This window comes from Parasphingomonas puruogangriensis (assembly GCF_036663635.1).
Taxonomy (GTDB): Bacteria; Pseudomonadota; Alphaproteobacteria; order Sphingomonadales; family Sphingomonadaceae; genus Sphingomonas.
The window spans coordinates 287711-400451 of record NZ_JAXOJI010000002.1; the positions used below are offsets into that span (position 1 = coordinate 287711).

The following is a 112741-nucleotide window of genomic DNA, read 5'->3' on the forward strand; positions in this document are numbered from 1 at the left end:
TCCGGTCTGGCCAGCACGGCATGGCGCGCTTGCGGCAGGCGCACGCCCTGCGCCGCGAAGCTGGTCTCGATTTGCCCGAACGTGATGTCGGCCGCCGCCAGCAGGTCGCGTGTGGCAGCGAAACTTTCGTCATAGACCTCGCGGTCCATCGCCAGATCCCCGACGGCGAGGAAGACGTGGCTCATGCCGCCGCCTCGAACGCGATTGGCGCGGTGAGCGCGCCGATTTCGGGGAAACGCGTTGGGCGCGGTTCGGCGGTAAGCGCAAAGCCGGGCGCAGCGGCAAGCAATTCCTCGATCGCAATGACCAACTCGAGCTTGGCCAGGCCAGCACCGATACAGGTATGCGGGCCGCGGCCGAAGGCGAGCGAATCCTTCATGTTGGGACGATCGATCTTGAAGGCTTCGGGATCGTCGAACACGTCGGCATCGCGATTGGCCGAGGCGTAGACCAAAGCGATTGGCTCACCGGCCGGGATCGGGCAGCCGCGGATCGTGACATCCTCGACCGCCGTACGCGCGAAACCGCGATACGGCGTATAGAGCCGCAGAAATTCGTCGACTGCGGCGGGGATCAGCGATGGATCGGCGCGCAATTCGGACTGCAGCGCCGGAGCGCGGCTGAGATGGACCGCGATCGAACCGATCAGCACGCTGGGGGCAATGATGCCGACGACCAGCACCTGCCGGATCGTCCCGACAATCAGTTCCTCGGGCAACGGTTCGCCATCCACGCGCACCGCGAGCAACGCGCTGGTGGCATCCTCATCTTCCGACATCGGGTTGGCGCGACGATCGGCCACGATGGCGCGCGCCATGTCGTACAGCACCAAGCTCGATTCCTTGGTTGCATCCATGTCAGCGAACTGCACCGCGATATTGTACCGCTGGCCGACGGCAGTCAGCTCGGCGACGGCCTCTGCCGACAGGTTCATCCAGTGCGCGAAGGTCGCGATCGGCATATGCGCACCGTAATCGGCCACGACATCGCCGCCCCCGGCGTCGCGCATCTTGGCGAGGAGATCGCGGCAGATCGTGCGGATGACGGGCTCGAGCCGCGCAATGCGTCGTTCGGTGAACAGCGGCGCAAGCGCCCGGCGATAGGGCGTGTGTTCCGGCGGATCGAGATGCAATGGCGGCCGCCGCCCTGTGAAGGCGACCTTGGGAATGACATTCTGTTGGGAGGTGATGAACGTTTTCCAGTCGCTGGCCGCCTCGGCCACGTCGGCATGCTTCATCAGCGCGTAAAATCCACCCCAGGCATCGGTATGGGCAACCGGGCATTCGCTGCGCAGCCGCGCATATTCGGCGTTCGCACTGTCGAACGTTTCGGGAGCCAAAGGATCGAAGTCATGTGCCATAACAATATTGATAACGCGCCATGCAAGCGCTTGCAATCACAATTTTGCAACCAACTGCGGCTTGGGCCATAGAGCATTATGGCCACCCGCGCACCACGACTGGACGATGTCGCCGCCCATGCAGGCGTGTCCGCCGCGACCGTATCGCGCTTTCTCAACAATCCGGAGGTGGTGGCCGAGGCCACGGCGGTGCGCATCCGCGCCGCGATCCTGGCAGTGAATTACGTGCCCAATCTCAACGCCGGCGCGCTCGCCGGCAGCCGCTCGCGGCTGATCGCGGCGCTCGTGCCGGATATCGCCGCGTCGATCTTCAACGATACGGTCGAAGCGATGATCGAGGAATTGGCGAGCGACGGCAACAGTGTGGTGCTGGCGCTGACCGGGGCCGACAATCAGCGCCTCCACGCCGAGATCAATATGGCGCTGTCGCGGCGCGTCGATGCGATCATCCTGACCGGTATCGTGTCCGATGCGGAAACGCGGGCACGGCTGCGCGCCAATCCGGTAACCGTCATCGAGACCTGGGGGCTGCCCGAAGACCCGATCGACGTGGCCGTCGGCTTTTCGCACCGCGCAGCGGGCACCGAAATGGCCAAATTCTTGCGCGGGCGCGGCTATCGCCGGCCGCATCTCGTGGTGCCGCGTTCGTCACGGTCGGAACGCCGCGCGAGGGGCTTTGCCGAACGCTGGATCCACGACGGCGGCACCGAGCCGACTCGGCTCGATGTCAACGTACCCAGTCATTTCGGTCAGGGCCGGCTTAGCTACCGCGCGCTTGATGACCTGCCGGAGCGCCCCGACGTGGTCGTCTGCGGATCGGATTGGATCGCGCAGGGGCTGATCGTGGAAGCGCAGGCGGCCGGGATTCGCGTACCGGACCAGCTTGCCGTTACCGGGTTCGGCAATCTCCGCATGGCCGGCGACATGCGCCCGACCATCACCTCGGTGGATATCGACGGGGCCAGGATCGCGCGCGAAGTATTGCGCGTGTTGCGTGCGCGCGCGGCGAACGAGAAGATCGAGACGCGGATCGATGTAGGATTCCGTGTGATTGCACGGGAGAGCGCATGAAACCGCTTGCATAGGCCGTGTCGGGCATAATAGCTTTTCTCTATAACAATATAGGAGAGCAAAATGCGGTTTGGATTGGTCGTTCTATTAGTGTGCGGCAGTACCGCCATCGCAGCGGCGCAACAGGCACCTCAGGCCGGTGCGGCACAAGATTATGCCAAGATGCGGGGCGAGGCCAATGCTCGGCCCGATTCCCGGGGCACCGGACCCTACCCCGCCGTCAAGCTCGTTGAGGGCACGCTGGCCGGCCATGTCGTCTATCGTCCTGCCAATCTCGCCGCGCTGGGCGCGCGCAAGCTCGGCATATTGGTGTGGGGCAATGGCGGCTGCAGCGACGATGGGGCCAGTGCGCGCTTCCATCTCGCGGAGATCGCCTCGCACGGTTATGTCGCTATCGCGCCGGGCCGCGTCCTGAGCGGCCCGGGCGTCGCCGCTGCGCCGCCGCGACCGCGGGATGCTGGCCCTCCGAAACTCGCGGTGGAGACCAGCGCAAACGAGGTGCGCGCCGGCATCACCTGGGCACTGGCCGAAAATGGCCGCAAAGGAAGCCCCTATTACCGGCGTATCGACCCCACATTGATCGCGGTAGCCGGGCATAGCTGCGGCGGGCTGCAGGCGATGCAAGTCGCTGGCGATCCGCGGGTGCGCGCGGTAATCGTGCACAATAGCGGCGTGTTCACCGACGGCAGCAACCCGATCGCCGGAATGACGGTCGACAAATCCCTGCTCAAGACGTTGCACACGCCAATCCTCTATGTGCTCGGCGGCCCCAGCGACATTGCCTATGCCAACGGCACCGACGACGTCCGCCACATTAGCCATGTCCCAGCGATGCTGCTCAACCTGCCGGTCGGCCATGGCGGCACGTTCCTCCAGCCCAATGGCGGGCGTGTCGCGCAGGTCGCCGTCGACTGGCTGGAGTGGCAGCTGCGCGGCGACAAGCAGGCGGCGACGGTGTTCAGCGGCAAGGATTGCGGGCTGTGCACCGACAAGGCCTGGACAGTGGAGCGCAAGGGCATCGAGTAATATCGCGCTCTTTGCGCCTTTCCCCGGCGGAGGCCGGGGATGAGATATCGTGCAGGCTAAATTGACCGCGTCACTTGCATATCTTCCCCCGCACGCACGGGCGCAACATTGGCGGCGGGGTGTAGCGCACGAACGTCGCCGGGGCTGTCCCCCACCGCCCCAGCGCCAGCCGCGCGTCAAGATAGCGGATCGACGCCAGCGTCGCCGCCGGCGTGAAGGTGCAATGGCCGGCACCATGGACATAGGCGCTCTTGACGTTGCGCCCGCGCGCTGCCTCGCCATAGCCGCGCTGCAGCGAGGGCGAGGTCAGCCCGTCGCCGATCATCTGCACCGCCAGCAGCGGCACGGTCGGCCGGGCATTCGGCGTATAGTGCCGGATCATATAGTCGACCGCGGCCGGCTTGGCGGCAACGCGCTCGCCGCGATCGAGCCGAGCGAGATCGGCATCGAGATCGAGCCCCGCCTTGCGGTACAGCGCCTCGACCAGCGCACGGCGGCCCGATCGCGCCAGTTGGACACGATAATCGACGCCCGTGTTCCACGAAAAGGTGCCGCCGCTGCGCTGTTCCTGATCCTGTCGCGGCAGGAAGATGCCCCGGGCGAAACTACGCCCGATCTCGTCGGCCTGCGCGTCGTAATCGTCCACTGCCGGCTCCGGTTTGTCGGCGCTGGTCCAGCCGGGAATTCCACCCAATATACCGGCCAGCACGGTGCGCGCGCGGCCCTCGGGCGTCTGCATCGCGCGCTCGACCGCAGCGCCGACGCGCATCGAATTGGCGCGGTCGTCATCGATCTGGATGAGGCGAATGCCGGCATCGGGCGCGACCAACAGGCGGAAGGCATAGGCCCCGTCGAGCGCCATGTTCATCATGCCCACCGCGCCGCCGATCGACGCGCACATTGGCAGCGCGCCATCGATGGCCGGGCGGGGCTGCTCGGCCAGCGCCGTGGTGACCAGCCCGCCCATCGAATAACCCCAGCCGATCACGCGTTTCGGCGTGCCATGCGCTGCGGCGAAGGCGGCGACGGTGGCGCGCTGCGCCGGCACGGCCTCCTCGATCGACCAGCCGCCCGCGCCGTAATCCGACGCGGCTAGGGCATAACCGGCATCGAGCAGGAGCCGCCGAATGGGTTTGGGAGCGACTTCGGGCGTGCCCAGGGCCGGTGAATAGCCTCGGCTGTATAGCAGCAACGTGCCGTTCCATTTGGCCGGCATCTCTGCTGCCCAGCGTGCACCGCCGGGCAAGACGTTCGCGCCCGCACCCTGACCTGACTCCTGCTGCTGCGCCAGCGACAGGGAGGGCGCCGAAACCGTGCCCAGCGCAACCGCCAGGGCCAAAGTGCGCAGCGTCATTTCCATCTCCCAATTTCAGCTTGCATCGACGATAGTTTCGATGAAAGCGATTGCATAGAATGTTTTGCGACAAAACAATATCGGTGCGGGTCGCCGAGCACATCGCCGGGCTCTCGGCTGCGCAGCTCGGTCCGGTGACGCAGCATGCGACCCGACGCGCACTGCTCGACGCGCTCGGCGTGAAGCTCGCCGCGAGCGGGATGGCGCGCGATGCCGCGCCGTATCGCGCGGTCGCGCTGGCCCAAGGGCCCGGCCCGTCGCGCCTTCTTGGCAGCGCATTCTCCGCCCCCCCGGCGGCGGCCGCTTTGGCCAATGGCGCGCTGGCGCATGCGCTCGATTTCGGCGACACGTTCGATCCCGGCCCGGCCCATCCCAACGCAGCCTTGGTCCCCGCATTGCTCGCCTTGGCCGATGCTGATCCGTCGATCGACGGTGCGCGCTTCCTGGTGGCGATGGCGGCGGGGAGCGATCTGGCCTGCCGGCTCTCGCTGGCGCCGGCGCGTGCTTATGAAGAGGGCGGTTGGTATCCGCCGCCGTTGGTTGGCCTGATCGCCTCGGCAGCGGCGTGTGCCAAATTGCTCGGGCTCGACGCCGATGGCGTCCGTCACGCCATGGGACTGGCGCTGATGCAGGGCAGCTTTCCCGGCGAGATCAAATACGACTCGAGTTCGCCCTTGCGCGGCGTGCGCGAGGCGTTCGCAGCGCGCGGGGCGGTGGAGGCTGCATTGCTGGCACAGGCCGGCGCGCGCGCTTTTGCCGCGCCGCTCGAAGGGCGCGCCGGCTTTTTCGCAATCTATGGCGGCGGCGCGGCGCGCGAGATTCTTACTGCCGAGCTCGGCACGCGCTTCTTGGGGGACGAGGTCAGCTTCAAGCCTTGGCCATGCTGTCGCGGCACGCATGCCTATATCGAGGCGGCGCTGGCCTTGCGCGAGCGCTGCGACTGGCGCGACATCGCCCAGATCGCAGCCGAAATCGGCCCGATCCAGGAAATGCTGATCCGCCCCCAGCCGGACAAGGCCGCGCCACAGAGCGCGATCGATGCGAAGTTCAGCATCCCCTTCACCACCGCCGCCGCCTTCATCGCTGGCGGCATATCGCTCGATGCGTTCGACGATAGCGCGCGCGGCGATGCCGATGTGATCGGGCTGGCATCGCGCGTGACCGAATATCGCAATCCCGCCTGGGATCGCCGGCATGCCGCCAGCGGCGCGCTGCTTGTCACGCTACGCTCGGGCGCGCAGCTCGACCATGCGGTGCCGCACGCGATCGGACATCCGGACAACCCGCTGTCCGATGACGCGCTGATCGAGAAGTTCGTCACCTGCGCCATGCGCGCCAGCCGGCCGATGAGCAACGCGGCGGCACGCACGGTCGCGGTTCGGATCTTGGCGTTCGACGGACGATCTTCGATCTCGGAGCTACTTCGGCCAGCGTGAGCCGGCCTGGCACCCCGAAGAACTGCTCATGGCAAATCGCGGTTATCGCAATATTCCTCCGTCACCCGCCGGCACGAGCCGCGATCACGGCTAGCAATCGCAACACCGGCCTGCTGGAACGGCTGTTTCCGAGCTCGAATACGCCGCTCGCGAACGGCCAAACGGAAGCGCTTGGCGGCCCCGAATCCTCACTCCAGTGCGGCAAACAGTTCGACCACGCTAGCAGGTGCCTTCGGCCCGAAAAACCGCTCCAGGTTTCGCGCGCTTTGCGCGGCAATGGGGGTGCTCCGCAGGAACATTTCCTGCTCATACGCGGCCAATGCGCGTTCGCTGTCGCCTGGATGGGCGATCAGCGCCTGGGCCAACGTGGCGCCATCCAGCATGGCCAGGTTGGCGCCTTCTCCGGCGAAGGGCGACATCAGGTGCGCGGCGTCACCCAGCAGCGTGACGCCAGGCACCCGCTGCCACCGATCGCCCGCCGGCAGCGCATAGATCGGTCGGAGCAGCGGCGTGACCTCTTCCGCGGCGATCAGCGCCCTGAGCGGCGGTGCCCAGCGATCGAACAACTCTGCCACTTGGCCAGGGCCTGCGCCGGGCCCCGCTTGCCGCACGGCGGCCACCCAGCTTTCCGGTCGGTTGAGCGCGGCATAGACATGGATGCTGCCATCGCCGTTGCGGTGCGCCATGATGCCCTGCCCCGGCGCCACCGCGATCAGCGTGCCGCTGCCGATCGTCGCCGCTGCGGCCGCGGCGCGCGGATCTTCGGCCGGCAGGTGCGTCTCGATGAAGCAGGTCCCGGTATAGCCAGGTCGCACCTCCGACAGCAGCGACCGGACCTTCGACCAGGCGCCGTCCGCCCCGATGAGCAGACCGACCGTGACCTGCGTGCCATTGGCGAAGCCCAAACAATGCCGCCCTGCGCCCGTAGCGCGCAAGCTGTCCAGCTTGTGACCCCAGCGGATCGCGTCTCCGGGTAGCGACGTGATCAGCAGCTGGCGCAGGTCACCCCGATCGACCTCCGGGCGGCTGGAGCCGGGGTCGCCAGGCCTGTCCAACAGGATCGCCCCGTCTTGGTCGACGACGCGCTTGGCGTCCTCGCCCGGCCGGACCAGACGGTAAAACGCCTCGAGCAGCCCCGCATCGGCCAGTGCGCGCTGCCCGCCCTGCACGTGGATATCGAGCAACCCGCCCTGCGCGCGTGCCTGTGGGGAAAGTTCGGCCTCGTAGATAACCGCAGCGATGCCATGCCGTCGCAGGACACAAGCCAGCATAAGGCCGCCGAGACCGGCACCGATGATCGTAAGGGGTTCTTCCACGACGAAAGCTCCTGGCCCGCAGACGGCATGTATCGATGCCGGCTGCCCTGATGGTTGTGGAGCCGCTAGCCGGTCGATGACCCGCTTGTGCGCGACAGCATGGACAACCACGCCGTCGTTTTTCGCGACGCTAGCAAAGTAGCTGGAGCGCTGGCGAGATGCAACGGCGCATGGCCTTTGATAACCCGCCTAGGAAGCAGCTATGGCGACGCTTGAGCTTTCCCCAGGAATAGAGAATTGCCCGCGCCCTACGCCTGGGGTAGCATCGCGCCGTTCTCAGGAGTGTTCGAAGTGATCCAGCGTCACCGCTAAAGCGGCAAGATCCTCGCCGGCGGCGTGCGCCGCCCACCTAAAACTCTGTTGCGAGAACATCATGCAACAACTGAACAACAAGACGTGCGTCGTCACCGGCGCTGCGCGTGGCATTGGCCACGCCATCGCCAGCCGCTTTCACGCCGAGGGCGCCATCGTTATCGTCACCGACAGTGACGAACAGGCCGGCGCGGCAGCCGCGGCCGCAATCGGGTGCCGCTTCGAAAAGCTCGACGTGCGCGAGGAGGCCGACTGGTCTCGGCTGGCCGGGATCGTCCCCGCCGTCGACGTGGTGGTCAACAATGCTGGCGTGACCGGCTTCGAAGCCGGCATGATCGCCCATGATCCCGAACATGCCAGCCTGGCCGACTGGCGCGCGGTGCACAGCGTCAATCTCGACGGGACGTTTCTCGGCTGTCGCTATGCGATCGGCGCGATGAAAGCGCAGGGCAGCGGCGCGATCATCAATATCTCGTCCCGTTCCGGGCTGGTCGGCATCCCGCTCGCGGCTGCTTATGCCTCGTCCAAAGCGGCGATCCGCAACCACAGCAAGACAGTCGCGCTCTATTGCGCACAGCAGGGGTGGAAGATCCGCTGCAACTCGATCCACCCCGCCGCCATCCTGACCCCGATATGGGAGCCGAGCTGGGCACCGGACCCGCGCGGGAGGCCAGGATGCAGGCGCTCGTCGCCGATACGCCGCTCAAGCGCTTCGGCATGCCGGAGGAAGTGGCGGCGATCGCCGTGCTGCTGGCGTCGGACGAGGCCACCTATGTGACCGGGACCGAGATCAACATCGACGGCGGGTTGCTGGCCGGCGCCGCCGCCTCGCCCGGCTAAGGGACGCGGCGGCGTGCCATATGGCACGCCGCCGCGCGTCCCTGAGCGCTTGGCCAGTCCGGTCAGCCGCCGCCCGGCGCCTTGGAGCCGCGGGGCCGATCTTCGGGCGGCGGCACATCGCGTGGCGTGCTGCGATTCCAGTCGATGCGATAGAGATCGAAGCGCCGGTCGGCGAGGTTGCGCACGGTGCCCTCGGCGCGCGCCCAGGTCAGGTCGGCAAGGTTGACGTCGGCGATCGTCACCGTTTCGATATTCTCGCTGGCCTCGGCGGCCACGCCATCGCGGGCAAACGGGAAGTCGCACGGCGTCAGGATGCAGGATTGCGCATATTGGATGTCCATATTGTCGACGCCCGGCAGATTGCCGACATTGCCCGACAGCACGACGAAACACTGGTTCTCGATCGCGCGGGCCTGCGCGCAATAGCGCACGCGCATATAGCCTTGGCGATTGTCGGTGCAGAACGGCACGAAGATGATGCGCGCGCCTTCATCCACCAGCCGGCGGGCCAGCTCGGGAAACTCGCTGTCGTAGCAGATCAGCACGCCGACCGGCCCGATATCGGTCTGGATCACATCGACCGAACTGCCGCCCTTGATCTTCCACCAATAGGCCTCGTTGGGGGTAGGATGGATCTTCTCCTGGGCATGGACCGATCCGTCGCGCAAGCACACATAGGCGACGTTCTGGATGCTGCCATCCTCGGTCCGGGTGGGGTGCGATCCGCCGACGATGTTGATGTTGTAGCGCAACGCCATGCGGGATAGCTCGCGGACCACGGGTTCGCGATGCTCCGTCATCCGGTCAATCGCCTCCATCGGCGACAGATCCTCTTTTTCGAACGACAGCAGCGACATCGTAAACAGCTCGGGGAAGACGACGAAGTCCGAACGATAATCGGCGGCGACATCGACGAAATATTCCACGTTCTGCACGAACTCGTCGAAATCCTTCACTGCCCGGGCCTGCAGCTGCACCGTCGCCAGCCGGACGCTTTCGACGTGGCGGGGCACCCGGAAAGCCGCCGGCTCGTTAGGATCGACATAGGGGTTGCGCCACACCATGTGCGCGGCGAACCCTTCGGACGCCTTGTCATAGGGCAGATAGCGCGGCAGCACGCCGATCGGGGTGAAGCCGTTGCCGAGCTGGAAGCTGATCACCTGATCGCGGAACTCGCCGGCGGCGACGCGCGCGAGATAGTCGTCCGCACCGTCGACCTTGGCCTTGACCCTGGTGTAGCCGGGCATGCGCCCGCCGAACACGATGCCGCGCAGCTCGAGCCGCTCGGCCAGCACGCGCCGTGCTTCGTACAGACGCTTGCCGATGCGCATGCCGCGCTGGCGGTCGTCGACCGCCATTTCGATGCCATACAGCCAGTCACCCGTGGCATCGTGGCGACTGCCAAAGCCGTTGCCGGTGATCGTCGCCCAATCGTGGGGCGACAAAGCGATGGCCTCGTCGATGCGCGACGAAGCGCAATAGCCGACGATCTCCCCATCCAGCACGGCGACGAATTGACCCTCGGGGAAGTTGTTGATCTGGCCGCTAACCTGGCCCGCGCTGTAATTGCCGAAACCCGGATAGGCCCGGCTGATCAGCGCGAGAATGCCCGGCACGTCGCCGGGGACAGCCACCCGGACTTCCAGGGTCGCGGGGCTCTTCTTAAACATCACATTGCTCCACGTGGCGCGTCTGGCCATAGGTCGGGGCCGACGGGCGAAGGCTCCCCTTACCATCTGGGCCGATGCGACAAAGCCCTTATCTGTCGTTTCGGTGCTCACCTTCGCTCTTTCGACCGACAAAGAATTGCTTTCGGGCACGTTCGCCGCCACGCGCCGACAAGGGAAGCCAACCGAGATGGAGCCGTCATGACCGAGCAAACAGCCTATGTACCGCCCAAGGTGTGGACCTGGGACCAGCAGAATGGCGGCGCCTTTGCCAGCATCAATCGGCCGGTCGCCGGGCCGACGCACGACAAGGATCTGCCGGTCGGCAAGCATCCGCTGCAGCTCTATTCGCTGGGTACACCCAATGGGGTGAAAGTAACGATCCTGCTCGAAGAGTTGCTCGAGCTCGGCCATGCCGGCGCCGAATATGATGCGTGGCTGATCAAGATCGGCGACGGCGACCAGTTCGGCAGTGGGTTTGTCGAGGTGAACCCCAATTCGAAGATCCCGGCGCTGCTCGATCGCAGTGGCGCGACGCCGATCCGCGTGTTCGAATCCGGCGCGATCCTCGTTCATCTCGCCGAAAAATTCGGCGCGTTCCTGCCTGACGACCCGGCCGCGCGCGCGGAAACCTTATCGTGGCTGTTCTGGCAGATGGGCAGCGCGCCCTATCTCGGTGGCGGTTTCGGTCATTTCTACGCTTATGCGCCGACCAAGATCGCCTATGCCATCGACCGCTTCGCCATGGAGGTGAAACGCCAGCTCGACGTGCTCGACCGCCGCCTGGCGGAGAGCGAATTTATCGCCGGCGATAGCTATACGATCGCCGATATCGCGATCTGGCCGTGGTACGGCACCCTGGCCAAGGGGCTCGCTTATGACGCGGGCGAGTTTCTCCAGGTGCAGGACTATAAGCACGTACAGCGCTGGACCGACGCGATCGGGATGCGTCCGGCAGTCAAACGCGGCCGCATGGTCAATCGCCTGTCCGGTCCGCCGTCCGAACAACTCCACGAACGGCACGATGCGAGCGATTTCCTGACCAACACGCAGGACAAGGTGGCGCCGAACCCGGCCTGACCGGTGGCCTTGCGGGGTAACTTTTCGCGGTTTTCGGCAGCCCAGGATAATCGTGCAAAACGATTATAAAATCAAGACTTGTAACGCATCGCGAGATGACTCACATTCGCCCTCGTACCCACTGCAGGGTACGGTGTTTCAACAATGCGAAAGGAGGTGATCCGATGTCTCATGGTTCAGCAATGGGGTCGGTTCAGTTCGTTCGGGGGACGCACCGCTAAATTCTTTGGGATGACGGCGGGGGGTATTCTCCCCCAAGCAACGCTGCCGTCTATCGGAATTTAGCGGTCCGCATGGTCCTCCAAGCTGGAGCTTCCGGCCGCTGACCATGTTAGGAGGTTGCCGGGGTGCCGTGAGGCCCCCGGCAGCCTCTTTTCATTTGTGACGGTCCACCTTGCTGACGTTGCCCTACGATGCGGTGGTCCAGCGTTGCGAGCGTTTCAGTTCAACCCAGCTTGTTTCCCTGCGAAAGCAGGGGCCCAGGACCCAGAGCGCGCCGCCTGTGGCTCTGGACCCCTGCTTTCGCAGGGGAACTATGGGCTATCGAACGGGCCCCAACACATTGCTGGCCGGCGAAATAGTCGCTGTCCCACGCGCCGTATTTCGTGCCAACTCCCGGCACGATGGATGAAAGGTGTATCATGCAGCGTGTTCAGCGACCTCTTATGTCCTTGGCCACCACTGTGCTGCTTGCCGCGCCCGCCACGGCGCAGCATGCGCCACCGGTCGAAGAGCGTTCGATCACCGAGTTGCAGACCGCGATTGGCAAGGGCGCGTCCAGCGAGGCGATCACCACTGCCTATCTCGCGCGGATCGCGGCGATGGATCGCACCGGACCGACGCTCCGCGCTGTGATCGCGGTCAACCCGGATGCGCTGGCGCAAGCGCGCGCCGCCGACACACGGCGCAAGGCAGGCAAGTCGCTCGGGCCACTCGATGGCATTCCGCTGCTGATCAAGGACAATATCGAAACGCTCGATCCGATCGCCACGACCGCAGGCAGCCTGGCGCTGAAGGACAATGTCACGCGCCGCGATGCGCCGGTGGTGGCGCTGTTGCGCGCCCGCGGCGCGGTGATCCTCGGCAAGACCAATTTGAGCGAATGGGCCAATATCCGCTCGACCGCGTCGATCAGCGGGTGGAGCGCGATCGGCGGGCTGGTGCGGAATCCGTATGCGCTGGACCGTACCGCCTGCGGCTCGTCGAGTGGCTCAGGCGCGGCGGTGGCGGCGAACTTCGCCGCCGCCGCGTTGGGCACGGAAACCGACGGATCGGTGGTCTGTCCGGCGGCGATGAACGGGCTGGTCGGGTTGAAGCCGACGATCGGTCTGGTCAGCCGCAGCCACGTCGTGCCGATCAGCCATAGCCAGGATACGCCCGGGCCGATGGCGCGCAACGTGCGCGATGCCGCGATCCTGTTCTCGGCCATGATCGGGGTGGACCCCGCCGATCCGACGACCAAGGAGGCCGCACGCTACGCCAAGGATTACGCGCGGGGGCTATCTACTGAGGCGTTGCGCGGCGTGCGGGTCGGCGTGCTGCGGCCGGACATGACGGCAACGCTGAAGGACAAATACGAGCAGCAATTGCTGGTGCTCAAAAAGGCCGGCGCGATCCTGGTCGATGTCGAACAACCCAAGCTCGAGGGACTGGGCGACGCCGAGTTCGAGGTGCTGAAGGTCGAACTGAAAGCCGATCTGAACACCTATCTCGCGAACAGCCCGGCCGCGGTGCGGACGCGCAATCTCGATCAGGTGATCGCCTTCGACACGGCTAATGCGGGCGCGGAAATGCCGTTCTTCCGGCAGGAAATCTTCGAGATGGCGGCCAAGACGCGCGGGTTGGACGATGCCGAATATCTCGGCCTGCGCGCGAAATCGCTGCGTTTGGCCGGCGCCGAGGGGATCGATGCGATGCTCAAGACTGCCAAAGCGACGATTTTGGTGTCGCCGACTTATGGCCTGCCATGGCTCAGCGACAGTGTCAGCGGCGATCATGCCGACGGGCCGAGCGCCAGCACCTTGCCGGCCGTCGCCGGCTATCCGCATCTCACCGTGCCGATGGGGCTGGTGAAGGGGCTGCCGGTCGGCCTGTCGTTCATCGCCACGGCGTATGGCGACGATCGCGTGCTGGCGGCGGGCTATGCCTACGAGCAGGCAAGCAAGGCACGGGTCGCGCCGCGCTACCTGCCAGCCGCCGATGTCGGGCCGGGGCTGGACGGCGTCCGCTAACCCAGTTCTTTTTCCAGCAATTCGGGCCGGATATGGATCGCCGTCAGCGACATGCGCACTTCGATCAGGAACGCCGCGAAGGATGAGATCAGCAGGCCCATCGCCAACACAAACGAAATCGCCACCATCGTGCCGATATGCAGTTGCACGAGCTTGGCGATGAACAGCAACGCCACCACGATACAGGTCATCACCGCGCTCGACACTGCCAGCACCAGCGCCGCGTTGATCACCGACATGCGTCGGTCAAGCAGCCGCAATTCCCAGACGTGGCGATCATGTTCGGCGCCCGACGAGCCCGGGTGCAGCGCCTCGACCGCGCGGGCGCGATCGACCACGCGCGACAGCCGCCCGGCCAGCACGTTGAGCAATTGGCAGATGCCGGCGAGCATGAACACCGGGCTCAGCGACAGCTGGATCGCCTGGGCGATGGTAAAATAGGAATACATGGAAATGTTGTGGCGGCAGCGACGCCGGGCGGTCAAGCGCCAACCGGATGGTAACGCCTCGGCATTAGGCAAGAAGGCCATGACCAAGCCGATGCTGCTCGCCGACTTTCACCGCCTCGCGCCGCTGACGCGCGCGACGACGCTCGACGGGCTGGCGAGCGCGATCGACCCGGTCGCGGCGCAGGCGCCGGACAGCCACAAATTTCTGCGCTATCAATGGTTCGCCGCCGCGATCGCAGCCTATGGCGGCACCGCCCGGACGATCGTGGTCGAGACGGACGGCGTACCGGTGATCGCCCTACCGATGGCGCGGTTCGGCCCGAGCATCGCGCGGCTGGCGGCGATGCCGGGCTGTTACTGGCCGTTCCGCAGCTTTCCGGCGCACCTCGACGCCGACGATAGCGCCTATGCCGTGTTGGTCGAACAATTGGCCGGAACGGTCAATGCACTGCGAATTGGCCCGATCTATGACGGGGATGCCTCGCTGGAACCCTTATTGGCCGCGGCGCGTGCGCAAGGCTGGGTGACGCTCGACCGCCTGGTCGCGGAGAGCTATCTGCTCGATATGGCGGGCGCGCGAGACGAGGGCACCTGGCCGCGCAATTCGACGCTGCGCAAGAACCGCTTCCACGAAAAGCATCTCGGCGAGCATGGCCGCCTCGACTGGGATTTCGTATCGGGCGGGGCATGGGCACACGGCGGCTTCGACGACCTCGCCGCCGTTGAACAGAAGAGTTGGATCGCCGCCCGCACCGACGGCTCGGACGCCAAATTCACCGCGACCGGGCATGGCGCGTTCTGGCGCGCGACGGCGCTCGATCCCGTGCTGGCGGAGATGCTGTGGGCGGCGGTGCTGCGCGTTGACGGCGTGCCGGCCGCCTTCTCGTTCGATCTCAACGCCGGCGCGCTGAAATACGCCATCGCCAACAGCTATGACCCGGCCTTCGCCAAGCATTCGCCCGGGAAATTGCTCTATTATCGCAACCTTGCCCACGCGCTCGACGACGGCATGACCACGGTCGACTGGGGCGCCGGGGATAGCGGCTACAAAAGCGTGATCGGGGCCGCGCCGGGGCCGATGATCCGCGACTGGCTGCTGATCCGGCCGGGCTTGCCGGCGATCCTTGGGCGGGCGCTGCGCGGCATGTGGGCGCGTAGCGGCCAGGGAAAGTGAAGGCGCCTTCCTAAGGTAGACGCTTCCCCGGCGAAGGCCGGGGCCCAGTCGTGGAACCGAAAGCGATTGGCGTCGCGCTCCTTTATACCCACCTCCGCTACTGGGCCCCGGCCTTCGCCGGGGAAGCGGCTAGATCAGATGCTTCTACCTCATAACTGCCGCAACGCCCTCGCCGGCCGCACGCTCAGCATCGGCCAGGCGCCGAGCAATCCGAGAGTCATGACGCTCGCCACGCCGATCGCCAGCGTTACGGCCACGGTGCCGTAGTCGGGCAGCCATTCGAACTCGAACAGTTCCACGACGACATACCACGCCCCGCCCAGCCCCAACGCCAAGGCCAGCACGGTCAGTGCCGCGCTGAGGAAGGCATATTCGATCGCTTGACTCGCCAGCACCTGGGCGCGCGTCGCGCCTAGAGTGCGCAGGATCACGCTGTCATAGGTCCGCGCCTCGCGCGCGGCGGCGATCGCGCCGATCAGCACGGCAATACCGGCGAAGACCGCGACCGAGGTGGCGGCAGTGATCGCCGCCGCCATCTGGCTGACGATGTCGCGCAACTGGCCAAGCACGCCACGCACCTCGATCACCGAAACCGACGCGAACGGTTTCAACAATGCGCGCATCACCGTGGCTTCGGCGCCCTTGGGCAGATCGATCGTTGCGGCAAGATTGTGCGGCGCGTCTGAAATCGCATTGGGCGAGAACACCATGACATAGTTGAAGCCGAGCGTATCCCAGCTGATCCGCCGGAACGAGGCGATCCGCGCGCTGCGCTCGACGCCAAGCAGACTGTAACTGATCGGATCGCCGACCTTGAGGCCAAGCACCGTGCCGAGCCGCTCGTCGAGCGACACCAAAGGCGGCCCGGCATAGTCTTTCGGCCACCAGCGCCCCGCGGTGAGCTCGCTGCCCTCCGGCAGCGTCGCCGCATAGGTCAGGCCGCGCTCGCCGCGCAGCGCCCAGGCGCCTTCGGGCAGCACCTTGAGATCGGCGACCCGCGTCGTGCCATAACCGGTGATCGTCCCGCGCAGCGCCGGCACGGTGGCGATGTCGGCCTTGGGCTCGACCGCCAGGATCGTGCGGCGGAACTCGGGCTCGCGGTCGCGCGGCACGTCGAGCGCGAACAGGGCTGGCGCACGCTGCGGTACGGTGCGCGCGATATTGGCGTCGATGCTGGTGCGGATCGCCGCGAGCAGCACAAACAGCGTGAGGCCAAGGCCCAGCGCCACGACCAGCGCGCCGGTCCGCGCGCCGGGCCGGTGCAGTGCGGCGATGGCAAGTCGCAGCAGCGGGCGGCGCGCGCGCGGCAGCGACGCGGCGCCCTTGCGCACCAACCAACCAAATGCAGCGAGGAGCAGGAGCACGCCGGCAACCGCGGCGAGGAAGCCCGCGGTCAGCGCAGGTTGCTCGGCGGTCAGCAACGCCAGCGCCACGACGGCAAGCCCCGCCCCCCCCATCCACGGCAACGTGCGGCGCAGCGGCGCGCGGCGTTCGTCGAACACCCCGCGCAGCAGCCCGGCGGCGGGGATCGTGCCGGCGGCGACCAAGGGCGGCGCGGTGAAGGCCAACGCTATCAGCAGCCCATAAGCGGCCGCCAACGCCAGCGGAAACCATTCGATCGCAAAACTCGGCGCTACCGGCAGGACGTTGCCGGCGAGCGCAACGATGCCCGGCACCGCGATCACGCCGACGAGCAGGCCGGCCAGGATACCGGCCAAGGCAACGACGCCGATCTGCAGGATATAGATTTTGGCGATCGTGCCCGAGGTCGCCCCCAACACCTTCAATGCGGCGATGCTGCCGCGGCGACTGGCGAGATAGGAGGACACGCCGTTGCCGACGCCGATCCCCGCAATGACCAAGGCGGACAGCGCGACGAGCATCAGGAACTGCCCCATCCGCTCGACAAAGCGCGCGGCGCCCGGCGCAGCACGATCGCGCGTCTTCGCTTCCCAGCCGCCGGCCGGAAAGCGCGCCTTGAAACGATCGGCGGCGGTCTGCGGCGTGACCCCGTCGCGCAGCTTGAGCCGATACTTGCTCGTGTACATGCTACCAGGCTGGATCAGCCCGGTGCGGGCAAGCCCCTCTGACGTGACGATCGCGACCGGGCCCAGCGTGAAGCCCTCGCCGAGCCGATCGGGCTCGTTGGCGATGATGCCGCCGATGGTGAAATTGGCGCTACCGATCTTGAACACGCCGCCGGGTTTAAGGCCCAGTCGTTCGGATAAAGCGGGAGCGATCCAGACCGTCTCCGCATTCCCCCCTCGCATCACCCCAGCAGCCTCATGCGTCACCCCAGCGAAAGCTGGGGTCTTGTGCGGCTCCTGTCCCGCGCGGGCCGCTTGAGATCCCAGCTTTCGCTGGGATGACGGTTGGGCGCGAGAAGTGAAGGAGATGTTGTTCCGCCCCGCCCGCAACTCCAGCGTCCCATACAGCGGATACGCCCCATCCACCGCCTTCAGCTCGATCGGCACGATCACCGGATCCGCAGCGCTTCCGCCGACCGCCGTTGCCTGCATGCTGGCGGTCTCCGAAACCGTCCCCAGCCCCGCCATCGCCGCGCGCTCATCCGCATCCGCCGGCCGCTGCGAAACCGCGAACTCGACATCGCCACCCAGAATCAGCCCGCCCCGCGCGCTAAGCTCGCGCTCGATCGCCTGGGTTAAGCTGCCGATCGCGGCCAGCGCGCCGACGCCGAGAAACAGGCAGGCAAGCAGCAACCGTAGCCCGCGAAACTTGAGGTCGATCTCGCGGCGGGCGAGCCGCCACGCCGTCGCCCACTCGCTCACTTGGTGCGGTCCGCGACGATATGGCCGTCGGCCAGCTCGAGGATGCGATCGCAGCGCGCCGCTAGCCCGGCATCATGGGTGATCACGATCAGCGTCGCGCCCGCCGCGACCTGGCGCGCGAACAGCAAATCCATGATCGCCGCCCCGGTCGTCGTATCGAGGTTGCCCGTGGGTTCATCGGCAAACACCAACGCCGGCCGCGGACCCAAGGCGCGGGCAATGGCGACGCGCTGTTGCTCACCGCCAGAAAGCTGCGCCGGATAATGATTCAGCCGATGGCCAAGCCCGACCGCCGTCAGTTCGGCATCGGCGCGCGCGAACGCGTCGGCCATGCCGGCCAGCTCCATCGGCACGGCGACATTCTCGCGCGCGGTCATCGTCGGCAACAGGTGGAACGCCTGCAGCACGATACCGATCCGGCCGCGCCGCGCGCGGGCCAGCGCGTCCTCGTCAAGCGTGGTGAAATCGAGCCCGGCGACCTGCACCTGGCCCGCGCTGGCGCGCTCCAGCCCCGACAGCACCGCCATCAGCGAGGATTTGCCCGAACCGGACGGCCCAAGCAGCGCCAGGCTGGTGCCGCGCGCGACATCCAGGTCGATGCCGCGCAAAATCGTCGTGGGTGCGTCACTGGCGCCAAGCGTCAGGGTGACACCCCGGGCAGCGATCACCATATCGGCGTCGTTAAGGTCTGGCATGAAGGGAAAGATCGCCTTGGAACGTGGTGGATATGGATATGGGGCGGGCGCGCTGGTTCTCCAAGCGATGTTGCTGACCGGCTGCGATAGCGAACCGACGCCCGCGCCGGCGCCGTCCCCCGTACAGGCCAACGCGGCGGTCGCTGCGCAGCCGAGCCCGGCGCCGGTGGCGGGCGAGGAGCGGCTCGTGCTGGCGTTCGGCGACAGCCTGTATGCCGGTTATGGCCTGCAGCGTGGGCAGAGCCTTCCCGATGCGGTGCAGGCTCGATTGCGCGCCGACGGGATCAACGCCAAAATCGTCAATGCCGGCGTGTCCGGCGACACCACCGCAGCGGGGCGACAACGCCTCACCTTTTCACTGAACAACCTGCCCCGCAAACCCGATCTCGTTTTGCTCGGCCTGGGCGGGAATGACGTGCTGCGGCAAATCTCGCCTGCGGAAACGCGCGCCAATTTGGTGGCGATGCTCGACGAGCTCAAAAAGCGCAGTATTCCCGTGATGTTGACGGGCATGGTCGCGCCGCCAAATCTCGGGCCCGACTTCGCCGCACAGTTCAACCGCATCTGGCCCGATCTCGCGGCGCAATATGGCGCTGCGCTGTATCCGTTCATCCTCGATGGCGTGATCGGCAATCCCGCGCTGATGCAGCGCGATCGTGTGCACCCAACCGCTCAAGGGGTCGCCAAGATCGCCGACAAGGTCGCGCCCCTGGTGGCGGAGCGACTGGAACGACTCGAGCGGGATTAAGGCGCTCTCCCCTCTTTGCCGCTTCCCCGGCGAAGGCCGGGACCCAGTCGCGGAACCGGAGTTATGCGCGTTGCGCTTCGTTACCCCCATCTTCCCTACTGGGCCCCGGCGTTCGCCGGGGCGGTGCTTAGGATAGGAAACAGCCTGCCCTTAGCGCCGGCAATCCTCCGTCACGCGTTCGATCTCCGCCCAGGACGGCAGCACCAAGGTCGGATAGCCGGCCATTTCGACCACGAACCGACCCCGACTGAAGCCCATAGCTTCGAGCAATCCGTCGCGCGGCGCCAGCGACACGGCAAGCATGCCGCCGCTGGGCTGCACGGTGAGAGTCCGCAAGCTCGTCGAGGTGCGGATCGTCATCGCCACCGGCTGGTTGGACATCCCGGCTCGCGCCAATTGCACGGCATTGACGCTCAGATCGCATCGGATCGTGAAGGCAGGTGCCGCACCCGGCGGCCCGAATGAGGCGATCGAGCCGCGTGGCTCCTGCACGTAGCGCCAGTCGCCTGGCGTATACGGCCAGTCGCGCCAGTCACTGGAGAGCGGCTTGGGCGGCGGTGGGGCGTAGGTGGGCAACGGTCGCGGCGCGGGCACCGGCTTTGGCGCGGGCACCGCGGTGCAACTGGCCAGGACGCTGGCGGCGATCAGGGGGGCAAGCAGACGCATGGCGACGCTATGCGCGCTCACGGCCCTGCGCTCAACCGGACTGGGCGACAAAATCCTTCCCTTGGCCGCGCGCATCGGCGACGGAGGCACATTGGGAGGGGATGATGGACACGAAGCGACTAAAATCGATCATCGGCGGATCGGCCGGCAATCTGGTCGAATGGTATGACTGGTATACCTATGCCGCGCTGACGGTCTATTTCGCGCCGACCTTCTTCCCGGCGGGCGATCGTACCGCGCAATTGCTCAGCACGGCCGCAGTGTTCGCGGTCGGCTTCCTGATGCGGCCGATCGGCGCCTGGATCATGGGCCGCTATGCCGACAATCACGGTCGCAAGGCGGGCCTTGCGCTGTCGGTCGGGCTGATGTGCGCGGGCTCGCTGATGATCGCGCTGGTTCCCGGATACGCCACGATCGGCATTGCCGCGCCTGCCATTCTGGTGCTGGCGCGCATGCTGCAAGGCTTGTCTGTCGGCGGCGAATATGGCGCCAGCGCGACCTATCTTTCGGAAATGGCCACGCGGAAAAATCGCGGTTTCTGGTCCAGCTTCCAATATGTCACGCTGATCGGCGGGCAGCTTGCCGCGCTCGGCGTCACGTTGCTGCTGCAGGCGCTGCTGAGCGAGACGGCGATGGAGGCATGGGGCTGGCGCATCGCCTTCGCGCTCGGGGCGATCCTGGCGCTGGCGGTCTATGTACTGCGCCGCCGCCTGTCGGAGACCGCCGCGTTCGAGGCGCTGGCCAAGGACCGCCCCAAATCCGGCGCGGCGGCGCTGTGGAAGGCGCATCCGCGCGAATTCATGCTGGTCGTCGGGATTACCGCCGGTGGCAGCTTGGCCTTCTATGCCTACACCACCTATCTGCAGAAATTCCTCGTCAACACCACCGGCTTCGATCGCCAGACCGCGACAATGGTGATGACCGCGGCGCTGATCGTCTACATGGTCATGCAACCCTTGTTCGGCCATTTCGCCGATCGCTTCGGGCGCCGCCCGATGCTGTTGCTGTTCGGCTTTGGCGGCATGGCGGGGTCGGTGCCGGTGTTTAGCGCGCTGGCCGTGGTCGCGACGCCGCTCGGCGCGTTCGCGCTGACGCTGATCCCGCTCACCTTATTGTCCGCCTATACCTCGATCAGCGCCTTGGTGAAGGCGGAGCTGTTCCCGGCCCACGTCCGAGCGCTCGGCGTCGCCCTGCCCTACGCGATCGGTAACACCGCATTTGGCGGCACCGCGGAATATGTCGCTTTGTGGTTCAAGACGCAGGGCCTGGAATCGGGCTTCTATTGGTACGTCACCGCGATCATCGGTCTGGCCACGATCGGTTTCCTGCTGCTCCCCGAAACCAAACACACCAGCCTGATCGAAGATTAGGAACCGCGCGCGTCCTCGCCTGTTACGATAGCGATATAAAGGAACTCATCGATGGCCACCCCCGCAGAACCCACCCAATTGCTGATCCAGTCGAACAAGGCGGATACGATGGCGGTGAAGAGCCGCGACGGCGACAAGCTCGGCTATGTCTATGCCTTCATGGTCAACAAGCGCACCGGCCAGGCGATGTATGCGGTGCTGACGATCGGTGGGTTCCTCGGCATGGGCAAGGCATATTATCCGCTGCCGTTCAGCCTGTTGTCGTTCGACCCCGCCGCCGACGCCTATGTCGTGACCATCGACCGCCGCGTGCTGGAAGGCGGCCCCAGCTGGGCCAATAGCGCCCCCATTTTCGACCAGGCCTATGCTGACCGCGTGGCGAGCTATTACGGTTCGACCAAAGAGGACCTCAGCGTCGAAGGCTTCATCTCCGACGCACCGCCGCCATCGACTTATTGATCAGGCTGCAGCGCGATCGATACTTAGTCGTAGCCCCATCGCGGCGAGCACGGCGGTGAGCGTTTCGAGCGTCGGATTGCCAGTCTCTGACAAAGCGGCATAAAGCGCTTGTCGTCCCACGCCGGTTTTCCGCGACATCTCGGTCATGCCCTTGGAACGTGCAACGTCGCCTAGAGCGCGTGCTATATGCTTCGGGTCGCCGCCCTCCATCGACGCGTCGAGATAGGCGATGATATCTTCCTCGGTCTCGAGGTAGTCCGCCGGATCAAATGGTTTGGTTTCCAGTGTCATCGCCTATCCGATCCGTCAGCAGTTTCGCTTTATCGATATCTTTCACCTGGCTGTCCTTGTCTCCGCCCGTCAACAGCAGGACGACCACGTTGTCCCGATAGGTAAAATAAGCGCGGTAGCCGGGCCCGACGAATATTCGGAGTTCGAATACGCCGTCGCCAACGGATTTTGCGTCGCCCGAATTGCCATCCGCCAAACGACGCACACGCGCCAAAATTCTCGCTCGTCCTGCCCGATCGCGCAGATTGTTTAGCCAATCCGCAAAAACGCTGGTCTGTTCGATCGAATACCGCTGTCCTTCATACAGGACAGCAACCTTGCCGTCAATTTTGTCGTTTGGCATCTCAACCTCCGACTTAATTGATAACGATGCCCCTGCCGCCCGTTACCGCCGTCAGACCGCCAGACGTCATTCCGGTAAACAAGGCTACGCCCGGCGATTGCTTTTGAACTTCTGGCTTTTTCCATAGCGCGTCTTGCGCGTGCCCGGCTTGCCCTCGTTGCTCCGCCCCATCACGGGTAGTTTCTGCTGATCGACCGGCAGCCCCAGCTCCTCCTGCTCCAGATTGCGGATCTCGTCGCGCAACCTGCCCGCCGTCTCGAACTCCAGGTCAGCCGCCGCCGCACGCATCTGCTTCTCCAGATCCTCAATATACGCACGCAGATTGTGGCCGACCATGTGCGGGCGGTCTTCTTCGATCTCGATCGTCACCTGGTCGCGGTTCGACACGTCCTTGATGATGTCGCCGATGTTGCGCTTGATCGTCGTCGGGGTGATGCCGTGCGCCTCGTTATACAGGCGCTGCTTCTCGCGACGGCGATCCGTCTCGTTCATCGCCCGCTCCATCGATCCGGTGATGCGATCGGCGTAGAGGATCACGCGCCCGTCGACGTTGCGCGCGGCGCGGCCGATCGTCTGGATCAGCGACGTCTCGGAACGCAGGAACCCCTCCTTGTCGGCATCGAGGATCGCGACGAGGCCGCATTCGGGGATATCGAGCCCCTCGCGCAGCAGGTTGATGCCGATCAGCACGTCATACACGCCCAGCCGGAGATCGCGGATCAGCTCGATACGCTCCAGCGTCTCGACATCGCTGTGCATGTAGCGGACCTTCAATCCCGCCTCGTGCATGAACTCGGTCAAATCCTCCGCCATGCGCTTGGTCAGCGTCGTCACCAGCGTGCGATACCCGGCTTCGGCGGTCTTGCGCGCCTCGACGATCAGATCCTGCACCTGCTCCTCGACCGGCTTGATCTCGATCGGCGGATCAATGAGGCCAGTCGGGCGGATGACCTGTTCGGCGAACACGCCGCCGGTCTGCTCCATCTCCCACGTGCCTGGCGTCGCCGAGACATAGGTGGTCTGCGGGCGCATCGCATCCCATTCGTTGAAGCGCAACGGCCGGTTGTCGATCGCGCTGGGCAAGCGAAAACCATATTCCGCCAGCGTCAGCTTACGGCGGTGATCGCCGCGCGACATGCCGTTGATCTGGCCGATCGTCTGGTGGCTTTCGTCGACGAACAGCAAGGCGTTCTCGGGCAGATACTCGAACAGGGTCGGCGGTGGCTCGCCGGGCATACGCCCCGTGAGGAAGCGCGAATAATTCTCGATCCCCGCGCAACTGCCGGTGGCGGCGATCATCTCGAGATCGAAATTGGTGCGCTGCTCGAGCCGCTGCGCCTCGAGCAACTTGCCCTCCGGCACCAGTTCCTTGAGCCGCTCGGCGAGCTCGAACTTGATCGCCTCGGTTGCCTGCTTCAGCGTCGGCCCTGGCGTCACGTAATGCGAATTGGCGAACACCCGGACATAATCGAGGCTGGCGATCTTCTTGCCGGTCAGCGGATCGAATTCGACGATCTCCTCGATATCGTCGCCGAAGAACGACACGCGCCACGCGGTGTCCTCGTAATGCGACGGGAAGATTTCGAGATTGTCGCCCTTGACCCGGAAATTGCCGCGCTGGAACGCCGCATCGTTGCGCTTGTATTGCAGCGCGACGAGCTTGCGCACCACTTCGCGCTGATCGACCACCTGCCCCTTCTTGAGATCGAAGATCATCGCCGAATAGGTCTCGACCGAGCCGATCCCGTACAGGCACGATACCGAGGCGACGATGATCACATCGTCGCGCTCCAGCAACGCGCGCGTCGCCGAGTGGCGCATGCGATCGATCGATTCGTTGGTCGAGCTTTCCTTCTCGATATAGGTGTCCGACCGCGCGACATATGCCTCGGGCTGATAGTAATCATAGTAGGAGACGAAATACTCGACCGCATTCTCGGGGAAGAAGCTCTTCATTTCGCCATAGAGCTGCGCAGCTAGGATCTTGTTCGGCGCCAGGATCAGCGCCGGCCGTTGCACCGCCTCGATCACCTTGGCCATGGTGAAGGTCTTGCCCGACCCCGTAACGCCAAGCAGCACCTGATCGCGCTCGCCCGCCTCGGTCTGCGCGACAAGCTCGGCGATCGCCGTCGGCTGGTCGCCGGCCGCGGTATATTCGGAGACGAGCTTGAAGCGCTTGCCGCCTTCCACCTTGTCGGGCCGGTTGGGGCGATGCGGGATGAACGCCTGGCCGGTTTCGGGTTCGTCCAGGTTGGTGCGGATCAGAATTGCCATGGCACGAATATGGGGCGGCGAATTGCTGGCGGCAACGCTTCTTCTCCCCTCCCTGGGAGGGAGGGGTTGGGGGTGGGTTGCTCACGAGAAGCGCCCGCCCCCCCCATACCGACCCACCCCCAGCCCCTCCCTTCCAGGGAGGGGAGCCAAATGGGTGCCGCCAACTCTTCTATAGCCCTGCCCATATAAAATATCTTGCAGCACGCCCCCCCTACGCGGCAGGGGACGGCGCATGACAACGCTCGACCGCCCCCCCGTCACGATTCCCGATCATACCGCCTTCAGCACCGTCGACGTGCGCTGGGTGCGCCATTGGAACGAACATCTGTTCAGCTTCGCGGTCGATCGTCCCGCCAGCTTCCGCTTCCGCTCGGGCGAGTTCGTCATGGTCGGCCTGCCGACCGAGACCGGCAAGCCGCTGATGCGGGCGTATTCGATCTCCAGCCCGGATTATGCCGAGGAACTCGAATTTCTCTCGATCAAGGTCGAGGATGGCCCGCTGACCAGCCGCCTGCAGCTGATCCAGCCCGGCGACCAGATGTATCTCGCGCGCAAGCCGGTGGGCACCTTGGTCACCGATGCGCTGCTGCCGGGCAAACGCCTGTTCATGTTCTCCACCGGCACCGGCCTGGCACCGTTCCTCAGCCTGATGCGCGATCCGCAGGTCTATGATCTGTTCGAGCAGGTGGTGGTGGTGCACAGCGTCCGCCGGGTCAGCGATCTCGCTTTCCATGACGAGATGGTCGCCTTGCTCGCCGACGACCCGCTGGTGTCCGAGCAGGCTGCAAAGCAATTCCATTATATCCCCACGGTCACGCGCGAACCATTCCACACCAGCGGGCGGATCGGCACGCTGATCGAGGACGGCACGCTGTTTTCGCACCCGCTGGGCGGCGCCAACCAGCTCGATCCCGAAACCGACCGGGCAATGATGTGCGGTAGCTCGGCAATGATCCACGAACTCGGCGCGCGCCTCGAATCGCTGGGCTTCGTCGAAGGATCGAACTCCAAACCCGGCACCTATGTGATCGAGCGCGCCTTCGTCGACTGACATCCGCCGCCGGCCGCCCGCACTATCGGGTTGCGCCGACGGCAGGAACGCGCAAGGTCTCGCCCAAACTAGGGGAGCCTGAACTATGCGCATCATCATCGCCACCGCGGCCGTCGCTTACCTGCTGGCCGGCTGTAACAAGACCGATTCGACTCCGCCCAAGCGCCAGCCCGGCAGCTGGACCCAGAAGATCGAGATCGTCGACTTTGCCGGCCCCGGCGTCACGCCGGCGCAAAAGACGCAGATGCAGCAGATGATGGACGCCGTCTCCGGCATGTCCGTGTGCATCACGCCCGAACTCGCCGCGCAGGAAGATATCGAGAAGAACCTGACCAACATGGGCGGGCAGCAGGGCAATTGCACCGTCGCCGACAAGACCATCACCGGATCGAAACTGTCCTTCACCGCCAATTGCAAGGACAAGGGCAAGGACGTGAAGATCACCGCCGATGGCACCAACACGGCCACCGAGCAGAATATCAAGATGACGATCGAAACCGTCGGCGCGGCGGCCGATGGCGGCAAATTGGTGATGAACGTCTCGGCCAAGCGCAACGGCGAGTGTTCGCCCGGCGAATTCACGCCGCCCGCCCCGACAACGGCAGCGCCGAAGGCCGGCGCATGATCGGCTATACCACGCTCGGCAGCAACGACATCGACAAGGCCCTGGTCTTCTATGACGGCCTGACGGCGGTGATGGGCGGCAAACGGTTGATGACCATGCCCGATGCACGCGGCTTCACGCTATACGGCGCGGGCCGCGACAAGCCCATGCTGGCGGTAACCAAGCCGTATGACGGCGGCACCGCTAACCCAGGCAATGGCACGATGGTCGCGCTGATGGCGGACAGCCGCGCGCAGGTCGATGCGCTCCACGCCAAGGCGCTGGAGATGGGCGGCAGCGATGAAGGCGCGCCGGGCCTGCGCGGCGGGCTCGGCAATCAGGCGTTCTACGGCGCCTATTTCCGCGATCTCGATGGCAACAAGTTCTGCGCCTATCGCACGGGCGAGGAATAGCCTCACCCCGCACTCTCCGTCATCCCCGCGAAAGCGGGGATGACGCTACTTCTACTGTGTGCAGGGCGAGGCAGCGGGATCCCGGAACAAGTCCGGGATGACGGTTGGAGCTACTCACGGCACCTGCCCCACCACGTTCCCCGGCGGCGTGTAACGGCACACCAGATAGTCGTCCGTCGTATTGTGCGCCATCGCGCAGCCGAACCGGGTCGTCCGGCCCCACACGATCTGCGTGTAATGCGCCACGTCCTGCCACTTGCCCGTGGTGCTGAAATTCGGCGTCACGCCGCGCCGATAAAAGCGTCGTTCGTCGATCCAATGCCCGATCATCTCGCCATAGGCGTACGCGCCGCGCGTGCCGGTCCACAGATTCTCGCCCTGCGGCGTGGCGCCGCGCGGTTCGGCCGAATGCGCGAACCGCCGGGTTCGCGCCAGTTCTTCCGCGTAACCGCGCGCATCGTCGGCCAGCGTCGCATCCCACGCTAGCGGTGCCGCACCGATTGCGCGCCGCGCACGGTCATGCCCCGCGATCATCGCACCGCGCAGAAGCGCCTCGCCACGCGGCGCCACGCCCGCGAAACTGCGTTGCTCGACTACGCGCGCCGGCCCGTTCGAGCAGCCGGCGAGCAACAGCAGCGGCCACAAAAGACGTCGCATCTTCCCTCTCCTCAGATAGGCGAGCATAGGGCGGCCCCATGAACCCCGCCGAAACACCGCTGGCGCTGTACGTCCATTGGCCGTTTTGCGTGTCGAAATGCCCCTATTGCGACTTTAACAGCCATGTCCGCGGTGGCGTCGATCAGCAAGCCTGGCGTGCGGCGTTGCTCACCGATCTCGCGCACGAAGCTGCCGCTTTGCCCGGCCGCACGCTCGGCTCGATCTTCTTCGGCGGCGGTACGCCCTCGCTGATGCCGCCCGAAACCACCGCGGCAGTTATCGAGGCAGCGTCGAAGGCCTGGACCTTCGCCGACGATATCGAGATCACCCTGGAGGCCAACCCCTCCTCGGTCGAAGCGGCGCGCTTCGCCGATATCGCCGCCGCCGGCGTCAATCGCGTGTCGCTGGGGCTACAAGCGCTCGACGATCGGGCGCTGGTCTTCCTCGGCCGCGCGCATGGCGTCGCCGAGGGGCTCGCCGCGCTGGACACCGCGCAAGGCTTGTTCGACCGGGTCAGCTTCGACCTGATCTACGCCCGCCCCGACCAGAAACTCGCCGACTGGGAAGCAGAATTGACGCGCGCGCTCTCGTTCGGCACCGAGCATCTGTCGCTCTATCAGCTGACCATCGAACCCGGCACGCGCTTCGCCACCGACGCCGCCGCCGGCCGCATCCTGATCCCCGATGGCGACAGCGCCGCCGATCTGTTCGAAACGACGCGGGCGATCACTGCCGCCGCGGGCCTGCCAGCCTACGAAATCTCCAACCACGCCCGGCTGGGTTCCGAGAGCCGCCACAATCTCGTCTATTGGCGCTACCAGGATTATGCCGGCATCGGCCCTGGCGCGCACGGCCGCCGCAATGGGCTGGCCACGGTGCGGCGCAAGAAACCGGAGAATTTCCTCGCCGCCGTCGCGCGCAACCAGCACGGCATGGAATTGGAAGACCCGCTCACCCCCGCAACGCGCGCGACCGAGGCGTTGCTGATGGGGCTGCGCCTGCGCGAGGGGGTGGATCTGGCCCGCATCGCGCGGCTGGGCGAGACGACGATCCCCGAGTTGATCGATCTGCCGGCACTGGAGAAGCTCGCCGCGCAAGGGTTGGCCAAGCGTGAGGGCGATCGGCTGCTGGTGACGGAGGCGGGGATGCTGCTGCTTGATGCCATCCTGCCGATCGTGGTGAAGATCGAGACGAAAGCCTCCTAAGCCCCTCCCCTGAAGGGGAGGGGCTTAGGTCACTTCCCAAACCCGCTCGGCGCCGGCGATACCGTCACGGACGTCCCGCCGCGGATCTCCTGCACCTCCAGCGCGCGCTCGGCGATATTGTCGCGCCCGAAGCGGAACGCGCCATCGATCCCGCCGAACCCACCGCGATCGCGCAGGCGATCCTCCGGGAACGGCGTATCGAGCGTCCAGTCGCGCGCGATGCGCACCGCCAGCAGCACCGCGTCATAGCCCAGGCTCGACAGCCGGAACGGCGCCTTGCCGAAGCGCGCGCGATATTTCGCGGAATATTGGCGGTACAGATTGTCCGGCACGCTGGCGAACCACGCGCCGTTCAGCGCCGGCTTGGCATTGATCGACGAATCGGAATTCCACAATTCCGTGCCCAGCACTCGCGCCGACGCCCCGCCGCCCCTGCGTAACAACGGCACCGCCGCCGCGGCATTGCTGCCGCCATCGGCGATCAGCACGGCCTGGTAGGGCGAATTGCGCGCCATGCGCGATACCGCCGCGGCGATCGACCCGCTCGATCGGTCATAGGTCTGCAGTGTGACCACCTGCCCGCCTGCGCCTTCCACGCTGCGCAGGAACGAGGTCGAGGCGCGCTCGCCATACAGGCCGTTGGGCACCAGCCCGGCAAATGCCGTGATCCCCTGCCCCCGCGCATAATCGACCACCCGGGCGATCGATTGGCCGGGTACATAGCCCATCAGATAGGATCCGTTGCCCGCCGCGCTGGCGTCGTTGGAAAAACTCACCACCGGCACGCCAGCGCGCTTGGCGATCGGGCCGACCGCCTTGACGTCCTCGGCCAGCAGCGGCCCGAGGATCAGTCGGTTGCCCTCGGCGATGGCGCGCTGCGCCGCGCCGGCCGCGCCGAGCGCCGCCGTGTCATACGTGGTGATGCGGATGCGCTCGTTCTTGGTGTCGAGCAGCGCCAGCTGAGTCGCATTGTTCAGGCTCTGGCCGACCCCGGCATTGGCGCCGCTCATCGGCACCAGCAAGGCGATGCGATGGCGCGCGGTATCGGTCGGGATACCCTGGTCGATCGGGCTCGGCCCCGTCGGCAACGGCCGCGCCACGGGCGGGCGCTTGATCGGCTGGGGACCGCGGGGCACGACCGACTGGCAGGCGCCCAAAGCAAGCGCCGCGGCGATGGCGACGAAGCGAAAGAACGTGCTCCCCCGTTGCGGTATCGATGCGGCCTCTGCCATGACTATCCCCTATGAACGCAGAACTTATGCCCGGCCTCTATATCGTCGCCACCCCAATCGGCAATCTCGGCGATTTATCGCCCCGCGCCGCGCAAGTATTGGCCGGCGCGGCGATAATCGCTGTCGAGGACAGCCGTGTGACGGCCAAGCTGCTGCGCCATATCGGCGTCAAGCGCCCGATGACGCCGTATCACGATCACAATGCCGAAGGCGTCCGCCCCGGCCTGATCGCGCGCATGGGCACTGAGGCAGTGGCGTTGGTGTCCGACGCCGGCACGCCGCTGATTTCCGATCCGGGCTACAAATTGGTCCGCGACGCGCGCGCCGCCGGGCATAACGTGGTGACCATTCCCGGCCCCTGCGCCGCGGTTGCCGCGCTAACGCTGGCGGGACTGCCGACCGATCGCTTCCTCTATCTCGGCTTCCTGCCGCCCAAGGCGCAGGCGCGCGCCGCCGCCATCGCTGAAGTGGCAGTGATTCGCGCGACCCTGGTGCTGTACGAATCGGGTCCGCGCCTTGGCGTAACCTTGGCCGCACTCGCCGAGGGCCTGGGCGACCGCGAGGCGGCGGTGACGCGCGAAATCACCAAGCGCTTCGAGGAAGCGGTCACCGGCACGCTCGGTGAGCTCGCCGCGCGCTACGCCGATGCGCCGCCCAAGGGCGAGATCGTCGTCGTCATCGCGCCCCCCGGCGAAGCGGCGCCAGCCAGCGCGGACGATGCGGAGACGGCGCTGAGCGAGGCGCTGACTCGCCTGCCGATGGCCAAGGCGGTCAGCGAAGTGGCCAAGAAACTGGGGGTAGATCGCAAGGCGCTGTACGCCCGGGCGCTGGAACTGAAAGGGTGATGCCCGCGCCGCTCTTCTGCTCCCCTCCCTGGAAGGGAGGGGTTGGGGGTGGGTCGGCATGGGGCAGGCGGTCCGTATCCTCGATGGCAACCCACCCCCAGCCCCTCCCTTCCAGAAAGGGGAGAAAATATGCATGACCGCCGCGTCGCCGAAGCATCCGGCCGTCGCGGCGAGCGCCTTGCCGCCTGGTGGCTGCGCCTCAAAGGCTGGCGCATCCTCGACCGCCGCGTGCGCACCCCCGCCGGCGAAGTCGATATCGTCGCGCGCAAAGGCAATCTGATCGCCTTCGTCGAGGTAAAGCTGAGAAAGACCGCCGCCGAGCTCGATTTCGCGATCGACGAACGCCGCCTGTCACGCGTCGCCGCCGCGGCGGAGGTGCTGATGCCGCGCTATGCCGGCCCGGGCGACGATATCCGTGTCGACGTGATCCTCGTCGCCCCGGGCACGCGCCCCCGCCATATCGAGAATGCGTGGATCGGGTGACAATCGCCGCCTGCGCTCCTACATCGCCTCCAACAAATCCGTCACCCCAGCGCAAGCTGGGGTCTCTCGGGGGCGAGCGTCCGGCTCAAACTAGAAGACCCCAGCCTGCGCTGGGGTGACGCGCAGATGGGAAAAACGCATGCCGCTTACCGTCGCCGTCCAGATGGACCCCATCGAGTCGATCAACATTGCCGGCGATTCGAGTTTCGCGCTGATGCTGTCCGCCCAAGCCCGCGGCCACACGCTGTTTCATTATGCCGCCGAGAACCTCAATTACGCCGACGGCCGCGTCTGGGCTAAGGCGCATCCGGTCACGGTGCAGAACGTCGTCGGCGATCATTTCAGCTTCGGTGCGCCCCGCAATCTCGATCTCGGCGACGAAGCCGATGTGATCCTGATGCGCCAGGATCCCCCCTTCGATCTCGGCTATATCACCGCCACGCACCTGCTCGAGCGCATCGCGCACAAGACCTTGGTGGTCAACGACCCGGCCAGCGTGCGCAACGCGCCGGAAAAGGTCTTCGTGCTCGATTACCCGCAGTTCATGCCGCCCACGCTGGTCACGCGCAGCCTGGAAGAAGCACGCCTGTTCCTCGCCAAGCACAAGGAAATCGTCGTCAAGCCGCTGCACGGCAATGGTGGCAAGGCGATCTTCAAGGTCGGCGAAGACGGCGCCAACCTCTCCGCGCTGATCGAAGTGTTCAACATGACGTGGCGCGAGCCGCACATGATCCAGGCCTTCCTTCCCGACGTGGCGCAGGGTGACAAGCGCATCGTGCTGATCGACGGCAAGATCGCCGGCGCGATCAACCGCCTGCCCGGCGCAGGCGAGATCCGCTCCAACCTTGCGGTCGGCGGCTCGGCGGTGAAGACCGACCTCACCGAGACCGAGATCGAGATCTGCCGCGTGCTCGGGCCGGAACTCAAGCGCCGCGGGCTGCTGTTCGTCGGCATCGACGTGATCGGCGGCAAATGGCTGACCGAGATCAACGTCACCTCGCCCACCGGCATCGTCGCGATCGACCGCTTCAACGGCACGGACACGGCCGCGCTGATCTGGACGGCGATCGAGGCGAAGGTCGCGGCCAGATAATCCACCGTCATGCTGAACTTGTTTCAGCATCCAGGCGCGGTCAGTTGACCCAAAAGCGTCGCCCGTGTGTTTCCTGACCGCGCCTGGATCCTGAAACGAGTTCAGGATGACGTTTACTGGACGGACATGACCGAATTCATCATCAACCTGATCGCCTGGGGCGGCTATCTCGGCATCTTCCTGCTCATGGCGGCCGAAAATATCTTCCCGCCGATCCCTTCCGAAGTGATCATGGGCCTGGGCGGCATCGCCGTCGCGCGTGGGCAGATGGAGATCGTGCCGCTGATCCTGTGGGGCACCGCCGGCACCGTCGTTGGCAATTATTTCTGGTACGAGATCGGCCGCCGCTGCGGCTACCAGCGGCTCAAGCCGTTCGTCGATCGCCACGGCCGCTGGCTCACCATGGAGTGGGAAGAGGTCGAGAAGCTGCATCGTTTCTTCCAGCGCCACGGCCAATGGGTGGTGTTCTTCATGCGCTTCATGCCGGCCGGTCGCACGATCATCTCGCTCCCCGCCGGCATGGCGTGCATGCCGCACTGGCGCTTTGCGCTGGCCACGGCAGCGGGAAGCCTGATCTGGAACTGCATCCTGGCCGGCGCCGGTTATTATCTCGGCGCCAATTTCGAACAATTGCACGATTATATCGGCCCGGCAGCGGTGGCGCTGACCGTGGTGATCGCCCTCTATTATCTGTACCGCGTCTTCACCTGGAAGCCGCGTTCCTCTCCGTCACCCCGGCCTTGAGCCGGGGCCCAGCTTCTTACTTGTCACCGGCGAGAAAAGCTGGACCCCGGGTCAAGCCCAGGATGACGAAGAGCTAGGATCAAGTCGCTGAACCTAAGCTCGCGGATGCGCGTTCCGATACACATCCAGCAGATGCGCCGCATCCACCGCCGTATAGATTTGCGTCGAACTCAGGCTGGCATGGCCCAGCAATTCCTGCAGCGACCGCAGATCCGCCCCGCGCCCAAGCAGATGCGTCGCGAAGCTATGCCGCAACGCATGCGGCGTGGTGCGATCCCCCAAGCCCAACCGCGACCGCGCCGCCTGCACGGCACGCCGGATCAACGCCGCATCCAGCACGCCGCCCTTGGCCCCGCGAAACAATGGCTCGGCCCGCGCAATCGGCCACGGGCATAGTTCCACATAGGCTTCGATCCCCGCGCGCACCTGCGGCAATAACGGCACCACGCGAGTCTTGGCGCGCTTGCCGGTCACGCTCAGCGTCGCGCCCAGCGGCAACACCGCCCCGGTAAGGCCCAACGCCTCGCCGATGCGCAGCCCCGCCCCGTACAGCAGCATCAGCACCGCCCAGTCGCGCGCCGCTATCCACGGCTCCGCCGCGCTGTCCGCGACATCCTCGGCCAGCGCCACGGCCTCATCGGGCGATACTGGCCGCGGCACGCCCCGCTTCACCCGCGGCCCCTTCAGCCGGGGCGTCGTGCCCGCGCCCGCCACGAAATCGAGAAAGCCGCGCACCGCCGATAATTCTCGTGCGGCCGACGCATTGCTCAGCCCATCGCCACGCCGCGCCGCCAGAAACGCGCGCAGATCGGCCGCCGTCACGCTGGCCAACCGATCGCTGGAAACCGCTCCCCCCCAATGCCCGGAGAGAAATTCGACCAAGCGATGCGCCGTGGCGACATAAGCGCGCACGGTATGCGCCGAGCGCCGCCGGTTCTGCGCGAGATGCCCCTGCCAGGCCAGGATCGTCTGCTTCATGGCGTCGCTCCTATCATTCGCCGGAGCGGGGCGCGAGCCGACGATGAGCGCGCCGATTCGAACCGTCATCGAAACGACATAAAGCAGATATTATTAAGCACCGCGCCCTATACGGGAGTCGATGAACGCATTCTCGGAAATATCGGCATCCGCCCTCACGGAGGAAGACCGTCGGCTGCGCGCGCTCCACGCGCTCGACCTGCTCGATAGCGAGCCGGAAAAGGCCTTCGACGCGCTCGTCGGGCTTGCCGCGTCGCGCTTCGACTGTCCGGTGTCGCTGCTCACCTTGATCGATCGCGACCGGCAATGGATCAAGGCAAAGAGCGGCATCGATGTCGAGCAGACCGACCGCGACGTGGCCTTTTGCGATTATACGATCCGCAACGATGCGCCGTTCATTGTCAATGACGCCCTCAACGATCCCCGCTTCGCGAGTAATCCGCTCGTCACCGACGGCCCCAAAATCCGCTTCTATGCCGGCGCACCGATCCATATCGCCGATGGCGACAGCCGCCACGCGATCGGCGCGCTCTGCATCATCGATGACAAGCCGCGGACCATGACACCGGCGCAGATCACCGCGCTCACCCTGATGGCGTCGATCGCCGAGGCGCTGATCGCGGCGCGCGGCGCGGCCAATGAGGCGGTGTCGATCGCCGAGAGCGCGCAACAGCAATCGCGCATCCTGCGCCGCCAGGAGCGCGTTTTCGGCCAGGCCGAGCGCCTGGCCAAGATCGGCTCATGGCGGCTCGATCTCGCTACCGACGAGATCACCTGGACGGATGGCATGTACCGCATCCATGAGATCGATGGGAAGCAGAAGCCGGCGCTGCACACGTCGCTCGATTTCTATCCGCCGCGTGATCGCGCGATCGTCAGCGAAGCGCTCGCGCGCACCATGGAGACGGGTGAAGCGTTCGAAGTGGAAGTCGATTTCGTCACCGCGCAAGGCCGCCGTCGCCGCGTGCGCAGCCAGGGCGAAGTCGAGGTCGAACAGGGGCGCGCGGCGGCGATCGTCGGCGTGTTTCAGGACGTCACCGACACCTATCATGTCGAGCGCAAGCTGCGCGAATACGCCAGTACCGACGAAGTGACGCAGATCGCCAACCGCGCCGAATTCAATCGCGTGCTGGAGGCGGAGTTGCAGGCCGCGCGGGATGGTGCCGGGCTGGTGCTGGTGCTGATCGATCTCGATGATTTCAAGATCACCAACGATACGTTCGGCCATCTCGCGGGCGACGATGTGCTGCGCGCGGTCGGCCAGCGCTTGCGCGCGCCATATCTTCGCGGCAGCTTCGCCGCGCGTCTGGGCGGAGACGAATTCGCGCTATTGCTGACCGATCCCGACCTAATCGCCAACACTCCTGCGACTATCACCCGATTGCTGGAACATCTGAAAGCACCGGTGCAATCGGCCAATACCCTGCTTCCGATGTCCGGCACGATCGGCTCGGCCAGCCCCGGCCCCGGCGTCGACACGGTCCGCGAACTGATGCACGCCGCCGATGTCGCGCTATACACCGCCAAGCGCGCCCGGCGCGGCACGGCGCATTCCTTCACCGCGCCAAGAGCGGCGACGGGATAATCAATTCCTCCCCCACCGGGGGAGGGGGACCGCCAGCCTCCTTCAGGCTGGTGGTGGAGGGGTAGCCACAAAGGCCACCGCTGCTTGGCTAACCTTGCCCCCCTTCTGGAGAAAAGTTAGCGCAGCACCACCATCACCTTGGTCGTCGCTTCCGGCATTGCCGCGAGCTGAAGCCGATACGTCCCCCGCGCCAAGCGAAAATCAACGATCTTGCGCAGGCCCGTACATAGCGGCCCGTGGCCATGCGCCACCGATTTCAGCGCCTTGCCGCGGCGCACGACGTCGATCCACGCGCCGTTGCTCAAGCCCAGCTGGTACACCCCCGCCCGAGCAATCGAGAAACCCCGCACCGCGCCTCGGCCTGGCTTGCCCGGGGGTGCCGCCCATTTCACAGGTGATTCCGGCAACGCCGTCACCTCGACCGGCACGCCGACGCGCAGCACGCTGCTCGGCACGCTGTTCCACTTGGCGAAATTGCGCGGGAGATCGCCCGCCCGCACGCACACCGGTTCGGGTGTCGCCGTCTCATGCTCGGCATGGCCCAGCGGCATCGCCGCCTGGGCCATGATCAGGGCAGTCAACAACATCGGCACGGGCATCTCCACAAAGCGTCCCTTCCCTCTAGCGCCCGCCAAAGCCATATGCACCACCATGTCGTCCCGCGCCCGTGTCCTCGTCCTCAACTCCGCGCTCGGGCCGCTGGATTACCGCGTGCCGCACGGCATGACCGTCCAGCCCGGCTCGATCGTCATCGCCCCGCTCGGGCCCCGGCAATTGCTCGGCGTGGTGTGGGAGCCCGAACGCATGCCGTCGGATGCCGAGGTCGGCGACAATCGGCTGCGCAACCTGGTCGGCGTGGTCGACGTCCCGCCGCTGGCCGATCCGCTGCGCCGGCTGATCGAATGGACCGCGGACTATTATCTCGCGCCGGCCGCCGCGGTGGTGCGCATGGCGATGCCATCCTCGTCCGCGCTCGAGGGCGTCAAGACGATCACCGAATATCGCGCCACCGGCGAGTTGCCCGATCGCCTAACGCCGCAGCGCGAACAGGCGCTGGAGCGGATCGGCGACCGCCAGGGGCTGATCCGCGAACTGGCGACCGTCGCCGACGTGTCCGACGCGGTAATCCGGGGCCTGGTCAAGGTCGGCGCGCTGGAGGCGCTGCAGGTCGACATCGACAGCCCCTTCCCCCTGCCCGATCCCGATCATCACCAGCCCGCGCTCTCCCCCGACCAGCGCGCCGCCTCGGCCACGCTCGTCGCCAATGTCGCCGCCCATGAATTCCACCCCACTCTGCTCGACGGCGTCACCGGATCGGGCAAGACCGAAGTCTATTTCGAGGCAATCGCCGAAGCGATCCGCGAGGGCAAGCAGACGCTGGTACTGCTGCCCGAAATCGCGCTGACCGAGCCGTTCCTCAAGCGCTTCACCGCGCGCTTCGGCTGCGAGCCGATCGCCTGGCATTCCGGCCTACGCAGCTCGCAACGCCGCCGCGCCTGGCGCGCCATCTCCACCGGCCAGGCTTTGGTCACCGTCGGCGCGCGCTCGTCGCTGTTCCTGCCTTACGCCAATCTCGGCCTGATCGTCGTCGACGAAGCGCACGAAACCAGCTTCAAGCAGGAAGAAGGCGTGCATTATCACGCCCGTGACGTGGCGGTAATGCGCGGCAAGTTCGAAGGCTGCCCGGTGATCCTCGCCTCCGCCACCCCGGCGATCGAGACCCGCCAGCAAGTCGCGCTCGGCCGCTACGCCGAACTGAAGCTGCCCGGCCGCTGGGGCGCCGCCGAAATGCCCGCGATCGCACCGATCGATCTGATCCAGACCCCGCCCGATCGCGGCCGCTGGATCGCGCCGACCTTGGTCAAGGCGATGGAAGAAACGCTCGCCCGCCGCGAGCAAGTCCTGCTGTTCCTCAACCGCCGCGGCTATGCCCCGCTCACCCTGTGCCGCACCTGCGGCCACCGCTTCCAATGCCCCAACTGCACCGCCTGGATGGTCGAACACCGGCTGATCCAACGCATCACCTGCCACCATTGCGGCCATCTCGAGCCCACGCCGCGCGCCTGCCCGGAATGCGGCAACGAGGACACGTTGGTCGCGGTGGGCCCCGGTGTCGAGCGTATCGCCGACGAAGTGAAAGCGCTGTTCCCCGACGCCAAGACCGCGATCGTCACGTCGGACACGATCTGGTCGCCGGCCAAGGCGGCGGAGTTCGTTGCGCGCATGGAGGCGCACGATATCGACATCGTCGTCGGCACGCAGCTCGTGACCAAGGGCTATCACTTTCCCAATCTGACTCTGGTCGGCGTGATCGACGCCGATCTCGGCCTAAATGGCGGCGATCTGCGCGCAAGCGAGCGCACCTTCCAGCAGATCATGCAGGTCGCCGGCCGCGCCGGGCGCGGCGCCAAGCCCGGCCATGTCTATATCCAGACGCACAGCCCCGACGCGCCCGTGATGCGCGCGCTGATCACCGGCGATGCCGAGGCCTTCTACGCCGCCGAAACCGACTCTCGCCGCGAAGCCGGCGCGCCCCCGTTCGGCCGTTTCGCCGGCATCGTCGTGTCGAGCGAGGACAAGGCCGCCGCCCACGAAATCGCCACCCTCATCGGCCGCACCGCGCCGCAGCTCGACGGCATGGAAACCTACGGCCCCGCCCCCGCCCCGCTCGCCATGCTCCGCGGCCGCCACCGCTTCCGCCTGCTGGTCCATGCCAGGCGGGCGCTCGACGTGCAGGACGTCATCCGCACCTGGCTCGGCGCGCTCGATTGGTCGAGCAAAGTGCGCGTGACGGTGGACGTCGATCCGTACAGTTTCTTGTGAGGTGGAACAGGGGGTGGTATGACGACGACCCTGGGTAAGGATACAGACGATGCGCGCTGACGTCATGATTGATGACGATTTAATCGCCGAAGCGATGCAGACCAGTGGTGCCACCACCACCGGAGAAGTGGTAGATCTTGCGCTACGTGCCCTCATTCGGGCGCAGGCCTATGAAGAATTGCGATCATTGCGCGGCAAGTTGCATTGGGAAGGTGATTTGGACGCAATGCGGCGGGATTGATGCTCGTCGCTGACTCCAGTGTTTGGATCGATTTCTTAAATCGTAACACCGGTACGGCCAACGATCGCCTCGATGATGCATTGGAGGCTCAGACCGTCATATTGATCGACATTATCGCGACCGAGGTACTGCAAGGCATCCGACTCGATCGCGATTTCGCGCAAACCCTTCGGTTGTTCGACAAGTTGCCACTATTGGCGACTGGCGGCATGCGCTTAGCAGTAGAAGCCGCACGCAACTACCGGACATTACGCGAGCGAGGCATCACGATCCGCAAGACTGTCGATACACTGATCGCCACCAGATGCATTATTGAGGGCATTCCCCTTCTGTATCGCGACCGCGATTTCGATCCATTCGTTGCGCATCTCGGTCTGATCTCGGCTATGGACGCGGCATGACGATCCGCTGGCTGATTCCGCTTCTCCTGCTCCTCGGCTTCACCGCCCCCGCCCGGGCCGACGATATCTCCGCCTCCGCCCGCGGGGTGGTGCGCGTCGTGACGATCGCCGTGGTCGACGACGAGGTGGTCGGCTTCGGCCATGGCAGCGGCTTCGCGGTCGCGCCTAACCGCATCGTCACCAACGCGCATGTCGTCGAACTCGCCGCCCGCTATCCCGACAATGTCGTGATCGGCGTGGTGCCGTCGGAGGGCGCCAAATCCTATCAGGGCAAGGTCATTGCCATCGATACCGCACGCGATCTCGCGCTGATCGAGTTCAGCGGCGTCCGCCTGCCGACACTCGCGCTCTACACCGGGCCGGTCGAGGAAGGTGGCTCGGTCACGGCGCTCGGCTATCCCGGCAACGTCGATCTCGCCACCGCACGCTCGGCTGCGGACTATATCCGCCCGCTCTCCCCGATCCGCTCGGAAGGCGTATTCTCCGGCCGGCGCATGATGTCCGACGTGCAGGTGCTGCTGCACACGGCGGGCATTGCGCGGGGCAATTCGGGCGGACCGTTGCTCGATCCGTGCGGCCGCGTGATCGGCGTGAACTCGGCGCTGACCCGCGGCGAGGATGGCGATACCAGTTTCGGCTTCGCCATTGCCGATGTCGAGCTCACCACTTTCCTCAACGCCGCCGACCAGCGCTTCACCGCCGTCGGCACGCCGTGCACCAGCCTGTCCGAGCAATTGCGCCAGGATACCGACGCCGACGCGGCAACCGCAGCCGAAGCGGCGCGCCTCAAAGCGGACGCGGCGAGCAAGGCCGCCGAGGCGCGCGCTGCGGCGATGGTCAAGGCGCGCGACGACGCGCAGCGCAACCGCGAGAATATCATCGCCATCGCCGCGCTACTGCTGGCGCTCGGCGTGGTGGCGTTCGGCACTGCCGGCTTCCTCGAGCTGCGCGGCCAGCGCTCGGCGGCGTTATGGGTCGCCGGCGGCGCTGCGCTGGCGTTCGTCGCCGCGCTTGCGGTATTTCTCGCCCGCCCGAGCGGCGAGCCGATCCTGCCGCCCGCCCCGCCGCCACTCGCGCCGACCGTCAACAGCGATGCCGCACTCGGCAAATTGATCTGCACGGTGGTGCCCGCGCGCAGCCGCGTGACCGTCTCCTCGCTCGCCGATGTCGCGCTCGATTGGCGCGAAGGCGGCTGCATGAACGGCCGCACGCAATATGCCGAAAATGGCAGCAAATGGGATCGCATCCTGGTCCCGTCGGAGGACCAGACCGTGTCGGTGCTGCAATTCGATCCCGCGACCAAGCTTTATACCAACACGCGCTACCTGCTCACCGCCGCGCAAATGGACGCGGCGCGCAAAATCCGCAGTCAGGTAAGCGTCAAGGCGTGCTCGCCCGACATCGCCGCGCGCGCCAATCTGTCGACCCAGCAGGCGGCGATCCGCGCCGCGCTGCCGCCCTTGCCCAACGAACGGATCGTCTATTCGTGCAAGTCCGCGCCCTGACGACGCCGCACCCATAAGGGCGCCACGAACCGCCCACGCCGATGCGCCACCACCAGCAGGGCGATGCCGAATGCGGTGCACACGATGATCGCCGGCAATGACGCCTCCGCGCCGAACGCGCCGCCGGTCAGCAGTTCCGGCCCAGTGATATTCGGGCGCAGCAGGCCGCCCATGTCGAACCCGGACACTGCCACGCCGTAAATCCCGCCCTGTGCGAAGTTCCATGCCGCATGCAGCCCGACCGCCGCCCATAACCGCCGCGTCACCATATACAGTGCCGCCAGCATCACGCCGGCCTCCAGCGCGATTGCCAGGCCGGCGAACCAGGTCGCGTTCGGGTTGCCGAGATGCAGCGCGCCGAACAACGCGGCGGACAACGCCAGCGCGATCCAGCTGCCCGCCAACCGCTCGATCAGCCGGAAGAACAATCCGCGCAGCACGATCTCCTCGGTCACGCCCGAGGTGATGGCGATCGCCAACGCCGGATACAGCGCGGTTACTGGATTGCTGCCGATCACGCGGTAGCCGCCGAGCGCGGCGATGATCGCAATCACCAGCGAGAACAGCACCAGTCCGGCCAGCAAGCCCGCGCCCAGTTCGCGCGCCCAACCCTTAGTGCCGAACTCATCGGCCGGCCGCCGTTCGATCCAGCGCACGAACAGCACGTACGCCGTAATGAAGATCGCCGCGACGATCAGCGAAAAGACGACCGCCAGCGGCCCGGTCCGCTCGAGCGGGAAGAATGGCCGGATCAGGCTCGCCAGCGCCCCCGCCGCAGCGATCGTCACGATCCCCAGCGCCAGCAGCACGAGCGGAAAGTTAATGATGCGCCAGACGAGGCTGTTGGGCGGCGTGGTCGGTTCGGACGGTAGCATCGGATTCCCCTTTGGCGCAGCGTCTTAACCGCATTGGAGCCAAAGAGAACAGGCGGATATGGCCGGGGCGAGCGCCCGAGTGCCGCGTCGCGGGCGCAAAATCCGCGACGTCATCCCAGCGCAAGCTGGGATCTCAAGCGGTGGGCGGGGACAGGAGACGCGGGAGACCCCAGCTTTCGCTGGGGTGACGTCGGAGCTTGGGTATTCCGTGCGATCCGTTCGCCGCAAAGCGGTTCGCTATTTCACGCCTTCCCGCGCCCGCAACGCCGCCTTACGATCGGCGCCATAAGCATAGCCGCCGATCGCGCCGTCGCCACGCTGCACCCGGTGACACGGCACCGCCACCGCCACCGGGTTGGCGCCACATGCCGTCCCCGCTGCGCGCACCGCCCCGGGCGATCCCGCCGCCGCCGCCAACTCGGCATAGGACAAGGTCTCGCCGATCGGGATCCGCCTGAGCGCCTGCCACACCGCCTCCTGGAACGCGGTGCCCTGCACGTCGAGCGGCAGATCGAGATCGCGCTCGGGTGATTCGACGCTCGCCACCACGCGCGCCGCGAGATCGGCCAGCGCCGCCCCGCCGCCCACGATCTCCGCCTTGGGAAAGCGCGCCGCCAAAGCCCGCTCATCCTCATCGAAGGAAATGCGACACAATCCCTTGTCGGTCGCTGCGACCAGCATCGGCCCCAGGCTGGTATCGGCCAGCGTCCAGCGGATCGTCACCCCCGCCCCGCCGCGCCGCCATGCCGACGGCGTCATGCCCAGCCGCGCCGCGCCATCGGCATAGAAGCGGCTTGGCGCCGAATACCCCGCCTCGTAGATCGCCGCCGTCACGCTGACCTCCTCGCTCAACGCCCGCGCCGCCGCCCGCGCTTTCAGCCCGCGCGCATAGGCCGCCGGGGTCACCCCGGTGGCGCGCTTGAACAGCCGGTGGAAGTGATGCGGCGCGTAGCCCACCTCGGCGGCGAGCGTCTCCAGCCCGATCATCTCCTCCGCCGCCTCCAGCACCGCCACCGCGCGCGCCACCGCGATCCGGTCGCGCCCGATCGCATCGGGCAGGCAGCGCAGACACGCGCGAAACCCCGCCGCCCGCGCCGATGCCGCATCGGCATGGAATTCGACATTCTCGCGCCGCGGATGCCGCGCCGCGCAGCTCGGCTTGCAATAGATGCCGGTCGTCTTGACCGCGATCACCAGCCGCCCGTCGAACGCGCGGTCGCGGGCAGCGAAAGCCGCCCAGGCCGTTTCGGGATCGAGGAGGGTGTTCGTCATGAGGCGATTATAACGGTTCGGCCTTTCGCCGGCACCCCACGTCTTGCGGTCAAAGCGAGCGTGCACTCACATTTGAAAGAACCATCGAAAGGTGCTATTAAAAGCACCATGATCGATCCCATCTTGGCCGATGCCGGCGTCAGCATTACTGACCTGAAGCGTAATCCCTCGGCCGTGATCGAAGCGGCCGGCGGCTTCCCCGTTGCCGTGCTGAACCGCAATACGCCGGCCGCCTATCTCGTCCCCGCCAAGGCGTGGGAGGAATTGATGGATCGGCTCGAGGATATGGAACTCGCCGAACTGGTCCGCGCGCGCGCCGGCGAAGAGCGCATCAAGGTGCGGCTTGAAGATTTATGAGCTGGAATTCCTCGCCAGTGCGTTGAAGGAATGGCGCAAGCTTGCGCCCAACGTCCGCGAGCAGTTCACGTCCAAGCTGAAGGAACGGCTACATGCACCGCATGTGCCCGCCGCGCGCCTGTCAGGCATGCCGGATTGCTACAAGATCAAACTGCGCGCCGCTGGATACCGGCTGGTTTACCGCGTCGATGACACCGTGCTGACGGTCATTGTGGTGGCCGTCGGCAAGCGCGAGCGCAACGCGGTGTATAAGAGCGCGGCGGGGCGGCTCTAAGGTACCTTCTGCTACCCCCCGTTGGCCTGAAACAATTCCAGCGTGCGTTCCTTGGCCAGATCCGCGCTCGGCTCGTGATAATCCTTGCGCCGATCCGAATTGAACCCATGCCCCGCCTCATAGACGTACACCGTGGCCTGCGGATGATCCGCCGCAATCACTTTCTCCACCCCCTCCATCGGGATGCCGTGATCGTGCCGCCCGAAATGCAGGATCACCGGCACCTTGGGCACTTCATCCGCCGCGGCCGGGATCATGCTGCCATAATAGCCGCTCGCCGCTGTCACATTGGTCATCCGCGTCGCCGCGAACCAGGCGATCGAACCGCCATAGCAATAGCCGACGACGAACACCGGCCCCCGCGCCTTGAGCGCATCGACGCAGGTCTGCACATCCGCCAGGCTCAGGTCGAACGGGTGCAGCTGTCGCGCCAGTTCGACGCCGCGGGCGAGCCCTTCCGCATCATAGCCCGCCTCGAACCCGGGCTGCTCGCGATCGAACAAGGCCGGCGCCAGCACTTCATAGCCGTCCCGTGCGTATTCCTCCGCGAGATCGCGGATATGATCGGTAACCCCGAAAATCTCCTGGACCAGCACCAGCCCGCCACGCCGCGCGCCCTCGGGCTGCGCATGATAGACTGCGATCGCTGCCCCGTCGGACATCGTCATCTGTTCGAATGCGCCCATCGTCTCGGCTCCTATGCTGTGCTGGCGCTTGCGCTAAACCTCGGCAGTGCGACCGGCAACCCTGCGCAGCGCACCGTCGAGTGCGCTACGCTCGCGCATTGACAGGCCGGAAAACAACGCCGCCTCAGCCGCCCCCGCGATCCGCTCCAGTTCGGGGACCAGCAGCACGCCGGTGCCGGTCAGGCCGATGATCTGCACCCGCCGGTCCCCGCCGCCCCCGCGCCCGCGCACCAGCAGCCGCTTGGCCACCAGCCGATCGACCAGCTTGGAGATCCCCCCGCGCGTCATGCCGAGCCGTTCGGCCAACCGCACCTGCGGCACCGCGCCGGCAGCACGCAACTCGCGCAGCAGCGTCCATTCGGCGGCGGTGACGCCGTGCGGCAGCAGCGCGCGAGACAGGTTTTGGTGTGCCGCGCCGGCGGCGGTGCGGAGCAGGTCGGCGAGGTCGGTATCGGAAGAAGCTGTCATCTGCGCCAACACCCCCGAACCACCCCCAGCGCTTCCCCGGCGAAGGCCGGGGCCCAGTCGCGGAACAGAAATTGGCGAGCGCCGTCGCCCGTTACATCGACCATCGCGACTGGGCCCCGGCCTCCGCCGGGGAAGCGTGAGGGTTTGAAACGCGGAATAGCACGCATTTGACGTAGGATGGCCCGCTCAGCATATCCCCACCCTGCCCCCAAACAGGTTTCCTAGTCAACCAATCACCCACCAACCCTTGCATCCCCCCCGCCCCGATGCTAACCGCCCGGCAACCCATCGGAGGCGCCGCCCGCGGCGCCCCCTTCCCCATGGGGCCATCTGTCCTACCTATCCGAGGAATTAGATCGCGTGGAGCATTCCGGCGGTATTCAAGCAAGCTTAAGCGGCCGCTATGCCACCGCATTGTTCGAGCTCGCGCGCGATGCGAAGGCGATCGACATGGTCGAGGCGAGCCTGATGCGCGTCCGCGCCGCGATCGACCAGTCGCCCGAATTCGCCGAGCTGATCGTCAACCCGATCGTCTCGCGCGGCGCCGCTGCCAAGGCCATCGCCGCCTCGGCCGAGCTGATCGATATCGACGAGACGACCGAGAAGTTCCTCGGCGTGCTGGCGCAGAACCGTCGCCTGGCGCAGCTCCCCGCCGTGATCCGCGCCTATCGCAGCCTCGCCGCCGATCATCGCGGCGAGACCACGGCGGAAGTCGTCTCCGCCCACCCGCTGTCCGAGACCCAGGTCGATGCGCTGAAGGATCAGCTGCGCGCCCGGGTCGGTCGTGACGTTGCCGTCGACCTCTCGGTCGACCCCTCTTTGCTTGGCGGGCTGGTCGTCAAGATCGGTTCGCAGATGATCGACAGCTCGATCAAAACCCGTCTCAATACCCTCGCGCATGCGATGAAAGGCTAACCCATGGACATCCGCGCCGCAGAAATTTCCAAGGTCATCAAGGACCAGATCGCCAGCTTCGGCACCGAAGCGCAGGTTTCCGAAACCGGCCAGGTGCTGTCGGTCGGCGACGGCATCGCGCGCATCCACGGGCTGGACAATGTCCAGGCCGGCGAGATGGTCGAATTCGCCAATGGCGTGCAGGGCATGGCGCTCAACCTCGAGGCCGACAATGTCGGCGTCGTGATCTTCGGGTCGGATTCGGAGATCAAGGAAGGTGACGTCGTCAAGCGCACCGGGACGATCGTCGACGTCCCCGTCGGCAAGGGCTTGCTCGGCCGCGTGGTCGATGGCCTGGGCAACCCGATCGACGGCAAGGGCCCGATCGTCTCCGACGAGCGCAGCCGCGTCGAGCGCAAGGCGCCGGGCATCATCCCGCGCACCTCGGTCAGCGAGCCCGTGCAGACCGGTCTCAAGGCGATCGATGCGCTCGTCCCCGTCGGCCGCGGCCAGCGCGAGCTGATCATCGGCGATCGCCAGACCGGCAAGTCGGCCGTCGCGATCGACGCGTTCATCAACCAGAAGGCGGCGCATGCCGGCACCGACGAGAAGCAGAAACTCTACTGCATCTATGTCGCGATCGGCCAGAAGCGCTCGACCGTCGCGCAGATCGTCAAGACGCTCGAAGAGAATGGCGCGATGGAATATTCTATCGTCATCGCCGCCACCGCTTCCGAGCCTGCGCCGATGCAGTTCCTCGCACCGTATACCGGCGCGGCGATGGGCGAATATTTCCGCGACAACGGCATGCATGCGCTGATCGTCTATGACGATCTCTCCAAGCAGGCCGTGGCGTACCGCCAGATGTCGCTGCTGCTGCGCCGCCCGCCGGGCCGCGAAGCCTATCCCGGCGACGTTTTCTATCTGCACAGCCGCCTGCTCGAGCGCGCGGCGAAGATGAACGACGATAATGGCGGCGGCTCGCTCACCGCGCTGCCGATCATCGAGACGCAGGCCGGCGACGTGTCCGCGTACATCCCGACCAACGTGATCTCGATCACCGACGGCCAGATCTTCCTCGAAACCGATCTGTTCTTCGCCGGCATCCGCCCGGCGATCAACGTCGGCCTGTCGGTCAGCCGCGTCGGCTCGGCCGCGCAGACCAAGGCGATGAAGAAGGTCTCGGGCTCGATCAAGCTCGAGCTCGCCCAGTATCGCGAAATGGCCGCGTTCGCGCAGTTCGGCTCGGATCTCGACGCCAGCACGCAGAAACTGCTCAACCGCGGCGCGCGCCTCACCGAACTGCTCAAGCAGGCGCAGTTCGCGCCGATGCCGTTCGAGGAGCAGACGGCATCGATCTTCGCCGGCACCAACGGCTATCTCGATACCGTGCCCGTCGACTCGGTGGTGCGCTACGAGCAGGCGATGCTCGCCGATCTGCGCGCCAACCACCCGGACGTGCTCACCAAGATCCGCGACACGCGCGATCTCGGCGACGAAGCGAAGTCGGGGCTGAAGTCGGCGCTCGACGCGTTTGCGAAGACGTTCGCCTAAACACACCCGTCACCCCGGCCTTGAGCCGGGGCCCCGCTTCTTCTTCGACGGTAGGAAGAGAAGCAGCGGGATGCCGGCTCAAGGCCGGCATGACGAAAGAGGATGATAGATGGCTAGTTTGAAGGCCCTAAAGGTCCGCATCGGCTCGGTGAAGTCGACGCAGAAGATCACCAAGGCGATGAAGATGGTCGCCGCTGCAAAGCTGCGCCGCGCGCAGGAAGCGGCGGTCGCCGGCCGTCCCTATGCCGAGCGTCTGGAGGCCGTGATGGCCAGCCTGGCGTCGAAGGTCGGCGTCAGCGAAGGCTCGCCCAAATTGCTCGCCGGCACCGGCAGCGATCAGGTCCATCTGATCATCGTGGCAACTTCGGAGCGTGGCCTCGCCGGCGCGTTCAATTCGAACATCGTCCGCGCCGCCCGCCGCAAGGCGGTCGAGCTCGAAGCGCAGGGCAAGACGGTGAAATTTTATCTCGCCGGCAAGAAGGGTCGCGTCATTCGCCGCTTCTTCCCGACGCAGATCGCGCACGATCACGAAATGGGCCACATCAAGAAGCTCGCCTTCGCCGACGCGCGCGAGATCGCCGACGACGTGGCGGCGCGCTTCGAGGCCGGCGAGTTCGACATCGCCCACCTGTTCTACGCCCGCTTCCAGTCGGCTTTGGTCCAGGAAGCCACCGGCCGCCAGATCATCCCCGTCGCCCTGCCCGCCGCATCGGCCACGGCAACGACGTCGGATGCCGCGGTGATCTATGAGCCCGACGAGGAATCGATCCTCGCCGATCTGCTGCCGCGCAACATCGCGATCCAGATCTTCCGTGCGCTGCTCGAAAACGCCGCCTCGGAACAGGGCAGCCGCATGACCGCGATGGATAATGCCACGCGCAACGCCGGCGACATGATCAACAAGCTGACGATCCAGTATAACCGCACCCGCCAGGCCGCGATCACGACCGAATTGGTGGAAATCATCTCCGGCGCCGAAGCGCTCAAGTAGTTCGAAGCAAGGAAGCAAATATGGCAACCGCCGCAGATACATACGCTCCCGCCGCGACCACCAACAATGTTGGCCGCATCAGCCAAGTCATCGGCGCCGTCGTCGACGTGACGTTCAACCAGGGCGAACTGCCGGCGATTCTCGCCGCGCTGGAAACCGACAATAACGGCAACCGCCTGGTCCTCGAAGTCGCCCAGCATCTCGGTGAAAACACCGTGCGAACGATCGCCATGGACACGACCGAGGGCCTGACCCGCGGCCAGACCGTCACCGACACCGGCTCGCAGATCCGCGTCCCCGTCGGCCCGCAGACGCTGGGGCGCATCCTCAACGTGATCGGCGAGCCGATCGACGAGCGCGGCCCGGTCGGCCACACCCAGACCATGCCGATCCACGCGAGCGCGCCTCTGTTCGTCGACCAGTCGACCGAGAGCGCCATTCTCGTCACCGGCATCAAGGTCATCGATCTGCTCGCGCCTTATGCCAAGGGCGGCAAGATCGGCCTGTTCGGCGGCGCCGGCGTCGGCAAGACCGTGCTCATCCAGGAACTGATCAACAACATCGCCAAGGGCCATGGCGGCACATCCGTGTTCGCCGGCGTCGGCGAGCGCACCCGCGAGGGTAACGATCTGTACCACGAATTCCTCGATGCCGGCGTCATCGCCAAGGATGCCGACGGCAACCCGACGCCTGAGGGCTCGAAGGTTGCGCTCGTGTTCGGCCAGATGAACGAGCCCCCCGGCGCCCGCGCCCGCGTCGCGCTGTCGGGCCTGACCATCGCCGAATATTTCCGCGACGTCGAAGGCCAGGACGTTCTGTTCTTCGTCGACAACATCTTCCGCTTCACCCAGGCGGGTTCGGAAGTGTCGGCTTTGCTCGGCCGCATCCCCTCGGCCGTGGGCTATCAGCCGACCCTGTCGACCGACATGGGCGCGCTGCAGGAGCGCATCACGTCCACCAACAAGGGCTCGATCACCTCGGTGCAGGCGATCTACGTGCCGGCCGACGATCTCACCGATCCCGCCCCTGCCACGTCCTTCGCGCATTTGGACGCGACGACCAACCTCAACCGCGCAATCTCCGAGCTCGGCATCTACCCCGCAGTCGATCCGCTCGACTCCACCTCGCGCGTGCTGACCCCGGCGATCGTCGGTCAGGAGCATTACGACACGGCCCGCCGCGTCCAGGAGACGCTGCAGAAGTACAAGTCACTGCAGGACATCATCGCCATTCTCGGCATGGACGAGCTCAGCGAAGAAGATAAGTCGACCGTCAGCCGTGCGCGGAAGATCCAGCGCTTCCTCAGCCAGCCGTTCCACGTCGCCGAGGTCTTCACCGGCATCAGCGGCAAGTTCGTCCAGGTCGAAGACACGGTCCGCTCGTTCAAGGCAGTCGTCGACGGCGACTATGATCACCTGCCGGAGAGCGCTTTCTACATGGTCGGCGGGATCGACGAAGTGATCGCCAAGGCCGAAAAGATGGCGCACGACGCGTAACTTAAGTCCCCCTCCCGCTTGCGGGAGGGGTTAGGGGAGGGCCTGTCGCAAGACGCGCTCTGCCCACAGGCCCTCCCCCAGCCCCTCCCGCAAGCGGGAGGGGAGTGAGACATGACATGCTCCACTTCGAACTCGTCACGCCAGAAAAGCTCGTCCGCAGCGAGGACGTGTACATGGTCGTCGTCCCCGGCAGCGAAGGCGATTTCGGCGTGCTGCAAGGCCATGCGCCACTCATGTCAACGATCCGCGACGGCGCGCTGGCCATCTATCGCACCGAAAAGGGCGAGCCCGAGACCATCGCCATCGTCGGTGGCTTCGCCGAAGTCAGCGAAACCGGCCTCACCGTCCTCGCCGAGAGCGTCGCCTGACGCGCTAGCGTTATCTGAATAAACCGCCGCAGCTGCGTCTCGATCACGCCGCGCGGAAAATGCGCTGACCCGCGCCGGCTCCGCCTGCTGTGGATGGCGCAGCTCCGCGCGATGCTAGGCATCGCTGCGTATCTTATCGGCCTATCATCGCTGGCGATCTGGGCGCGGCGCCGATGATCCTGGCGACGTCGATGCTGCTTCCCAGAGCCCGTCGGCCAGCGACCAACGCCTCGGCGTCGCCGGCGATCGGCTGCCCACGGCACCCGATTGGTTAAGTGATTGTCAAACTCTGCCCGCTACGACTTCACGACAATCAATAGGAAGCTGGTGGCATGAGTGCATTTGGACGGCGCCCTGGGGCGACCGCGGGCAAGCGACCCGCCTTTGGCGTCGCTCGGCCAATGCAGGGCGGCAGCGCCCGCCCGGCCGAGCCAGACGTAGGGGGCGAGCAATTCCCGCCGCTGCCGATGCCCGGCGAGATCAATGCGCTGGCCGATGCCGCGGCACAGGGCGGCACGACGTCCGTGGCCAATCAGGAAGCGCTGCAGCGCCTCGCCGAGCGCCAGGCGACGTCCGGCGACGCCGGCAGCAGCCGCGGCGAAGGCTTCGAGACATCGATTCACAAGATCAAGGAACAGGTGCTCCCCCGCCTGCTCGAACGCGTCGATCCCGAAGCCGCCGCCACGCTCGACAAGGATGAGCTGGCCGAGGAATTCCGCCCGATCATCGGCGAAGTGCTGGCCGAACTGAAGCTCACGCTCAACCGTCGCGAACAGTTCGCGCTGGAAAAGGTGCTGGTCGACGAACTGCTCGGCCTTGGGCCACTCGAGGAGCTGCTCAACGATCCGACCATCACCGACATCATGGTCAACGGACCCGACCAGACCTATGTCGAGCGCAAGGGCCAGCTGGTGCTCGCCAGCATCCAGTTCCGCGACGAAGAGCACCTTTTCCAGATCGCCCAGCGCATCTGCAACTCGGTCGGCCGTCGCGTCGATCAGACCACGCCGCTGGCCGATGCCCGGCTCAAGGACGGCTCCCGCGTCAACGTCATCGTGCCGCCTCTGTCGCTGCGCGGCACCGCCATCTCGATTCGTAAATTCTCCGACAAGCCGATCACGCTCGACATGATGGCCGGGTTCGGCTCGATGAGCCCGAAAATGGCCACCGCGCTGAAGATCGCCGGGGCCAGCCGCTTCAACATCGTCATCTCCGGCGGCACCGGCTCGGGCAAGACGACGATGCTCAATGCATTGTCGAAAATGATCGACCCCGGCGAACGCGTGCTGACGATCGAGGATGCCGCCGAGCTCCGCCTGCAGCAGCCGCACTGGCTGCCGCTCGAAACGCGCCCGGCCAATCTCGAGGGCCAAGGCGAAATCAGCATCCGCGATCTCGTCAAGAATGCGCTGCGTATGCGCCCGGATCGCATCATCCTGGGCGAAATCCGTGGTTCCGAATGTTTCGACATGCTCTCGGCGATGAACACCGGCCATGACGGCTCGATGTGCACGCTTCACGCCAACTCCCCGCGCGAGGCGCTCGCCCGTATGGAGAATATGGTCATGATGTCCGACATCAAGGTGCCGAAGGAAGCGATCAGCCGCCAGATCGCCGACTCGGTCGAACTGATCATCCAGGTCAAGCGCCTGCGCGACGGTTCGCGCCGCGTCACCAACGTCACCGAGGTGATCGGCATGGAAGGCCCGGTGATCGTCACGCAGGAGCTGTTCAAGTTCGAATATCTCGATGAAGGCGCCGACGGCAAGATTATCGGCGAATACCGCTCGATGGGCCTGCGCCCCTACACGCTGGAGAAAGCGCGGCAGTTCGGCTTCGATCATGCCTTCCTGGAAGCCTGCCTGTAACGCCGGCTCTGCCGCTGCTCCATGCGGCAAACGGCGTGTTGCGGAACAAAGCAAATGCTGAGTGATTACCTCTGTCCGGCATTCAGCCTTTCACGATGGGGTCACCTATGAAGAAGATTATCGTTCTCGGACTTGCAGCCGGCCTGGCGTCGCTGTCGGCTTGCAATTCCAGCCCGCGCGAACAGACCGCGGACAATATCGAAGCCAATAGCGAAGCCGTCGCCGACAACCTCGAAGAGGCCGCCGACAATGCCGGCACCGACGCGACCGAGGACGGCCTCGAGAACCAGGCCGACGCGGTCCGCGCCACCGGCCAGAACCAGGCCGAAGACATGCGCACCAACGATCCCGACACCAACCTGTCGAACGGCCTCTAACGCCGCCGGATTGTAGCCGATCCCCGCGCTGTAGCGCGGTGAGGATTGCAGGGCGCCCGAAGCATTTCGGGCGCCCTTTTTCGTCGACACCTATTGGTCGGTCTCGGCCTGCCGGCGCCCGATCAGCTTGGTGGCCCGCACCTCGACCTTCCTGGCGCGTGCGCGACTGATCGCCTTGCTCCAATGGATGCCCTGATGCCCCGAAGGATGCCACGCCACGCGCAGCCCCGCCGGCAGCGCTTCCCATTGGCCATCCCGCTGGCGGATAATGTCCACGCCGCACCGGCCGCAGGTGGAAAAGGACAGGCCCTCATTCCAGATTTCAGCGCCGGCTCGGTGCCCCCGCATCGTGCAGATCAATCTCATCGCAACGCTTTAGCACCGAATTCTAACGATTGCGTATTGGCAGCATGCGGCGGCGCTTGAAGCTGCAATTTTGCCCAGAAGCGGACGCTAGAGCCGAACTTCAAGCAGACCCTCGCGCTCGCAAAGCCACGATGAAGCAAATTCCCTCACTTCGTCGAGCGGCTCACCGGGATGTGCCGAGGTGACCAAAAACCGACTCTTGTTGCTCCCGTCGCCGACCACCAGCAAATCGACCTCAAGTTCCACTAACTCCGCATCTTCATCCGCAATGGATATGAGACGAACACCGTCCCTGAGACAGCGCTCGACGAACTCAGCCAAGGCCGCATGGTCAATTATTGGTGAATGGAGGTTTATGCGGGTGGGAGCAACATACGCGCATGGTAGAGCACGATTGTCCGTTATCCACCATCGATCGCCGTTCCAAACCCTGCTGTCGCAATCACTCCTCCCGGGAGCCGACCCGCAGCTAACGGGGCAAATGCGGCCGGGCAGAAACGCCCATTTGCCGACATTGCGAAACGGGCATTTGGGTGCCAGCATGAGGCATGACGGAACAGCAGCCCCAGATCGTCGCGGCCGACACCTCGTTCTATCACGAGGCTGATGAGGAGGCGTTCATCGGATGGATTGAGCGGATGACGTTTGTTCGAGAGGCTTTAGGCGTAGGAAGGGACATAATCCTGACTTTCACTCGCTTTCCGACCGACGACGATATGTGGGAGATTATCGGCTTCTGTAGGCGATACGGCATCGACATGACCCAGCTTGCTAAGTTCGAAACTAAAGAAAACACGGTTTGGATGCGCGATCCCGAAAAGGTTTGGTGCAACGAAATATTCGGGTCTTGAAAAGCGTCCGCGTGCGGTTTTTACCCACTTCCAAACAAGCGATCGCATCCACCGACGCCATGCCGGGATGAGGCGCTACCGCGCGCCCCGCCCCAACGACAAATAGCCCCTGTCCTACACCCACCATTTCGTGCCACCCCCGCCCGCATGCCTCTTCGTCGCCCGCCATGCGCGTCCTGACCGCCGCCCTCCTCCTCGCGTTGACGGCCGCCGCGCCGCCCGCCGATATCCTCGCCCCCGATAGCGAGGCGCGCTGGATCCCGTTCGATCTCACTCCCGGCAACCAGATCCGCTTCACCGTGCTGGTCGATGGCCAGTCGATCGCCGCGATTCTCGATACCGGGGTCAGCTTCACCGCGCTGTCGCGCGCCTATGTCGAGGCGCACAAGCTCAAGGTGCGCAGCGGCGGCAGCGCGAGCGCGATCGGCGGGCCCGTGCCGATCGGCTGGATCGATACCGGCACGATCCAGTTCGGCGGGCTGACCCGCACCGGCGGCAGCGTCAGCGTCGCCACCTTGCCCACCACTGCCACCGGCAGCACGCGCCCGGTCGAGATGCTGGTCGGGCGCGACCTCACGCAAGACTATGCGCTCGACATCGATTACGACGCGCGCCGCTTCCGCCTGCTGCCCAGCGGCCGCATGCCGTTCACAGGCGCCACCGCGCCGTTGGCCATTTCCACCACGCGCTTGGTCTATACCGGCGAAGTGACGCTCAACGGCCGACGGTTGCGGCCGATGATCGTCGATACCGGCGACGGCAACGCCATCACCTTTTCGCGCGAAGCCTGGGCCACGGCACAGCTGATCCCCCGCGCGATCACCTCGACCATCTCGTTCGGGCTGGGCGGGCCGATCGTGTCCGATCTGGCGATCCTCGATACGCTGCAGACCGGCGCGCTCAGCGCCGACCAGGTCGAAGTGCAGATCGAGGACAAAGCCGGCTTCTCGCAGCAATTGGGCATGGCCGGTCGGATCGGATCTGGCTTCCTGCAGAAATACCGCGTGCTGCTCGATCCCAAGGCCGGGCGCATGATCCTCAAGCCGGGCGCCGAGGCCGGGCAGGCGCCGCTGCGCTCGACCAGCGGGCTGCTGGTGGCGGCGGAAAACGATCGGCTGCGCGTGCTCCACGTGATGCGCGGCAGCCCGGCGGCGCAGGGTGGCTGGCGCGGCGGCGAGACGATCTGCATGATCGACGGCACGCCGGTGCCCGCCGACTATGCCGGCAGCGCCTATGCCGCCTGGTCGATCGGCGAGACCGGCCGGATCGTCGCGTTCGACATGTGCGATGGATCGCGCCGTACGCTGGCGCTGCGGCACTTCTATTGATCCCCGTATTGATCGCCGTATTGATCGCCGCCGCGATGCGCGGCACACTATCGGTCCCGCCCCTTGGAAAGCCCCCCGCCATGCGCCCGCTTGCTTTAGCCGCTGCCCTGATCCTGCCCGCCGGCCTGGCGTTGGCGGCCCCCACTGCCCCGTCCCCGGCACTGCGCGCCGCGGTCAAGGCACCGACCCGCACGCCCGCCAATGTCGCGCGCGACCGCTATCGTCACCCAGCGGAGACTCTGGCCTTTTTCGGCGTCAAGCCGACCGACACGGTGGTCGAGATCTGGCCGAGCGGCGGCTGGTATACCGAGATCCTCGCGCCCTACACGCTGGCCCGCGGCACGCTGTATGCCGCCGCGCCGAGCGACAAGGGCCTGACCGGCGTGCGCAAGCTGCAGGCCGCGCACCCCGCAGTCTATGCCAAGCTCAAGACTGCCATCTTCCCGAGCGCCGCTGGCCAGCCTGGCGTGCCCGCCGGCACCGCCGATGTCGTGCTCACCTTCCGCAACGTGCACAATTGGCGTTTCGGCGCGAACGACCAGACCCAGGCCGCGTTCGACCAGATGTTCGCGATGTTGAAGCCGGGCGGTACGCTCGGCGTCGAGGAGCACCGCCTGCCCGAAAACATGGATGCCGCGCTGGAAGGCAAGAGCGGCTATATGCGCCGCTCCTCGGTCATCGCCTTCGCCACCAAGGCGGGCTTCAAATTCGCCGGCGAGAGCCAGGTCAACGCCAACCCCAAGGACACGCACGATTATCCCGGCGGCGTCTGGACCTTGCCGCCGAACTATGCCGAAAAGGACAAGGACCGCGCGAAATATGCCGCGATCGGCGAGAGCGACCGCATGACGCTGAAGTTCGTCAAGCCGCGATAATCCCTAAGCCCCTCCCCTTCAGGGGAGGGGCTTTTCTCCCTTTCAACTTACTCGTGCAGCGCGATGATCACGCAGATCGCCCCCGCAATCAGCGCCAGCATCTGTAGCGTCGGCCAGTCGACCAGCCCGACCCGATCGAGATCAGCGCGTCGCTTGCGCCGCCAGTCGCCGACGCCCGCCGCGATCGCCACGCCCAGCGCCACCGCCGCGGCAGCCCAAAAAGGCGCCGCGCCGTCCGTCAGCCCTGCGCCAAAATCACTTATCCAGCTTATCGATCTTCTCGTTGAGCTTGCCCAGCTCGGCCTTCAGCGCGGCGATCTCATCGTCCTTGCTGACATTGCCCGCCGGGGCCGGCGGTGCGGACGCCGCCGGCATACCGGGCACGCTGCCCGGCTTGAACGCCTGGGCCGCGGCCTCGAACATTTCTAGATTGCGCTTGGCGATCTCGGCAAACGGCGAATGGGCAAACGCCCCTTCGACCGCGCTCTTGAACTGCTCGTGATTGCGGTGGAAACTGTCCATCGACGCTTCCAGATAGCCGGGCACCATCGCCTGCATCGAATCGCCGTACATCGCGATCAGCTGGCGCAGGAAATTGACCGGCAGCATCGATGCACCGCGCGATTCTTCCTCCATGATGATCTGGGTGAGCACGCTGTGCGTGATGTCGTCGTCGGTCTTGGCGTCCACGACCTTGAAATCGCGGCCTTCGCGAGTCATCGCGGCCAAATGTTCGAGCGTGATATAAGATGAAGTCTCGGTATTATAGAGACGCCGATTGGCGTACTTCTTGATGATGACCGGGCCGTCGCCCGTGTTCTGTTTTTTCATCCTGAAAGGCTCCCCGACCCTTGTTTTATCGGTCTGTACCATCCTTTCATGCGGCACCGCAACACGGTCCGCGGCCGCTGCCTTTGTTCATCGAAATGCTGCGCAACGAAACCGCCGCCGTGCCCGAACGCCAGGCCGCCGCGCTCGCCGGTCTGCGCGCCTATCAGGATGCGCCGCGCGGCCGGCCGCGCAAGCTGGCGCCAGCGCGCTTCCGCAAGGGCCGCGCCCGGCTACGCGACTATGGCGCCAAGGGCAGCGGTGGGCGGCCGGTCATCCTGGTCCCCTCTCTGATCAACCCACCCTTCATTCTCGATCTCACGCCCGACGTCTCGCTCCTGCGTTGGCTCGCGGCACAGGGCTTCCACCCCTATCTGCTCGATTGGGGCAGCCCCGGCCCGGCCGAACGCGACATGGATGTCACCGCGCATGTCGAGCAATTGCTGCTGCCGCTGATCGCCAAGCTGGCCGAACCACCGGTGCTTGCCGGCTATTGTCTCGGCGGCACGATCGCGCTGGCGGCGGCATGCGCGGTGCCCGTCGCCGGCCTCGCGCTGATCGCCGCGCCGTGGACCTTCGACGGCTTTGGCGATGCCGCGCGCGCCGATATCGCCGCCTTGTGGGAGGCCGCGCAACCGGCCTGCGCGGCCATGGGTCTGGTGCCGATGGAAGTGCTGCAAGCCGGCTTCTGGCGGCTCGATCCCGCGCGCACGATCGGCAAGTACGAAACCTTTGCCAGCATGGAGCCGGGCAGCCCTGCCGCCGCCTTGTTTATCGCGATGGAAGATTGGGCCAATGCCGGCGCACCGCTTACGTTCGCCGCGGGCCGGCAATTGTTCGAAGCGTTCATCGCCGGCAATCAGACCGGGAGCGGCGCGTGGTCGGTCGGCGGCATGATGGTCGATCCTGCCGCCTTGCCTTGCCCGGCGATCGATTTCGTCTCGATGAGCGACCGGATCGTGCCCGCCGCCAGCGCTGCCGATCTGCCCGATCGCCGCGATCTGGGCGCCGGCCATGTCGGCATGATCGTCGGCCGCGGCGCTCGCGCGCAATTATGGGAGCCGCTCGCGCACTGGATAAGCGGCCTGCCGCGGCCTAGATAGCAGGCAAGAAATTTGCAGGAGAGTTCCATGGATATCGTCATCACCGCTGCCAAGCGCACGCCCGTCGGCAGCTTCCTCGGCGCGTTCGCCGCCACCCCGGCGCACGAGCTCGGCCGCATCGCCATCGAGGCCGCGCTGGCGCAGGCCGGGGTCGAGGGCGAGGACGTGTCCGAAGTGATTATGGGCCAGGTGCTCACCGCCGCGCAGGGCCAGAACCCCGCCCGCCAAGCGTCGATGGCGGCCGGCGTGCCCAAGGAAGTGCCTGCCTGGGGCGTCAACCAGGTCTGCGGCTCCGGGCTGCGCGCCGTCGCGCTGGCGTGCCAGGCGATCCAGTCGGGCGACGCGACCATCGTCGTGGCCGGCGGGCAAGAATCCATGTCGCTCTCGGCGCATGCGCAAACGCTGCGCACCGGCACCAAGATGGGCAATGTCGGGCTGGTCGACACGATGATCAGCGATGGCCTGACCGACGTGTTCAACCATTATCACATGGGCATTACGGCGGAAAATCTTGCCGAACAGTATCAGATCACGCGCGGCGACCAGGACGCCTTCTCGGTCCGCTCGCAGAACCTGGCGTCCGCCGCGCGTGCTGCCGGGCGGTTCAAGGACGAGATCGCCGAAGTGACGATCAAGGGCCGCAAGGGCGACACGATCGTCACGCAAGACGAATATATTCGCGACGGCGCGACGCTCGATAGCGTCTCGGGCCTGAAGCCGGCGTTCAAGAAGGACGGCAGCGTAACCGCTGCCAATTCCAGCGGCCTCAACGACGGCGCCGCCGCGCTCGTTATCATGAGCCGCGAAGAAGCCGAAAAGCGCGGCAGCCCGATCCTGGCCACGATCAAGAGCTGGGCCTCGGCCGGCGTCGATCCCTCGATCATGGGCATCGGCCCCGTCCCCGCCACCCGCCGCGCGCTGGAGAAAGCCGGCTGGACGATCGGCGATCTCGACCTCATCGAGGCCAACGAAGCGTTCGCCGCACAGGCGCTGTCGGTCGGCAAGGAGCTCGGCTGGGACGCCGACAAGGTCAACGTCAATGGCGGCGCGATCGCCATCGGCCACCCGATCGGCGCCAGCGGCGCGCGCGTGCTGACCACGCTGATCTACGAGATGCACAAGCGCGATGCCAAGAAGGGGCTGGCGACCCTGTGCATCGGCGGCGGCATGGGCATCGCCATGTGTTTGGAGCGCTAAGCCCCCCTTCGTGACCCCGGAACAAGTCGGTGTTTATCCCCGCCGAGCAAGTACCTTCTTGTTCCCCCGCGAAAGCGGGGCCCCAGGTGTCGCAAGCGCTAACCTTCGCTACCCCGGGCTCCCGCTTTCGCCAGAGAACATGACATGTCGCAAAGGTATGATTTTCGAACAAGTCCGGGGTGACGAACAAATTCGAGCGTGATCACACGGGCGGCTAGCTAACCCAGTGCCGCTCGAACCTTTTGCCCAGCCCGGTAAGCAATTCGTACTGGCTCATGCTCGAAGCGCTCGCCGCATCCGGCAAAGCATAGTCCAGCGCCACCCAATCGCCCTCCGCCGGCGCCGTGGCGGTCACGTCTACCGCCACCAGATCCATCGACACGCGCCCGATCACCGGGAAGCGCCCGCCCTCGGCCGATCCCGTGTCGGAAAAGCCCCGCCAATAGCCATCGGCATAACCGAGGTTGAGGATCGCCACCTCGGTCTCGTGTGCCGCGCTCCACGTCGCATTATAGCCGACCGTTTCGCCCGCCGCGACGCGGCGACGCTGCAGGATCTGCGCTTCGGGCGTGACCACCTGAGCGAGCGTGGCACCCATCGCCGCGCGCGGCACGCCGCCATATAACGCCAGCCCCGGTCGCGTCAGATCGAAGGCATAGCCCTTCCCCAAACCGATCCCGGCGGAATTGGCCAGGCTCAGCCGCTTGGCGCTGGTCCGGCCCACCAGCGCGGCAAACGCCGCCTGCTGCCGCGCGTTCATCGCATGATCCTCGTCCGCGCAGGCGAGATGGCTCATCAGCGTCTCGATCTCCAACCCGTCGAGCAGGTCGAGTTGATCGGCTGACAGGCCGAGCCGGTTCATGCCGGTATCGATCATCACGTCGCAGGCCCCGCCCCCCGCCGCCTTCCAGCGCGCGACCTGCGTGGCCGTATTCAGCACCGGGCGCGCAACGCCGGACAGGGCAAGCGCCATATCCTCCCCGCGCACGCCGTGCAGCACCGACACCGGCAGGTCGAGCGATGCCAATGCGGCGGCCTCAGCCCAGGTCGCGACGAAGAAGTCCCGGCATCCGGCGTCGGCCAGCCGGACCGCGACTCCGACCGCGCCCAGGCCATAACCATCGGCCTTGATCGCCGCGCCACACGCCGCCGCACCGCTCATGCGGGCGAGCGCGCGCCAATTGTCGGTCAGGGCTTGGCCGTCGAGGCGGAGGCGTAAGGGTGCGGTCACGCACCGCCGGTTAGCGGCTCCCCCCGCGCCGCGCTAGTCGGCGTGTGGCGTGCGGCGATCTTCCAGCCCCCACCAGGTGACCACCAGCGCCATCGCCACCACCACCCAGGTGTACCACAGACCGGCATAGGGATCGCCGCTGCGCGCGACGATATATTGGCTGATGAACGGCAGGAAACCGCCGAAATAGCCGGTGCCGATATGATAAGGGATCGACATCGAGCTATAGCGGATGCGCGGCGGGAACATCTCCGACAGCAAGGCGGCGACCGGGCCGAAGGTCACGCCGGACAGTGCCCCCAGCGCGACGATCGCAAGCAGGATCACGGCGATGTCGCGCGGCGCAGGGACGATCTCGTCGAGCGTGTAGCCCGACGCCGTCAACGCCGCGTCGAGCCCTGCCGGCGTCGTATCGGTCACCGCCAGGTCACCGATCCGCACCACGGTCGCGGGCGTCTGCTGCTTGGTATATTCGACGCCCTTCTTGGAAAAATAATCGAGCAGCTGGCCGCAGCGGTCGATCTGCTTGGTCGCGAACGGATCATACGCACAGGCCGGGCCGGAGACGATCACCGGGGCGCGCTTCGCTGCCGCGGCCAGGGCCGGGTTGGCCGCATTGCCCATCACCCAAAACACCGGGAACAGCAGCAGCAAGGTCGCGACATAGCCGGCCATGATCGGCGTCTTGCGCCCGATGCGATCGGACAAGCGACCAAAGAACACGAACCAGAACAGCCCCGAGGCCGCCCCCACTCCGACGATCAACTGCGCCGCCGTCTCCTGCACGCGCATCGTCGTCTGCAGGAACGACAGCACGGTGAACATCGCGGTATACCAGATCACCGTCAGCCCCGCGGCGATGCCGAACAAAGCGACGAACAGCCGCTTGAGGTTGCCCGGATAGGTGAAGCTTTCGGTGAATGGGTTCTTGGCCGTCTCGCCGGCGGCCTTCATCGATTTGAACACCGGGCTCTCGGACAGTTTGAGCCGCATATAAAGCGACACGGCAAGCAGCAGCAGCGAGAACAGGAATGGCAGCCGCCAGCCCCATTCATTCCATATCCCGGTCGGCAGCAGCAATTTGGTCACCAACACTACCGCCAGGCTGAGGATGAACCCGCCGACCACGCTGGCCTGGATGAAGCTGGTGAAATAGCCCGCTTTGCCCGGCGGCGAATGTTCCGCGACATAGATTGCCGCGCCGCCATATTCGCCGCCCAGCGCCAGCCCCTGGAGGATGCGCAGGAAAATCAGGATCAGCGGCGCCGCCAGCCCGATCGACGCGGCGGACGGCACCAGCCCCATCCCCGCAGTGGCGATGCCCATCAGCGTGATGGTGATCAGGAAGGTATATTTGCGGCCCCATTTGTCGCCGAGAAACCCGAACAGCACCGCGCCCAGCGGCCGAAAGCCGAAGCCCACCGCAAAGCCCGCCCAGGCGAACAACGTCTGCAGCATTTCCGAGCCGCCTGGAAAGAACGTGCGGCCGATCACGCCAGACGCCGCCAGCGTGCCGTAGATGAAGAAATCATACCATTCGAACACGGTGCCAAGCGACGACGCGGTGATGACGAGCTGGATTTCCTTGCGCGTTGGCGGCGCGGCCGGCCCGCTCATGCTCTCCACTGCCTGTGTCGTCGCCATGCATTCGTCTCCCCTGCCGGCAGGTGTAGCGCGCTCGCCAAGGGCGGCAAGCGGGCATCGCGGTGGCGCGCGACGCGCGGCTCGGCTAGCGCCACGCCATGGCCTATGTCTTTCTGCTCATCCGATCGTCGCCGAAGTCTGCGCGACCTCGTTCCTCAAGGCGTCCGCTTATGCGATCTGGTCCGGGGTCGGCGTGATCCTGATCGCGGCGGTGGCGTGGATCTTCCACGGCCAGAAGCTCGACGCCGCGGCGATCGCCGGCATGACGCTGATCGTCGCCGGGGTGATCGTGATGAACACGATGTCGAAAGTGACCGGGCACTAAGTACCCGACGAGGCTCAGACCGTCTCGACGTCGGCCTGGCCGAGATTGATATTGTCGTACAGCGCCAGCAGCGCGTTGACCTCGGCGATCACCGTTTCCTGCTCGGCCCGCCAGCGTGCCGTGGCGTCCTCGATCGGCTCGCCGTGGCGGCCGTCGTGCAGCGTATAGCCCTGGTCGATCAGCCAGATCGCGTCCGCCGCGCGCGACCGCTGGCGGCGCAAATGGTACACCCACTGCTCGATTATGCCCGACGGTACTAAGCGGTCCAGATCACCCATGACGCCGCCTAGCCGAGCGCGGCGCGTCGCGCCACTGCGGATTGTTCATTGCCCGTCCAGCATGCGGATAATGCCCGAGAAATCCACGCCCCCCTGCCCCGCCGCGGCGAAGCGCTCGTACAGTTCCGCGGCCTTCGCCCCCATCGGCGTGTCCGCCCCGGCGCCCTGCGCCGCATCCATCGCCAGCCGCAGATCCTTGAGCATCAGCGCGGTGGCGAAGCCGCCCTGGTAATCGTGATCGGCCGGCGTTTCGGGGCCCACGCCGGGCAGCGGCGCATAGCTCGTCATCGACCAGCTCTGGCCCGACGACACGCTGGAAATATCGAAGAAAGTCTGCGGGTCGAGCCCGAGCTTCTGCGCCAGCAGGAACGCCTCGCACGTACCGACCATCGTCACGCCGAGCAGCATGTTGTTGACGATCTTGGCCGCCTGCCCGCTGCCGCCCACGCCGGCATGGATCACCGCCTTGCCCATGTCGGCCAGGAACGGCTGCGCGCGATCGAACGCTTCGGCGCTGCCGCCGACCATGAAGGTCAGCGTGCCGGCAGTCGCTGCGGCGATCCCGCCGGATACCGGCGCATCGACCGCGGTAAAACCCTTGGCCTGCGCCGCTTCGCCCACCCGCCTGGCCGTGGCGACATCGATCGTCGAGCAATCGATCAGGATCGCCGAGGCCGGCGCGGCAGCGAATACAGCATCGCTATAGACGCTTTCCACATGCGTGCCGGCGGGCAGCATGGTGATCACCGCCTCGGCGCAGTCGAGCGCGGCCAGCGCCGTCTCGGCGGGCAGGCAGCCGGCCTGTTCGGCGCGCGCCAGGGCGTCGGCGGAAAGATCGAAGACGCGCACGTCATGCCCCTTCTTCGCCAGGTTGGCGGCCATCCCGCCGCCCATATTGCCAAGCCCGATAAAGGCGATCCGTGCCATAATCTCTCTCCTGTTTCTTCCCCCCTCCCGCTTGCGGGAGGGGCCGGGGGTGGGCGCGCGCTCACCGCGACCGCTCCGCTCGCCGATAGCGCGAGCCCACCCCCCACCCCCCTCCCGCAAAGCGGGAGGGGGATCTCTTACTTCCCCGTCCACACCCCGGCGCGCTTCTCGACGAACGCCGCCATGCCTTCCTTCTGGTCGGCCGTCCCGAACAACCCATGGAACAGCCGCCGCTCGAACTGCACGCCCATGGCCAGCCCGGTCTCGAACGCGGCATCGACCATTTCCTTGTTCGCCTTCACCGCCAGCGGCGCCATGCCGGCGATCGTCGTCGCGGTCTTCACGGCATCGTCGATCAGCTCGGCCGCCGGGATCACGCGGCTGACCAGACCGGCGCGCTCCGCCTCCGTCGCATCCATCATCCGCCCGGTGAGGCACATCTCCATCGCCTTGGCCTTGCCGATCGCCCGCGTCAGCCGCTGCGAGCCCCCCATGCCGGGCGACACGGCGAGCTTGATCTCGGGCTGGCCGAACTTGGCCGTATCGGCGGCGAGGATGAAGTCGCACATCATGGCCAGCTCGCACCCGCCGCCCAAAGCATAACCGGCGACCGCGGCGATGATAGGTTTGCGCGTGGCGGTCAGCGTCTCGTAGCCGGCGAAGTGATTGGTGCCGTACATCTCGGCAAAGCCTTGCGACGACATTTCCTTGATGTCAGCGCCGGCGGCAAAGGCCTTTTCGCTCCCGGTCAGCACCGCGCAGCCCTGGCTGTCATCGGCATCGAACGCAGCCAGCGCCGCCAGCAAGTCGGCGAGCACCTGCGCGTTGAGCGCGTTGAGCGCCTGGGGCCGGTTGAGCGTGATCAGCGTGACGGGCCCGCGCTGTTCGACGAGGATGGTTTCGTAAGTCATTCTGCTCTCCAAAAATCGTCATCCCAGCGAAAGCTGGGATCTTTGCGGGGCGCGCCTCACTGAGACCCCAGCTTTCGCTGGGTGACGGGTAGATTTACGCCGGCGTCCACGCCTCCGCATCCGGCAACTGCGCAAAGATCTGGTCGATCACATGGTCGCTCACGCCTTCCGGCGTGGCGGGCTCCCAGCGCGGCGCATTGTCCTTGTCCACGATCACCGCGCGCACGCCTTCCAGGAAATCATGCCGCTGCACGACATGTGCGCCGACGGCATATTCCTGCCGCATTTCATCCTCGAACGTCGCCATCTGCCGCCCTTCGTGGAGCAGGCGCAGCGATACCTTCATCGTCTGCGGCGATTTGCCGTTCAGCGTGGCGAGCTGCTGCTGCGCCCATTGGCCGCCATCGGCGGCCAGCGCGGCAAAGATATCCTCGAGCACGTCCGATGCGAACAGCCGATCGATCGCGTCGCGATGCGCCAAGATGCGCGCCTCCGGCGCGGCCACTGCGAGTTCGTCGAGGACCGCGGCAATGTCCTGCGGCGTCGCGGCGATGCGCTGCTTGGCCACGTCCAGCCGGTCACCCGGCAGATAGTGCGTCGCCAGCCCCAGCGCAGAACACTCGGCACCGTCCAGCCGGTGCCCGGTCAGCGCGAGATACTGGCCGGTGCGCCCCGGCAGACGCGACAGATACCAGCCCCCGCCGACATCGGGAAACAGGCCGATCCCCGTCTCGGGCATGGCGAACTTGGTATGCTCGGTGGCGACGCGGAAATCGCACGGCAACGACAGCCCGACGCCGCCACCCATGGTGATCCCATCCATGAACGCCACCGTCGGCTTGGCGTAGGTGAACAGCCGGTGGTTGAGCCGATATTCGACGTGAAAAAAGGCGCGCGCCTCCACGCCGTCCGTCGCGACGGACTCGGCCAGCATGCGGATGTCCCCGCCGGCACAAAAGCCGCGGCCCTCGGCATGATCGATCACGATCGCTTCGATCGCGGGATCGGTCGCCCAATTGTCGAGCGCGCCGAGCATTGCCTCGCACATCGCCGTGTTGAGGGCGTGGAGCGCCTTGGGCCGGTTGAGCCGAAGCCGGCCGAGCGGGCCTTCGGCAAGAGTGAGGGCGTCGCTCAAATTCCCTCTCCCTTTGGGAGAGAGTGTCGGGTCGGCCATGCCCCCGGCATGGCCTCAACAGCGCGGGGCGCTGTTGACCCGACACTGGAGGAGCGAAGCGACGGAAGGGTGAGGGCGACCAGTGTAACCAACGTCGCCCTCACCCTTCCCACGGCTGCGCCGCGGGCCCCTTCCCTCTCCCGCTGGGAGAGGGAGTTTAGGCGCATCTCGCTCATTGCCGCGTCAGCTCCCGCCCGACGATCATGCGCATCACCTGGTTCGTCCCCTCGAGAATCGAATGCACCCTGAGATCGCGCCAGAAGCGCTCGATCGGGTAATCCTGCAGATAGCCGTACCCGCCATGCAATTGCAGCGCGCGATCGACGATCGAGCTGCCATTGTCGGTCGCCAGCCTTTTGGCCATGGCCGAGAAGCGCGACTTATCCGGCGCGTTGGCGCTCACTTTCGCAGCGGCGATATACAGCAACGCGCGCGCCGCCTCCAGGTCGGTCGCCATGTCCGCCAGCGTGAACTGCGTGTTCTGGAAATCCGCCACGGCCTGGCCGAACTGCTGCCGCTCCTTGGTATAGGTGATCGATTCGTCGAGGCAGCGTTGCGCGCCACCGAGCGAACACGCCCCGATATTGAGCCGCCCACCGTCCAGCCCCGCCATCGCGAAGCGGAACCCATCGCCCTCTACGCCAACGAGATTCTCGACCGGGACACGGCAATCCTCGAAAATTACCTGCGCCGTTGGCGAGGCGTTCCAGCCGAGCTTGCGCTCCGGCGCGCCGAACGACAGGCCCGGCGTATCCTTCTCGACCACCACGCAGGAAATGCCTTTCGACCTCTCCTCGCTGGTGCGCACCATGCAGACATACAGGTCGTTATAGCCCGCGCCCGAGATGAACTGCTTGGTGCCGTTGAGCACATAATGATCGCCGTCCCGCTTGGCGCTGGTCTTCAGCGCTGCCGCGTCGGAGCCGGAGCCCGGCTCGGTCAGGCAATAACTGGCGATCTTGTCCATGCCGACCAGCGACGGCAGGAAGCGATCCTTGATCTCCTGCCCGCCGAAGCGATCGATCATCCACGTCGCCATATTGTGGATCGAAATGAAGGCGCTGGTCGCCGGGCAGCCATAGGCCATCGCCTCCATGATCAGCGCCGCTTCCAGCCGGCCCAGCCCGATCCCGCCGCTCTCCTCGCCGACATAGATCGCGCCGAAGCCGAGTTCGCCCGCCGCCTTCCACACATCGACGGGATAATGGCGCTTCTCGTCCCATTCGCCGGCAAATGGCGTGATGCGATCGGCAGTGAACTTGCGCGCCAGATCCTGGATCTCGCGCTGCTCGTCGGTAAGGTCGAACTGGTTGGTCATTTGGCTCTCGTCTCGAGGATCAGCAACGCTCGTAGCGGTAGGTCTTGCCGCCCGGCTCCAAGCGCTGGAGCACGGTGCCGGCGGAGGTCAGTTCAAGCTGGTCGCGGCGCGGCGCGACGCCCTTGTCGGTAAAAGTCAGGTCGGCGATCACCTTGTAGCGCGACGGGCCGCCAATCACCTTGGCATCGGCGCTTGCGGTATAGAAAGTGAGGGTGCTGCCACGGATCACCAGCAGCCCCCTGGTATCGCTGCGCGCGACATCGCAATCGGCCGGGGTAATGCCCCAGCGGCCCTCGAACTGCGGCGGCAGCGCGCCCGGCGGCGCGGCGCGCTCCTCGCTGATCGGCAGGCCGCGTGGAAGATTGCGCTCGGGCACTTGCTGTACAGTGTCGATCGCCGCTTCGGCCTGCGCCTCGTTGACCGTCGGCGTATCGTTATCGGCGCAGGCGGCGAGCGCCAGCGCAGGGATCAGGCAGAAAGGCATCAGACGGCGCATCGGCATTCCTTCGGCAACGTTACGATCACGCAACGCACCTGCGCGGCCAATGCTCCGCCATGTCAGGCGCACTTGGCATAGACATAGGACACCGATGGCTCTTCCTCGGCCCGTGCCAGCGTCTTGCCGCCATCGCTGAGGTCGAACACGGTGCGGCTCTGCCAGGTCTGGCCTTCGCCGCTGAACGACAGATCGGCGGCAATCCGGGTCGGCGAGGAGACGCTGAGCTTGGCGATCGTCGCGCGCGACTCATAGAATTTGATCGCATCGGCGGAGACGGTGATGAGCCCCTTGTTATCGTCGCGCTTGGGGTCGCAATCATTGGCGTTCATGCCCCAGCGCCCACGGAACGCGACGGGGAAAGCGCGCGCCGCAACGGCGGCCTTGATCGGCGTGGCGGACGGCGTGGGTGTCGGCGCGGGGGCCGGACTCGCCGTGGCGATATCGGTCGGGCCGGCCGGGGCGACGATGCCGACATCGCCGCTCGGCGCGACCTCGGCCTGCGTCTCGTTGCTCGCCGCGGGCGGTTCGCTCGAACAGGCGGCCAGCGCGAGCAGCGTTGCGAGTGCGATGATCTTCATGCGCGTCCTCCTCAACCCATCGTCGGAATGACGAACGCATTCCCGCCATCGCCGACCCCGCCATCCGGCCAGCGCTGCGTGATCGTCTTGACCTTAGTCCAGAACTTCACGCCCTCTATACCGTGCTGGTTGGTGTCGCCGAATGCCGAGCGCTTCCACCCGCCGAACGTGTGATACGCCACCGGCACCGGGATCGGCACGTTGATCCCGACCATCCCGACATTCACCCGCGCGGCAAATTCCCGTGCGGCGTGGCCGTTGCGCGTGAAGATCGCCACGCCATTGCCATATTGATGCTCGCTCGGCAGGCGCACCGCTTCCTCGAAATCGGCCGCGCGGACGATCTGCAGCACCGGGCCGAAAATCTCTTCCTTATACGCCTGCATGTCGGGCGTGACGTGATCGAACAGGCTGGGCCCGATGAAGAAGCCTTGCTCATGCCCCTGCAACGCGAACCCGCGGCCGTCGACGACCAGTTCCGCCCCTTCGTCGACGCCGGTCTGGATCCAGTTCTCGACGCGCTGTTTGTGCGCTGCATTGACCACCGGGCCGTAATGCGCCTCGCTGTCGGTCGAGATGCCGACGCGCAGCGCGGCGATCGCGGGGATCAGCTTTTCGCGCAGCGCGATGGCGGTTTTCTCGCCGACCGGCACGACCACCGGCAGCGCCATGCAACGCTCGCCGGCCGAGCCGAACGCCGCGCCGGACAGATCGGCGACGACCTGATCGAGATCGGCGTCGGGCATGACGATGCCGTGATTCTTGGCCCCGCCCATCGCCTGCACGCGCTTGCCCGCCGCCACGCCGCGCCGGTAGACGTAATGCGCGATATCAGACGAGCCGACGAAGCTGACTGCGCTGATCGCCGGGTGATCGAGGATCGCGTCGACCATTTCCTTGTCGCCGTGCACGACCTGCAAAATGCCCTCCGGCAAGCCGGCCTCGAGGAACAGCTCGCCCAGCCGCACCGGCACCGAGGGGTCACGCTCCGATGGCTTGAGGATGAACGCATTGCCGGTGGCGATGGCCACGCCCGACATCCAGAGCGGGATCATGCCGGGGAAATTGAACGGCGTGATGCCGGCGCCGATGCCAAGCGGCTGGCGCACCGAATAGACGTCGATCCCCGGCCCCGCGCCCTGCGTATACTCGCCCTTCAGCACATGCGGGATGCCGCAGCAGAATTCGATCACTTCCAGCCCGCGCTGGATGTCGCCCTTGCTGTCGGCGATGACCTTGCCGTGCTCCGACGACAGCAGGTGCGCCAGTTCGTCTAAGTTGGCTTCGACCAACGCCTTGAAGTTGAACATCACCCGCGCCCGCCGCTGCGGGTTCGTCGCCGCCCAGCCCGGCTGCGCCTTGAGCGCCGCAGCTACCGCGGTATCGAGCACTGCCTGATCACCCAAATTGACCGTCGCCTGGACCTGGCCCGTATTGGGATCGAACACGTCGCCGGTCCGCGCTCCCGCGCCGCCAGCATGGCCCGCGATCAAATGGTCGATGACGCGCATATCACTCTCCGATTATCGTTGGCGCCCCTATCCCATCCCGGCTTGGCGCAAGCAAGCGCTAGCGGCAGCCGCGGCGACGCAACCGCTGCCGCGCCGATGCGTTGAGCCTTTGGTAGCAATGATGCGATAACGTCGCCGACATCGCCGCCCGTTCCTTGAAGGAAGCAAGCATGAGTCAGTTGGTGTCAGACGATCGCATCCCCGGCATCCATCCTGCCGATCGTCAGATGGTGCCCGGCGCGGGATTGATCATCGCCGGGTTGACCTCCGCGGTCTTGTGGGTGGCGATCGCCGCAGTGGTCGCGTTCGCTTAACCGGCCCGGCGATCGGGCGCTCAGCGCCCGATCGAACTATAGGCGAAACCGGCGCGTTCGGCATCCGATGGCGGATACACGTTGCGCAGATCGACCATGACCGGCCCGGCCATGGTCGCGGCCAGCCGCTTCAGATCGAGCGCACGATAGACGTCCCATTCGGTGACGATGACGATCGCATCGGCGCCCGCCGCCGCCTCATAGGCGTCGCCGCAATAGGTGATTTCGGGCATCATCGCCTTGGCCGCTGCCATCCCCTCGGGATCATGCCCGCGCACCTGCACGCCTGCATCCAGCAGGCTCTGCACGATGGCCAGGCTCGGCGCGTCGCGCATATCGTCGGTATTGGGTTTGAACGTCAGGCCGAGCACCGCCACGGTCTTGCCCTTGACGCTTGCGCCCCCGGTGCCGCCAAGCGCCTTGATCACCTTGCGGCCCATGGCGCGCTTGCGGTTGTCGTTCACCCGCACCACCGCCTCGACGATGTGCACCGGCGTGTCGTAATCTTCCGACGTCTTGAGCAACGCCAACGTGTCCTTGGGGAAGCACGACCCGCCATAGCCGGGGCCGGCATGGAGGAATTTGGAACCGATGCGATTGTCGAGCCCGATGCCGCGGCTGACATCCTGCACGTTCGCGCCGACCGCTTCGCACAGATCGGCGATCTCGTTGATGAAGGTGATCTTGGTCGCCAGGAACGCGTTGGCGGCATATTTGATCAGCTCGGACGTGCGCCGCCCGGTGAACAGGATCGGGCTGTGGTTGAGATACAGCGGACGGTAAACGTCGCGCATGACCTGCATCGCGCGCTCGTCCTCGGTGCCGATGACGATCCGGTCGGGGCGCTTGAAATCGCCGATCGCGGCGCCTTCGCGGAGGAATTCGGGGTTGGACACGACCGCGATCTCATGGCCGGTATTGGCCTCGGCCATGATTTCTTCGACCTTGTCGCCGGTCCCGACCGGCACGGTCGATTTGGTGACGATCACGATCGGCCCGGTGACCGCAGCGGCGATCTCCTTGCTGGCCGCGAAGACATAGGACAGGTCGGCATGGCCATCGCCGCGCCGCGACGGCGTACCGACGGCGATGAACACCGCGTCCGCACCGGCCACCGCGCTCGTCAGATCGGTGGTAAAGGTCAGCCGCCCCGCCGCGACATTGGCTTCGACCAATTTGTCGAGACCAGGCTCGAAGATCGGCATCTTGCCCGCCTTCAGCGCGGCGATCTTCGATTCGTCTTTGTCGACGCAGATGACGTCATGGCCAAAATCCGAAAAGCAAGCACCGGACACCAGGCCGACATAGCCCGAACCGATCATCGTAATACGCATGAGGAATCGCCCCTTGGGAAACCGAAAGTAAAAAAATCAGTGGATCAGCGCAGCAGGTCGACCGCGAAGGCGCGCACTGCCGGGCCGATATCGTCGCGGGCCAGCGCCAGCGCCAGATTGGCCTGAATATAGCCGGCCTTGTCGCCGCAATCGTAGCGCGCCCCGCCAAAGCGGAAGGCGTTGAACGGCTGCGTGCCGATCAACTGCGCCATCGCGTCGGTCAGTTGGATCTCGCCGCCGGCGCCCTTCTCCTGCGTCTCCAATACGCGCATCACTTCGGGCTGCAGGATGTAGCGGCCAGGGATCATCAGGTTCGACGGGGCCGAGCCCAGCGCCGGCTTTTCGATCAGCCCCTTCACCTCGACCAGCGCGCCATTCTGCGCACCGGGATCGATGATGCCATATTTGTCGGTTTCCTGATCCGGCACTTCATAACCGCACACCAGATTGCCGCCGACTTGGGCATAAGCATCAACCATCTGCTTAAGGCAGCCGGGCTGACCCATCATCAGTTCATCGGCCAGCAGGATCGCGAACGGCTCGTTACCCACGATGTCGCGCGCGCACCATACGGCATGGCCCAGGCCCATCGGCTCCTGCTGCCGCACATAGGCGACCGCGCCGGGCTGGAGCCGCGTGCTGTCCAGCACCTGCAGCGATTTGCCGCGGCTGGTCATCGTCGCTTCCAGCTCATAGGCGATATCGAAATGGTCTTCGATCGCGGACTTGCCGCGCCCCGTGACGAAGATAATCTGCTCGATCCCCGCCTCGACCGCTTCGTCGACGGCATATTGGATCAACGGGCGATCGACGACCGGCAGCATTTCCTTCGGCATCGCCTTGGTCGCCGGCAAAAACCGCGTACCGAGGCCGCCGACCGGGAATACCGCTTTGCGCACTGGCTTGATCATCGAGGGCCCCTAGAACTCACGGTGTCGCTCTATGCTCTAGGCGGTGGCGAGACAAGGCCAATGGCGGCAGTATTGCCGCCATTCAGCTATAGACGTCGCGCACCGTTTCCATGGCCACGAAGGTCGACGTGCTGGCGACGTGCGGCAGACTGGAAATCTTTTCGCCCAGGACGATGCGGTAGCGGCGAATGTCCGACGTGCGCACCTTGAGCAGGTAATCGAAACTGCTGGCGATCATGTGGCATTCCTCCACCTCGGGAATGCGGCGCACCGCCGCATTGAATTGGCCCAGCGCCGCCTCGCGCGTGTCGGACAGCTTCACTTCGGTAAAAGCGACATGATCGAGCCCCAGCCGGGCGGGATCGAGGATCGCGCGGAAGCCGCGAATATAGCCGTCGTCGATCAGCCGTCGAAGGCGCACCTGCGCCGGCGTCTTCGATAGTCCGACGCGCTCAGCCAGGTCGGTGACGGTCATCCGACCATCCTCGGCCAGCGCCTGCATGATAGCGCGATCGAACCGGTCGATCCGACTGTCTAGCGCAACCTGATCAGTGTCTTTGGCTGTCATTGACGCAATTTTCGGGCGCATCGTCTGTTTCGTCAAGCGAATTTGGACGGATTGCCCTCGGTGTAAACGCTATAGCGCAAACATCACCATCCTGCCGAGGATCGCCATGTCCAGCGTCTTGCCGTTCGCCGATTTCGCCCCGCCGGTGCGGCCATCCGATCCGTTGCGCCGCGCCATCACTGCCGCGGCGCGCGTTGCCGAGACCGACTGTGTCCCGAAACTGGTCAGCGCCGCGACGCTGTCGCCCGCGCTGCGCGCCACGGCGGCAGCCACCGCGCGTACGCTGATCGAACGCCTCCGTGCGACGCCCAAGCGCGGCGGCGTGCAGGCGCTGGTGCAGGAATATGCGCTGTCGAGCCAGGAAGGCGTGGCGCTGATGTGCCTGGCCGAGGCGCTGTTGCGCATCCCCGATACGGCGACGCGCGACGCCCTGATCCGCGACAAGATCGCCGGCGGCGATTGGGCGTCGCATCTCGGCGATGGGCGCTCGTTGTTCGTCAACGCCGCAACCTGGGGCCTCGTCGTCACCGGCAAGTTGACCAACAGCGCCGATGATCGCGGCCTCGGCCACGCCCTTACGCGGCTGGTCGCGCGCGTCGGCGAGCCGGTGATCCGCCGCGGCGTCGATATCGCGATGCGCATGATGGGCGAACAATTCGTCACCGGGCAAACGATCGACGAAGCGCTCAAACGCTCGCGTGACCGCGAAGCGCGCGGCTATGCCTTTTCCTACGACATGCTCGGCGAAGCGGCGACCACTGCAGCCGATGCGGCACGCTATCTTGCCGATTACGAACAGGCGATCCACGCCATCGGCAAGGCCTCTGCGGGCCGCGGCATCTTCGCCGGCCCCGGTATTTCGATCAAACTCTCTGCGCTGCATCCGCGCTACGCCCGGTCGCAGCAGGCGCGCGTGATGGCGGAATTGCTGCCCCGCGTACGCGATCTGGCGATCCTGGCGCGCAGCTACGATATCGGCTTCAACATCGACGCGGAGGAAGCCGACCGGCTCGAAATCTCGCTCGATATCCTGCAGTCGCTAGCCGAGGATCCGGCACTGGCGGACTGGGCCGGCCTGGGCTTCGTCGTCCAGGCGTATGGCAAGCGCTGCCCGCTGGTGATCGATTTCATCGTCGCGCTGGCGCGGGCGAACCAGCGCCGGATCATGGTCCGGCTGGTGAAAGGCGCCTATTGGGATGCCGAAATCAAGCGCGCGCAGGTCGACGGGCTCACCGATTATCCGGTCTATACCCGGAAAATCTACACCGACGTCGCGTACATCGCCTGCGCCCGCAAGCTGCTTGCCGCCAAGGATGCCGTGTTCCCGCAATTCGCCACGCACAATGCGCAGACCCTGGCCACGATCCACACGCTGGCCGGCCCCGATTTCACCATCGGCGATTACGAATTCCAGTGCCTGCACGGCATGGGCGAGCCGCTCTACGACCAGGTCGTCGGCGCGGACAAGCTCGACCGGCCGTGCCGCGTCTATGCGCCCGTCGGCACGCATGAGACCCTGCTCGCCTATCTCGTCCGCCGGTTGCTCGAGAACGGCGCCAACTCCTCGTTCGTCAACCAGATCGGCGATCCCGACGTGGCCATAGCCGACCTGATCGCCGATCCGGTCGAGCGGGTCGCGGCGATGCGCGTGCCCGGTCAACCGCACGAGCAGATCGCCCTGCCCGCCGCGATCTACGGCGCGCGGCGCAATTCCGCCGGCCTGGATCTCAGCGACGAAGCCGCGCTCGCCCGGCTGAGCGACGCCTTGAGCGACAGCGCGCGCCGCGATTGGACCGCCGGGGTCGGCGAGTCCCGCCAGGTGCTCAACCCGGCGGATCACCGCGATGTCGTCGGCCATGTCGCCGAAGCCAGCGAAGGAGCAGCGCGGGCCGCCGTGGCAGAGGCCCTGGCCGCAGCGCAAAGCTGGGCCGCCGTACCGGTATCGACGCGCGCCGCCTGCCTCGATCGCGCCGCCGACCTGCTCGAACAGCGCATGCCCGTCCTGCTCGGCCTGATCATCCGCGAGGCCGGCAAATCCGCCGCCAATGCCGTATCCGAAGTGCGCGAAGCGGTCGATTTCCTGCGCTATTACGCCGCGCAAGCCCGGCAGACGCTCGCCGCGGGCATACCGCTGGGCCCGATCGTGTGCATCAGCCCGTGGAATTTCCCGCTGGCGATCTTCACCGGCCAGGTTGCCGCGGCGCTGGTCGCCGGCAATCCGGTGCTGGCCAAGCCGGCCGAGGAAACCCCGCTGATCGCCGCCGAAGCGGTGCGCATCCTGCACGAAGCCGGCGTGCCGGCCAACGTCCTCCAGCTCGTCCCCGGCGCGGGTCAGGTCGGCGCGGCGCTGGTCGGTGCGGACGCCACCGCTGGTGTCATGTTCACCGGCTCGACCGACGTTGCGCGACTGATCCAACGCCAGCTCGCCGGCCGACTGTCTGCCGATGGCAAGCCGATCCCGCTGATTGCCGAAACCGGTGGCCAGAATGCCATGATCGTCGATTCATCGGCGCTGGCCGAACAGGTCGTGGCCGATGTGCTCGCCTCCGCCTTCGACAGCGCCGGGCAACGGTGCTCGGCGCTGCGTCTGCTATGCCTGCAGGACGAGATCGCCGATCGCACGCTGGCTATGCTCCAAGGCGCCGTGGCTGAACTCTCGGTCGGCGTGACGGATAAGCTGCGCGTCGATATCGGCCCGGTGATCACCGCCGAGGCACGCGACGGTATCGACGCGCATATCGCCGCGATGCGCGCGGCCGGCCATGCCGTGACGCGAACCCCGCTCGGCCGCGAAACCGCGCGCGGCACGTTCGTTGCCCCGACGATCATCGAGATCGATCGCATCGGCGCGCTCAACCGCGAAATCTTCGGCCCGGTCCTGCATGTCGTGCGCTTCCCGAGCGGCGGGCTCGACGCCTTGATCGACGCGATCAACGCCACCGGCTACGGCCTCACCTTCGGGCTGCATACGCGCCTCGACGCCACCGTCGACCGGGTCACGCGCAAGGTCGAAGCGGGCAATCTCTACGTCAACCGCAACATCATCGGTGCAGTGGTCGGCGTGCAGCCGTTCGGCGGGCGTGGCCTGTCCGGCACCGGCCCCAAGGCTGGCGGCCCGCTCTATCTGGCGAAGCTCGTCGCCGCGCAAAGCTGGGACGGCGGCCCCGCCGGCGGCACGGCCGATGCGGCGCTGGTCGCCTTTGGCGCGTGGCTGATCGGGCATGGCGACGCGGAAAGCGCCGCCGCGGTAACCGCGCTCGGCCGGCAATCGCGGCTCGGCCAGGAGATCGAGCTGCCCGGCCCGGTCGGCGAGCGCAATATATACGGCTATCACCCGCGCGGCCGCGTGGCTGTCATCGCGCAGACCGAGGCCGGCCTGTGGCGCCAGATCGGCGCGGTGCTGGCGACCGGCAACCACGCCGTCGTGATCGGCGGCCCGGTAACCGCCGCGCCCATCGGCCTGCCGGCGATCGTCGCGGCCCGGATCGACTGGTCGCAGCCGGGTCTGCGCGACGCGCCCAAGCTCGCCGCCGCGCTGATCGACGGCGACGCGGCGGACATCGCCGCCGCCTCCACGACGCTGGCGGCGCGGGAGGGCGCGATCGTGTCGCTACAGGCCGGCGGCCCCGACGGCTACATGCTCGATTGGCTGCTGGAAGAGGTGTCGGTGTCGATCAACACCACGGCGGCGGGCGGCAATGCCAGCCTGATGGCGCTGGCGTAAGCATCACGAAATTGGGCGCTTCCCCGGCGAAAGCCGGGGAAGTGACGTGACCGGGGTAGGCGCCTACCGCTTCGGCGCTGGTGCCGGGGCCGCGATCGTCTCGCGGTTGAACGTGATCGTGGTGATCTTGGCGTCCAGCCCCTTGACCACATCCGCCGTCAGATCGTTGGCGAGATTGCCGCCCAGCACCGAATTGCGATCGAGCAGCAGTCCGCATTTGCGCGCGCCATAGGCCTGCGCCAGCACCGGCTGCGCTTCGGCGGCGACGCGTTGCAGCGCCTTGGCGCGGGTCGCCTCGATTTCCTGGCTGCGGCGCTGCGCCTTGGCCTGGACCAGCTGCAGCCGCGCGTTGAGCGCGCGTTCGCGTGTCACGCGCTGTTCCGGGGTCAGCTTGGCGGCCTCGGCCTGGAACGCCTTGACGTCGGCATCGATCGGCGCACGTTCACCATCCACCTCGCGCTGCGCATCGCTGGCGATCTGGCGGATCCGCGCATCGGCGGCCAGGCCGATCTTGGCGTTGGCGAAGATCGCCTGGCGCGATACCAGGCAGATGCCGGGAAGCAGCGGGCCACCCAACCCTTCGGCGATCGGTGCGGCAGGCACGGTCTGGGCGAGCGCTGGTGTAATCGTCAGCGGCAGTGCTGCGATGATCAAGGCAAACATCTTCATCGATCTGTCCTTCGTTTCGCGCAGGAAGGCGCGCCCACGCGGCGATGGCCGGCCGGGCATGGCACCTGATACCCGTCGCGGCGGCGCTTGTGAGCAACCTTTCGACATGCCCGCGAAATTATTTTGCGACGCCACGGCCAGTTGGGCGCATCGCGCGTTAGCGCTGCCTGGACCATGACATCGCCGATGTCGCCTGGGGAGGACGGACGCTGGACGACATAGCCGGATGGGTCGCGCCGATCGCGACGATGATCGCTGCGATGATGACCGCCGCCAATCTCGGCGCGCGAGTCACCGGCTGGGGCTTCATCGTGTTCACGGTGGGATCGGTGTGCTGGTCGATCGTCGGCTTTTCGTCCGACCAGACCAATCTGCTCGCCACCAACGTCTTCCTGACGCTGGTCAACGGCGTCGGTATCTGGCGCTGGCTGGGCCGCCAGCGCGCCTATGAAGATGGCGGCAAATCGGCGCAGGAGGCCAGCCGCCGCTGCGCCGCACCCAACCTGTTCACCGCCGGCGGCATTGCCGGCATGGCGGTGGAAGACACGCATGGCGAGACGATCGGCAAGGCGGTCGAGGCGCTGGTCGAGTGCAGCACCGGCACGCTGAGCTATGTCGTGGTGGCCAGCGGCGGCGTTGGCGGCGTGGCGGAGCAGCTGCGCGCCGTGCCGCACGATGCGATCAGCATCGGACACGATCGCATCGTGTTGCAGCTACCGGCTGCCGACTTTGCCGCCCTCCCCCCACTTACCTCCGGCGACTGGCCCGCCGCCGCCCCTTCCGTGAAAGTCGCTGCCGCATGAATCTCGCTTATGTTGCCACCCGTATTGCCCAGACGCTGGAGACGGACGATCTCGTCTTCCTCACCGATGACGAACAGCAGGCCGATGCGCTGGCCTGCGCGCTGGCTGCGATCCTGCCGCCCCACAGCGTGTTCTTCATCCCCTCCAGCGACACCTTGCCCGGCGACGTGACCCCCGCCTCCCCCGCCAATGCCGGCCGCCGCGTCGCCGCCTTGCGCGCGCTGCGCCTCGCGCAGCAACAGCCGGATCGCCCGCGCCTCGTCTGTATCCTCAGCGGCGAAGCCGCCGCGCGGCGCTATCCGCACCCCAAGGCACTCGATACGGCGCCGCCGGCGCTCGTGATCGGCCAGCATATCGATACCGACACATTTGCCGCCACGCTCGAAGAGCTCGGCTATTTCGCCGACGACCGTGTCGACGAGCCGGGCGAGATGGCGGTGCGCGGGGAAGTGATCGACATCTATCCCGCCGATGCCGGCCTGCCGGCGCGGATCGACGTCGCCGATGGCCGTATCGTCGCGATCCGCTGCTATGATCCGATTACCCAGCGCACCGTTGCCGAACTGGAAATCTTGGAAATCGGCCGCGCCGCCGAACCGCCGCTGGCCGAAGCGACGCCGATCCTCGCCCACTTCAAACCTGCGCTCCTCGCGCTGTCCGAACAGGCCGATAAGCGCCGGCAGCGCTTCATCCAGCTGGCGGACGATGCCGTTGGCGGTGGTGGCGCAGCGATCGATGCGATCGACGACAAGGCCTGGAAGACCGCGCTCAAGAAGTGGCGCACGATCGACTTTACCGACGAGATCGTCGCCGTGCCGCATTTCGCCGAACAACGCAGCCCGCTGGCCGCCTTTGCGCGCTTCGCCAAGCCGCTGCTCGACACGCGCGCGCTATTGCTCGCCGGCAGCCAACGCGACATCCGCTTCCTGCGCGGCAAGGTCGCCAAGCGTCTCGCGCTGGACCTGACCGAGCTCAGCGATTGGGCCGGCATTACCGCGCTCGCCCCCGGCAGCGCCGCCACGATCGACATGCCGGTCGATGCCGGCTTCGTCGATGACACGCGCGTCGTCATCGCAGCCGCCGATCTGCTCGGCAGCCGCGCGCTGCTCGGCGATACGCCTGCCAGCGTCGGCAACCCCTGGTCCGCGGGCACCGAGATCCGCCTCGGCGACGTCGTGATCCACGAGGATCATGGCGTCGCCTTGGTCTCCGGGCTGGAACCTGCGCCGCTGGCCGACAACGACACTGGCGAGATGATCGCGCTCGAATATGCCGGTGGCGCGCGGCGGCTGGTGGCGATCGACGATGCCGATCGGCTGTGGCGCTACGGCGCCGATCCCGATGCGGTAACGCTCGACAAGCTCGATGGCTCGTCGTGGCAGAAGCGCCGTGGCGATATCGATGCCTCGATCGCCGAGAGCGCGCGGGGCCTGGCCGCGCTTGCCGCCGCCCGCGCCACGCTGGAGGCGCCGATCCTGTCGCCCGATCCCGCGGCGTACGAAAAGTTCGCCAATGGCTTCCCGTTCAACGAAACGGCGGATCAGGCGCGTGCGATCGGCGCGGTGCGTGACGATCTGGCCAGCGGCAAGCCGATGGATCGGCTGATCGTCGGCGATGTCGGCTATGGCAAGACCGAAGTCGCGCTGCGTGCCGCCGCCTTCGCCGCGCTTGCCGGCCATCAAGTGGTGATCGCCGCGCCCACCACGGTGCTGGTGCGCCAGCATCTCGAAAGCTTCCGCCGCCGCTTCAAGAAATCGGGCATCACCGTCGCCGGCCTCTCCCGGCTGTCGAGCGCGGCAGAGAAAAAGGCGACCAAGGCGGGGCTCGCCGACGGCTCGATCCAGATCGTCGTGGGCACCGGCGCGGTGATGGCCAAGGGCGTGAGCTATGCCAAGCTCGGCCTGGTGGTGATCGACGAGGAGCAGCGTTTCGGCGCTGCCGACAAGGCGCGGTTGCGCGGCTCGGGCGAGGTGCATCTGCTGACGCTCAGCGCCACGCCGATCCCGCGCACGTTGCAAATGGCCCTGGTCGGGCTGCAGCAAATCTCGATCATCGCCACGCCGCCGGCGCGCCGCCAGCCGATCCGCACCAGCCTCGATAGCTATGACGACATCCGCATCCGCACGGCATTGCAGCGCGAAAAAGGTCGCGGCGGGCAGAGCTTCGTGGTCGTGCCGCGGATCGAGGACATGGCCAAGATCGGCGACAAGTTGCGCCGGCTGGTCCCCGATCTCACGCTGGTCGAGGCGCACGGCAAGATGCCGGCGGCCGATATCGACGACGTCATGGTCAGTTTCGCCGACGGCCGCGGCGATATCCTGCTCGCCACCAACATCATCGAGGCGGGGCTCGATGTGCCGCGTGCCAACACCATGATCGTATGGCGCGCCGATCGCTTCGGGCTCGCCCAGCTGCACCAGTTGCGCGGTCGCGTCGGGCGCGGCAACCGGCGCGGGCAAGTGATGCTGCTCACCGACGCGGCCGACGGGATCGGCGAACGCACGCTGAAACGCCTGCGCACGCTGGCCACGTTCGACCGCCTCGGCGCCGGGTTCGACATCAGCGCGCAGGATCTCGATATGCGCGGCGCGGGCGATCTGCTCGGCGAGACGCAGGCCGGCCATACCAAGCTGATCGGCATCGATCTGTACCAGCATCTGCTCGGCGCGGCCTTGCGTCAGGCGCGCGGCGAGGATGTCGAACGATGGACCCCGGAGCTCAATTTGGGCACCGCCGGGGCCCTGCCGGCGGACTGGATTCCCGAGCCCGATATCCGCCTGTCGCTATATGTCCGTCTCGCGCGCATCGCCGACGAGATGGATTTGGAAGCGTTCGAAGCCGAATTGCTCGACCGTTTCGGCCCTGCACCTGCGGCCGCCGAAGCGCTGCTCGCCCGCGCCCGTCTGCGCCTCGCCGCACGCGACGCCAAGGTGCAGCGCATCGACGCCGGCGCCACGGCGATTGCGCTCACCCCACGGCGGGATTTCAAGGCGGACACCGGCAGCGCCGGGCTGACCGAGAAGAATGGACGCTTCCTGCTCGCCGAGCAGACCGACGAGACCGGGCGCGTCGATCGCGTGCAGGCGCTGCTGGAGCAACTGGCGGCATGAGCTAGTCCCCCCTCACCCACGCTGCTATGCCGCCCCGAGACGAAGTGGGGCGGCAGAGAGATGCGGGTCGGGGTATTGAAACTCAAGCTGCAGCTGATCTGCGGCGAAACCTATGCCATGGGCCCGGGTAAGGCGGATATCCTCGCGGCAATCGCGCGCGAGGGATCGATCTCCGCCGCCGGTCGCGCGCTCGGCATGAGCTATCGCCGCACCTGGCTGCTGGTCGACGAGATGAACCGCTGTTTTCGCGACCGCCTGGTCGAGACGCACGCCGGCGGCAGCCGCGAGCGTGGCGCGGTGCTGACCGAGCAAGGCAAGACCGTGCTGGCGGCATATCGCGCGCTCGAGGCGCAATCGGCGGTGATCACGGGGAGCGATGCGTATCGGCAGCTAACCGAATTGGTGCGCGAGACACCGCTGCCGGCCAAGGCGACGGGCTGACTCGTTCTTCCTTCTACCCTCGCCGCTTCCGCGGCGAACGCCGCGGCCCGGTCGTGGCGTAGAAGGTAACGGGCGGGGCGCGCGATCACTTCGACCGTCGCGACTGGGCCCCGGCCTTCGCCGGGAAGCGGCGTTGAAAAGCAGCGCTCCTCGAACGCACCTTCCCTAGCTTTTCCTACACTATATACGCCCGGATACATCGAGTCGCCACTTCAGGCCGGCCAAAGGGCAAGACACATGCAGCATCCCCGCGGGTCCATCGCGCTCGGCCTGATCCTGGCCGCCTATCCGCTGTCCGCTGGCGCTCAGGAACTATCGCCCGACAGCATTGCCGCAACCCCCACCGCGGACGACACGCAGGGCCCCACTACCCTCGCCGACATCACCGTCACCGCGCGCCGCCGCCCCGAAGACGCGCAGCGTATCCCGGGTTCCCTGTCCGTCGTCACCGGCGCGACGCTCGACCGCGCCGACACGGTCAACACGCAGCAATTGTCGCAGCTCGTGCCCGCGCTCAACTACAGCTCGGCCAATCCGCGCAACACCGCCTTCACCATCCGTGGTCTCGGCAGCAGCGTCGTGGCGGTGAGCCAGGCCAATGACGGGCTGGAGCCGGGCGTCGGCTTCTATGTCGATCAGGTCTATCACGCGCGCCCGGCCACGGCGGCGTTCGATTTCAGCGATATCGATCAGGTCGAGATCGTGCGCGGGCCGCAGGGCACCCTGTTCGGCAAGAACAGCACCGCCGGCGCGATCAACATCACGACGCGGGCGCCCAGCTTCACCCGCGCGGCGACCGAGGAATTCTCCGTCGGCAGCTTCAATTTCGTCCAGGCCAAGGCCGCCGCTACCGGTCCGCTGATCGGCGACACCGTCGCCTTCCGCATCTCCGGCGTCGTCACGCGCCGCGATGGCGTGATCGACAATGTCCGCACCGGCCAGGACCAGAATCAGATCAGCAACCAGGCGCTGCGCGGGCAATTGCTGTTCAAGCCAAGCGACGCCTTGCAGGTAAAGCTGAGCGCCGATTTCACCAATTTCCAGGGCAATTGCTGCACCCAGGTCTATTACCGCGCCGCCGAACGCGACGTAGCCCGCACCGCAACGCGCCAATATGGCGGACCCGACGGCCTCGCCGCCCAGTTCGGCTATGCCCCGCCCAGCACCAACCCCTATGACCGCGTCACCGATATCGATGCCGCGCTAGGCGTCGACACCAACGAAGGCGGCCTTGCGGCGATCGCCGACTGGAATCTGGGCGGCGTCACGCTCACTTCGGTCAGTGCGTGGCGCTTCTGGAACTGGGATGCGGCGAACGACCGCGATTATACCGGCCTGGAGATCCAGGTCGAACAGCACATCCCCTCGCGCCAGGATCAATATAGCCAGGAGTTGCGCGTCGCCTCGAACGGCGCTGGCGCGCTCAATTATGTCGGCGGCCTGTATTTCTTCCGCCAGCGCGTGATCGGGCGCCCGATCTCGATCTACGGCGCCGATGCCGCGCATTATTTGATCGGCACGACCACCGGGACGGGCGCCACCGCCGTTGCTGTCCCCGCCAACCTGCTCGACGGCTATGGCACGGACGGCCGCACCGATTTTCAGTCGAACAGCTATGCCGCCTTTGGCGAGGTCAATTGGCGCCTGATCGATCGGCTGACCGTCACCGGCGGCCTGCGCTACACCTATGAGCACAAGACCGGCACCTACGACACGTTCGTGTTCGGCGGGCTGCAGACCAGCAACGCTGCGCTCAACGCCGCCAAGCTATCGATCCTGCGCGGGCAGAATTACGCCGCCAAGGTCAATGACGGCGCGCTGACCGGCCGTGCCAACATCGCCTGGCAGGCGACCGACGGTTTGCTCGGCTATGTCAGCTATGCGCGCGCCGAGAAATCTGGCGGCATCAACATGTCCGGCCTGCCGCTCGACGACCAGAACCTGCCCGCCACCGGCACCGCCGTGGTCAAGCCGGAGAAGAATACGGCGTATGAAATCGGCCTCAAGACGCGCCTGTTCGATAGTCGCCTGACCTTCAACCTCGACGCTTTCTACACCAAAGTGACCGATTTTCAGACCAATGTCAGCGATACGCGCGCCGCCGCGGCACTGCGCACCTATCTCGCCAACATCCCGCGCGTGACGGTGAAAGGCGTCGAGGCCGATCTCAACGCCGCCGTCACCCGCAATCTCGCGCTGCGCGCCTCGCTCGCTTATGCCGACGGCAGATATGCCGATTACCCCGCCGGTCCCTGCCCGATCGAATTGATCGGCAACACCGCCGCCGCCTGCGACCTGAGCGGAGTCGGTCTGCCCGGTCTGCCAAAATGGTCGGGCACGGTGGGCGGCGATTACGCTCTGCCGGTCGCGGCACTGGGTGGCGGCATGTTCGCGCATGCCGACGCCACTTATCGCGCCAAGCAATTCGGCGACCCCACCGGATCGCGCTACACGACGATCGGCAGCTACACCGTGGTCAACGGCAGCATCGGCTATCGCAGCGCCAAGGGCTACGAAATCGCGCTGTTCGCACGCAACCTGTTCGATCAGGACTATATCCAGAACGTGACCATTCAGGCCGGAAATTCCGGCCTGATCCTGGGAACGCCCAGCGACCCGCGCACGATCGGCCTGACCTTCCGCGCGCGGCAATAGGATCGGCTTGGCAGCTCGACCGTTAGCGCTCTGACGGCCGGGGGAGCAGCGCATGCGCAATATGGATTTCAGTTCGTGGCACAATGTGCTGGCGACTTTGCTCGGGCTGGCGCTGTTCACGCTGATCGGCGTCGGCACGCGGCTGTTGATGATGGTCACCATCCAGCAGCGCCGCGAGCGCATGAACCGCCAGATCAACGAACGGCTGCGCACGCTGATCGCCGCCTACAAGACATTGGGCGGGTCGTTCACCGGCGACCTGACGGTCGATCCGACGCACAAACGCGACCAGCGCCGGCGCCCCGAGAGCGATCCGGCGATCGATCTCAGCGCGGACGGCGTTGCAGGATCGGACCGCACGCGGCGCATCCGCGACGCGGTTGAGGCGGCGCTGTCCGACATCATCCTGCTCGGCACCGAAGAACAGGTGCGGCTGGCCCAGCGCGCGGTGCTCGAACTGATCGCCGGGCATCCGGTGCACACGCATGAGCTGGTCGTGTCGCTGCGCGCATTCGTGCGCGAAGCGCTGGGGCTCGATCCGATCCCGGCCGATCTGGCCATCCCGATGCAGGGGCCGACCAGGCCGTCGGGCGCCAGCGGCCGCGACAAAGGGGGCAAGGAGGGCGGCCAGGGCGGCGGTGGTGGCGGTGGTGGTGGCGGTGGCGGGATGGGCGGCGGTGGCGGCGGCATGGGCATGGGCGGCGGCATGGGCGGCGAGACGCCCGCGCAGGGCAGCGAGCATCCCGCCGCGTCCTAGGACAGACGTCACGATGTCAGATGACCGACGCTTTCCAACTCAACTAATACCTCCCCGGCGAACGCCGGGGCCCAGTCGCGAAAGTCAGTGTAAGGTAGCGCAACGCCCGAAATCCGACGTTCCACGACTGGACCCCGGCGTCCGCCGGGGAGGCGCATTTGTCGCGGCATCTAACGAACGTGCCAACGGACGGCGCCGGTTCACCCCTTCGGCGTGACCCACACCGATACCGGCACGGCAAATTTGCCCGGCGCCGGCTTGCCGACATCGACCCGGTCGGCGGTGACCAGCTCGCCGGTGGTGAGGTTGAACGACACCCAGGGCTTGGGCATGCGGCCGAACACCATTTTCTGGATCGGCTGGCCGGTGGCGGTATTCATGATCGTTGCGGTAATGCTCATGGCGGCGCGATAGCGAGGCAGGCAATGGCGTGTCCAGCCACCATGCTGAGCATTTGCGATGGGCTGCGTCGCAAGCAACACAGTGCTCCTGCGCACGCAGGAGCCCAAGGTTATGAAGCGCAGCGTTCGTAACCCTGAGCCCCCGCTTTCGCGGGGGAACTGCTTATTTGACAGCCGGCCCGCACATCGAGAATTCGTGCGGCGGATCGCCTGCCGCCCAAGGTTTCACCCGCAGCATCGCGCCCTCGAACAGTGCCGACCCGGTATGCGGTCCGACCCACGCCCGCACCCGCGGTAACGGCTGCGCCTCGAACCACGCGCGATCGACCGCAGCGAACTGGCGCACAAAGGGAAAGAGGGCGATGTCGGTCAACGACCGCGTCTCGCGGCACAGATTGCCGTGCAGGAGCAAACGCCGCTCAAGCGCCTCGAGAAAATCGAGCCCCGCCGCGCGATGCGCCAGCGGCTCGCTGTCATGCCGCTCGGGATATTTGTAGCGATCGAGGTGATGCTTGAACGACCCGTCATTGGCGGCGATCAGCGCGGCATCATGGACTCCGAGCCAGTCCTCGGGATCGTGCTGCCCAAGCGCCCACAGCATGATCTCGAAACTCTGCTCGATCACCTGCCCATTGCCCAGCACCAGCACCGGCACGGTGCCCTTGGGCGATGCCGCCAGCATCGCCGCCGGCTTGTCGCGCAACACCACTTCGCGCAGTTCCACCGCCACCCCGCTGATCAGCACCGCCATCCGCGCGCGCATCGCATAAGGGCAACGCCGGAAGCTGTAGAGCACGGCCGCCATCAGCGGCGCCGCAAGCCCTCCAGCGCGATGCCGGCCAGGTTCTGCGTACGCTTGATATAGCGCACGTGGCTGCCCGCCGGCAGCAGCGCGCGGAAGCGCTCGAGATATTCGGCCGCCGCACCGCGGCACGCGCCCTTGCCGATCGCCTGGTTGACCACCGTGGCGGCATCGCCGAGCAGCACGCAAGGCTCGCCCATGTCGGCGGCCACCGTCGCCGCCTCGATCAGCGCCAGCCATTCGGCATCGAAGCTCGAGCCATAGCCGAGATCGGGCCGCAGATACGATTTCCCGCGCGCCACGACAGCAACTTCCATCATGCCGGGATTGGGACGGCAACCGCCGTCGAAGAACACTTTGAGCACCGAAAATACCTAATAAAGCGGCGATCAGCCGCCGAAACCACGACTGCCAAAGCCACCGCCAAAACCCGAGCGCGAAATCACCGCGCTGCGCGATTGCACCCGCGCCGGCGCGCGCGCGGAAGGATTGAACGCGCTCGACCCCACCTGCGTCCGCCCGGTGACATAATCACGGCTGATCCGACCACCGCCGCCGCCGAAATAATTGCCGTCGCGATCACGGTACATCGGCGCGCCGCGATAGCCGCCGCCACCGTTCAGCATCTGCCCGATGACGAAGCCGGTCAGCAGCGGCGTGAAGAAGCTGCCGCTGCCGCCATTGCCGCGCGTGCATTGCGCCGCGCCGAACTGCGCCTCGCAGGCTTGCTGCGAGTCATAACGCGGCGCGTTCTGCTCATTGGCCTTTTGCGCCTGGGCATAGGCCGTCTCGCACTGGTCGGCGGGAATCTTGCCCGCGGTGCGGCATTCGGCGACGCTGGTATAGCTGACCGCATCGACCGGCTTGTCGACCGGGCCGTCGCACGCGGTGAGCGACAGGCCGGTGCCGGCCATCAGGCTGGTGAGGACGATGGTTTGTGATCGTTTCATCGGACGATTCCCTCAGGCGCTCATGCAGGCGGCGTTGAGCAGGCCGACGCCAAGCGAGATGCTGGCCATATAGATCGCCGCCGCCAGTTCGCCGCGCACGATCCGGTCGCTGAAATCGCGCATCACGATCATCCGCACGATGGTGAAGGCAACGATCTGGATAACGCCGGCCAGCAACGCCCACACGGCGAATTCGATCAGGCTGACGGTATGTTCCAGCGCCGAGGCAAGCGGCAGGATATAGCCGAGCAACGCCGCCCCCAGCGTGATCGCGGCGGCGACATTGCCCTCGCGGATCAACGTTCGCTCATTATACGGCGTCGCCGCCTGGTAGATCACCTTGAACGCGATGGTGAACAGGCCGGCCGCGACGAACGCGACGATGAACGCCACCGCGCTTTCCCAGAAACTATAGCTGTCGGTCATTATCGTCCCCCTGAGGCCCACTCGCTCACGCCTTAAACTCGCCGAGTTCCAGGGCCATGCCTAGCATGATTTCAAACGAAACCTCGCCCGCTTCGTTTTCCTGATCGATCGCCAGCAGCAATTCCGCCCCGTCGCCCTCGATATCGCGACCGAACAGCATGCAGGTCTGGAAGATGCGGCGATCGACGATGCCGTCGCGATCGTCGTGCAGATCCTCCCAGAACGTCACCGGTTGCTGCTTCTCCGCCTCGGCCCCGAACCAGGCGCGGGCGTATTCGGGCAGCCCTTCGTCGGTGAAGGTCCGCGCCGACAGCCGATCGCGCCATTTCGGCCGCTCGAACGGGCCGCTGGGATATTTACTGTCCCACGGCGCGAACAGCGTGACGTCGGTCACATCCTGTCCTTCACGATCGTTGGTCACCGCCTGAAACATCACATCGTCATCGGTGTAGAAACGGTGGATGAACCCGCCATCGTCGAGCGCGACCAGGCCCTGCGCCACGATCTGCAGCGTGTCCGAATCGAACGGAAACAGCAACGCGCCGCCAAAGCGCCGCCACGCCAGCGGATCGAGCACCACGGTGCGGCCGATCGTCACGTTGCGGATCGCCGACAGGCCGGGCTCCGTCGCGACTGGCTTGCGCCCGAACAGGCGATCGAACATCAAATACCTCGGCTACTGCTTGGCCGTCCGTTTAGAACAATCGGGCGAGCACCGCTAGCGCCGCATGGCGGAAGCCTTATGTAGGCGACAGCAATTAGGAGAGCCCACCGATGACCGACACCGTCTGGACCGTCCGCACGCTGAAAGCCGCGCTCGACGATAGCGCCCCCGTTCGCGATGGCGAATTCGGCCTGCGCATGGTCGAAGGCGCCGATCCGGTGCTGCTCGTTACGTTGCACCAGCACGGCGATCTCGAAGCATTCGTCAACGTCAGCGAAGAACAGATTGCCGCCTCGGTGCTGCTCTGGCCATGCGACGAACAGCCCGATCGCGCCGCGTTCAACGAATTCCTGTTGAAGGCGCAGAAGCTCGTGCCCTTGTCCAATTTCGGTATCGCCACCGTCGATGGCCGCGATTTCTACGAATTGTTCGGCGAACTGGCGACCAACACGCCGCTGCATACGATCATCACCGAGCTGCGTGCGCTGGCCGACAACGCGATCGACGCGGCGACCGAGTTGCGCGACAATTTCACCGCCCCCGCCGCCTGACCCCTTTCCGCTGGAGTAAATTCGAATGGCTATCTGGAGCAAACTCTTCACGCTCGGCCGCGCCGGCGCCAACGAGGCCGCCACCGCGGTGGTCGATCGCAACGCGCTGCGCATCCTCGATCAGGAAATCCGGGATGCGGACAAGGCCCAGGGCAAGGCGCGCGACGATCTCGCCGGCCTCGTGGCCCGCCGCCGCATCCTCGAAACCGAGGTCGAGAGTTTCCGCGCGCAGGCGGCGAAGTACGAAAGCTCCGCGCGCATGGCGATGGAAAAAGGCGATATGGATCTCGCCCGCCAGGTCGCGCAGCGCGTCGCCGATCTCGAACAGGATATCGCCATGAAGGCGCCGCAGATCGAGGACATGCGCGGCGCCGAGGACAATATCCACAAGGCCGTCGCCGCCACCGATCGCAAGATCGAGCAGCTCCGCCGCGAAGTCGAAGTCGTCAAGGTCAACGAGTCCGTGCAGAAGGCGCAGGCCACGGTTGCGGCGGCCGGCGCCGGTTCCTCGCTCGGCTCGGCGGCGGAAAGCCTCGCCCGCATCCGCGAGCGCCAGGCAATCCGCGGCGAGAAGATCCGCGCCGCCGGCGAGCTTGAGGATCGCCGCACCGGCGCCGATCTCGACGAAAAGCTGCGCCTCGCCGGGATCACGCCCGGTCATAGCTCGGCCGACGACGTGCTTGCCCGCCTCAGCCCGCCCAAGCCGACGCTGCAGATCGCGCAGCGCGACGATACCGACGCCTGAGCCATGCGCCGCCTCACGCTCCCGCCGCGCGCCGATTGGCGCGCCAAGGCCGATGCCATCGGCTTCGTCTATCATGACACCGATGGCACGGCCTATTGGGACGAAAGCGCGGCCTATGCCTTCACGCTGAAGGAAATTGACGACGATCTCGAGCCCGCCGCGGCCGAACTGCACGCCATGTGCCTCGATCTGGTCGAGCAAGTGGTGCGCGACGAAGCTTTACTGACCAGGCTGGCCATCCCGGCCGCGCAGCACGATTTCGTCGCGCAAAGCTGGCGCACGCGGCAACCATCGCTCTACGGCCGCTTCGATCTCGCTTATGACGGCAGCGGCCCGGCCAAGCTGTACGAATATAATGCCGACACGCCGACCTCGGTGTTCGAATGCGCGACGTTCCAATGGCTATGGTTGGAAGAGCTGATCGCCAGCGGCGGCCTGCCGGCCGGGGCCGACCAGTTCAACAGCCTGTTCGACAAGCTCCGCGATCGCTTCAAGACGATCTTTCCGACCGGCGGCTTCGTTCATTTCACCGCCAATGGCAGCACCATCGAGGATCGCCAGACGGTGCGCTTCTTCGAGGATCTCGCCACCCAGGCGGGGATCGATGCCAAATATGTCGAGATCAAGGATATCGGGCTCAACGCCGCCGGCCGCTTCGTCGATGCCGAGAATTTCGAGCTGCAGGCGGCGTTCAAGCTCTATCCGTGGGAATTCATGTTCCGCGAGCCCTATGCCGCCAACCTCGCCACTGCCGGGGTACGCTGGATCGAGCCGGCGTGGAAAGCGATGCTGTCCAACAAGGGCCTGCTGCCGTTGCTATGGGCGCGGCACCAGGGCCACCCCAATCTGCTCCCGGCCTTTTTCGACGACGATCCCGCCGCCGCCTCGCTCGGTGACAGCTATGTGCGCAAGCCGCTCTTCTCGCGCGAAGGCGCCAATGTCGCGGTAACGCAAAGCGGCGTAACCGAGACGGCCCTGGACGAAGGCTATGGCGCGGAAGGCTTTATCCGCCAGGCCTTCCACCCCGCCCCGATGTTCGACGGCCGCCACGCGGTGATCGGCGCGTGGATCGTCGGCGACGAACCGGCCGGCATCGGCATGCGCGAGGACGAGGCCCTGGTCACCCGCAACCTCGCCCGGTTCGTGCCGCACTATATCGAGGGCTGACCGCTCAGTCGCTGAGCGGCGAGCGGTCGAACTGCGCCAGCAGGTCGGCGACGTCGTCGTACAGCGCGATCGCGCCGGCGTTGAGCAACACATCGTCCGGGAAGCCGCCCGAGCGCACCGCCACCGTGCGGATGCCGCATTTCGCCGCCGCCTCGACATCGTAGGGCGTGTCGCCGACGACGATCACCTCATCCGCGGTCAGCGGTTTCACCTTGCCCAACGCCGCGGCGAAGATGTCGCCGGCCGGCTTCGACGTCGCGGCATCGTCGCTGGTGGTGATCGCATCCACCACGTCATCGACCTCCAGCCGCGCAACGTGATGCGCCACTTCCTTGCCATCCGCCGATGACGCCAGCACCACGCGTCGGCCACTGTCCTGCACCCGGCGCAGCAACGCCGCCGCCCCCGGGAACGGCTGGACCTGATCGAGATGCGCGCTCTTGAACAGGTCGCCATGCGCGTCGGCCAGCTTCTTGCGCATATGGGTCGACGTGTCCGGCCGCAGCGTCGGCACCAGCGTGTCTGCGCCCTTGCCGATCTGCCCACGGATCTTCGCGCGGGGCACGACGATATCCTGCGCGCGAAACGCGTCGTACCAGGCGGTGACGTGGTGCTCGTTGCTATCGACCAACGTGCCGTCGACATCGAAGAACACCGCCTTGATCTGCTGATCGCCGAACTGCATGCGCTCGCGCTTGAGCCACATGATCGCCGCGGTCGCGCCGAGCAGGCCCAGTCCCTGCAGCCCCTTGCCCCGCCGCAGCAACGACAGGCCGATGGTCGCCGCCGCTGACGCCGTGAAACCGACCTTGGGCAGGCCGACCAACCCGCCGCTGCGCGCCACTGCCCGGCTGGCCACGACATTGTTCAGGCCATAGCCGCCGCCGCCCGCGGCGGCCGGGGCTGGCGCCGGGGCAGCGGGTGCCGCCGGTTCGCCCGCGGCATCGCCGGCGACATGATCCGCCACCCATGCCCCACGCTCGCCCAGCGGCGCATCGGCCTTGGTCGTATCTTCGGCGGTCTGGTGCTCCAGCTCGGCATTCAGCTCCGCGCCGAACAGCAGGATATAGCTCGACAGATACAGCCAGGTCAGCGTCACCACGACCGCACCGAGCGACCCATAAGTGGCGTTGTAATTGCCGAAATTGGCGACGTAGATGCCGAAGCCGATCGTCAGGATCAGACCGGCGAGCGCGGCGAACAGCGATCCCGGCGTCAACCACACCCAGCGTGCGCGCTGCCGCGACGGGCCGTAGCGATACAGCGTCGCCGCCGCCGCCGCGCCGGCCAGCAACAGCAAGGCATAGGCGGCCAGCTTGCCGGCGACGAGCACGAAGCCCGGCGCGCCCGGGATCAGGCTTTCGAGATAGCCCAGCACCGCGATCGCCACCAGCGCCAGCATCGCCACGACGACCGCTGCTGCGGTCATGCCCAAGGCGAGCAGGTTGACGCTGACGAAGCCGCGCTTCTCCTCTTCCTCATAGGCGATGTTGAGCGCCGTGATCACCGCGCCGGCGCCGTTGCGTGCACCGAACAGCGCCAGGCCCAATGCCAGCAGCAGCCCGAAGCCCTTCTTGCCGTCGGACGTCTCGACCACGTTCATCAACTGCTCGCCGATCAGCTTGGCGACGTCCGTCGGCATTACCGACGTCAGCTGCGTCATATCGCGCATCACCGTCGCCGGCTCGGCGGCCAGGCCATAGACCAGGACGATCGCGCCGAGCAGCGGCACCAAGGCGAGAAAGCCGTAGAACGCCACGCCCGCCGCGATCAGCCCGATATTGTCGCGCGACGTCTCCGCCCAGCTGCGCTTCGCCACCGCGATCCAGCCGGCGAGCGGCATCTGCCATGGGCTCGTCGCTTCGTGTCCCTGATCGTCCACCCTGATTTCCTGTTATTAGCGGTGCGCCGCCGCCCGCTGCGAAGGGACGATCGACGGAGGGGGGAACGCCCGAGGCGCGCAATGGACGCGATGGGGCGGTAATTTAACGCGGCGGGCGCCGCGCGTCCGGATAACCCAAAGCCGACGAGCTTCATTTCGCGTAGGTTCAGCTTTAGGGACGCAGGCATCCGCCGATATCCCTCCCCCAGCGAAAGCATTCCTCCTCGTGATCACCCGGCTGCGCCTCTTTCTGCTCCTCGCCCTGCTCGCCATCACGGGCACGGCGCTGGCCCAGGCCACGCCGCTGACGACCGCGTCGGCGCAGCTCGCCCAGGCCGAAGCCGATATCCGCACGGTCGATCGCGCCCTCGACAGTCGCGCCGACAGCGCCGCGCAGAAGCTGTTGCGCAGCAAGGCGCTGGCCGCCCAGCAATCCAGCGCCGACGCCGTGCGCCAGCTCGAGGAGCAACTCGCGCTGGTCGAGGCGCGCGTCGCCGGCTTGGGCCCGGCCATTGCCGGCACGACCGAAGATCCCGTCATCCGCCGCCAGCGCGCCACGCTGACGCAACAGCGCAGCGCGATCGACGCGGCGATCAAACGCGGCGGCCTCGCCGGGGTTGAGGCCAAGCAGCTCGTCGCCGAGATCGATCGCGGCCAGGCCGAGGAATTCAGCCAGACCATCTCCACGCGCGTCTATTCGCCGCTGACCCCTGCCTTTTGGCGCGCCGTGCTCGCCACGGTGCCGCGCGACCTGCGCCGCATCAGCCTGTTCGTCACGCAAGGTGCCGATCAGCTCCAGGCCGGGTGGCGGGGCAGCGTGCCGTGGCAGGCCTTGCTCGGCGCGGTCCTGGCGATTTTCTTCCTGTTCCCCGGCCGCGTCTTCGCGCGCCGGCTCGGGCAACGCTATCTGATCGAAGGCGCGCCCGGCCATCGCCTGCGCCGCTCGGGCAGCGCCGTATGGCGCGTGCTGGTCGGCACGCTCGCCCCCACGCTCGCCGCCAGTGCCTTGGTCCAGGGCCTGCGCTGGGCCAGCCTGTTGCCGGAACGCTGGAGTGGCCTCGCCGATGCCGTGATCGTCGCCGCCGGGTTCGTCGGCTTCACCGCCTCGGTCACCGGCGCGGTGCTGATGCGCGGCCAATCCTCGTGGCGCATCGCGCCGATCGACGACGCCACCGCTGGCCGACTGCGCCCGCTGTCCTGGCTGCTTGCCGCCGTGTCCGGCGTCAGCATCATGCTGACCAGCTTCAACACGCTGGTCGGCGCCAGCCGCGCGGCGATGGTCGCCACCGATGCGATCGAGGCGGTGCTGCACCTGCTGGTGATCGGCGCCTTCCTGCTCGTTTTGGGCCGATTGCGCGCCGCACGCGCCGGCGAGGCCGATATCGACAGCCAGTCGACCAGCGCCGGGCTCGGCGCGGTCACCCTATTATTGTGGCTGCTGCTGCTTGCCGCCGTGATCGCGCTGCTCGTCGGCTATATCGGCTTCACCTTGTTCGTCGTGCAGTTCATCGCCTGGACCACCGTGCTCGGTTCCGCGCTGTACCTGCTGATGACTGCGGCGGACGATGTCGCTACGACGGTCTTTTCGCGCACCAGCCATCTCGGCATCGTCATGACCCGCGCCTTGGGCATTCGCGGCGCGATGGTCGAACAGTTCGGCCTGCTCCTGTCGGGTGTGTTGCGCCTCGCCTTGCTGGTCGTCGCGCTCGGCCTGTGGATGACGCCGTTCGGCACCGGCGGCACGCTCGGCACGATCTTCGGCCGGCTCGGCACGCTCGCCGACGGCGTCGAGCTCGGCGGCGTGTCGATCTCGCCCGGCGCGATCCTGCGCGGCATCATCATCCTGGCGGTCGGGCTCGGCCTCGTCCGCGCGTTCATGAGCTGGCTCGAGAACCGCTATCTCCCGGCCACCGATCTCGACGGGTCGGGCCGCAACTCTGTCAGCCTGATCGCGCGCTATGTCGGCATCGCGCTGGCGGCGATCTGGGCGCTCGCCTCGCTCGGCATCGGCATCGAGCGCATCGCCCTGCTGCTCTCGGCGCTGTCGGTCGGCATCGGCTTCGGCCTGCAGGCGATCACCCAGAATTTCGTCTCCGGCCTGATCCTGCTCGCCGAACGCCCGATCAAGATCGGCGACCTGATCCGCGTCGGCACTGACGAAGGCGACGTCAAGCGCATCAGCGTGCGCTCGACCGAGATCGAGCTGGCCGATCATTCGACATTGATCGTGCCCAATTCCGAACTGATCACCAAGACCGTGCTCAACAAGACGCTGGGCGGCAATCTCGGGCGCATCCAGATCCAATTCTCCGTGCCATTGCTCACCGATCCGCAGCGCGTGCGCCGTATCGTGCTCGACGCGATTGCCGAGGAGGGCGATGTATTGCAGGCGCCGGCACCGGCCGTCTATATCGACGGCCTGAGCGACGGCCGCGTATTGTTCAACTGCCTGGCCCACGTCGCCACGCCGCGCGAGGTGTATAAGGCGCGCAGCAATATCCTCATGACCCTGCTCGAACGCTTCCGCGACGAACGCATCGCGCTCGGCACCGTGCCCGCGGATCCGACCTTGCTGCCGCCGCCCGACGCATGAGGCGGAACTTACCGGCGCGTGCTGCGCTCCGGTTGGCCAAGGAGAATGAACATGGCGACCACCCTGAGCGCAAGCTTCGATACCCGCCGTGAGGCCGATATGACGGTCGAGCGGCTGGTGCAGGAACATAAGATCGAACGCACCGACATCTTCGTCACCGCCGAAGGCCCCGACAACAGTATCGGCGAGCGCGTCGCCGGCGCCGACCGCCAGTCGGCCGAACCAAGCCCAGAGGCCCGCGACGACGGCGCGCTGGGCGGCCGCATCACCGTATCCGTCGACATCGAGGATGACGCGCGCGCCGAGACGGTGCGCGCAGCATTCGTCGAATTCGACGCCGCGGATGTTGCCGCCAACTAAGTGAATGAGGCGGCATAACCCGCCCTCACCGTCACCCCGGGCTTTACCCGGGGCCCCGCTTCTTCTTTTCCCCGCGGCAGAAGAAGCTGGGCCCCGGCGCAAGGCCGGGGTGACGACTGGCAGCGCTAATCGAACAGCTTGAATTCCACGAGCCGCGTCGCCTTCGCCCCCTGTTCGAACACCACCCGCACCTTCTGCGTCGTCACCGCCGGCCAGCGCGCCTGCGTCACGCCATTGGCCACCGCGGCCTCCGCCGTCCCACCCAGATCCCGCCAGCCCGACGCCGTCAGCGCCTGCACGCGATACGCGCGCGGCGCGGCATAGCCCGTACCGTCGGCAAAGAAGGCGAGCTCCGCGCGCGACACGCGGGTCGGCTTGCCGAAATCGATCGCATACCATTGCTCGCCCACGCCCGGCGCGGACGACCAGCCATTGGGCAGTTCGGGAAAGAACCACAGCCGCCCGTCGATCGCATCATGGACATTCTCGACATCGGCATTGCTCGACGCCGAGCCCTTGGGAAATTCCCCGCGCACCAGTTGCACCGCACGATCGATCGCCCGCGGCTCGATCGGCGCATCGCCCCGCGCCAGCGGCACGGTCAGCCGCCCGAGCGTCGCGCGCCGCGCGACGATCTGCCCGTCGACCTCGATCGACAGGCCCTTGCCGCGGCCATAATGGCGCCCGTCCGCATCCCAGGTCACGGCTACACGGCGCCCGTGATACGGCACGTCCTGCGCGCGGAACCAGGCCAGCGCTTGCGGATCGCGCGCCGCCGGGAGCAGCGGATTGACCTCCAGCACATCGTCCGCGCGCGGGCGGATGCCGACCAGTCCGGTCAGCACCAGATCGACATAGCCGGAGTGGAAATAATGGTGGCTGCGGTCCAGCCCGACGATCGGCTTGCCCGTCTCGGGGTGATAATCCTCCTCCAGATCCAGCTTGCCACCCTGATAATGCAGCGCGGCATATTGCCGCAGCAGCCGCATATAGTCGCCGCGCGTCACCGGCCCGCGCCGCTCGTAATGATCGAGCAGATTGCCCATCGCGAGCAGCACCTGCGTGGTCTGGAACGGCCAGATCGGGCCGTTCCACTGGCATTCCGGATCGGCCCCCAGATAGCGATATTGCCGCATATAATATTGGTAGGACGATTCCACCGTGCGCATGCCGGCTTTGCCCGCCAGCGCGGTGGGCGACAGCAAATGCCCCCAGGCGGTGGCGAAACGCGCCTCGTCCGGCGGCAGATCGAACGTCCAGGGCAGATAGCCGACCAGTTCGCGGGCGCGGATCGGCGCCCAATATTTCACGAATTCATTGTCGACCTTGTAGCGATCGACGAAGTGGGTGAGCTTGTCGCTCCACAGATCGGCCAGCACCCGGGTGCGGATCGCGGTCGCGCGGTTGTCGAACTCCTTGGCCATGGCGGCATCGCCGGCCAGTGTCGCTAGCTTGGCCAGCGCGCGGGCATTGGCGAACATATAGGCGTTGACCGAGGGGCGGAAACTATCGCCGCCGCGAAAGCCATCCTTGCCGCCCGAGGCGTCGATCGAGGAGACGGTATATTCGGTCGCATCCAGCAACGGCTCGACGAAATACAGGCCTTTGCTGAAGTCGAATTTCTCGTCCCACAGGCGATAGATATGCCGCATCGCGCCGAGATGGCGCAGCGCCGCGGCGCGATCGCCATCGACCAGGAAGCGGCCATAGACCGAGTCCGCCATATAATCGGTGAAATGGCGATCATTGCCGCCGCGATACATGAAATCGATATAGTCGCCGGCATAGCGCCGATCGCGCAACCAGCGCCCCTCGGCGATGTGAAATCCGGTCGCGTCGTTCAGGCTGGCATAAGGCTCGCGCTGCCAGCCGACATCGTCGAGAAACTCGGTCGAGATAAACCCCTCGGCCCCGAGATCGCGCTGATGCGCGCGGAACAGCGCCCAGCGATAATAATAGACCGCATTGATCTTGGCATCGGCGGACTCGAACAACGGGATGCGGCCGGCATACCAGGGCGCATCGTTTCCGAAATGCTGCGTGGTGATCGCCACCGCATCAAGCGGTAGCGGCTCCCGCGCAGACGCCGAAACGGCGGCGACCAAGGTCACCGCCGTTCCAAGCGCCAGCAGCAGACGGCGTCGTCTGCCGCATGTCATCAGAACTTGAACCGCGCACCGACTTCGAACGTCCGATCGTACGTCCGCGTGTCCCGCGGCGTGCTCGAATACAGACCGGTGGACTGGCTGAGCCCCTCGAAGCGATCATGATAAACACGGTCGGTCAGGTTGGTCGCATCGACCGTCAGGGTGAAGTTCGGCGTCACCGCATAGCTCCCGGAGAAATCGAGCTGGCCGGTCGGCTGCACGACGATACTGCTCGCCTGCGAACCGCCCGACGTATAGCTGTCAACGTAATCGGAGCGCCAGTTATAGGCAAGACGCGCCGAGAGACCGCCCTTCTCGTAAATCCCCACGACGTTGTAGGAATATTTCGACACGTTGGTCAGCCGTTGCTGACCACCGAAAATCGGATCCTCCGTCGTACCCTCGATGTACGTGCCGTTGAGCTGTGCGCCCAGCCCGCTAAGCGCGCCCGGCAGGAAATCGAAGAACTGCTGATAGGCAACCTCCACGCCGTAAAGCTTGCCAGGGCCGGTGTTGCGCGGCCGGCTGACCAGCGCCGCCTCGCCATTGTAAGTCTCGTCGCCGGTATACGTCTGAATATAGCCGGTGAGGTCCTTGTAGAACCCTGCTGCGGTGATCGACGTCGAGCGTGCCGGGTAGAATTCCAGCGATATGTCATAGGCCGTCGTCTTGATCGGCTGCAGATCTGGATTGCCGCCGCCGCCAGTGTAGAAATACGCCTGGTTTCCGGTATCTCCCGTGGTGGTATAGCTGACCAGCGGGTTGAGCTGCGCGAATTCCGGACGCGTTAGCGTCTTGGCATAAGCCAGACGCAGCTGAAGCTTATCGCTCAGTTCCACCTTCGCATTGATGCTTGGCAGCACGTTGACGTAATTCGCTTTGCCGCTGACGCCGTTACCGGTCAGCTGCTCCACCGTGTTGACGACACGTGCGCCACCGACACCGCTCACCCGCACCGATCCGAGATCGAAGCCGTATTGCAGCTGACCATAGAAGGCATAGGTCTTTTCGCTATCGGCGAAGGCGAGGCTCGGATCATAGGCGCGTTCCCCCGTCGCCTGCGAGAACAGCGTGCGGATCGCATCGGTATTGTCGAGCAGATAATCGGTATCGACGGTGACGAACTGGCCGATGCCGGACACGCCCCCGACGAGATCGTCGGGAGAGAGCGAAGCGAGCCCGGCAATGCTGCTGACCAGCACCGGATTGGTGATGCCGATCGCCTGCGACGCCGTTGCCTGCGATTCGGCGCGCCGGTTGGTGTAGCGCGCGCCGACCTTGAAGTTGGTCAGCAAGCCCCCGTCGATGTTGTACAACAGGTCACCGCGCCAAGCCCATTGCTTGCTGGTCGCCAGGCTGTGGTTATCGAACAGCGTGCGTACGGTGAAGTTCGACGGATCGGTCAGGTCGACACCGCCGACATTGATCAGCGGCGTGCCATTGTTGTCGAAATTGATCCCGATCGTCGGCGCGTTGAACGAGGTATCGACGATCACGCTGCGATTGGGCACCTTGCTGTAATTGTAGGTAACCTCGGACGACAGCACCGCGTTGCCGGCGGTCCATTTGGTGCCGAAGTCCGCCTGATACGTTTCGGTCTGATCGGCATAAGCCTGCTTGCTGGTCAGCGTATAGGCATTGGTCGAGGTGGTTCCGTTGGCCAGTTCCGGGCTGTCGGGATACGTGCCCGTCACCGTCGTCGTGGCCGCGGCCTTGGGCAGGCCGATGAAGAAATCGACGTCGTGGCGGTTCTTGTAGCGGGTGTAGATGCCGTCGGCGTAAAATTCGAGATCGTCCGACGGGCGCCACTGCAGCGAGCCGTTGATCGCGAGGCGGCTACGGTCGCCGCTGCTATACGTCCCGCCAACGGTGTCGGGAATGGCCGGCTGTCCAGCAGCAATCGGATTCGAGACGAAATTGAACGCCGTGTCGTCGCGGTAGCGGCGGCGATTATAGGATACGCCGACCAGCGCGCCGATCTCACCGATGCCGGTGGTCCAACGGTCGCTGACGAGCGCGCTGCCCAGATAGCCCCATTTGTCTGCCTGCTCGCTATAGACGCCGCGCCCGCCGCCCGCGATCTGCAAGCCGTTGAAATCGAACGGGCGGCGCATGCGGATATCAACGGTGCCGGTCAGGCCGCCTTCGACGATATCGGGCGTCGTCGTCTTGTAGACGTCGACACCGGCGATCAGTTCGGCGGGAATGTCCTGCAGCGACACCCCGCGCGCCGTGCCCGTAAAGGCTTCGCGACCGTTGATCAGCGTCGTGATGTTGGGCAGACCGCGGATCAGCACCGTTCCTGCTTCGCCCGCCCCGCGTGTCACCTGCACGCCGGTGACGCGCTGGAGCGCGTCGGAAACGGTATTGTCGGGCAATTTGCCGATATCCTGGGCCACGATCGAATCGACGATCTGGACCGAGTTCCGCTTGACCGACTGTGCCGATGACAGGCTGGCGCGCACCCCGGTGACGATGATGTCTTCGCCGGCATCGCCTTCCGCTACCGCTGGGGCAGCTTCGGCCGCCGCTGGCTGGTCGGTCGCGACCTGCGTCGAGCTGTCAGACTGCGCCCAGGCAGGGCCGCACAGCACCAACGCAACCAACGAAACGGAACCCAAAACGATCGGCTTCAACGCCATAACCCTCTCCATCACAAATCCCGGTCTTATTTGGCAGCCGGTATTACTCCGACAACTTTACCGAGCGGCCGGATCGGTGGCAAGAAGATTTATCGCGCACAAAGCGCAGTTTTATATGACAAATGGTGACGTATTGCAGCCGATTGCGACGAGAACGTCCACACTTGCAAGGTCTTTTAGTCGGACAATGCCCAACGCAGCGCTTAGGCCGCCAGACGGTAGAGCCCGGCCCCGTGAGGCGGCAGGGTCTGCGCAAGGACGCGCGCTGCTGGCGCCAGGGCATGCCGCGCCCATAAATCGCGCACCGCCGCTGTGCCATTGATGCCGAGCATGTCGAGATCGATGGCCACCGTGCGCGCGACCTTGTCGGTGTTGAACAAGGCAACATAACGATCGTCCGACCCCGGCACCCGCGCCGACCACACCCGCATGCCATCGGCGACATAATGCGGTTGATTATGCGCGCTCGCCTGGTTGACCGCGATCACTTCCGGATTGGTCAGCAGCGCCAGCGTCTCCGCGTCGAGATGGCGCAGATCGCCGCCCATGATCAGCGGCGAGCGGGCGATCGACCAGAGCGTCATCAGCGTGCGCTGCTCGTCAGGCGTAAATTTCGTGTTGCGTTCGCCCAACGCCAGCCGCCCGAGTGGCAGCATGTCCGCGTCCGGCCAACAGCCGGGCGACCGATAGGCGTTCCAATTCTCCAGCCGCACGAACTGCGCCTCGAGCATCGCCCAATCGTCCCAGAAATCGTCGCTGATGCGCCACATCTGCGCAAATTTGCGCACGTGATCGGCGCGCGGCACCGGCGTTTCCCCCGGCGACAGGCTGAGGATGATCGGCCGTCCGGTCGCCACGATCGCCTTGTGCGCCGCTTCGATCTCAGCGGCATGGGCATCGTACGGCCGGCTCATATCGTCCATCTTGACGAAATCGACGCCCCACGACGCATACAACGCGAACACGCCGTCATAATAAGCCTGCGCGCCCGGCTTACGCATATCGACGCCGTACATATCGGGGTTCCACGCACAGATGCTCGTCGTGTCGGCAATGTCGCGCGCGCGGTACGCCGTGCCAAACACCGGCAGGTCGCGCTCCACCGCCAGTCGCGGGATGCCGCGCATCAGATGGATGCCGAAGCGCAGCCCCAGGCCGTGGACCTTGGCGGCGAGTGGCGCAAAACCCTTGCCGCCGGCGCTGGAGGGAAAGCGGTTCGGCGCGGGCAGCAAGCGGCCATAGTCGTCCATCGCCGGCGTCGGCTTGGCGGCATAGGTGTAGCTCGTCGCGCCGGGCTCGTACCATTGGATGTCGACGGTGAAGATGTCGTAGCCCGACGGTAGCAGCTTTTCCGCCTGGATCGCCGCGGTTTCCAGCGCCTGCGCCTCGGTGATCGTCGTGGCGAAGCTGTTCCAGCTGTTCCACCCCATCGGCGGCGTCGGCGCGAGCAGCGCCGCGGACGCCTTGCCCCGGGCAGCGAGGGCGGGCAGCGCAGTCGCGGCGGCGCCGGCCGCCAGGAACGTGCGCCGCCCGATCGCCATTACAGCCGCCCGTTGGCCAGCGGCACGCCGAAGTTCGGGCTGCCATCGGCATGGTAGGTGAACGGCTGCACGCGGGTATGGCGGTTGGGATCGAACAACGGATCGCCCGTGATCGCCGCATAATCCCGCCCGTGATAGACCAGCATGTCGCGGCCACGCTCGTCGACCGTGAAGCTGTTATGCCCGGGGCCGAACACCTTGTGCTCGGGCGAGGATTTGAACACCGGCTGGGGCGATTTGGTCCACACAGCGGGGTCCATCAGGTTCGCATCGTCCTTCGCGCGCAACATGCCCAGGCAATAGCGGTCGTCAGTCGCGCTGGCCGAATAGGTGATGAACACCTGCCCGTTGCGCGCCAGGAACGCCGGCGCCTCGGCGACCTTGAAGCCACGGATTTCCCAGTCGAGCGTCGGCACGGTCAGCCGTGTGGGCTTGGCGCCGATCGTCAGCGCGGTCTTCAGCGGGGCGAGATACAGGTTCGAATTGGTATCGATCCCCGCCTCGCGCTGCGCCCAGCACAGATAGCGTGTGCCGCGATGCGTGAAGACGGTCGAATCGAGATTGAAGCTGTCCCAGGGCAGCTGCAGCTGGCCGAGCACGCTCCATTTGCCGGTCATCGGATCCTTGCCGTCGCACACCACGGCAAAGGTGCGGATGCGGAACACGTCCTCGCCGCCGCCGCTCGGGCCGGCGGCGAAATACATCACCCACTTGCCGTCGATCAGGTGCAGCTCGGGCGCCCACAGGAAGCCGGACATCGGCCCGGTCTTCTCGTGCCGCCACAGCACCCGCTCCGTCGCCGTCGCGAGGCCGGCGATGGTGCGCGAGCGGCGCAGCACCAGCCGGTCATATTCGGGCACCGATCCGGTCATGTAATACCAGCCATCGCTGTGGCGGAAGACCTGCGCATCGGCGCGCTGGCGCACCAGCGGGTTGACGATGCCTTTGGCGGCGGGCTTGCGGGCCAGCGCCGGCGCGGCGGTCGCCACGGCGGCCCCGGCGAGGAACAGGCGACGCGATACGGTATCCATAGTCTCTCTCCTAGATTCAGCGCGCCGTTGGCCAGCCGTCCGCATCCCAGCTCAGGGTCGCGATCCGCAGCGTCGGTGCGCCTTTATTGTCTTTGTCGTACGCATGATAAACGATCAGATCGGTGCCGTTCGCGTCGCGGAAATGGCCCGAATGGCCAGGGCCGCGAAAGCGCTGCTTTTCCTGCAGGTCGGCGCGCAACAGGATCGTGCCGCCGCCTTCGAGCAGCGAACTGCCGTCCTTGCCGCGATACGGGCCGGCGACCGTCTTCGAACGGCCGATCACCGTGTAATAAGTGCTGTTCACGCCCTTGCAGCAATAGTCATAGCTCGCCAGCAGCCAGTACCAGCCACCGCGCTCGAAAATATACGGCGCCTCGACGATCGACGGCGCGCCGGCCGGCACCGGGCGGCGCGCGATCGACACCGGCTTGGCGCCGGGGTGGAGCAATTTGCCGGTCTTGGGATCCAGCTCGAACAGCTTGAGCCCGGTCCAGAAGCTGCCCAGCGAGAGCCAGTGGCGGCCCTTTTTGTCGGCGAAGAAGGCCGGATCGATGGCGTTGAAATCGTCGCCCGGCTGCGAGGCGACCACGAGCCCCTCGTCGCGCCAGCCATAGCCCGGTTTGGCAGGATCGAGCGTCGCGCTGGTCGCCACGCCGATCCCGGACCGGTTCGAGCCGAACGTCGAGGCCGAATAATATAGCCGGTAGCGGCCGTTCACGTAGGAGATATCGGGCGCCCACAGATTCTTGGCGCCGGGGATCGTGCCGGGCACCCAGGCGGGCAAGGTGGCGAACGGCGCCGGCGCGATCGCCCAATGGATCAGATCGCGCGAGGTACGATGCGAGACCACCCCCTGCCCGGCCGGGCCGATCCCGGTCGAGAAGACGTGATAGGTATCGCCCTCGCGAATCAGCACCGGATCGTGGACCGGCGCGATATCACCCGCGATTTGGGCGTTGAGCGTCGTCGGCACGGCCGCATCCTGCGCGCCCGCGATCGGGGTGGTGAGCGCCAGCAATGCCGCCAGCGCTCCCCCCATGGCTTTCACGCCCATGCTCATCGCAGGTCGAGCATCACGACCGACTTGGCCGGCAGCGTGACGGTCAGCATATTGCCCTGCACCTGCGCCCCGGTGAACGCCACCGGCGTCACCGCCTCGGCCACGCCGAAGTCGTTACGCGCGTTCATCGCCGGCGCGGTGAGCACACGGCCCGCAACGCTGCTCGCGGTGACGCCGGTCAGCGATACCGAGATCGTCACTGGCTTTTCGGGATCGGCATTGGCCAGCCCGACATGGACCAGCCCATCCTTGCCGCGCACCGCGCTCGCGCTGACCTGCGGCATCGTCCACTGGTCCTTATTGTACCAGGGCGACTTGATCTCGAGCGGCAGCACCGTGCCGTCCATGTACGGCTTGTACATCTCGAACACGTGATAGGTCGGCGTCAGCACCATCTTGCTGCCGTCGGTCAGGATCATCGCCTGCAGCACGTTCACCATCTGCGCGATCGCCGTCATCTTCACGCGCTCGGCATGTTTGGCGAACACGTTGAGATGGATCGCCGCGACCAAGGCATCGCGCAGCGTGTTCTGCTGGCGCAGGAAGCCCGGATGCGTGCCGGGATCCTGGGCGAACCACGTGCCCCATTCGTCGACCGCCAACCAGATGCGCTTCTGCGGATCATATTTATCCATGATCGCGGTATGCTTGGTGATCAGCTCGTCCATCTTCCACGCACCGGCCAGCGTCTCAGCCCAGGCGGTCTCGTCGAACTCGGTCGGCGAGGCGCGCGGCGGCCAGTTGCCCGGGATGGTGTAATAATGCAGCGACACGGCGTCGATCTGGCCGATCGCCTCGCGCATCATCACTTCGGTCCATTTGTAATCGTCGACGTTGGCGCCGGCGGCGATCTTCAGGATGCGGGTGCCTGCTGGCGCCTTGATGAAGGTCGCATAGCGCTTGGTCAGGTCGGCGGCATATTCCGGCCGCATGTTGCCGCCACAGCCCCACAATTCGTTGCCGACGCCGAAATACGGCACCTTCCACGGCGCCTTATGGCCGTTCTTGGCGCGCTCGTCGGCCAGCGTGCCGGCGGGCGAGGTCATATATTCGACCCACTCGGCCATTTCCTGCGGGGTGCCATTGCCGACATTGCCGGCGATATAGGCTTCCGCGCCGATCTGATCGGTCAGGTCCATGAATTCGTGCGTGCCGACCGTGTTGGGCTCGGTCACGCCGCCCCAATGCGTGTTGATCTTCACTGGGCGCTTGGCCTTGGCGCCAATGCCTTCCCGCCAGTGATATTCATCGGCGAAACAGCCGCCCGGCCAGCGGATCACGGGCACGCCAAGCCGCTTGAGCGCACCGACAACGTCGTTGCGGAACCCGCGCGTGTTGGGGATCTTCTTGTCATTGCCGACCCACAGGCCGCCATAGATGCCGTTGCCGAGATGCTCGGCAAACTGGGTGAAGATGCGCTTGTCATACACCGGCCCGGGCTTGTCCGCCTGCAGCGTCGCGGCGACGGGCGCCTCGGCCGGCGCGGTCTGCGCCCCCGCGATCGCGGTGGTCGATAGCAGCAAGGCTGCGGCAATGCCGCGCAGGGTCCGGGACATGGTGCGCTCCTCAATCATCGAAATTTTCGACCGCGATGCGCGTACCGCGCAAGAAGGCATCGGCAACGAGCCGGAACGGCCGCGTGTCGACTTCGCTGCGGCCGCCGCGAACCAACGCCGCGAAGCGCACGTAGAGGCCAGGATATTCCTCGTCCTCGTTGGTTTTCGTGCCTTCGGGCAACGTCAGCACCGCGCCGCCCTTGGCCAGGCTCAGCGTGCCGCCATCGGTTTCTACCGTGATGTCCCAGCTTTGCGGGCCGGTCTGGCGCCAATCGAGATCCATCGTGATCGGCGCGCCGGTCGTGTCGCGGAAGCTCAGCTCGGCAGCGATCGGCGCCGCGCGATTGGCCGGCGTAGACAGCGTCGCGGCGGTCAGGAAGAAGGCGTTGGGCAGGATATCCGTGGCGATCGACAGCGCGTTGATGCCGGGATCGAACACGCCGAGCCCGCCCGGCTCCCAGATCCACGCCTGGCCCGGATGCCACACGCGCACGTCCTCGCGCCACACGATCGACACGCGATCGATACGCCGTTCGGCCAGCCACGCGCGCGCCGGTGCGACGCCGGCGGCAAAACGCGAATGCCAGCCGGCAAACAGGCTCGCCTTGGTCGCCATCGCCTGCTCTTCGAGCGCCGCCACTTCGGCAAGCGTCGCGCCGGGCGGCTTTTCGAGGAACACATGCACGCCGCGCGACAGCGCCAGCGCGGCGAGCTCGTAGCGCACCTGCGGCGGCGTGCAGAGCGCGATTGCATCGACCGCCGGGCCGTCGTCGAGCAAGGCCTGCAGCGTCGGGAAATACGGCAGGCCAGGCATGCCCGGATCGCGCGGACTGACCGCGGCGACGAGCTCGAACTCGGCATTGCCGGCAATCGCCGGCAGATGCTGATCGCGCGCAATCTTGCCCATGCCGACCACGGCGATACGGATCGCAGCCATGCTCACAGCACCTGCACGGTGACGTCGGTCGCGCTAGCGCGCGCCAACGGGTTGCGCAGCGGCAGCGTAAACGGTGCCGCCTCGATCTCGAACACATCGCCCTCTTCGGTGCGCACGCCATCGGCGAACGACAGAGTGGCCGTGCCGTAAAAGTGAACGTGCACGTCGCCGGGGCGACGGAACAGATCATATTTGAAATGATGCGCTTCGAGATTGGCCAGGCTGTGCGACATATTGTCTTCGCCCGACAGGAACGGCTTTTCCCACACCGTCTCGCCATCGCGGATGATGCGGCTGGTGCCGCGAATGTCCGCTGGCGGCGCGCCGACCAGCAGCTCCGGGCCGAGTGCCGCCTGGCGCAATTTGGAATGCGCCAGCCACAGATAATTGTGCCGCTCGGTGACGTGATCGCTAAACTCGTTGGCCAGGCACAGCCCGATGCGGAACGGCGTGCCGGCCGGGCCGATCAGGTAGATGCCGGCCAACTCGGGCTCCTCGCCGCCATCCTGCGCGAAGGCCGGCATGGTCAGCGCATCGCCCGGCCCGACCAGTTGCGACCCATCGCCCTTGTAGAACCATTCCGGCTGCTGGCCGCTCGTGCCCGCCGCCGGCTTGCCGCCCTCGACGCCTTCGAGGAACATGCGCATCGAATCGGTCTTCACGTCGCTCGCGGCGGCGTCGCGGTGCATCTTGTCGCGCCCCTCGGCCGAGCCGAGATGGGTCAGGCCGGTGCCGGTCATCAGCAAGCGCGCGCCGTCCTCATGATCGATCGGTGCGATCAGGCGCCCGGCGGCATGTTCGGCGGCCAGGTCAACGGCATCGCCCTGCCCGGCTGCGGCGACCACTGCTTCCAGCGTCTGCCCCTGCGCGATGGCGTGCGCCGCCAGTGCCCGGATGCTGTCGAAACCGGGCACGAAGCGGGCCTGGTCGCCCAGCGCCGCGATGACTGCGCGTTGTCCGTCGATGCCGCGATGCTGCAGCAGGCGAAATGCCATGTAACCCTCTCCTTTGGTAGGAGCGCCGTTATGGCCGGCGCTCCCTAGTTTCGTCAGTTCGGTTCAATCAGTTCAGGTCGAGCTTGCCGTCAATCATGCGCGGCGCACCGTCGCCCTTCGCATCGTCGCGCAACTCGGCCGGCAGCACCGACTGAGCGAGGTTTTGATACGATACCGGGCGCAGGAAACGATCGATCGCCAGGCTGCCGACCGAAGTGCTGCGCCCGTCGGACGTCGCCGGGAACGGCCCACCATGGACCATCGCATGCGTCACTTCCACACCGGTAGGCCAGCCATTGGCGAGAATGCGACCGACCTTGCGCTCCAGCGTCGGCACCAGCCGCGCCGCCAGCGTCTCGTCGCCCGCATCCATGTGCAGCGTCGCGGTCAGCTGGCCTTCGAGCCCGGCCAATACGCCCTGCAGTTCGGCTTCGTCGCGGCAGCGCACGATCACCGAGGAGGCACCGAACACTTCCTGGCCGAGCGCTTCGTCGGCAAGGAAATCCGCCGCGCTGACCTGGAACAGGGCGGCCTGACCGCGGGTCGTGCCATTACCCAGCTTGCCACGCGCGAGCGGCTCGACCTTGGCGCTGCCCGCCAGTGCCTCGACGCCCTTGCTATAGGCGTCGTGGATGCCGGTGGTCAGCATGACCTGCGGCTCGACACCGCTCAGCGCGTCGCTCGCCGCGGCGGTGAACGCATCGAAGCCTTCGCCGTCGATCGCCAGCACCAGCCCGGGATTGGTGCAGAACTGGCCCGCACCCATCGTCAGCGAACCGACGAACGCCGTGCCCAATGCCGCGCCACGCGCCTTGAGCGCTTCCGGCAGCAGCACGACCGGATTGATGCTCGACATTTCGGCATAGACCGGGATCGGCACCGGACGCGCCTGCGCCAGGCCGACCAGGGCCAGCCCGCCGCCACGCGAGCCGGTGAAGCCGACCGCGGCGATGCGCGGATCCTTCACCAGCGCCGAACCAAGCTCGTTACCCGGGCCAACGAGATGCTGGAACACGCCCTCGGGCAGGCCGCTCGCGGCGACCGCCCGCGTGATCGCGGCGGCGACCAGCGCGCCGGTTTCCGGATGCGCGGGATGGCCCTTGACCACCACCGGGCAGCCCGCCGCCAGCGCTGAGGCGGTGTCGCCACCGGCAGTCGAGAAAGCGAGCGGGAAATTGGACGCGCCGAACACGGCGACCGGGCCGAGCGGCACCATGCGCAGGCGCAGATCGGGGCGCGGCAACGGCTGGCGCTCCGGCAGCGCGGGATCGATGCGCAGGCCCTGCCAGCCGCCGCTGCGGACCACGCCGGCGAACAGCTTGAGCTGGCCGACCGTGCGGCCGCGCTCGCCTTCGATCCGGCCGCGCGGCAGGCCGCTTTCGCGGATTGCCGCGGCGATCAGCGGCTCGCCGATCGCGACGATTTCCTCGGCGACGCGCTCGAGGAACGCTGCGCGCTCTTCGCGCGTGGTGGCGCTATAGGCGGGGAATGCGGCTTCGGCTGCGGCGCAGGCTGCAGCGACATCGTCCTGCCCGTGCACGTCGATTGCTGCGCCGGTCGGCTGGCCCGTTTCGGCGTCGATCGAGCGAAACCCGCTCTTTTCCAGCAGGTCGTTATGTGCGGTATCAGTCATGTCCAGCTCCTTATTACTCTGACTATTACAGCCAGAGCGCGTTGGCAATGTTTGTCGTTTCGCCGCCCGCGCCTGACTGATAGGGATTGTGCAGGGGAGAGCAATATATGGTCGACGAGAATAGCGACATCGGGAGCCCAAGCGAACCAAACAAGGTGCGCGGTCCCGGTCGCCGCCTGCGCGGCGCCGTCGCGCACAAACTGGGCCTGGCGATTTTGTCGGGTAAATATGCGCCGGGCGACACGCTGTCAGGCGAAATCGCCTTTGCCGAGGAGCTGGAAGTATCGCGCAGCGCCTATCGCGAGGCGGTGCAGGTACTGACCGCCAAGGGCTTGGTCGAAAGCCGCCCCAAGGCCGGTACCCGCGTGCTGCCGCGCAGCCGCTGGAATCTGCTCGATCCCGATGTGCTGGCGTGGGCGTTTGCCAACGAGCCGGATATCGACTTCGTACGCAACTTGTTCGAACTGCGCGCCATCGTCGAGCCGGCCGCGGCGATGCTGGCGGCGCAGCGCCGCGATCGCGCGGACCTGAAGGCGATGAAGGACGCGCTGACCGCGATGCGCCGCAATACCCTGGTCACCGAAGCGGGCCGCGCCGCCGATCGCGATTTCCACAGCGCGATCCTGCAGGCGACCCGCAACGATGCCTTGATGGTGCTGACCGCCAGCATCGGCGCGGCGGTCAACTGGACGACGCAGTTCAAGCAGCGCCAGCGCGCGCTGCCGCGCAACCCGATCCCCGATCACGTCCGCGTCTACGACGCGATCGCTGCCGGGGATGCGCCCGCCGCGAGCGAGGCGATGCGCGTCCTGGTCGATCTCGCGCTGGAGGACACGCGCACCGCGATGGCCGGCTGACGGCGGCTTACGCCGCCGTCACGCCTGCATGCTCCGGGGCCACGCGCGAGCCCCACAAGGCGTAGAACAGGACGTACAGTTCGCACGCCGCGGTCAGCAGGAACGACATTTGCAGGCCGTACATATCGGCCAGCCAGCCCTGCACGATGACCAATGCGCCGCCGGCGATGGCCATGATCAGCAGCCCCGATCCTTCCTCGGTCAACGGCCCCAGGCCGCGAATGCCGAGCGTGAAGATCGTCGGGAACATGATCGAGTGGAACAGCCCGACCGAGATCAGCGCCCACATTGCGACATGGCCGGTGGTGAAGGCGGCGATCAGCATCACGATCGTCGCGCCGATGCTGGCCACGGCGAGCACATGCGCGGCATCCACTTTCTGCATGACGAACGCGCCGACCAGCCGGCCGACCATCATCCCGCCCCACAGCAGGAACAGATAATCCGATGCCTGTTGGTGCGTCAGGTTGCCGATTTCCGGCTGCGACACGAAGTTGATGAACAGATTGCCCACGCCGATCTCGGCGATCAGGTAGATGAAGATCGCCGGGATGCCGAACACCAGGTTGCGATGCTTCCACAGCGAATGGCCCTTGCGGTCCTCCTTGGCATGGCGCTGCGTCGCGGCGCCCATGGCCGGCAGCGGGAAGCGCGCGATGACGATCGCGAGCACCGCCAGCACGACGGCGACGATGACATAGGGCAGCACCACCGATTGCGCATCGGCCAGCCGCTCGGCCGGGGTCAGCGCGGCGGCGCCCGCCGCGGCCGTGCCCGAGGTCGTACGCCCGAGGATCAGATACCCGCCGAACAACGGTGCCAGCGTCGCGCCGGCCGAGTTGAACGCCTGTACCAGGTTGAGCCGTGACGATGCCGTCTCCGGCTTGCCGACCACCGCAACATAGGGGTTGGCGGCAACCTGCAGCAGCGTGATGCCGCTGGCGATCACGAACAGCGCGAACAAGGTCACGCCGTAAGAGGGCAGCTTGGCCGCCGGCACCATGACAAGCGCGCCGACCGCCATCATGGCCAGGCCGATGACCATCGAGCGCTGATAGCCGACCCGCTCGATCAGCTTGGCCGATGGGATCGAGGCGAAGAAATAGGCGATGAACCACACCGATTCGATCAGCGTGGTCTGCGTGTAGGACAGTTCGAAAACGCTGCGCAGGTGGGGCAGCAACGTGCCGTTGATGACCGTAATGAAGCCCCACATGAAGAACAGGCTTGCCAGCAGGGTCAACGCGGATCGATACCCCCCGCCACTCGCCGAGGGGTTTGGCGCGGTGGCGCTCGACACTGTTGGTGGCACGGCCATTATCCTACTCCAGTTCACCGCGGGGATCGTTGTCCCTCTACGCGGCTTGCGCTTGTTTGATTTGTCGGACTATATATGACCAAAGGGCGCGTCAATGGCGTCGGTCAAGAGGAGAGTGATATGCCTGGGACGACCAAGCTCGCTGCGGCGTTGATATATAGTGCCGCTGCGGTCGTCACGGCAAATAGCGCACAGGCCGCCGAAATTAAGCGCAGCCCGGCCGGTGCGCTCAAGGATGGCACCGCGATCGAGGCAATCACCTTGTCCAACGCGACCGGCGTGTCGGCGCGAATCCTCACCTATGGCGCGACGCTCCAGTCGCTGATCGCCCCCGATCGCGCCGGCCAACCCGCCGATGTCGTGCTCGGCTATGACGATCTGGCCTCGTATGTCGATCACCCCAATTATTTCGGCGTGACCGTCGGGCGCTATGCCAACCGCATCGCCGGCGGCCGCTTCACGCTCGACGGCAAGGCCTATCAGCTGCCGCTCAACGACAAGGTAAATTCGCTGCACGGCGGCGGCAAGGGTTTTGACAAGGTCGTGTGGCGCGTCGTTTCGGTCAAATCGGGACCGAGCGCGAGCGTCGTGCTGGCGCATCGCAGCGCGGACGGCGATTCGGGCTATCCCGGCCAGCTCGACACCACCGTAACCTATGCGCTCGACGATGCCGGATCGCTGACCATCACATTCGACGCCAAGACGACCAAGTCGACCGTCGTCAACATGACCAACCATGCGATCTTCAATCTCGCCGGCGAAGGCGCGCCGGGCGGCGCCACCGGCCACCTGCTCACCGTGCCCGCCGCCGCCTACACCCCGGTCAACGCCGCGCTGATCCCGACCGGTGAACGCCGCGCGGTCGAGGGCACCGTGTTCGACTTCCGCAAGGCGCGCCGCGTGGCCGATGGCATTCGCGACGGCCGCGACCAGCAGATCCGCTTCGGCCAGGGCTACGACCATAATTTCGCGCTCGACAAGGGCCTGACCAAGACGCCCGAGCTCGCCGCCCGGCTCGAGGATCCCGCCTCGGGCCGCGTGCTCGAAGTGCTTTCCACCGAGCCCGGCGTACAATTCTATACCGGCAACTTCCTCGATGGTACGTTCCTCGGCAAACAGGATCACCTGTACCGCATGGGCGATGGCATCGCGCTCGAGCCGCAGAAATTCCCCGATGCGCCCAACCAGCCCGATTTCGTCTCCGCACGGGTCGATCCTGGCAAGCCGTATCACCATGTAATGATCTACCAACTTTCAACGAACCGCTGACGGAAACCCCATGACCGATACCCCTGCACCTAAGCTTCGTTCGCGCGCCTGGTTCGACAACCCGGCCAATATCGACATGACCGCGCTCTATCTCGAACGCTATCTCAACTTCGGGCTGAGCCTGGAGGAACTGCGCTCGGGCAAGCCGATCATCGGCATCGCGCAGACCGGCAGCGATCTCAGCCCGTGCAACCGCCACCATCTGGTGCTGGCCGAGCGCATCCGCGAAGGCATTCGCGAAGCCGGCGGCATCGCGCTCGAATTCCCGGTCCATCCGATCCAGGAAACCGGCAAGCGCCCGACCGCCGGGCTCGATCGCAACCTCGCCTATCTCGGCCTGGTCGAGACATTGTACGGCTATCCGCTCGACGGCGTGGTGCTGACCACCGGCTGCGACAAGACCACCCCGGCCTGCCTGATGGCCGCCGCCACGGTGAACATCCCGGCGATCGCCCTGTCGGTCGGCCCGATGCTCAACGGCTGGCACAAGGGCGAACGCACCGGCTCCGGCACGATCGTGTGGAAGGCGCGCCAGCTGCTCGCCACCGGCGAGATCGATGACGCGGGCTTCATCAAGCTCGTCGCCTCCTCGGCGCCATCGACCGGCTATTGCAACACGATGGGCACCGCTTCGACGATGAACTCGCTGGCCGAAGCGCTGGGCATGATGCTGCCCGGCTCGGCGGCGATCCC

105 protein-coding genes and 3 pseudogenes (2 of these 108 cut by a window edge) are annotated in these 112741 nt (G+C 66.1%); 53 read left to right on the forward strand and 55 right to left on the reverse strand.

All coding sequences use genetic code 11. The features are described from left to right. Both U1739_RS06795 and U1739_RS06800 read right to left on the reverse strand, forming a co-directional pair. Positions 1-185, reverse strand: the beginning of a protein-coding gene (locus U1739_RS06795) for a CapA family protein (protein ID WP_332705545.1). The gene continues 937 nt to the left of window position 1, outside the view; the window shows 185 of its 1122 coding nt (coding positions 1-185); it begins with the start codon at positions 183-185; its stop codon lies off the left edge, out of view. After that, positions 182-1360: a cytochrome P450 gene (locus U1739_RS06800; RefSeq protein ID WP_332705548.1), complete on the reverse strand. Its 1179-nt coding sequence runs from the start codon at positions 1358-1360 to the stop codon at positions 182-184. Before U1739_RS06800 ends, U1739_RS06795 begins: the two co-directional genes overlap by 4 nt. 78 nt (positions 1361-1438) lie before the next feature. On the opposite strand from U1739_RS06800, the gene U1739_RS06805 reads away from it, so the two are divergent. Both U1739_RS06805 and U1739_RS06810 read left to right on the forward strand, forming a co-directional pair. After that, positions 1439-2431 carry a LacI family DNA-binding transcriptional regulator gene (locus tag U1739_RS06805; RefSeq protein ID WP_332705551.1) on the forward strand — a complete coding sequence of 331 codons (993 nt, stop codon included), beginning with the start codon at positions 1439-1441 and terminating at the stop codon, positions 2429-2431. Between the two features lie 63 nt (positions 2432-2494). Continuing rightward, complete coding sequence (locus U1739_RS06810) at positions 2495-3457, forward strand: alpha/beta hydrolase (RefSeq protein WP_332705554.1); 963 nt, start codon at positions 2495-2497, stop codon at positions 3455-3457. Positions 3458-3527: 70 nt separating this feature from the next. Here U1739_RS06810 and U1739_RS06815 read toward each other — a convergent pair whose 3' ends face one another. Then, a complete protein-coding gene (locus U1739_RS06815; protein WP_332705557.1) occupies positions 3528-4811 on the reverse strand; it encodes an alpha/beta hydrolase in 1284 nt (427 codons plus the stop codon). A 59-nt stretch (positions 4812-4870) separates the two neighbouring features. Here U1739_RS06815 and U1739_RS06820 point away from each other — a divergent pair, with 59 nt between their 5' ends. Beyond that, positions 4871-6247, forward strand: a complete 1377-nt coding sequence (locus tag U1739_RS06820) for an MmgE/PrpD family protein (protein ID WP_332705559.1) — start codon at positions 4871-4873, stop codon at positions 6245-6247. Positions 6248-6435: 188 nt separating this feature from the next. Here the strand turns inward: U1739_RS06820 and U1739_RS06825 are convergent, their stop codons facing one another. Beyond that, positions 6436-7563 carry an FAD-dependent oxidoreductase gene (locus U1739_RS06825; protein ID WP_332705562.1) on the reverse strand — a complete coding sequence of 376 codons (1128 nt, stop codon included), beginning with the start codon at positions 7561-7563 and terminating at the stop codon, positions 6436-6438. A gap of 373 nt (positions 7564-7936) precedes the next feature. Here U1739_RS06825 and U1739_RS06830 point away from each other — a divergent pair. Continuing rightward, positions 7937-8715, forward strand: a pseudogene (locus tag U1739_RS06830) (SDR family oxidoreductase). A 62-nt stretch (positions 8716-8777) separates the two neighbouring features. Here U1739_RS06830 and U1739_RS06835 read toward each other — a convergent pair. After that, positions 8778-10385: a GNAT family N-acetyltransferase gene (locus U1739_RS06835; RefSeq protein ID WP_332705565.1), complete on the reverse strand. Its 1608-nt coding sequence runs from the start codon at positions 10383-10385 to the stop codon at positions 8778-8780. Between the two features lie 198 nt (positions 10386-10583). On the opposite strand from U1739_RS06835, the gene yghU reads away from it, so the two are divergent. Together yghU and U1739_RS06845 are read left to right on the forward strand one after the other, a co-directional pair. Then, complete coding sequence (gene yghU, locus U1739_RS06840) at positions 10584-11462, forward strand: glutathione-dependent disulfide-bond oxidoreductase (RefSeq protein WP_332705568.1); 879 nt, start codon at positions 10584-10586, stop codon at positions 11460-11462. A gap of 665 nt (positions 11463-12127) precedes the next feature. Further along, positions 12128-13693, forward strand: a complete 1566-nt coding sequence (locus U1739_RS06845; RefSeq protein WP_332705571.1) for an amidase — start codon at positions 12128-12130, stop codon at positions 13691-13693. Here U1739_RS06845 and U1739_RS06850 read toward each other — a convergent pair. Continuing rightward, the gene (locus U1739_RS06850; RefSeq protein WP_332705574.1) at positions 13690-14142 is read right to left on the reverse strand and encodes a DUF2721 domain-containing protein; all 453 of its coding nucleotides are present in this window, start codon (positions 14140-14142) and stop codon (positions 13690-13692) included. The genes U1739_RS06845 and U1739_RS06850 overlap by 4 nt on opposite strands. A 79-nt stretch (positions 14143-14221) precedes the next feature. Between U1739_RS06850 and U1739_RS06855 the strand changes: the two genes are divergently transcribed. Continuing rightward, positions 14222-15316 carry a GNAT family N-acetyltransferase gene (locus tag U1739_RS06855; RefSeq protein WP_332705577.1) on the forward strand — a complete coding sequence of 365 codons (1095 nt, stop codon included), beginning with the start codon at positions 14222-14224 and terminating at the stop codon, positions 15314-15316. Positions 15317-15465: 149 nt separating this feature from the next. Here the strand turns inward: U1739_RS06855 and U1739_RS06860 are convergent, their stop codons facing one another. Further along, a complete protein-coding gene (locus U1739_RS06860; protein ID WP_332705580.1) occupies positions 15466-18105 on the reverse strand; it encodes an ABC transporter permease in 2640 nt (879 codons plus the stop codon). Continuing rightward, the gene (locus U1739_RS06865) at positions 18102-18800 is read right to left on the reverse strand and encodes an ABC transporter ATP-binding protein (RefSeq protein WP_332705583.1); all 699 of its coding nucleotides are present in this window, start codon (positions 18798-18800) and stop codon (positions 18102-18104) included. Before U1739_RS06865 ends, U1739_RS06860 begins: the two co-directional genes overlap by 4 nt. Here U1739_RS06865 and U1739_RS06870 point away from each other — a divergent pair. Next, the gene (locus U1739_RS06870) at positions 18799-19548 is read left to right on the forward strand and encodes an arylesterase (protein WP_332705586.1); all 750 of its coding nucleotides are present in this window, start codon (positions 18799-18801) and stop codon (positions 19546-19548) included. The genes U1739_RS06865 and U1739_RS06870 overlap by 2 nt on opposite strands. A 150-nt stretch (positions 19549-19698) precedes the next feature. On the opposite strand, the gene U1739_RS06875 is transcribed toward U1739_RS06870, so the two are convergent. Beyond that, entirely contained in the window at positions 19699-20235 is a 537-nt protein-coding gene (locus U1739_RS06875; protein WP_332705589.1) for a hypothetical protein, read from the reverse strand. A gap of 83 nt (positions 20236-20318) precedes the next feature. Between U1739_RS06875 and U1739_RS06880 the strand changes: the two genes are divergently transcribed. Next, positions 20319-21584, forward strand: a complete 1266-nt coding sequence (locus U1739_RS06880; protein ID WP_332705592.1) for an MFS transporter — start codon at positions 20319-20321, stop codon at positions 21582-21584. 51 nt (positions 21585-21635) lie between these two features. After that, positions 21636-22043 carry a PRC-barrel domain-containing protein gene (locus U1739_RS06885; protein ID WP_332705595.1) on the forward strand — a complete coding sequence of 136 codons (408 nt, stop codon included), beginning with the start codon at positions 21636-21638 and terminating at the stop codon, positions 22041-22043. Here U1739_RS06885 and U1739_RS06890 read toward each other — a convergent pair whose 3' ends face one another. The 3 genes from U1739_RS06890 to uvrB form a co-directional block, all read right to left on the reverse strand. Then, entirely contained in the window at positions 22044-22334 is a 291-nt protein-coding gene (locus U1739_RS06890) for an addiction module antidote protein (RefSeq protein WP_332705598.1), read from the reverse strand. Next, positions 22309-22677, reverse strand: coding sequence for a type II toxin-antitoxin system RelE/ParE family toxin (locus tag U1739_RS06895; protein ID WP_332705601.1), 369 nt, complete (start codon positions 22675-22677; stop codon positions 22309-22311). Before U1739_RS06895 ends, U1739_RS06890 begins: the two co-directional genes overlap by 26 nt. 84 nt (positions 22678-22761) lie before the next feature. Next, the gene (gene uvrB, locus U1739_RS06900; protein ID WP_332705603.1) at positions 22762-24951 is read right to left on the reverse strand and encodes an excinuclease ABC subunit UvrB; all 2190 of its coding nucleotides are present in this window, start codon (positions 24949-24951) and stop codon (positions 22762-22764) included. A gap of 232 nt (positions 24952-25183) precedes the next feature. Between uvrB and U1739_RS06905 the strand changes: the two genes are divergently transcribed. The 3 genes from U1739_RS06905 (at position 25184) to U1739_RS06915 (ending at position 27019) form a co-directional block, all read left to right on the forward strand. Next, positions 25184-26002 carry a ferredoxin--NADP reductase gene (locus U1739_RS06905; protein WP_332705606.1) on the forward strand — a complete coding sequence of 273 codons (819 nt, stop codon included), beginning with the start codon at positions 25184-25186 and terminating at the stop codon, positions 26000-26002. Positions 26003-26087: 85 nt separating this feature from the next. Next, the gene (locus U1739_RS06910; protein WP_332705609.1) at positions 26088-26627 is read left to right on the forward strand and encodes a DUF3617 domain-containing protein; all 540 of its coding nucleotides are present in this window, start codon (positions 26088-26090) and stop codon (positions 26625-26627) included. Further along, positions 26624-27019 carry a VOC family protein gene (locus U1739_RS06915; protein WP_332705612.1) on the forward strand — a complete coding sequence of 132 codons (396 nt, stop codon included), beginning with the start codon at positions 26624-26626 and terminating at the stop codon, positions 27017-27019. Before U1739_RS06910 ends, U1739_RS06915 begins: the two co-directional genes overlap by 4 nt. 114 nt (positions 27020-27133) lie before the next feature. On the opposite strand, the gene U1739_RS06920 is transcribed toward U1739_RS06915, so the two are convergent. After that, entirely contained in the window at positions 27134-27676 is a 543-nt protein-coding gene (locus U1739_RS06920) for a CAP domain-containing protein (RefSeq protein ID WP_332705615.1), read from the reverse strand. A gap of 38 nt (positions 27677-27714) precedes the next feature. Here U1739_RS06920 and hemW point away from each other — a divergent pair, with 38 nt between their 5' ends. Beyond that, the gene (gene hemW / locus U1739_RS06925; RefSeq protein WP_332705618.1) at positions 27715-28881 is read left to right on the forward strand and encodes a radical SAM family heme chaperone HemW; all 1167 of its coding nucleotides are present in this window, start codon (positions 27715-27717) and stop codon (positions 28879-28881) included. 29 nt (positions 28882-28910) lie between these two features. Here the strand turns inward: hemW and U1739_RS06930 are convergent, their stop codons facing one another. Next, complete coding sequence (locus U1739_RS06930; protein ID WP_332705622.1) at positions 28911-30113, reverse strand: penicillin-binding protein activator; 1203 nt, start codon at positions 30111-30113, stop codon at positions 28911-28913. Between the two features lie 11 nt (positions 30114-30124). Between U1739_RS06930 and rsmI the strand changes: the two genes are divergently transcribed. The 4 genes from rsmI to U1739_RS06950 all read left to right on the forward strand — a co-directional run bounded on the left by rsmI (position 30125) and on the right by U1739_RS06950 (position 33278). Then, a complete protein-coding gene (gene rsmI, locus U1739_RS06935; protein WP_332705625.1) occupies positions 30125-30958 on the forward strand; it encodes a 16S rRNA (cytidine(1402)-2'-O)-methyltransferase in 834 nt (277 codons plus the stop codon). A gap of 129 nt (positions 30959-31087) precedes the next feature. Continuing rightward, positions 31088-31441 (forward strand): YraN family protein, encoded by a 354-nt coding sequence (locus U1739_RS06940; RefSeq protein WP_332705628.1) that lies wholly within the window; start codon positions 31088-31090, stop codon positions 31439-31441. Positions 31442-31580: 139 nt separating this feature from the next. After that, positions 31581-32534 carry a glutathione synthase gene (gshB, locus tag U1739_RS06945; protein WP_332705631.1) on the forward strand — a complete coding sequence of 318 codons (954 nt, stop codon included), beginning with the start codon at positions 31581-31583 and terminating at the stop codon, positions 32532-32534. 126 nt (positions 32535-32660) lie between these two features. After that, positions 32661-33278: a DedA family protein gene (locus U1739_RS06950; protein ID WP_332705634.1), complete on the forward strand. Its 618-nt coding sequence runs from the start codon at positions 32661-32663 to the stop codon at positions 33276-33278. 93 nt (positions 33279-33371) lie between these two features. On the opposite strand, the gene U1739_RS06955 is transcribed toward U1739_RS06950, so the two are convergent. Continuing rightward, positions 33372-34256 (reverse strand): tyrosine recombinase XerC, encoded by an 885-nt coding sequence (locus U1739_RS06955; protein ID WP_332705639.1) that lies wholly within the window; start codon positions 34254-34256, stop codon positions 33372-33374. Positions 34257-34377: 121 nt separating this feature from the next. On the opposite strand from U1739_RS06955, the gene U1739_RS06960 reads away from it, so the two are divergent. Further along, the gene (locus tag U1739_RS06960; protein WP_332705642.1) at positions 34378-35841 is read left to right on the forward strand and encodes a diguanylate cyclase domain-containing protein; all 1464 of its coding nucleotides are present in this window, start codon (positions 34378-34380) and stop codon (positions 35839-35841) included. Between the two features lie 116 nt (positions 35842-35957). On the opposite strand, the gene U1739_RS06965 is transcribed toward U1739_RS06960, so the two are convergent. Beyond that, positions 35958-36434 carry a hypothetical protein gene (locus U1739_RS06965; protein ID WP_332705644.1) on the reverse strand — a complete coding sequence of 159 codons (477 nt, stop codon included), beginning with the start codon at positions 36432-36434 and terminating at the stop codon, positions 35958-35960. A 58-nt stretch (positions 36435-36492) separates the two neighbouring features. Between U1739_RS06965 and U1739_RS06970 the strand changes: the two genes are divergently transcribed. The 4 genes from U1739_RS06970 to U1739_RS06985 are packed head-to-tail and all read left to right on the forward strand — an operon-like array spanning position 36493 to position 40811. After that, positions 36493-38664, forward strand: coding sequence for a primosomal protein N' (locus U1739_RS06970; RefSeq protein ID WP_332705647.1), 2172 nt, complete (start codon positions 36493-36495; stop codon positions 38662-38664). 49 nt (positions 38665-38713) lie between these two features. Next, a complete protein-coding gene (locus U1739_RS06975; protein WP_332705650.1) occupies positions 38714-38905 on the forward strand; it encodes a type II toxin-antitoxin system VapB family antitoxin in 192 nt (63 codons plus the stop codon). Further along, complete coding sequence (vapC, locus tag U1739_RS06980) at positions 38905-39306, forward strand: type II toxin-antitoxin system VapC family toxin (RefSeq protein WP_332705653.1); 402 nt, start codon at positions 38905-38907, stop codon at positions 39304-39306. Before U1739_RS06975 ends, vapC begins: the two co-directional genes overlap by 1 nt. Next, positions 39303-40811, forward strand: coding sequence for a S1C family serine protease (locus U1739_RS06985; protein ID WP_332705656.1), 1509 nt, complete (start codon positions 39303-39305; stop codon positions 40809-40811). Before vapC ends, U1739_RS06985 begins: the two co-directional genes overlap by 4 nt. Here the strand turns inward: U1739_RS06985 and U1739_RS06990 are convergent. Continuing rightward, the gene (locus U1739_RS06990) at positions 40787-41686 is read right to left on the reverse strand and encodes a CPBP family intramembrane glutamic endopeptidase (protein WP_332705659.1); all 900 of its coding nucleotides are present in this window, start codon (positions 41684-41686) and stop codon (positions 40787-40789) included. The genes U1739_RS06985 and U1739_RS06990 overlap by 25 nt on opposite strands. Before the next feature lie 237 nt (positions 41687-41923). Next, positions 41924-42958 (reverse strand): bifunctional DNA-binding transcriptional regulator/O6-methylguanine-DNA methyltransferase Ada, encoded by a 1035-nt coding sequence (ada, locus tag U1739_RS06995; protein ID WP_332705662.1) that lies wholly within the window; start codon positions 42956-42958, stop codon positions 41924-41926. A 108-nt stretch (positions 42959-43066) separates the two neighbouring features. On the opposite strand from ada, the gene U1739_RS07000 reads away from it, so the two are divergent. Further along, complete coding sequence (locus U1739_RS07000) at positions 43067-43315, forward strand: type II toxin-antitoxin system Phd/YefM family antitoxin (protein WP_332705665.1); 249 nt, start codon at positions 43067-43069, stop codon at positions 43313-43315. Further along, positions 43302-43589, forward strand: coding sequence for a type II toxin-antitoxin system RelE family toxin (locus U1739_RS07005; protein ID WP_332705668.1), 288 nt, complete (start codon positions 43302-43304; stop codon positions 43587-43589). The genes U1739_RS07000 and U1739_RS07005 overlap by 14 nt, the downstream gene beginning before the upstream one ends. 11 nt (positions 43590-43600) lie before the next feature. Here U1739_RS07005 and U1739_RS07010 read toward each other — a convergent pair whose 3' ends face one another. Together U1739_RS07010 and U1739_RS07015 are read right to left on the reverse strand one after the other, a co-directional pair. After that, complete coding sequence (locus tag U1739_RS07010) at positions 43601-44275, reverse strand: dienelactone hydrolase family protein (RefSeq protein WP_332705671.1); 675 nt, start codon at positions 44273-44275, stop codon at positions 43601-43603. A 33-nt stretch (positions 44276-44308) separates the two neighbouring features. Beyond that, complete coding sequence (locus tag U1739_RS07015; protein WP_332705674.1) at positions 44309-44743, reverse strand: MarR family winged helix-turn-helix transcriptional regulator; 435 nt, start codon at positions 44741-44743, stop codon at positions 44309-44311. 360 nt (positions 44744-45103) lie between these two features. Between U1739_RS07015 and U1739_RS07020 the strand changes: the two genes are divergently transcribed. From U1739_RS07020 to U1739_RS07050, 7 genes are all read left to right on the forward strand, one after another. Continuing rightward, positions 45104-45658 carry a F0F1 ATP synthase subunit delta gene (locus U1739_RS07020; protein ID WP_332705677.1) on the forward strand — a complete coding sequence of 185 codons (555 nt, stop codon included), beginning with the start codon at positions 45104-45106 and terminating at the stop codon, positions 45656-45658. 3 nt (positions 45659-45661) lie between these two features. Beyond that, positions 45662-47191, forward strand: a complete 1530-nt coding sequence (atpA, locus tag U1739_RS07025) for a F0F1 ATP synthase subunit alpha (RefSeq protein WP_332705680.1) — start codon at positions 45662-45664, stop codon at positions 47189-47191. Positions 47192-47300: 109 nt separating this feature from the next. Continuing rightward, positions 47301-48182, forward strand: a complete 882-nt coding sequence (locus tag U1739_RS07030; protein WP_332705683.1) for a F0F1 ATP synthase subunit gamma — start codon at positions 47301-47303, stop codon at positions 48180-48182. Positions 48183-48202: 20 nt separating this feature from the next. Further along, positions 48203-49678, forward strand: coding sequence for a F0F1 ATP synthase subunit beta (gene atpD, locus U1739_RS07035; protein ID WP_332705686.1), 1476 nt, complete (start codon positions 48203-48205; stop codon positions 49676-49678). A gap of 116 nt (positions 49679-49794) precedes the next feature. Beyond that, positions 49795-50046, forward strand: a complete 252-nt coding sequence (locus U1739_RS07040; protein WP_332705689.1) for an ATP synthase F1 subunit epsilon — start codon at positions 49795-49797, stop codon at positions 50044-50046. 332 nt (positions 50047-50378) lie between these two features. Beyond that, on the forward strand, positions 50379-51914 hold the full coding sequence (locus U1739_RS07045; RefSeq protein ID WP_332705692.1) for a TadA family conjugal transfer-associated ATPase: 1536 nt from the start codon (positions 50379-50381) through the stop codon (positions 51912-51914). Between the two features lie 107 nt (positions 51915-52021). Continuing rightward, entirely contained in the window at positions 52022-52291 is a 270-nt protein-coding gene (locus tag U1739_RS07050) for a hypothetical protein (protein ID WP_332705695.1), read from the forward strand. A 90-nt stretch (positions 52292-52381) separates the two neighbouring features. Here U1739_RS07050 and U1739_RS07055 read toward each other — a convergent pair whose 3' ends face one another. Beyond that, positions 52382-52567 (reverse strand): hypothetical protein, encoded by a 186-nt coding sequence (locus U1739_RS07055; RefSeq protein WP_332705697.1) that lies wholly within the window; start codon positions 52565-52567, stop codon positions 52382-52384. Positions 52568-52744: 177 nt separating this feature from the next. Next, positions 52745-52978 carry a hypothetical protein gene (locus U1739_RS07060; RefSeq protein ID WP_332705700.1) on the reverse strand — a complete coding sequence of 78 codons (234 nt, stop codon included), beginning with the start codon at positions 52976-52978 and terminating at the stop codon, positions 52745-52747. A 227-nt stretch (positions 52979-53205) separates the two neighbouring features. On the opposite strand from U1739_RS07060, the gene U1739_RS07065 reads away from it, so the two are divergent. From U1739_RS07065 to U1739_RS07075, 3 genes are all read left to right on the forward strand, one after another. Then, the gene (locus U1739_RS07065; protein ID WP_332705703.1) at positions 53206-53508 is read left to right on the forward strand and encodes a hypothetical protein; all 303 of its coding nucleotides are present in this window, start codon (positions 53206-53208) and stop codon (positions 53506-53508) included. A 167-nt stretch (positions 53509-53675) separates the two neighbouring features. Further along, positions 53676-54836, forward strand: a complete 1161-nt coding sequence (locus U1739_RS07070; RefSeq protein ID WP_332705707.1) for an aspartyl protease family protein — start codon at positions 53676-53678, stop codon at positions 54834-54836. A gap of 80 nt (positions 54837-54916) precedes the next feature. Then, positions 54917-55711 (forward strand): class I SAM-dependent methyltransferase, encoded by a 795-nt coding sequence (locus tag U1739_RS07075; protein ID WP_332705710.1) that lies wholly within the window; start codon positions 54917-54919, stop codon positions 55709-55711. Between the two features lie 47 nt (positions 55712-55758). Here the strand turns inward: U1739_RS07075 and U1739_RS07080 are convergent, their stop codons facing one another. Continuing rightward, on the reverse strand, positions 55759-55902 hold the full coding sequence (locus U1739_RS07080) for a hypothetical protein (protein WP_332705715.1): 144 nt from the start codon (positions 55900-55902) through the stop codon (positions 55759-55761). 64 nt (positions 55903-55966) lie between these two features. Continuing rightward, positions 55967-56542: a polyhydroxyalkanoate synthesis repressor PhaR gene (phaR, locus tag U1739_RS07085; protein ID WP_332705718.1), complete on the reverse strand. Its 576-nt coding sequence runs from the start codon at positions 56540-56542 to the stop codon at positions 55967-55969. Positions 56543-56625: 83 nt separating this feature from the next. Here phaR and U1739_RS07090 point away from each other — a divergent pair, with 83 nt between their 5' ends. After that, a complete protein-coding gene (locus tag U1739_RS07090) occupies positions 56626-57642 on the forward strand; it encodes an alpha/beta fold hydrolase (RefSeq protein ID WP_332705721.1) in 1017 nt (338 codons plus the stop codon). A gap of 27 nt (positions 57643-57669) precedes the next feature. Further along, positions 57670-58839 (forward strand): acetyl-CoA C-acetyltransferase, encoded by a 1170-nt coding sequence (locus U1739_RS07095; RefSeq protein ID WP_332705724.1) that lies wholly within the window; start codon positions 57670-57672, stop codon positions 58837-58839. Positions 58840-59053: 214 nt separating this feature from the next. On the opposite strand, the gene alr is transcribed toward U1739_RS07095, so the two are convergent. Both alr and U1739_RS07105 read right to left on the reverse strand, forming a co-directional pair. Next, positions 59054-60070, reverse strand: coding sequence for an alanine racemase (gene alr, locus U1739_RS07100; RefSeq protein WP_332705727.1), 1017 nt, complete (start codon positions 60068-60070; stop codon positions 59054-59056). 33 nt (positions 60071-60103) lie between these two features. Then, positions 60104-61714: an MFS transporter gene (locus U1739_RS07105; protein WP_332705730.1), complete on the reverse strand. Its 1611-nt coding sequence runs from the start codon at positions 61712-61714 to the stop codon at positions 60104-60106. Between the two features lie 166 nt (positions 61715-61880). Between U1739_RS07105 and U1739_RS07110 the strand changes: the two are divergent. Continuing rightward, positions 61881-62039, forward strand: a pseudogene (locus U1739_RS07110) (SMR family transporter); the annotation flags it as partial. A gap of 14 nt (positions 62040-62053) precedes the next feature. Here U1739_RS07110 and U1739_RS07115 read toward each other — a convergent pair. The 8 genes from U1739_RS07115 to U1739_RS07150 all read right to left on the reverse strand — a co-directional run bounded on the left by U1739_RS07115 (position 62054) and on the right by U1739_RS07150 (position 69235). After that, positions 62054-62317, reverse strand: coding sequence for a hypothetical protein (locus tag U1739_RS07115; protein ID WP_332705733.1), 264 nt, complete (start codon positions 62315-62317; stop codon positions 62054-62056). A gap of 45 nt (positions 62318-62362) precedes the next feature. Further along, positions 62363-63244: a 3-hydroxyisobutyrate dehydrogenase gene (gene mmsB, locus U1739_RS07120; RefSeq protein WP_332705736.1), complete on the reverse strand. Its 882-nt coding sequence runs from the start codon at positions 63242-63244 to the stop codon at positions 62363-62365. Between the two features lie 137 nt (positions 63245-63381). After that, complete coding sequence (locus tag U1739_RS07125) at positions 63382-64155, reverse strand: enoyl-CoA hydratase (protein WP_332705739.1); 774 nt, start codon at positions 64153-64155, stop codon at positions 63382-63384. A 94-nt stretch (positions 64156-64249) separates the two neighbouring features. Next, a complete protein-coding gene (locus U1739_RS07130) occupies positions 64250-65290 on the reverse strand; it encodes an enoyl-CoA hydratase/isomerase family protein (RefSeq protein WP_332705742.1) in 1041 nt (346 codons plus the stop codon). A 211-nt stretch (positions 65291-65501) separates the two neighbouring features. Beyond that, on the reverse strand, positions 65502-66647 hold the full coding sequence (locus U1739_RS07135) for an acyl-CoA dehydrogenase family protein (protein ID WP_332705745.1): 1146 nt from the start codon (positions 66645-66647) through the stop codon (positions 65502-65504). A 19-nt stretch (positions 66648-66666) separates the two neighbouring features. Then, positions 66667-67143, reverse strand: coding sequence for a hypothetical protein (locus tag U1739_RS07140; protein WP_332705748.1), 477 nt, complete (start codon positions 67141-67143; stop codon positions 66667-66669). A 62-nt stretch (positions 67144-67205) separates the two neighbouring features. After that, entirely contained in the window at positions 67206-67724 is a 519-nt protein-coding gene (locus U1739_RS07145; RefSeq protein ID WP_332705751.1) for a hypothetical protein, read from the reverse strand. A gap of 11 nt (positions 67725-67735) precedes the next feature. Further along, positions 67736-69235 (reverse strand): CoA-acylating methylmalonate-semialdehyde dehydrogenase, encoded by a 1500-nt coding sequence (locus tag U1739_RS07150; protein WP_332705754.1) that lies wholly within the window; start codon positions 69233-69235, stop codon positions 67736-67738. 170 nt (positions 69236-69405) lie between these two features. On the opposite strand from U1739_RS07150, the gene U1739_RS07155 reads away from it, so the two are divergent. Further along, complete coding sequence (locus U1739_RS07155; RefSeq protein ID WP_332705757.1) at positions 69406-69549, forward strand: hypothetical protein; 144 nt, start codon at positions 69406-69408, stop codon at positions 69547-69549. 20 nt (positions 69550-69569) lie between these two features. Here the strand turns inward: U1739_RS07155 and U1739_RS07160 are convergent, their stop codons facing one another. The 3 genes from U1739_RS07160 to U1739_RS07170 all read right to left on the reverse strand — a co-directional run bounded on the left by U1739_RS07160 (position 69570) and on the right by U1739_RS07170 (position 72362). Beyond that, positions 69570-70883, reverse strand: a complete 1314-nt coding sequence (locus tag U1739_RS07160) for a UDP-glucose dehydrogenase family protein (protein ID WP_332705760.1) — start codon at positions 70881-70883, stop codon at positions 69570-69572. A gap of 44 nt (positions 70884-70927) precedes the next feature. Next, positions 70928-71794, reverse strand: a complete 867-nt coding sequence (galU, locus tag U1739_RS07165) for a UTP--glucose-1-phosphate uridylyltransferase GalU (RefSeq protein WP_332705763.1) — start codon at positions 71792-71794, stop codon at positions 70928-70930. Positions 71795-71876: 82 nt separating this feature from the next. Beyond that, positions 71877-72362 (reverse strand): Lrp/AsnC family transcriptional regulator, encoded by a 486-nt coding sequence (locus tag U1739_RS07170; protein ID WP_332705766.1) that lies wholly within the window; start codon positions 72360-72362, stop codon positions 71877-71879. A gap of 106 nt (positions 72363-72468) precedes the next feature. Here U1739_RS07170 and putA point away from each other — a divergent pair, with 106 nt between their 5' ends. Next, complete coding sequence (gene putA, locus U1739_RS07175; protein WP_332705769.1) at positions 72469-76086, forward strand: trifunctional transcriptional regulator/proline dehydrogenase/L-glutamate gamma-semialdehyde dehydrogenase; 3618 nt, start codon at positions 72469-72471, stop codon at positions 76084-76086. Positions 76087-76149: 63 nt separating this feature from the next. Here putA and U1739_RS07180 read toward each other — a convergent pair whose 3' ends face one another. Beyond that, positions 76150-76755 carry an OmpH/Skp family outer membrane protein gene (locus tag U1739_RS07180; RefSeq protein ID WP_332705772.1) on the reverse strand — a complete coding sequence of 202 codons (606 nt, stop codon included), beginning with the start codon at positions 76753-76755 and terminating at the stop codon, positions 76150-76152. A 248-nt stretch (positions 76756-77003) separates the two neighbouring features. Here U1739_RS07180 and U1739_RS07185 point away from each other — a divergent pair, with 248 nt between their 5' ends. The 5 genes from U1739_RS07185 (at position 77004) to U1739_RS07205 (ending at position 84521) form a co-directional block, all read left to right on the forward strand. Further along, entirely contained in the window at positions 77004-77558 is a 555-nt protein-coding gene (locus U1739_RS07185) for a PRC-barrel domain-containing protein (RefSeq protein ID WP_332705775.1), read from the forward strand. Continuing rightward, entirely contained in the window at positions 77555-80668 is a 3114-nt protein-coding gene (locus U1739_RS07190) for a helicase-related protein (protein ID WP_332705778.1), read from the forward strand. The genes U1739_RS07185 and U1739_RS07190 overlap by 4 nt, the downstream gene beginning before the upstream one ends. A 60-nt stretch (positions 80669-80728) precedes the next feature. Next, positions 80729-81109 carry a winged helix-turn-helix domain-containing protein gene (locus U1739_RS07195; protein WP_332705781.1) on the forward strand — a complete coding sequence of 127 codons (381 nt, stop codon included), beginning with the start codon at positions 80729-80731 and terminating at the stop codon, positions 81107-81109. Positions 81110-81346: 237 nt separating this feature from the next. Beyond that, positions 81347-83764 carry a TonB-dependent receptor gene (locus U1739_RS07200; RefSeq protein ID WP_332705783.1) on the forward strand — a complete coding sequence of 806 codons (2418 nt, stop codon included), beginning with the start codon at positions 81347-81349 and terminating at the stop codon, positions 83762-83764. Positions 83765-83816: 52 nt separating this feature from the next. Continuing rightward, on the forward strand, positions 83817-84521 hold the full coding sequence (locus tag U1739_RS07205; RefSeq protein ID WP_332705786.1) for a hypothetical protein: 705 nt from the start codon (positions 83817-83819) through the stop codon (positions 84519-84521). Positions 84522-84721: 200 nt separating this feature from the next. Here the strand turns inward: U1739_RS07205 and U1739_RS07210 are convergent, their stop codons facing one another. The 6 genes from U1739_RS07210 to U1739_RS07235 form a co-directional block, all read right to left on the reverse strand. Next, positions 84722-84922 (reverse strand): hypothetical protein, encoded by a 201-nt coding sequence (locus tag U1739_RS07210; protein WP_332705789.1) that lies wholly within the window; start codon positions 84920-84922, stop codon positions 84722-84724. A gap of 163 nt (positions 84923-85085) precedes the next feature. After that, complete coding sequence (locus tag U1739_RS07215; RefSeq protein WP_332705792.1) at positions 85086-85727, reverse strand: glutathione S-transferase; 642 nt, start codon at positions 85725-85727, stop codon at positions 85086-85088. Beyond that, positions 85727-86089: a ribonuclease HI gene (locus U1739_RS07220; protein ID WP_332705795.1), complete on the reverse strand. Its 363-nt coding sequence runs from the start codon at positions 86087-86089 to the stop codon at positions 85727-85729. The genes U1739_RS07215 and U1739_RS07220 overlap by 1 nt, the downstream gene beginning before the upstream one ends. 24 nt (positions 86090-86113) lie before the next feature. Next, entirely contained in the window at positions 86114-86674 is a 561-nt protein-coding gene (locus U1739_RS07225; RefSeq protein WP_332705798.1) for a DUF1190 domain-containing protein, read from the reverse strand. A 12-nt stretch (positions 86675-86686) separates the two neighbouring features. Next, positions 86687-87100 carry a DUF350 domain-containing protein gene (locus tag U1739_RS07230; protein WP_332705801.1) on the reverse strand — a complete coding sequence of 138 codons (414 nt, stop codon included), beginning with the start codon at positions 87098-87100 and terminating at the stop codon, positions 86687-86689. A 25-nt stretch (positions 87101-87125) separates the two neighbouring features. After that, positions 87126-87764 carry a DUF2491 family protein gene (locus tag U1739_RS07235; RefSeq protein ID WP_332705804.1) on the reverse strand — a complete coding sequence of 213 codons (639 nt, stop codon included), beginning with the start codon at positions 87762-87764 and terminating at the stop codon, positions 87126-87128. Positions 87765-87874: 110 nt separating this feature from the next. On the opposite strand from U1739_RS07235, the gene U1739_RS07240 reads away from it, so the two are divergent. From U1739_RS07240 to U1739_RS07250, 3 genes are read left to right on the forward strand one after another with little or no spacing between them, the layout of a single operon-like run. Continuing rightward, positions 87875-88315 carry a YjfI family protein gene (locus U1739_RS07240; protein ID WP_332705807.1) on the forward strand — a complete coding sequence of 147 codons (441 nt, stop codon included), beginning with the start codon at positions 87875-87877 and terminating at the stop codon, positions 88313-88315. Between the two features lie 25 nt (positions 88316-88340). After that, positions 88341-89060 carry a PspA/IM30 family protein gene (locus U1739_RS07245; protein ID WP_332705810.1) on the forward strand — a complete coding sequence of 240 codons (720 nt, stop codon included), beginning with the start codon at positions 88341-88343 and terminating at the stop codon, positions 89058-89060. Positions 89061-89063: 3 nt separating this feature from the next. Further along, the gene (locus tag U1739_RS07250; protein WP_332705813.1) at positions 89064-90227 is read left to right on the forward strand and encodes a glutathionylspermidine synthase family protein; all 1164 of its coding nucleotides are present in this window, start codon (positions 89064-89066) and stop codon (positions 90225-90227) included. 4 nt (positions 90228-90231) lie between these two features. Here U1739_RS07250 and U1739_RS07255 read toward each other — a convergent pair whose 3' ends face one another. Then, positions 90232-92109 carry a YhjD/YihY/BrkB family envelope integrity protein gene (locus tag U1739_RS07255; RefSeq protein WP_332705816.1) on the reverse strand — a complete coding sequence of 626 codons (1878 nt, stop codon included), beginning with the start codon at positions 92107-92109 and terminating at the stop codon, positions 90232-90234. A 226-nt stretch (positions 92110-92335) separates the two neighbouring features. On the opposite strand from U1739_RS07255, the gene U1739_RS07260 reads away from it, so the two are divergent. Continuing rightward, positions 92336-94702, forward strand: coding sequence for a DUF3772 domain-containing protein (locus tag U1739_RS07260; protein WP_332705819.1), 2367 nt, complete (start codon positions 92336-92338; stop codon positions 94700-94702). 51 nt (positions 94703-94753) lie between these two features. After that, on the forward strand, positions 94754-95062 hold the full coding sequence (locus U1739_RS07265) for a hypothetical protein (protein ID WP_332705822.1): 309 nt from the start codon (positions 94754-94756) through the stop codon (positions 95060-95062). A 125-nt stretch (positions 95063-95187) separates the two neighbouring features. Here the strand turns inward: U1739_RS07265 and U1739_RS07270 are convergent, their stop codons facing one another. From U1739_RS07270 to U1739_RS07310, 9 genes and pseudogenes are all read right to left on the reverse strand, one after another. After that, on the reverse strand, positions 95188-97173 hold the full coding sequence (locus tag U1739_RS07270; protein WP_332705825.1) for an MGH1-like glycoside hydrolase domain-containing protein: 1986 nt from the start codon (positions 97171-97173) through the stop codon (positions 95188-95190). 47 nt (positions 97174-97220) lie between these two features. Next, on the reverse strand, positions 97221-99851 hold the full coding sequence (locus U1739_RS07275; RefSeq protein ID WP_332705827.1) for a TonB-dependent receptor: 2631 nt from the start codon (positions 99849-99851) through the stop codon (positions 97221-97223). A gap of 203 nt (positions 99852-100054) precedes the next feature. Continuing rightward, entirely contained in the window at positions 100055-101392 is a 1338-nt protein-coding gene (locus U1739_RS07280; protein WP_332705831.1) for a glycoside hydrolase family 27 protein, read from the reverse strand. 2 nt (positions 101393-101394) lie between these two features. Next, positions 101395-102423: pseudogene (locus U1739_RS07285) on the reverse strand (glycoside hydrolase family 43 protein); the annotation flags it as partial. A 16-nt stretch (positions 102424-102439) separates the two neighbouring features. Further along, positions 102440-103477, reverse strand: a complete 1038-nt coding sequence (locus U1739_RS07290; RefSeq protein ID WP_443025519.1) for an arabinan endo-1,5-alpha-L-arabinosidase — start codon at positions 103475-103477, stop codon at positions 102440-102442. A gap of 2 nt (positions 103478-103479) precedes the next feature. Continuing rightward, positions 103480-105039 (reverse strand): alpha-N-arabinofuranosidase, encoded by a 1560-nt coding sequence (locus U1739_RS07295; RefSeq protein WP_332705834.1) that lies wholly within the window; start codon positions 105037-105039, stop codon positions 103480-103482. 10 nt (positions 105040-105049) lie between these two features. After that, positions 105050-105976, reverse strand: a complete 927-nt coding sequence (locus tag U1739_RS07300) for a Gfo/Idh/MocA family protein (protein WP_332705836.1) — start codon at positions 105974-105976, stop codon at positions 105050-105052. A 2-nt stretch (positions 105977-105978) separates the two neighbouring features. Then, positions 105979-106971, reverse strand: coding sequence for an AraD1 family protein (gene araD1 / locus U1739_RS07305; protein ID WP_332705839.1), 993 nt, complete (start codon positions 106969-106971; stop codon positions 105979-105981). Positions 106972-107038: 67 nt separating this feature from the next. Next, positions 107039-108604 (reverse strand): aldehyde dehydrogenase (NADP(+)), encoded by a 1566-nt coding sequence (locus tag U1739_RS07310; RefSeq protein ID WP_332705843.1) that lies wholly within the window; start codon positions 108602-108604, stop codon positions 107039-107041. 107 nt (positions 108605-108711) lie between these two features. On the opposite strand from U1739_RS07310, the gene U1739_RS07315 reads away from it, so the two are divergent. Beyond that, positions 108712-109461 carry a FadR/GntR family transcriptional regulator gene (locus tag U1739_RS07315; protein WP_332705846.1) on the forward strand — a complete coding sequence of 250 codons (750 nt, stop codon included), beginning with the start codon at positions 108712-108714 and terminating at the stop codon, positions 109459-109461. A gap of 7 nt (positions 109462-109468) precedes the next feature. On the opposite strand, the gene U1739_RS07320 is transcribed toward U1739_RS07315, so the two are convergent. After that, positions 109469-110779, reverse strand: a complete 1311-nt coding sequence (locus tag U1739_RS07320) for a sugar MFS transporter (RefSeq protein WP_332705849.1) — start codon at positions 110777-110779, stop codon at positions 109469-109471. A gap of 120 nt (positions 110780-110899) precedes the next feature. Here U1739_RS07320 and U1739_RS07325 point away from each other — a divergent pair, with 120 nt between their 5' ends. Beyond that, complete coding sequence (locus U1739_RS07325) at positions 110900-112048, forward strand: aldose epimerase family protein (RefSeq protein ID WP_332705852.1); 1149 nt, start codon at positions 110900-110902, stop codon at positions 112046-112048. 10 nt (positions 112049-112058) lie between these two features. Next, positions 112059-112741: the 5' portion of an IlvD/Edd family dehydratase gene (locus U1739_RS07330; RefSeq protein ID WP_332705855.1), read on the forward strand. 1114 nt of this gene lie beyond the right edge of the window; the window shows 683 of its 1797 coding nt (coding positions 1-683); the start codon lies at positions 112059-112061; its stop codon lies beyond the right edge, outside the window.

Excerpts from the sequence above, each read along its gene's own strand:
- U1739_RS07015 (WP_332705674.1), bottom strand. The coding sequence starts at position 44,743 with ATGACAGCTTCTTCCGATACCGACCTCGCCGACCTGCTCCGCACCGCC.
- U1739_RS06890 (WP_332705598.1), bottom strand. The coding sequence starts at position 22,334 with ATGACACTGGAAACCAAACCATTTGATCCGGCGGACTACCTCGAGACC.
- phaR (WP_332705718.1), bottom strand. The coding sequence starts at position 56,542 with ATGAAAAAACAGAACACGGGCGACGGCCCGGTCATCATCAAGAAGTAC.
- U1739_RS06975 (WP_332705650.1), top strand. The coding sequence starts at position 38,714 with ATGCGCGCTGACGTCATGATTGATGACGATTTAATCGCCGAAGCGATG.
- U1739_RS07160 (WP_332705760.1), bottom strand. The coding sequence starts at position 70,883 with ATGCGTATTACGATGATCGGTTCGGGCTATGTCGGCCTGGTGTCCGGT.
- U1739_RS06985 (WP_332705656.1), top strand. The coding sequence starts at position 39,303 with ATGACGATCCGCTGGCTGATTCCGCTTCTCCTGCTCCTCGGCTTCACC.
- atpA (WP_332705680.1), top strand. The coding sequence starts at position 45,662 with ATGGACATCCGCGCCGCAGAAATTTCCAAGGTCATCAAGGACCAGATC.
- galU (WP_332705763.1), bottom strand. The coding sequence starts at position 71,794 with ATGATCAAGCCAGTGCGCAAAGCGGTATTCCCGGTCGGCGGCCTCGGT.
- U1739_RS06835 (WP_332705565.1), bottom strand. The coding sequence starts at position 10,385 with ATGTTTAAGAAGAGCCCCGCGACCCTGGAAGTCCGGGTGGCTGTCCCC.
- uvrB (WP_332705603.1), bottom strand. The coding sequence starts at position 24,951 with ATGGCAATTCTGATCCGCACCAACCTGGACGAACCCGAAACCGGCCAG.
- U1739_RS06970 (WP_332705647.1), top strand. The coding sequence starts at position 36,493 with ATGTCGTCCCGCGCCCGTGTCCTCGTCCTCAACTCCGCGCTCGGGCCG.
- U1739_RS06855 (WP_332705577.1), top strand. The coding sequence starts at position 14,222 with ATGACCAAGCCGATGCTGCTCGCCGACTTTCACCGCCTCGCGCCGCTG.
- U1739_RS07295 (WP_332705834.1), bottom strand. The coding sequence starts at position 105,039 with ATGTCCCGGACCCTGCGCGGCATTGCCGCAGCCTTGCTGCTATCGACC.
- U1739_RS07280 (WP_332705831.1), bottom strand. The coding sequence starts at position 101,392 with ATGGCGATCGGGCGGCGCACGTTCCTGGCGGCCGGCGCCGCCGCGACT.
- U1739_RS07150 (WP_332705754.1), bottom strand. The coding sequence starts at position 69,235 with ATGCGCGTCATCGACCATTTGATCGCGGGCCATGCTGGCGGCGCGGGA.
- U1739_RS07105 (WP_332705730.1), bottom strand. The coding sequence starts at position 61,714 with ATGGCGACGACACAGGCAGTGGAGAGCATGAGCGGGCCGGCCGCGCCG.
- gshB (WP_332705631.1), top strand. The coding sequence starts at position 31,581 with ATGCCGCTTACCGTCGCCGTCCAGATGGACCCCATCGAGTCGATCAAC.
- U1739_RS07190 (WP_332705778.1), top strand. The coding sequence starts at position 77,555 with ATGAATCTCGCTTATGTTGCCACCCGTATTGCCCAGACGCTGGAGACG.
- U1739_RS07320 (WP_332705849.1), bottom strand. The coding sequence starts at position 110,779 with ATGGCCGTGCCACCAACAGTGTCGAGCGCCACCGCGCCAAACCCCTCG.
- atpD (WP_332705686.1), top strand. The coding sequence starts at position 48,203 with ATGGCAACCGCCGCAGATACATACGCTCCCGCCGCGACCACCAACAAT.
- U1739_RS07300 (WP_332705836.1), bottom strand. The coding sequence starts at position 105,976 with ATGGCTGCGATCCGTATCGCCGTGGTCGGCATGGGCAAGATTGCGCGC.
- U1739_RS07195 (WP_332705781.1), top strand. The coding sequence starts at position 80,729 with ATGCGGGTCGGGGTATTGAAACTCAAGCTGCAGCTGATCTGCGGCGAA.
- U1739_RS06820 (WP_332705559.1), top strand. The coding sequence starts at position 4,871 with ATGTTTTGCGACAAAACAATATCGGTGCGGGTCGCCGAGCACATCGCC.
- U1739_RS07215 (WP_332705792.1), bottom strand. The coding sequence starts at position 85,727 with ATGGCGGCCGTGCTCTACAGCTTCCGGCGTTGCCCTTATGCGATGCGC.
- U1739_RS06895 (WP_332705601.1), bottom strand. The coding sequence starts at position 22,677 with ATGCCAAACGACAAAATTGACGGCAAGGTTGCTGTCCTGTATGAAGGA.
- U1739_RS06880 (WP_332705592.1), top strand. The coding sequence starts at position 20,319 with ATGGACACGAAGCGACTAAAATCGATCATCGGCGGATCGGCCGGCAAT.
- U1739_RS07310 (WP_332705843.1), bottom strand. The coding sequence starts at position 108,604 with ATGACTGATACCGCACATAACGACCTGCTGGAAAAGAGCGGGTTTCGC.
- U1739_RS06870 (WP_332705586.1), top strand. The coding sequence starts at position 18,799 with ATGAAGGGAAAGATCGCCTTGGAACGTGGTGGATATGGATATGGGGCG.
- U1739_RS07250 (WP_332705813.1), top strand. The coding sequence starts at position 89,064 with ATGCGCCGCCTCACGCTCCCGCCGCGCGCCGATTGGCGCGCCAAGGCC.
- U1739_RS07010 (WP_332705671.1), bottom strand. The coding sequence starts at position 44,275 with ATGGGCGCATTCGAACAGATGACGATGTCCGACGGGGCAGCGATCGCA.
- U1739_RS07170 (WP_332705766.1), bottom strand. The coding sequence starts at position 72,362 with ATGACAGCCAAAGACACTGATCAGGTTGCGCTAGACAGTCGGATCGAC.
- putA (WP_332705769.1), top strand. The coding sequence starts at position 72,469 with ATGTCCAGCGTCTTGCCGTTCGCCGATTTCGCCCCGCCGGTGCGGCCA.
- U1739_RS06990 (WP_332705659.1), bottom strand. The coding sequence starts at position 41,686 with ATGCTACCGTCCGAACCGACCACGCCGCCCAACAGCCTCGTCTGGCGC.
- U1739_RS06845 (WP_332705571.1), top strand. The coding sequence starts at position 12,128 with ATGTCCTTGGCCACCACTGTGCTGCTTGCCGCGCCCGCCACGGCGCAG.
- U1739_RS06815 (WP_332705557.1), bottom strand. The coding sequence starts at position 4,811 with ATGACGCTGCGCACTTTGGCCCTGGCGGTTGCGCTGGGCACGGTTTCG.
- U1739_RS07325 (WP_332705852.1), top strand. The coding sequence starts at position 110,900 with ATGCCTGGGACGACCAAGCTCGCTGCGGCGTTGATATATAGTGCCGCT.
- U1739_RS06940 (WP_332705628.1), top strand. The coding sequence starts at position 31,088 with ATGCATGACCGCCGCGTCGCCGAAGCATCCGGCCGTCGCGGCGAGCGC.
- U1739_RS06905 (WP_332705606.1), top strand. The coding sequence starts at position 25,184 with ATGACAACGCTCGACCGCCCCCCCGTCACGATTCCCGATCATACCGCC.
- U1739_RS07205 (WP_332705786.1), top strand. The coding sequence starts at position 83,817 with ATGCGCAATATGGATTTCAGTTCGTGGCACAATGTGCTGGCGACTTTG.
- U1739_RS07265 (WP_332705822.1), top strand. The coding sequence starts at position 94,754 with ATGGCGACCACCCTGAGCGCAAGCTTCGATACCCGCCGTGAGGCCGAT.
- U1739_RS07210 (WP_332705789.1), bottom strand. The coding sequence starts at position 84,922 with ATGAGCATTACCGCAACGATCATGAATACCGCCACCGGCCAGCCGATC.
- U1739_RS06910 (WP_332705609.1), top strand. The coding sequence starts at position 26,088 with ATGCGCATCATCATCGCCACCGCGGCCGTCGCTTACCTGCTGGCCGGC.
- U1739_RS07200 (WP_332705783.1), top strand. The coding sequence starts at position 81,347 with ATGCAGCATCCCCGCGGGTCCATCGCGCTCGGCCTGATCCTGGCCGCC.
- U1739_RS07140 (WP_332705748.1), bottom strand. The coding sequence starts at position 67,143 with ATGCGCCGTCTGATGCCTTTCTGCCTGATCCCTGCGCTGGCGCTCGCC.
- U1739_RS07075 (WP_332705710.1), top strand. The coding sequence starts at position 54,917 with ATGCGCCCGCTTGCTTTAGCCGCTGCCCTGATCCTGCCCGCCGGCCTG.
- U1739_RS07290 (WP_443025519.1), bottom strand. The coding sequence starts at position 103,477 with ATGGGCGTGAAAGCCATGGGGGGAGCGCTGGCGGCATTGCTGGCGCTC.
- U1739_RS07050 (WP_332705695.1), top strand. The coding sequence starts at position 52,022 with ATGAAGAAGATTATCGTTCTCGGACTTGCAGCCGGCCTGGCGTCGCTG.
- U1739_RS06885 (WP_332705595.1), top strand. The coding sequence starts at position 21,636 with ATGGCCACCCCCGCAGAACCCACCCAATTGCTGATCCAGTCGAACAAG.
- hemW (WP_332705618.1), top strand. The coding sequence starts at position 27,715 with ATGAACCCCGCCGAAACACCGCTGGCGCTGTACGTCCATTGGCCGTTT.
- U1739_RS07180 (WP_332705772.1), bottom strand. The coding sequence starts at position 76,755 with ATGAAGATGTTTGCCTTGATCATCGCAGCACTGCCGCTGACGATTACA.
- U1739_RS07070 (WP_332705707.1), top strand. The coding sequence starts at position 53,676 with ATGCGCGTCCTGACCGCCGCCCTCCTCCTCGCGTTGACGGCCGCCGCG.
- U1739_RS07135 (WP_332705745.1), bottom strand. The coding sequence starts at position 66,647 with ATGACCAACCAGTTCGACCTTACCGACGAGCAGCGCGAGATCCAGGAT.
- U1739_RS07155 (WP_332705757.1), top strand. The coding sequence starts at position 69,406 with ATGAGTCAGTTGGTGTCAGACGATCGCATCCCCGGCATCCATCCTGCC.
- U1739_RS07275 (WP_332705827.1), bottom strand. The coding sequence starts at position 99,851 with ATGGCGTTGAAGCCGATCGTTTTGGGTTCCGTTTCGTTGGTTGCGTTG.
- U1739_RS06930 (WP_332705622.1), bottom strand. The coding sequence starts at position 30,113 with ATGGCAGAGGCCGCATCGATACCGCAACGGGGGAGCACGTTCTTTCGC.
- U1739_RS07095 (WP_332705724.1), top strand. The coding sequence starts at position 57,670 with ATGGATATCGTCATCACCGCTGCCAAGCGCACGCCCGTCGGCAGCTTC.
- U1739_RS06915 (WP_332705612.1), top strand. The coding sequence starts at position 26,624 with ATGATCGGCTATACCACGCTCGGCAGCAACGACATCGACAAGGCCCTG.
- U1739_RS07240 (WP_332705807.1), top strand. The coding sequence starts at position 87,875 with ATGACCGACACCGTCTGGACCGTCCGCACGCTGAAAGCCGCGCTCGAC.
- U1739_RS06865 (WP_332705583.1), bottom strand. The coding sequence starts at position 18,800 with ATGCCAGACCTTAACGACGCCGATATGGTGATCGCTGCCCGGGGTGTC.
- U1739_RS07040 (WP_332705689.1), top strand. The coding sequence starts at position 49,795 with ATGCTCCACTTCGAACTCGTCACGCCAGAAAAGCTCGTCCGCAGCGAG.
- yghU (WP_332705568.1), top strand. The coding sequence starts at position 10,584 with ATGACCGAGCAAACAGCCTATGTACCGCCCAAGGTGTGGACCTGGGAC.
- U1739_RS07225 (WP_332705798.1), bottom strand. The coding sequence starts at position 86,674 with ATGAAACGATCACAAACCATCGTCCTCACCAGCCTGATGGCCGGCACC.
- U1739_RS07185 (WP_332705775.1), top strand. The coding sequence starts at position 77,004 with ATGATCGCTGCGATGATGACCGCCGCCAATCTCGGCGCGCGAGTCACC.
- U1739_RS07235 (WP_332705804.1), bottom strand. The coding sequence starts at position 87,764 with ATGTTCGATCGCCTGTTCGGGCGCAAGCCAGTCGCGACGGAGCCCGGC.
- U1739_RS06950 (WP_332705634.1), top strand. The coding sequence starts at position 32,661 with ATGACCGAATTCATCATCAACCTGATCGCCTGGGGCGGCTATCTCGGC.
- U1739_RS07230 (WP_332705801.1), bottom strand. The coding sequence starts at position 87,100 with ATGACCGACAGCTATAGTTTCTGGGAAAGCGCGGTGGCGTTCATCGTC.
- araD1 (WP_332705839.1), bottom strand. The coding sequence starts at position 106,971 with ATGGCATTTCGCCTGCTGCAGCATCGCGGCATCGACGGACAACGCGCA.
- U1739_RS07145 (WP_332705751.1), bottom strand. The coding sequence starts at position 67,724 with ATGAAGATCATCGCACTCGCAACGCTGCTCGCGCTGGCCGCCTGTTCG.
- vapC (WP_332705653.1), top strand. The coding sequence starts at position 38,905 with ATGCTCGTCGCTGACTCCAGTGTTTGGATCGATTTCTTAAATCGTAAC.
- U1739_RS07030 (WP_332705683.1), top strand. The coding sequence starts at position 47,301 with ATGGCTAGTTTGAAGGCCCTAAAGGTCCGCATCGGCTCGGTGAAGTCG.
- U1739_RS07045 (WP_332705692.1), top strand. The coding sequence starts at position 50,379 with ATGAGTGCATTTGGACGGCGCCCTGGGGCGACCGCGGGCAAGCGACCC.
- U1739_RS06960 (WP_332705642.1), top strand. The coding sequence starts at position 34,378 with ATGAACGCATTCTCGGAAATATCGGCATCCGCCCTCACGGAGGAAGAC.
- U1739_RS07245 (WP_332705810.1), top strand. The coding sequence starts at position 88,341 with ATGGCTATCTGGAGCAAACTCTTCACGCTCGGCCGCGCCGGCGCCAAC.
- U1739_RS07065 (WP_332705703.1), top strand. The coding sequence starts at position 53,206 with ATGACGGAACAGCAGCCCCAGATCGTCGCGGCCGACACCTCGTTCTAT.
- U1739_RS07115 (WP_332705733.1), bottom strand. The coding sequence starts at position 62,317 with ATGGGTGATCTGGACCGCTTAGTACCGTCGGGCATAATCGAGCAGTGG.
- U1739_RS06810 (WP_332705554.1), top strand. The coding sequence starts at position 2,495 with ATGCGGTTTGGATTGGTCGTTCTATTAGTGTGCGGCAGTACCGCCATC.
- U1739_RS06805 (WP_332705551.1), top strand. The coding sequence starts at position 1,439 with ATGGCCACCCGCGCACCACGACTGGACGATGTCGCCGCCCATGCAGGC.
- rsmI (WP_332705625.1), top strand. The coding sequence starts at position 30,125 with ATGAACGCAGAACTTATGCCCGGCCTCTATATCGTCGCCACCCCAATC.
- mmsB (WP_332705736.1), bottom strand. The coding sequence starts at position 63,244 with ATGGCACGGATCGCCTTTATCGGGCTTGGCAATATGGGCGGCGGGATG.
- ada (WP_332705662.1), bottom strand. The coding sequence starts at position 42,958 with ATGACGAACACCCTCCTCGATCCCGAAACGGCCTGGGCGGCTTTCGCT.
- U1739_RS06850 (WP_332705574.1), bottom strand. The coding sequence starts at position 14,142 with ATGTATTCCTATTTTACCATCGCCCAGGCGATCCAGCTGTCGCTGAGC.
- U1739_RS06955 (WP_332705639.1), bottom strand. The coding sequence starts at position 34,256 with ATGAAGCAGACGATCCTGGCCTGGCAGGGGCATCTCGCGCAGAACCGG.
- U1739_RS07125 (WP_332705739.1), bottom strand. The coding sequence starts at position 64,155 with ATGACTTACGAAACCATCCTCGTCGAACAGCGCGGGCCCGTCACGCTG.
- U1739_RS06920 (WP_332705615.1), bottom strand. The coding sequence starts at position 27,676 with ATGCGACGTCTTTTGTGGCCGCTGCTGTTGCTCGCCGGCTGCTCGAAC.
- U1739_RS07000 (WP_332705665.1), top strand. The coding sequence starts at position 43,067 with ATGATCGATCCCATCTTGGCCGATGCCGGCGTCAGCATTACTGACCTG.
- U1739_RS07315 (WP_332705846.1), top strand. The coding sequence starts at position 108,712 with ATGGTCGACGAGAATAGCGACATCGGGAGCCCAAGCGAACCAAACAAG.
- U1739_RS06800 (WP_332705548.1), bottom strand. The coding sequence starts at position 1,360 with ATGGCACATGACTTCGATCCTTTGGCTCCCGAAACGTTCGACAGTGCG.